The sequence below is a fragment of the Acidobacteriota bacterium genome (assembly GCA_026707545.1).
Taxonomy (GTDB): domain Bacteria; phylum Acidobacteriota; class Thermoanaerobaculia; order Multivoradales; family Multivoraceae; genus Multivorans.
In genome coordinates, this window is the sequence record JAPOWR010000001.1 from 1,556,034 (window position 1) to 1,671,376 (window position 115,343).

A 115,343-nucleotide genomic window follows, 5' to 3' on the forward strand; every position below is an offset into this window, starting at 1 on the left:
TCGCCCGCGGGAACGCGGAGTTCGCCGCCTGCCAGCACGCGATCGAGGCCCGCACCGAGGACGCCGTGCGCTCGAACGAGCGCCAGGCGAAGCTGCTCGCGACGATCGAGGGACGTCAGGCACAGATCAACGGCGCGCACAGCACTCTCGCTGAAATCGCCGAACGACTCGAGTCCGGCACCGAAAACGCCGAGCGGCGACGACGCGACCGCTCGGCGGCCGAAGAACGCCTGGCCGCTCTGCTCGGGAGGCGGCGACAGCTCCAGTCGAAGCGCGAGCAGGCCCTTGCCGCCGTCCAGGAGGATCGGCGGCGGATCGGTACGGCCGACGCCACGATCGCGGACGCCCGCAAGCGGCAGGGCCTGCTCCTGGACGAACTCTCGGCGTGCCGCGCGCACCAGCGCGAACTGCGCAGCCGCCTAGTGGCCGAACGCATCGGCAGCGAGAAGGCGGTCGATCGCCGCGAACGCGCGGATGAGGTCCTCCTTCGAAGCCGGGACGCGCTCAAGGCGATCGACGTGGAGCTCGGAGCCGTCCGCACCAAGATCGAGTCCCTGGAGGTGGCGCTGGACACGGAAACCGAGACCGCCCGGCGCGTGGCGGCCGCGCTCGAAGAGGACCGGAACCGCCGAAGGCAAGCACAGGTCGAACTCGAAGCCTGCCGCGAGGAACTGATCGAGGCGCAGAAGAGGGCTGCCGTGCTCGACGAACTGGGTCAGCGCGACGCCGAGCGGCGAAGCGAGATTCGCCGGGCCCTGCTCGAGTTGGGTCTCCCGGAACCCCGTTTCCTGGGAGACGAGGTGACCGTGCCCGAGGGCTGGGAGCACAGCCTCGACCTGTTTCTCGGTCCACTGCAGAGTGCCGTCATGACGCCCGGCGACGAAGACGCCCTGGCCATCGCCCGGGCGATCGGCGGCTCCGACTTCCAGGCAACCCTGCTGCGCGCCGGCAACGGCGCGAAGCGCCTCCCGCCGGTCGAGGATCCGGCGATCCTCGGCGACCTGTCCACCGCTCTCGGGCTCACCGAGGACGTTCGCGGCGCCCTTCCCCCCGCCTACCTCGTCGAGAGTCCGGAGGATGCCGACCGTCTGGCGCCGGACCATCCAGGCGTGGCTTTCCTGTGCCGGGACCGTCTCTGGATCGAGGCCGGCCAGATCACGGTGCGCGGCGAGCAGGCGGCGCTGGGCGCGCTCGGACGTCAGCGGGAGATGGAGGACCTGGAACGCTCGATCGACGAACTCGAAGAGCAACGTTCCACCCTTGGCCGAGAGATCGAGGCAGCTCGCGAGCGCATTCGCCGGGCCGCCGCGGAGGGCCAGCGCCTGGAGCGGGCGGCGGCGGAACTTCGCGAGCAACTGGCCGTGGCGAAGGCGCGTCTCGAGGACATCGGCGAACGGCGCGCCGCCCTCCGTGCCGAGCACCGGACGGCGCGGGCCGAACACGACGCACTGGAAACCGAGATCGAAGCGAGAGGGGCAAGGCGGTCCAGGGTCGAGAAGGAGATAGAGGACGCGGAGACCCGGCTCGCCGACCTGGAGCAGGCGACCGACGAAGCGAGCGCCGCCGTCGAACGTGCCCGTAGCGAGCGCGAAGAGCGCCTCACCGCCGGAGCCGGCCGGCAGGGTCAACTCGACCTGATCGAAGAGCGCGCCACATCGGAGCGAACCGAGCGGGAGCGCGTCGAGGGCCAGATCGCATCGCTCGATGAGGCCGACGCAGCGTGGGCCACCGAGACGGAGCGGCTACGCCGGCGAGTCGGCGAGCACGAAGCCGCCGCGGTCGCAGCGCGCCGGGAGCTGGAAGAGGCTCTCGCCGAGCGCACGAATGCACAGGATGAAGCCGTCGGCGCACAGCGAGCCCTCGACGACGAACGGGAGCGTGGCCGGAAGCTTGAGGCACAACTCCGGGAACAGGGCGCGCGCCGCGACGAGCTGCGCGGACGGATCGAGGAACTGCGGGTCCGGCAGGCCGGCCTGCAGCAGGACTCCGAGCACCTGGGCCGGGAGTACCACCAGGAGTTCGGGCGCAACCTGGACGACCTGGAACTTCGCGCGGTCGGCACCGACCAGGCGCCGGACCTGGACGCGATGACCGAGGAACTGGGACGGCGCCGAGCCCTGCTGGAGCGGATGGGGCCCGTCAACGTCCTCGCCGCCGACGAGTACGACGAGCACCAGGAGCGGCACGAGTTCCTGACCGGGCAACGGAACGACGTCGTGGAGTCGATCGAGAGCCTGAAGCGGACGATCCGCGACATCGACAGGACCTCGTCCGAGCGTTTTGTCGCCGCCTTCCGCGAAGTGAACGAGAACTTCGGGCGCACCTTCACCGAACTCTTCCGCGGCGGCGAAGCCGAGATGCGCCTGATGGACGAGGACGACCCGCTGGACTGCGGTATCGAGATCACTGCCCGGCCGCCGGGCAAGCGGGCGCAGAACATCATGCTGCTGTCGGGCGGCGAGAAGGCGCTGGCAGCGATTGCCCTGCTGTTCGCGCTGTTCCAGACGAAGCCCTCGCCCTTCTGCATCCTCGACGAGGTGGACGCGCCCCTCGACGACGCGAACATCCTGCGCTTCGTCGACATGCTGAAGCGGATGTCGGCCGACACCCAGTTCCTCGTCATCACCCACAACAAGTTGACAATGCAGGCGGCGAGCACGCTGTACGGCGTGACGATGGAGGAACACGGCGTATCGAAGATCGTCGGCGTCGATGTCGACGAGATGCACCCCGAGCAGCAGTTAGCGACCGCCTGAACCGGCCCACTGAGTGCGCCGCCCTGGGTGCGCCGGCCTTCTGGCCGGCATCCGGCCCGCCGCGAAGCAGCCGCGCTGGTACGCTGACGCCATGAACCGCGCAGCCCTCTCTACCCTCGTCCTCGCCCTGGCCACCGGATCCGCGGCCGCGGCCGACCGCGACGCGCCCACCTTCTACGCCGACGTGCTTCCGGTGCTCCAGATGCACTGCCAGGACTGCCACCGCCCCGCGGGAGCCAACTACGGCGGCATGAGGGCGCCGATGGCCTTGACCACGTACGGTGAAGTCCGACCCTGGGCCCGCTCGATCGCACGCACGGTCGCCGCCCGCGAGATGCCGCCGTGGGACGCGCACCCGCAACATGACGGGACGTTCGCCAACGAACGCGTGCTGGGACCAAACGAGATCGAGATCCTGGTGAACTGGTCCACGTCCGGCGCCGCCGCCGGCGACGCGGCGGACGCCCCACCGCCGCGCGAGTTCCCGAGCACGGGCGGCTGGGTGGTCGGCGAGCCCGATCTGGTCGTGACGATGCCGGAGCCCTACTTCGTCGAGGACGACGTCGACGACCTCTACGCCGCATTCTCCTACGTCCTCACCGAAGAGGATCTGCCCGAGGACCGCTGGGTGGTCGCCTTTCAGTGCAAGCCGGACAGCGACGTCATCCACCACTTCAACCTGCACCTGCTGCCGCCCGACGAGAACGGCGATCTGCCACCGCCACCCGAGTTCCCCAACCAGGATCAGATCGCGCCCTCGCCCGAGAACGCCGGCAGCTACATGGGCGGCGTCTCGTCCGGCAGCGACGCGAACCGCTACCCGGAAGGGTACGGCTTCCTGCTCAGGAAGGGCTCGCGGGTGACCTTCGACATCCACTACCACAAGGAGGCGGGAGCGGGCACCGGCGTGTGGGATCAGTCGTCGATCGGTTTCGTCTTCGCCGACGAACCCGTGACTCGCTCACTGGGCTCGGGCCTCCGGCCGATCATGAACTTCACCTTCGCGATCCCGCCGAACGACGGCAACCACCAGGTAGGCCCCTACTCCACGGTCGCCCGTCACGACACGGACATCATCGCCCTCATGCCGCACATGCACATGCGCGGCAAGGCGGCGCGCTTCGAGGCCTTCTACCCCGACGGCACCACGGAGGTGCTGCTCGACGTGCCTCGCTTCGATTTCTCCTGGCAGACGGTCTACTACTACGACGAGTTGAAGCGCATTCCCAAGGGCACCCGGATCGAGTACACCGCCTGGTACGACAACTCCGCCGCCAAGGCGGCGCAGTACGGCTTCGACTCGAGCCGCACGGTGCGCTTCGGTCAGCCGTCGACCGACGAGATGATGATGGGCTTCATGATGAGTGCGGCGGCTCCGGAGGGCGAACCGTAGAGTTCTCATCCCGCGTCCGCGACAGCCGGTCCGCCGTCACGAGAAAGGCGCCGGCGATCACCAGCCCCAACAGCTCCCGGCTGTGCTCGATGTACATCCTGTCGGCCGACATCGGCGCCCAGAGGTCGCTGGTCGGACGGTGGAAGACCCAGTCGACGAAGCCGGGAAAGGTCAGCGCGACGCCCGCCAGGGTCACCGCCGCCAGTACAAGGAACGCGACCCTGGACAGCCTCCCAAACGCGGCAACCATGCAGGCGAAAGCGATCGCCGCGTAATAGGTCACCCAGATCAGCGGATCCGGGTCGTTGACCTGCAGCAGCGCGAAGACCAGCATGGCGAGGCCCAGCACGAGGGGCACAGGGAGTGGGCGTCGCCTGCCGCGTGACTTCGGCACCGCTCGAAACTAGGGCCTAGCCCCACGGAACGCAACCGAGCCGGAGCCGGGCGCAAGGACCTGGCCGTTCATCTTGTTCAGTCTTGACAAAACAAACCGGATGTTCCAACATCTCTGACTCATGACCGTCTCCGAGCCGATTCCCGCTTCCGACCAGTCCGCAGAAACCGCCACGCCCTCCGAGATGAGCCTCCGCGCCGCCGAGGAGCGCTTCATCGAGGGCATGGGGCTGGCACTCGAAGAAGACCGCCTGCCCCGGATCGCGGGCCGCCTCGTCGGGCTGCTCCTCCTGTCGCCGCGACCCGTCCGCTTCGACCTCCTCGCCGAGCGCCTGCGCGTCAGCCGCGGCAGCATCAGTACGAACACCCGGTTGCTCGAGAACATGGGCGTGATCGAACGCGTCACCCGCCCGGGCGACCGCCGCGACTACTTCCAGATCAACGAACAGCCCGGTCTGCTGCAACGCGTCATCGACCGCTTCCGCGCCCGGCAGGCAATGGCAGCGGAGATGAAGCAGGCCCTCGGACCGGAGCCGGGCGACGCCGCGGTCGTCCAGGCGCGCCTCGATGGGCTCATCCGTTTCTACGCCATCCTGGCCGACAGCTTCGATTCGGCGCTCGCCGCCTTTGGGCAGGGGCCGGACCGGGTCGCTTCCTGACCGCAAGCAGGATCACACCGAGAGAGAACGAACCCATGGCCATCATCCGACCCGGAACAACCCGCTCCGGCCCCGCTCCCCGCCGCCGCCGGCTGAAAGGCCCGTGGATCGCGGTCGCCGTGGCCGGAACGCTCGTCCTGGCCGCAGCGGCCGTCATTGCCCTGACACGCGGCCCACAGTCGGGACCGGTACCCGGTGCCGACGCGACCCTGGCTCAGGCGGTTCCCGTGCGGGCGGAAGCCGCCCGACGCGGGCACCTCTCCGTGCGCACCGCCTACTCGGGCGAACTCGTGGGTGAAGTCTCCGATATCTCGCCCCAGGTTTCGGGGCTTTTGGTCGACGTGCCGGCACGAATCGGCCAGCGAGTCGCTGGCGGCACGGTGCTTGCCGTGATCGCGGACGTCGAAGTGAGGAACCAGCTCCAGGAGGCACGCGGCCAGCTCGGTGTCGCCGAAGCGAACCGCGATCGCGCCGCCGCCGAACTCGTCGGCGTCGAAGCCGACTACCAGCGGGCGATGGAGCTCTACGACCAGGGTCTACTCTCCGAGCAGGAACAGCAGCAGGTCACTTCCCAGTACGCGACGACCAAGGCGAACCTGGCCGCCGGCGAAGCCCAGGTCCAGCAGTCGGCCGCTCGCGAGGCGCTGCTTGCCGAGCAGTTCGCGAACACACGCGTGCGAGCCCCCTTCGATGCCGTCGTCTCGGACCGCTACCTGGACCGCGGCGCCCTGGTCCAGCCGGGCACGCCGATTCTGCGCCTTGTCGAGGAGGCGCCGCTCCTGGTCCAGTTCCGAGTGCCGGAACGGGATCTCTCCGCGGTGCAGACCGGCGCCGCCTTCGACGTGGCCACCGAGGCGACGGGCGAACGAACCTTCTCCGGCATCGTGCGCCGGGTAGCCGGCGAGGTACGCCGCAACGACCGCACCGTCCTCGTCGAGGGCGAGCTGGCCGAGACGGACGAACTGCTGCTGCCGGGCATGTACGCCGATGTCTCCGTCAGCCTGCGTGACCTCGACAACGCCCTGATCGTGCCCGGTACCGCCCTGCTGGAACGCGTGGCGATGGACGGCGCCCGCTCGGTCGGTGTCCTGGTGCCGGTCGACGGTCTGGCCGAGTGGCGGAGGGTGACCGTCGCCGGGCGTTCCGGCGAGTTCAGCGCCGTTGAGGGCCTGCTCGAAGTCGGCGACCTGGTGCTGACCCTGGGGCACGACCAGCTCGGCAACGGCGCGCCGGTGCGGGTGGTCCGCAATGAGCCCGAGCCCTCCCCCACCGGTGCCGCCGGATTCTGAGGCCGACGATGAACCTTCCCCGTCTCTCCGCCAACCGCCCGGTGGGCGTGACCATGCTCTACGTCTGCGTCGTCGTGGTCGGTCTGGTCGCGGTACGCCAGCTCGCCGTCGACCTGATGCCGGAAGTCGACATGCCCCGCATCTCCATCACGACGACCTACGAGGGAGTGGCGCCGGAGGAAATGGAGAGCCTGATCACCCGGCCGGTCGAGCAGGCACTGTCCACCGTCACCGGCCTCGACCAGTTGAACTCCATGTCCGCGGAGGGCATGAGCAGCATCCAGGCCCAGTTCGACTGGGGCGTCGACCTGAACGAAGTCGTGAACGACATCCGCGAGCAGCTCGACTTCGTGCGGGGCATGCTGCCGGAGGACGCCTCCGAACCGACCCTGTTCAAGTTCAACCTGTCCGACATGCCGGTCGTCTTCCTGGGCCTGTCGGGCACGGGCGACGCGCGCCAGGTCCGCCACATGGCCGAACAGACGATCAGCCGGCGGCTGGAACGCCTGCCCGGCGTCGCCTCGGCGGAAATCCAGGGCGGCCGCGTGCGGGAGATCCAGGTCCAGCTCGCCGCCGACCGGATGGCGGCGCTCGGGATCACGCCCAGCGAGGTCACGATGGCCCTGTCCCGGGAGAACCGCAACGTCTCCGCCGGCGACATGCTGGAGACCGGGCGAGAGGTCCTGATCCGCGCGATCGGCGAGTTCGAACGCAAGGTCGACGTAGAGAACACGATCGTGGCCATCCGCGACGGCCGGCCGATCCTGGTGCGGGACGTCGGACGGGTCGACGACGGCATCCGCGAGTTGACCAACGAGCTGTGGATCAACGGCGATCCGGGCATGCGGATGTACGTGATGAAGCAGTCCGGCGCGAACACGGTCGAGGTCGTGGACCGCTTGAAGCGCGAGATCGACGCGATCAACCGCGACTACGCCGGCCGCGCCGAGATCACGATCCTCATGGACGGCGCCGAGTTCATCCGCCAGGCCGTGAACAACGTCCAGTTGGGGGCCCTGTTCGGCGCCGCGCTGGCCGTGCTCGTGCTGATGTTCTTCCTCCGCGACATGCGGGCGACCCTGATCGTCGGCGCGGCCATCCCGATCTCGGTGCTGGCGACGATCTCCCTGATGTACTTCAACGGCTTCACCCTGAACGTGATCTCCCTGGCCGGCATCGCGCTCGGCGTCGGCATGCTGGTCGACGGCTCCATCGTGGTGCTCGAGAGCATCTACCGCCGGCTCCACGAGGGCGAACGTCCTACCGCCGCGGCGATCGCCGGCAGCAACGAAGTGGCGATGGCGATCGCGGCCGGCACACTGACCACCGTGGCCGTCTTCCTGCCGGTGGTCTTCATCTCCGGATTCGCCGGGATCTTCTTCAACCAGTTGGCGATCACCGTCAGCTTCGCCCTGCTCTGCGCGCTATTCGTCGCCCTGACACTGATTCCGGCCGCCGCCGCCCGCTGGCTGCGGGAGGTCCCGAAGAGCCGCCAGGTGACGGACGAGTGCGTCGCCGCCCTCGGGCCGGTCGACATGGCCTATGGCCGGATGATCGAGTGGGCCCTCGGCAGGCCCGGCCTGGTGATGGCCACGGCCGTCGTGCTCCTGCTCGGATCCCTCGCCCTGGTTCCGGTGATCGGGCTCGAGCTGATGCCCGAAAGCGACGAGGGCCAGCTCAACATGCGGGTCGAGATGCCCGTTGGCGCTCCGCTCGACGCGACCACCGGCACGATGAAGGAGATCGAGAGTCGCGTCCGTGGCGCGCTGAGACCCGACGAACTCGACAGCCTGATCACGACCGCCGGTCCCGAGAGCTGGTGGCGGCCCGCCCAGTCCAACCAGGGCACGATGGAGGTCATGCTCACCCCGCTGACCGATCGAAGTCGCGGGCAGGAGGAGATCCTCGCGTCGATCCGCCATGCCATCGCCGACGTGCCGGCGGCCCAGATCCAGCTCTACGCCTCGTCCAACAACATGATGATGCGGATGATGCGCGGCGGCCAGGACGCCCGTCTCGTCGTCGAGATCCGCGGCCACGACCTGGACCAGGGCAATGACCTCGCCCAGCGCGTGATCGATGCGATGGCCGCGGTCCCCGGGGTCGTTCACCCGCGGCTCGACCGCGAGTCCGGCCAGCTCGAGCGAACCCTCCGGGTCGATCGCGCCCGCCTCGCCGAACTCGGTCTCAACGGCAGCCAGGTCGCCGACGCGGTCGAGCACTACGTCCTCGGACGGGTGGCGACCAAGTTCCGCGACCAGGGCGACGAGTTCGACATCCGGGTCCAGCTCCAGCCCGAGGACCGGCTGCGCATCGAGCAGTTGCCGCAGCTCCCCATCGTGACTCCGCGCGGCGACATCGTGCCCCTGGGTTCGGTCGCCAGCATCAATCCGGGCGAGGGGCCCCTGTCCATCAACCGCGAGAACCAGGAGCGCTACATGCAGGTCCTCGCCGGCATCGACGGGCGGAGGTTCAGCGATGTGGCGAGCGACGTCGAGGCCGCTCTGGCCCGGGTCGAGACGCCCTACGGCTTCACCGTCGAGATGGGCGGTGAGCTGGAAGAGCAGCGCCAGGTCTTCGTGGAGTTGCTCATCGGCGTACTGCTGGCCGTCTTCCTCGTCTACACCGTGATGGCGGTCCAGTTCGAGTCTCTGGTCCAGCCCCTGGTCATCATGACCGCGGTGCCCTTCTCGCTGCTCGGCGTGCTCCTGACCCTGGCGGTCACGGGCACGACCCTGAACATGAACTCCTTCCTCGGCCTCGTCGTCCTGGTCGGCATCGTGGTCAACAACGCGATCGTGCTGGTCGACAACGTGAACCGCATGCGCCGGGATGTCGGCTGCACGCTCCGCGAGGCCCTGATCCGTGGATCGCGCCGCCGCCTGCGGCCCATCCTGATGACGACGCTGACCACCGCACTCGGCCTGCTGCCGCTGACCCTCGGACTCGGCGAGGGCTCCGAACTCCAGGCGCCCCTGGCGCGGGTCGTCGTCGGCGGTCTGCTCGCCTCGACCCTGATCACGCTGATCTTCGTGCCCTCGCTCTATCTGCTGGTCGAGCGCGGTCGGGAACGGCGACGCGCCATACGCGGCCGGCGGAAGGCGGCACGGAAGGCCGGCGTGCACCTGCCGCAAGCCGCGCCGGCGCTGCAGCGCTCCCGGGTTCAGGCCTGAACGCGCCGGACGCTCACTTCGCGCTGCCCCACCGGTACTGCAGCCGGGAGTAGTAGTACGCGCCGCTGACGTCGAAGGGCGAGCGGGTGCTGTACAGGTTGCCGAGCCGCATCGGCGTCGGATTGCCGTCGCCGGTCTCGCCTAGTGCGTTGCGAGCGCCGATCGCCAGCCGGGCTCCGGCCGGCAACGGGATGCCGACTTCGACGTCCAGCAGGTACACGCCGCCGAAGTCCACGGGGATGAACGGGTCGTACCAGCTGTCGTAGTAGCCGAGCCGCGCAAGCAGTTCGACCGGCCGCCGGGTCGAGGTGTGACGGCCCAGTTCGTGGTGCAGCGTCGCGTTCCAGCGCACTCCCGGCAGGGCCTCCTCCAGCTCCCGGATGCGCTGCTGGTCCAGGGTCAGCGGGTTGAAGTCCACCACTTCGGTCGAGGTCACGTTGAGCGCAAGGTCGAGCGTCGTGTGCCCGCCGGCCTGCGGCGGCCGCCAGGTGACGACCAGGTCCACGCCCTCCGTGCGGGTCTCGAAGTCGTTGGCGAAGAAGCGGAAGTTCGTGATGTTGCCGGCGCTCGTGATGCCTTCCGCGAGCAGTTGCTCCACCTCGAAGGGCTGGAGCTCGAACAGCCCGGTCACTCCCAGTCGATCGCTCACCTCGACGCGGAACACGTCCGCCGTGAACGTCAACGGGCCGCGCTCGAAGATCGCACCGGCGGCCAGGTTGACCGACTTCTCCGCGTCGAGGGCCTTGCCCCCGCGTAGCTCCGCGACCCTGGAGGCCGGCGGGATCGTGCCGTTGTTCACGAGTTCGAACCGCTCCGCGTCCCACTGCGTCGAGACGTTGAACGCGTTCTGCTGGCCGGGCGTCGGCGCCCGGAAGCCGGTGGACGCGCTCGCGCGGAGAGCGAGGGCCCCGGAGACCTGACGGCGGCCCGCGATCTTGCCGTTGAGCGTCGAACCGAAGTCCTCGTAGTCCTCCAAACGGACTGCCAGGCCCAGGTTCCACGACTCGTCGGGCGGACCGTACTCCAGGTCGCCGAACACCGCCGCGTTGGCACGGGTCCAGTCTCCCGCCGCGACCGGGCTGAACCCGGGGAAGCCGTTCGAGCCGGAACTGAATCCCTGCTGGGCATAGGGGCCGATCTGCCAGGAGGCGGGGTCGCCGAGACCGATCTCGAACCGCTCCTCGCGCCACTCCAGCCCGCCGGCCAGATGGAGTCGCTCGCCGAACTGACGCAACAGATCGAGATTCGCGCTCACGTCGCTCTGGCCGTAGAGGCCGGGCTCGAAGGATGTCGGGCTGAGCGGCCCGAGCGACGCGTTCACGCTGTCGAACAGCAGGAAGTCGATCTCGTTCCGGCCGCCGCTGACACTCACGTCCCAGATGGTGCCGGACGCGGTGAACCCGCGAACGCCGAGAACGAGCGAAGAGTCCACGCGGTCGCCTCCGAACACCGGCTGGAAGCCGCCCGGATAGAGCTCCTGGAAGCTGAAGCAGTTCGGATCGTTGAACACCCGGGCGAGCGCGTTCTGCTCCGGAAGCGCGTCCGTCACCCTGACGACCGGGCATCCCGCCGAACCGTTGGGCGTCCCGTCGGCCGCGTCCAGGACGTCGCCGATCAGCAGCGACGCGCCGCCGTCGCCGCTGTAGACCGCGTCCCGAGTGTTCGGGTTGCGGAAGAAGAAGTTCCTCGCCGTCACGTGACGGTCCGCATGGTTCGCCCAGCCGTAGAACCGTACCGTCCCGCTGCTGCCCAGCGGCCGGCCGAAGTTGATCCAGAACTTCACGTCGTCGTCGACCTCGGCCTTGCCCCACCTCTGCGCGGGATCGGCCACATGGGTGTTCCCCGCGGCGACCAGAGCCGCCGCATCCGCGCGCTGGATCGCGCGATTCGTCGGGTTGGCGCCGCCGACCTCGACGCTCAGATTGGCGAAACCGGTCTCGCCCCAGGGAAGACCGACGTTGCCGGCCACGGTGACGGACTCGCCGTCGCCCGCGTCGTACAGGCCGGTCAGCACCTCGAGCGAACCGCCAGAACGCGCGTCCTTCAGCAGGAAGTTCATGATCCCGGCGATCGCGTCCGAGCCGTACTGCGCCGAGGCGCCGTCCCTCAGGACCTCGACCTGACGAAGCGCGATGGCCGGAATCGCGGACAGGTCCGGTCCCTGGGCGCCGTGGGAGACACCGATTCGCGACCACAGGATCACGGCCCCGCGGTGCCGCCGCTTGCCGTTCACCAGCACCAGCGTGTGGTCGGGCGCCAGGCCGCGCAGGTTCGTGGGCCGCACGATGGTCGCCGCATCCCCGCTGATCGAACTGATGTTCAGCGACGGCACCACGGTGCGCAGAAGGTTGTCGAGGTTCGTCTCCCCCTGATGCGCCACGTGCTCCGCGGAGATCACGTCGATGGGCACCATCGATTTCGTCACCGAACGCTCCCGCGCCCGGCTGCCGGTGACGACGATCTCCTCGTGGACGTGTGCGGCCGGATCGTCGGACCCGGCTTCATCGTACCCGTCGTGCTCGTCGTCGCCGCCCTCTGCCGCGGCCTCCCGCTCGTCGGCATGCGAAGCCGCGTGGTCCTCCACTTGCTGGGTCCACAGCGAACGGGGCTGTGCGAAGCCGACGAGGAGCAGCGCAACCGCAGCGAGCCAAACGCTGCGGCTCAAAGAAGCACTGTCACCGCTCATTCGGCTCGGAATCGTCCCAGTTGCGGTCATGGAACCGCAACAAATCCGCACCGTGGGTCTCGTAGAACCACACCGGGTTGTGATCCACACCTGGTGCGATCAGGCGTTCTGCGGGAACGCCCAATCCGTACAGGTAGCCCAGGTACTCCAGGCTGGCCTCGTAGTTGAATCCCCTGCTGCCTGCCCAGATCAAGATGTTGAGTTGCGGCTGCATTCCACCTTGCGCGTAGGACCGGGCAAGGCTGTACGCGTCGTTACCTTTTCCGAAGTCAAAGGACCTGGCATTGGCACCCGCCACCCTTGGATCCCGTTCAACGCCGTCGTTCTCGAAGACCAGTCTTTCCACCGCATAGCCGGGGCCACCAGGTGCGGCTGAGATGAACAGGTGGGGATACCTGAACATGATCCGCGTAGTCCGTCGTCCCCCCTGGGAGAACCCCTGCAGGGCTCGCCCACCGCGGTGAGCCAGAGTGCGGTAGGTGTGGTCGATGTGTGGAATCAACTCCCGGACGAAGACATGTTCCCCGTTGGAATCCTCGTAGTCGTACCAGCTCACCTTGCCACCGTTCCCCCAGACGAAGATCACCGGGCGCACGGCACCCGAAGCAACGGCGGCATGCACGTGCTCGGCGATGCCGATGCCCGCCGATTCGCTGCCCGGTCGGCCGCCGTGCAGGTAGTAGATGACCGGATAGCGGGTCTGACGATTGGCAGCGTCGTCGTACCCTGGCGGAAGGTAGATGTAGTAGCCCACCGGAACACCCATGGACGAGCTTGTGAACGTCGCGTGAGTCACGCCCGGAACCCTGCGGTCCTCCGCGGGCGGGTTGACCCAGTTGAAGGGTCCGCGCCCGCGCCCGAGGAACGCCCGAATCTCGCCGGGATCCGCTCGGCCGTCTCTGTTGGCATCGAGCAGCGAGAACGCGCCCGGCATCACTTCGTCTTCGGTCAGCACCCCATCGCCGTTGCGATCGGCCATGAAGGCGTTTCCCGCCTGGCCATCCGCCTCGTTGGCCGGCTCCTGAGTTTCCGCCTGGGGACTGCCGGTTTGTCCAGCTGACGCCGCCGGCAACGGCTGCGTAGTCGCCAGCACCAGGAGCGCACTGGCGAGGTTGCGACTGACTCCCAACTTCTAAACCTCCGTCCGCCGTTTCGGTTCGACCTTGGCCACGGTGATCAGGGACTCCACGCAGTCGCGGAGGGACTCGTCGAAGGGGCGGAACGTGATGCCCGTCGCTGCCCGCATCCGGTCGTTGCGCAGCTCGACACCCGCCCAGATGCCTCGCAGTTCCTCCTCGCGCTTCTGTATGTGGTCGGGGTGGATCTCGGTGACCGCGGGCGTGTCATGACGGAGTTCCGGCAGTAGCCGGTCGATCCCGGCGTTGATCTCCTCTACCGCCACCGCATCGGCCGACCAGGCGATGAAGCGCTCGCCGTTCTTCACGCTGATGCTCTCGAGCAGGCGGATGTGGCACTCGGCATCGTCGCGCACATCGACCGTCATCCAGGGCCGGTAGGCCTGGTTCTGCTTGCACTCGCCCAGCAGCATCAGTTCGATGTTGTGCTGCCAGGGCCCCTTCTCCTTCTGATGCGCCGACAGGATCGGGCCGACGTTGTCGCCCGGGCAGCAGGTGATCGCGTCCCAGTGGCCGCTCTGCTCCGCCGCCTTGGTGAACGCCTGCTGAGCGTAGATCTTGCTCATCGAATAGCCGTGGCCGCGCTCCGGCGTCCGCTTCGGGTTCGACTCGTCCGGATACCGATCCTCGTAAAGTACCGGCCGGCGCACGAACTCGTAGATGTCGGCCTCCATGATGACGGCGGCGATGCTCGAAGTGACGACGATGCGCGTCACCGAACCCGACTTCTCGATGCTCGCGACGATGTGGTCGCAGACGTTCTTCACGTAGTCGAAGTCGTTGTAGTCGCTGACGTGGGCAATGTGCGCGACGCCGTGGCAGCCGGCGAAGATGTCGTCGAAGCAACCCGCCTCGTCCAGGTTCGCGGAGTGGATCGTCAGCCGACCGGAGGAGTAGCCAGGCATCTCCCGCAGAAAGGTCGTCTTCTCCGGATCGTCCGCGTCGCGCACGCAGGCGCGCACCCGGTAGCCCTTGTCGAGCAAGAGGCGGACCGTCCAGCCGCCGACGAAGCCCGCGCTGCCCGTGACCGCGACCGTGCCGCCCTTTGGGATCGGAGCCATATCGCTTTACCCTCCGTGGATTGGTTCGCGCGCGACGATAACCGACGGCGAACCTGCTAGCTTTACACCGCTTGACCGAGCGGCCCGTGAACACCGAATCCGTCGACAAGGTCCAGTGCGGCGACCGTACATACGACCTGCGCCGCCTGCGGTCGGACGACCGCGACGACGTCGTTACGCTCGCGCGTGCGCTACCCGAGATCGACCTGCAATTCCTGCGCTCCGATCTGACCGATCCGGTGATCGTCGAAGGCTGGATCCGTGACGCCAGTTCGGGCAGCAGGTTCACCACGCTCGCCCACCACGACGACGAACTGGTCGGCTACGGCAGCCTGAACCTCCGCGGCACCCAGTGGATGAGCCACCTGGGCGAGATCCGGGTGCTCGTCGCGGAGAATCATCGCCGCTCCGGCCTCGGCCGCGTACTGACCCGGCGCGTGTTCGACCTCGCGCACGACCTCGGTCTGCTCAAGCTGGTGGCGCAGATGACGCGCGAACAGATGGGCGCCCGCCGGCTCTTCGAACGGCTCGGATTCTCGCCCGAGGCCCTCCTCACCGACTGGGTGATCGACCGCTCCGGGCGTACTCGCGACATGATGATCATGTCGTACGACGTCGGTTCGGCGAAGCGGAGCCGCACCTGAGTCCCCGCCGGCGGCGCCTCCGCGTCGTCTCCTGGAACGTCAACGGCCTGCGCGCCTGCGCACGCAAGGGCTTTCTCGACTGGCTGGGAAGCAGCCGGGCGCAGATCGTCGGGCTCCAGGAGACCAAGGCCCGCGCGGAACAACTGGTCCCCGAGCTGCGCCGGCCGAGTCGCTGGCACACGGCGTTCTCGAGCGCCGAGCGGCCCGGCTACTCCGGTGTCGGCCTCTACTCGCGCCTCGAGCCGGCCTGGGTCCGGACCTCGCTCGGCGAACACCGCTTCGACGCCGAGGGACGCCTGCAACTGGCCCTGTTCGGCCAGCTGCTGGTGGCCAACGTCTACTTCCCCAAAGGCAGCGGCAGCAAGCGCGACAACAGCCGCGTCCCCTACAAGCTGGACTTCTACCGCGCGCTGTTCGATCAGCTCGACCAGGCCCGCGAGGCCGGCTACCGCGTCCTCGTCATGGGCGACTTCAACACCGCACCCGAACCGATCGACCTGGCGCGGCCGAAGCAGAACCGCAGGAACTCCGGGTTCCTGCCCGAAGAGTGCGAGGAGCTTCAGCGGTGGCTCGACGCCGGCTGGATCGACACGTTCCGCCACCTCCATCCGGACACGGTGCGCTATAGCTGGTGGCGTCAGGCGTATGGCGCCCGCGAGCGGAACGTCGGCTGGCGGATCGACCTCGTGCTCGCCTCGGAGGCCGCGATGCGCTTCGTCGACCGAGCCTTCATCCTCACCGGCGTGACCGGCTCCGACCACTGCCCGGTCGGCGTCGACCTCTCGGCCGAGGTGCTGTCGTGAGCCCGAGCGGCACCACCCCGAGCAGAGCGACCACCGTCGAGGGTATTCGCTGGCGCATGGCCGGCTTTTCCACCCCGGAGGGCCTAGCCAGGGGACGGAACTTCAAGCTGCGGCCGACCGACGTTCTCATCGCCACCTACCCCAAGGCGGGCACGACCCTGATGCAGCAGATCGTCCACGGCCTACGCACCGGCGGCGACATGGACTTCGATGAGATCACGGAGGCCGTGCCATGGCTCGAGCTGGCTCACGACCTCGGCCTCGACCTGGAGGCGCCGCAACGGGCCGAGCCCAGAGCGTTCAAGACCCACCTGAGCCGGGACCTGGCCCCGAAGGGTGGTCGCAACATCTTCGTCGTCCGCGACCCGGTCGATTCGCTCGTCTCCTTCTTCCACTTCTTCAGCGGCTGGGTCTTCGAGACCGGAACCGTCTCGCTCCGCGACTTTGCCCTCGACTTCGTCTTCCGCGGCACCCGGAGTGGCCGCTACTGGGAACATCTCTTGTCCTGGTGGCCGGAGCGCCTCGACCCGGACACCCTCTGGCTCTGCTTCGAGGACATCGTCGCGGACCTCCCCGCCGCGGTTGCCCGCGTCGCCGCCTTCCTCGGCCTCGACCCACAGCACCCGAACATCGAGATCGCGACCCGCCAGGCGTCGATCGACTTCATGCGCGAACACGGCTCGAAGTTCGACGACCACCTCGTCCGCCACGCCCGCAACGCCGCCTGCGGCCTGCCCGCCTCCGGCACCACCTCGAAGGTCCGCAAGGGCAAGTCGGGAGAAGGCTCCCGTGAAGCGCCGGAGGAGGTCCTGCAAAAGTGGGACCGAGAATGGAGACGCATCGTGGAGCCGGCCACGGGCCACGGCTCGTACGCCCGCCTGCGCGCCGCAGCCGGCTAACTACAGCAGGCCGCCCTCGGGCGCGGGCCGGGCGCGCTGGTTGTAGAGCAGCTTCTTCAGGCGTTCGCGTTCTTCGTCGGAGAGGTTCGCGTAGTCGATCGCTTCGCCGCTCGAGACGTCCATGCCGCGCTGAACCGCCGGACGAGCGCCGATTTCCTCGAACCAGCGCTTGAAGTACGGGAACTCCTCGATGTCCTGCTGCTGGTCCTGCCAGCGGACCGTCCACGGGTAGCAGATCATGTCGGCGATCGTGTACTCGTCGCCAATCAGGTAGCGCCGGTCGTAGAGGCGGTTGTTCATCACGCCGTAGAGGCGGTTCACCTCGTCGGTGAAGCGGCGCACGGCGTAGCTCTGGTCACCCTCCGTGTCGCGCAGGCGACGGAAGTGACCGCACTCGCCGGACTTCGGACCCTGGTTCGCCATCTGCCAGATGAGCCACTGGTTCACCTCGTGGCGGGCACGGAGATCCTGAGGGTAGAACTGCCCGGCCTTCTCGGCGATGTACATCATGATCGCGCCGGACTCGAACAGTGCGATCGGTTCACGGCCGTCGGCCGGCTCGTGGTCGACCATTGCCGGCATCCGGTTGTTCGGCGAGATCGCGAGGAACTCCTCCTTGAACTGATCGCCGAAGCCGATCCGGCAGGGCACGATGCGATAGGGCAACCCGCACTCTTCGAGCAGGATCGTGACCTTCTTGCCGTTCGGCGTCGGCCAGTAGTGCAGATCGATCATCGCGATGCTCCCCTGGAAGTGAAAGGCCCGGAGGTTAGCGGACCCGCCGACCCGCCCGCGATACGCTCTCCCAGCCCGCGCATGGATAGCGGGCCGGACAGGAGGAACAGAGTGCACGTCAGGACGAGGACATCGAAAGCAACGATCGCGCTGCTCGCGCTCGGTTGTCTGGCCACCGCCTCATCGGCGTCGGAACCAGGTGATGCCGAAGCTCAGCTTGCCGCCGCAATCCAGGCGGCGCCGGAAGACCGCCGGGACGGCGCGCGGGTGCTCGGCTGGACGGCCGATGGCAAGGTGGTGGAACTCCGCCCCGGCAGCAACGACCTCGTTTGCCTGGCCGCCCGCCCGGGCGACGCGCAGTGGAGCGTCGCCTGCTACCACGAGTCGCTCGAGCCGTTCATGGCCCGCGGCCGCGAGTTGGTCGCCCAGGGCATCGAAGGCCAGGAACGAATCGACATTCGCGAACGGGAGATCGCCGAGGGCAAGCTGGCCATGCCCCGCGAGCCGCGCACGCTCTACGTGCTCCACGGCAGCGGCTTCGATGCCGCGACCGGCGAGGTGAACGACGCCTACCTGCGCTGGGTGATCTACACACCGTACGCGACGCCGGAATCCACCGGTCTGACGACCCGCCCGGTTCCCGGCGCGCCCTGGCTGATGTTCCCCGGCACCGCGGGAGCGCACGTCATGATCAATCCTCCGCGCCCAGACGCCGATCAGTGAGCACCGCCTTCAGCGACAGTCCCTTCCGGGACATCGTCGGCCCGTCCTCCCAGTTCTACATCTCCCAACGACTCAGGCTCCACTACCTGAACTGGGGCAACGAGGACAAGCCGCCCCTGGTGCTGATCCACGGCGGCCGCGACCACGCCCACAACTGGGACTGGGTGGCAAACGCACTGCGCGGCGACTACCACATCGTCGCGCCTGACCTGCGCGGCCACGGCGACAGCGAATGGGCGATCGGCGGCATGTACGCGATCACCGACTTCGTCCTCGACATCGCACAACTGCTGGAAGCACTGGACCGTTTCCCGGTACGGATCGTTGCCCACTCCCTGGGCGCGAACATCGCGCTCCACTACACCGGCTTCTACCCGGGGAACGTCCACAAGCTGGTGGCGATCGAGGGCATGGGGCCGCCCCCGCGAATTCTCGCCGACCGGGTCAACGCGGCGGTGGACGAGCGGATGCGGGGCTGGGTCGGCAGCATGCAGAAGCTCGCGGGACGCCAACCGCGGCGCTACCCGTCGCTCGACGCCGCGGCCGAGCGGATGCAGGAGGTGAACAGCTTCCTGAGCCCCGAGCAGGCACGGCACCTCACCGTGAACGGCATGGCGCGCAACGAGGACGGCACATTCACCTGGAAGTTCGACAACTACGTCCGCTCATTCCCGCCCTACCGCTACGACGAGGAGGAACTGCGCAGCATCTGGGGCCGGATCACCTGCCCTACCCTTCTAGTACGCGGTACCGAGAGCTGGGCCAGCGACCCGATCGAGGACGGCCGCATCGAGGCGTTCCAGAACGCGGAGTTGCGCAACTTCGAAGGCGCCGGCCACTGGGTCCACCACGACCAGCTCGACGAGTTCGTCGCCGTGGCGCGGGCCTTTCTCACCGACTGACGCAGCAGCGAGCCCGTGACGACCACCGACTCCCTCACGGTAACCGCCGACCCGCCCAAACCGGCGCCCGTCCGCGCCGGCGAGCGCATCGCGGCGCTCGACGTTCTGCGGGGCTTTGCCGTGCTCGGCATCCTCGTGATGAACGTGCAGAGCTACTCGATGATCACGGCGGCGTACTTCAATCCCACGGCGAACGACAAGGGCGTAGGAATCGACTTCGCCGTGTGGCTGGCGTCCCACGTGTTCTTCGACACGAAGTTCATGTCGATCTTCTCGATGTTGTTCGGCGCCGGCATGGCTCTGATGGCCGAACGGGCCGCCGCCCGCAACGCGTCGGCTACCGGCGTCCACTACCGGCGGCAGTTCTGGCTGCTGGTCCTCGGTCTCGCCCACGCCCACCTCATCTGGTACGGCGACATCCTGGTGCCGTACGCGCTGTGCGGCTTCATCCTGTACAGCCTTCGCAACCTGAAGCCGAAGAGGCTCCTGATCGCTGGCTTCGCCATGACCGCCGTCACGCCGCTCATCTTCCTGTTTACCGCGTGGTCGATGCAGTACTGGCCTCCCGAGGTACTTGACGCAATGAAGCCGGGCTGGGCGCCAACGGCGGCTGCAGCGGAGGCCGAGATCGCGACCTACCGATCCGGCTGGCTCACCCAAATGCCTTTGCGCATCGGCGCTGCCCTGAGCCTGGAGACGTTCGTCTTTCTCATCGTGTTCCTCTGGCGCAGCGGCGGGTTGATGCTGGTCGGCATGGGCCTCTACAAGCTCGGCGTGCTGTCCGCGAAGCGGTCTTCCGAGTTCTACCGGCGCATGGCGCTCGCAGGATTCGGACTCGGGATGCCGATCGTCATCGCCGGCGTCGTCTACAACACGCACCACGACTTCGCCTTCGAGCACTCCCAGTTCCAGGGGCAGACGTTCAACTACGTCGGCTCGCTCGGCGTCTTCCTCGGCTACGTCGCTCTGGTCATGCTGGCGGTTCAGCTGGGCTGGCTGCCAGGCCTCCAGCGGCGCCTGACGGCGGCGGGCCGGATGGCCTTCACCAACTACATCAGCCAGAGCGTGATCTGCACCCTGATCTTCTACGGCCACGGCCTCGGCCTGTACGAGCGCGTCGACCGCCTCGGCCAGCTCGGCATCGTGGTCGGAATCTGGATTCTGCAACTCATCTGGTCGCCGTGGTGGCTGGCCCGCTTCCGCTTCGGTCCACTGGAGTGGCTGTGGCGATCTCTCACCTACATGAAGTTCCAATCCATGGCGGCGCGCTCGCCCGCCTGATTCCCACCAAGGAGGAGCCTGTCATCATGCGACACCTTTCCACCGCTACGTTCACCTTCTTCACTGTGGCCCTGCTGGCCACAGGAGGCGCCATGGCCCAAATCGCACCGGAACCCGAACAGATCCAGGAACTCCTCGAGGGACCGGCCGAGGGGCCGGTCGTCATGGTCAACCTGCTGCGGTTCAAGAAGGAGGCCGACGCCCCCGACGAGGGCCTCACGGGCGAACAGGCCTACGGCAGATACGGCGCCCAGATGGTCCAGTGGGTCACCTCCCAGGGCGCCCGTCTGATCTGGTCCGGCCAGGTCGATTCGATGGTGATCGGCGACACGGACGAGTACTTCCACGCGATCGCCCTGATGGAGTACCCCTCGCGGGCCGAGTTCCTCCGCATCATCGGCGACCCGCGCGTCGCCGAGTACTCGGTCCACCGCACCGCGGGGCTCGATATGCAGTGGCTGATCGCGACGACGACGACGTTCGAACTCGGCCAGGCCACAGCGAACGAGGACTCGGACGACTGAGCTACACTCGCGCGGCTCAAACCACCGCAGCTACCACCACCGATTCCCCTGAGGTGAAGGAGATCCCGGATATGCGTTCGAAGAACCTGGCGGCGACGCTGACGGCCGCCGTTGTCCTCGCGGCCTTCACAGCGATCGCCGTATCGCCCGCTGCCGCCTCCGAGCACGAAGAGCCTGTCGGCAACCTGGCCGAACTGATGCGCGCCATCCTGTTCCCGAACTCCAACTTCCTGTTCGACGTCCAGACGACGGATCCCGGTACCCCGCCCGAGCCGGGCAGCGAGGACGACCGCTCAGCGTCGGCCCTCTTCTCCGGCATCTACACCGGCTGGCAGGTGCCGCAGCAGGCGGCACTGGCGCTGGCCGAGGTCGAGCCGCTGATCATGAACGCCGACCGCAAGTGCGAGAACGGCAGGGACGCTCCGGTCGCCAACGAGGACTACCAGAAGTGGGCCAGGCAGTTGACCGAGGTTGCCAAGCAGATCTACGCCGCGGCGCACGAGGAGGATCGGGAGAGAGTCAGCGATCTGACGAACAACCTCGCTGGCGCCTGCGAGGACTGTCACGCGGTCTACCGCAAGTACCAGGACCGCTGCCGCAGGTAGCGCTGACGCGGCGCCGGAGAGCCTCTATCCCGCCGGCAGCCGGACAGGCATTCGAATCTCATGCGTAGCGCCTTCGAGTGGGTCGACGCGCTTCCCAGCAGCATCGCGCTGCGGGAGTCCCTGAACGCGTACCCGACCATGCTGACGATCCACGTCGTCAGCATGTGCCTGTTTGCCGGGTTGATCGCGTACTGGGACATGCGCCTGATCGGGTTCACGCTCAAGAAGGTGCCGGTATCGAACATCCCGACCCGCCTCTTCCCGTGGGCGCTGACCGGTTACGGCATCAATCTGATCACCGGGGCATTGCTGCTCTACAGCCAGCCGATGCGCTACTACGGCAACTTCTACTTCTGGGCCAAGATGGTGCTGATGCTGATCGCCGGCATCAACATGTTCTGGTTCCACTACGCGACCTACAAGTCGGTCCAGGCGTGGGACCAAGGCCGGGAGATCCCGCTGAACGCCCGGCTGGCCGGCGTCGTGTCCCTGGTGTTGTGGGCGGCGGTGGTCGTCACGGGGCGAATGATGGCCTACAGCGGGTTGATGCCCCAGTGGTGGAACAACCTGAACATCGGCGCCTGACGAGGTAGCGGGGACCTTTTCCATGATGCAGTCCTTCTTCGAGTGGATGCAGGGCCTGCCCTTCAGCGCCTGGATGCTGGAGGAGACCTGGGCGTCGCCGATCATCCAGTGCGCTCACCTGGTCGCGCTGGTCGGCTTCGCCGGCGCCGTCCTGGTCGTCGACATGCGCCTCCTCGGCCGCGGGCTGATCAAGACGCCTCTCAACCAGCTCGCCCGCGAGCTGGACCGGTGGATGATCTGGAGTTTCGTCGCCCTGTTCGTGACCGGCGCGCCCCAGGTCCTCTCCACGGCGCTCAAGCAGTACTACAGCCCCTTCTTCTGGTGGAAGATGCAGATCATCGTCATCGGGCTGCTCTTCAACTTCACGATCCGCCGCCGGGTCGCCCTCGCCGAAGAAGGAACGCTCGGACACTGGCCAAAGGTGGTCGGCTTCCTCTCGATCGGCATCTGGACCAGCGTGTCGGTCTACGCCCGCCTGATCGGGCTGCTGTCCTGAGCACCCTTTCCAGGCTTGCTGTGGCCGTTGCGGCGCTTGCTGCACCACTCGCGAGCCCGCCCCTCCCCGGGCAGACCGGAGCCTCCGGCGACTGGCCCGCATTCGGCGGCGATCCCGGCAACACCAAGTACTCCACGCTGGACCAGATCGACCGCGACAACTTCCAGGACGTGGAGATCGCCTGGCGCTGGCGCTTGATCGCCGCGGACACGAAGGTCCCGAGCAGCGTGCGGCGCGGTCAGTTCAAGACGATCCCGATCGAGGTCGGAGGTCGCGTCTTCGTCGCCACGTCGCTCAGCCAGGTCGCTGCGATCGACGCCGGGACGGGCGACACGCTCTGGACCTACGACCCGGAGAGCTGGCGCGCCGGCCGCCCGGCGAACGAAGGCTTCCAGCACCGGGGAGTCGCCTACTGGACGGACGGAGAGCGGGAGCGGGTACTCCTTCCAACCCACCACCGCCGGTTGGTCTCGCTCGACGCCGCAACCGGAAAGCCCGATCCCGACTACGGCGGCGGCGGCACGCCGCCGGTGCTCGTCGCCCTGGCGCTGCCCCGAGAGGAATCCGGATCATGAAGTTCGTCGCCCTGGTGGCTTCTGCCTGCGCGCTCGCCAGCCCGCCCGTCACAGCCCAGGCGGGCGCCACCGGCGACTGGCCGGCTTTCGGCGGGGATCCCGGCAACAGCAAGTACTCGACGCTCGACGAGATCGACCGCTCCAACTTCCAGGATGTCGAGGTCGTCTGGCGCTGGCGCTCGATCGCCGCGGACACTGAAGTCCCGCGCAGCGTCCGACGCGGCCAGTTCAAGGCGATTCCACTCGAGGTCGGCGGCCGGATCTTCGTCTCGACCTCGCTCAGCCAGGTGGCCGCGATCGACGCCGACAGCGGCGAGACGCTCTGGGCCTACGACCCGGAAAGCTGGCGCGCCGGCCGGCCGGCGAACCTCGGCTTCCACCACCGCGGAGTCGCCTGGTGGACAGACGGCGAACGCGAGCGGATCCTGATTCCGACGCACGACCGTCGGCTGGTCTCACTCGATGCCGCAACCGGAGAACCCGATCCCGACTTCGGCGACGGCGGCGCGGTCGAGATGACGCCTCATCTGGGCCGCGAGGTGATGGAGCGCCTGACGACGCACAGTTCGCCGCCGGCAGTCTGCGGCGACACGGTGATCGTCGGCTCGATCGTGGCGGACTTCGCCACTCACAGGGAAGCGCCGCCCGGCTTCGTCCGCGCCTATGACATCCCGACCGGCGACCTCGCCTGGGTCTTCCACACCATCCCGCAGAACGACGAACTCGGTGTCGAGACCTGGGAGGACGAGTCGTGGCGCTACAGCGGCAACACGAACGTCTGGTCCATGATCACGGTCGACGAGGAGGCGGGAACCGCCTACCTGCCGGTCGGCACGCCGACAAACGACCTCTACGGCGGCCACCGACTCGGCGACAATCTCTACGCCGAGAGCATCGTCGCGGTCGACTGCGAAACGGGCGAGCGCCGCTGGCACTACCAGTTCGTTCACCACGGCCTCTGGGACTACGACCCCCCGACCGCACCCAATCTGTTCGAGGCGACGGTGGAGGGCGAGCGGGTACGAGGCGTGGTCCAGGTCACGAAGCAGGCCTTCGCCTTCGTCTTCGACCGGGTGACCGGCAAGCCGGTGTGGGAGATCGAGGAGCGCGAGGTGCCGCCAAGCGACGTGCCGGGCGAGCGTGCCGCGCCAACCCAGCCCTTCCCGACCCGGCCGGCGCCCTTCGACCGCCAGGGCATCACCGAGGACGACCTGATCGACTGGACGCCCGAACTCCGCGCCGAGGCGATCGAGATCGCGGCCGACTACGACCTGGTGCCGCTCTACACGCCGCCGCGCTTCGAGGAGGCGGGCAAGCCGACGATCCAGTTGCCGGCCGACGGCGGCGGTGCGAACTGGACTGGCGCCGCGGTCGATCCCGAAACCGGGATCCTCTACGTCGTCTCGCATACCCGTGCGGCCAGCGTCTCCCTGACCAGGCCTGATCCGAACCGCTCCGACCTGAACTTCGTGCCGGATCGTTGGTACCGGACCGTCGAGGGGCCGCGTGGGCTGCCCCTGGTCAAGCCGCCGTACGGGCGGATCACGGCGATCGATCTGAACACCGGCGAACACCTCTGGATGGTCCCGCACGGCGTCGGTCCGGTGAACCATCCAGCCATCGCCGACCTCGAACTCGGCCGGCTCGGGGTCGCCACTCACACCGCGGCGCCCCTGCTTACTCCCACGCTGCTCTTCGTCACCGCGGCGGGAGAACACTCCGGCGATCCGGAAGCGAATGAACCCGACGTACCGCCCGAGATCAGCGTCTACGACAAGGCGACGGGCGAATACCTGGGCGGCATCGAGCTGCCCGGCACTCCCAACTCGAACGTGATCAGCTACGAACACGGCGGCCGGCAGTACCTCGCCGTCGCCACCGGCGGTGGCCGGTTTGGAATAGGCGGCGGCGGAACGACTCCCGAGCTCGTCGTGCTGGCGCTGCCCCGAGAGGAACCCTAGTCATGAAGCTGAAGCGCACCGTCCTTCTTGCCGTTGGAACGGCCTTGTTTCTGGCCGCCGCGACGGTCTCCCAGCCGCCGCCCCGCCGGGCCGAAGCCGCCTACGCGGTCGACGACGCCGCGCTGGTCGCGGCCGCGGGCCGCACCGGCGACTGGCTGACCTACGGCGGCACCTACAAGGAGCAGCGCTACAGCGTCCTCGACCAGATCAACGACGGCAACGTGGACCAACTCGGCATCGCCTGGGTCCAGGAGACGAACACGAAGCGGGGCCTCGAGGCCACGCCGCTGATCGTCGACGGCGTGATGTACGCGACCGGCGCCTGGAACGTGATCTACGCCCTCGACGCGGTGACCGGCGAACCGCTGTGGACCTACGACCCGGAGGTGCCGCGCTCTATTGCGATGAAGACCTGCTGCGACGCCGTGAACCGCGGCGCCGCGCTCTACCGGGGCAAGGTGATTTCCGCCACGCTCGACGGCCGTCTGATCGCCATCGACGCCGAGACCGGAGAACTCGCCTGGTCGACGATGACCGTGCCCGAGGACTCGATGTACACGATCACCGGCGCGCCGAGAATCGCCAAGGGCAAGGTGATCATCGGCAACAGCGGCGCCGAGTACGGCGTGCGCGGCTACGTCGACGCCTACGACGCCGAGACGGGCGAGCGCGCCTGGCGCTTCTACACCGTGCCCGGCAACCCGGCCGACGGCTTCGAGAACGAGGCGATGCGGATGGCCGCCGAAACCTGGACCGGCGAATGGTGGACCGGAGGCGGCGGCGGCACGGTGTGGGACTCGATCGTCTACGACCCGGAACTCGACCTGCTCTACATCGGCGTCGGCAACGGCGCGCCGTGGGACCGCAACCTGAGGAGCCCCGGCGGCGGCGACAACCTGTTCCTGTCGTCCATCGTCGCGCTCAGGCCCGACACCGGCGAGTACGTCTGGCACTACCAGACCACGCCGGGCGACACGTGGGACTACACGGCGACCCAGCCGATCATGCTCGCCGAGCTGCCGATCGGCGGCCGGGTCCGACAGGTCCTGATGCAGGCGCCGAAGAACGGCTTCTTCTACGTCCTCGATCGCCGCACCGGCGAACTGATCTCGGCCGAGGAGTTCGTCACCGTCACCTGGGCCAGCCACGTCGACCTGGCCAGCGGCCGGCCGGTCGAGCTCGCCGGCGCCCGCTACACCGACCAGACCGTCAACGTATCGCCGGGGCCCCTCGGCGGCCACAACTGGCATCCGATGGCGTTCAGCCCGAAGACCGGCCTCGTCTACATCCCGGCGATGGAGATGGGGAACTTCTACGTTCCGGACCCGAACTACCAGTACACCCCCGGACAGTGGAACCTGGGTGTCCGGGCGGCGGCCCCCGAGGACATCCCGCAGGCAATCGTCGACGCCACCGGCCTTTCGGGCCAGATGCTGGCCGAAGACGCGCCGCCGGCCCTGCTCTCGGGCCACCTGCTAGCCTGGGATCCGGTCGCCCAGCGGGAGGTCTGGCGGGCGCAGTACACGATGCCCTGGTCGGGCGGCGTGCTTGCCACGGCCGGTAACCTCGTCTTTCAGGGCACGCCTTTCGGCCAGCTGACCGCGTATCGAGCCGATGACGGCGAGAAGCTCTGGGAGAGCTACACCGGCAGCGGCGTCATCGCGCCGCCGATCACCTTCGAGTCCGGCGGCACCCAGCACATCGCCGTCATGTCCGGCTGGGGCGGCGCCTTCGGCATCGTCGGCAGCCGCTCCGCCCGGCAGGCGGTCGAGTCCGAAGGCCGGATCGTCGTCTATGCCCTCGGCGCCACCGGCCGGCCGATCGAGCGACAGGAGCGGCGCGAGATCCGGGTCACTCGCGTCGACCACGGTGCCTCGACCGAAGACATCGATGCCGGGCGCCGCCTGTTCAACCAGTACTGCCTCGTCTGCCACGGCTACGGCGCCGTCTCCGGCGGCGTCACCCCGGACCTGCGACAGTCGTCACAGCGGGTCTTCGACTCCTACGAGGCCGCCCTGCTCGAGGGGGCCCTGGTCGACCTCGGCATGCCCAGCTTCGCACCGGTCCTCGACCACGACGACGTCGCCCTGATCAAGGCCTACGTCCTCCACCGTCGCAACATGCTCGCCGACGAGCAGGCCGCGGTGGCCCCCTGACTACGACGTCACGCCGAAGACCGGCAGCGCCGGGAACTCGCCCTTGAGGACGGCGGAGGCATCGTCCATCCCCATCCAGCCCTCGATCATCGACGCGTAGACCCGCCGGAAGTCGGTCGTCATCTTCAGGTTGCCGTCGTCGAGGTCGGTGAGGCTCGGGGTATCGCCGTAGAAGCCGCCGGCGACGCCCTTGCCGGCGATGAACATCGGGCCGGCGGTGCCGTGGTCGGTGCCGAGGCTCGCGTTCTCCTCCACCCGCCGGCCGAACTCGGTGAACATGAGAACCGCCACGTCGTCGGCGCGGCCAATCCGGTCGACGTCGCGCAGGAAGCCCGCGACCGCGTCGGACATGTACGTCAGCAGGCGGGCGTGGGTGTCGGCCTGGTGGACGTGGGTGTCGAACGAGTTGCCGCGGAAGCTCACGTAGTAGATGCGGGTGGGCAGCTCGGCCTCGATCAGGGCCGCGACCTTGCGCAGGTCGGCGCCGAGGCCACCGATGCCGTAGTCGACCGGCGTGCGGTAGCCGGACCAGGCGTCGCGCACGAGCGCCGCGCTGGAAGCGGCGTTGGCCGCCGTACCGCGCAGAAAGTCGAGGGCGTCGTTGCCGCTCGCCTCGTCCGTGCCGAACTGGCCGAGCGCCTGTTTCTCGCCCGGCGTGCCCTGGCGCCGGAGGCGGCCCGGGTCGTCGAACACCAGCGGCGAGTGCCGGGCCGCGCGCACCGCCAGGGACTGCGAGCTGGCCACGTTGACAATGTAGTTGGGCGTGCCGTCCGGGCCGTGATCGTCGGCGAGACGGCCGAGCCAGCCGAGCGCCTCGCCGCCGTTCGGCACGCCCGTGTGCCAGAAACCCATCGACGAGAAGTGGGACAGGCTCGGGTTCGGATAGCCGCAGCCCTCGACGACCGCCAGGTTCCCGTCCTTGTACAGGCCCTCCATGCCGACGAGCGACGGGTGAAACCCCGCCTCCCCGGTGAGCGCGATCGCCCGTTTCCGGCGGATGCCCAGGTTCGGGCGTACCCGGTAGTACTCGTCGTTCCGGAACGGGATGACCGTGTTCAGCCCGTCGTTGCCGCCGGAGAGTTCCACCACGACCAGGATGCGTCCCGACGCGTCGGAGATCCCGGACCGCAGTTCCTCGAGCGCGAGCGCGGCGGACGTGCGGCCGAGAACCGCCGGAAGACCGGCGGCGACGCCGAGTCCAAGAAGGCCGCGGTGCAGGAAGTCGCGCCTCGAACAGCCGCAGGGAAGTCGTTCAGCCATAGGAAACTCCTCTATCCCAACTGATACTCGGGCGAACTGAAGACGAGGTAGAGCGTCGAGCGTAGCGCTTGCTCGACTTTCTCCGACGCGCCCGGGTCTTGCGCCTCCAGGCCCGTCGACTCCAGCTCGCGCTCGAGGTGCCGAACCAGGGTCGCGCGCCCTCGGCCCGTCAGCGGAACGCGCAGGAACCGGTGCAGAAGGTGGTCGACCGCTCCCTCGGCGTCGGTGGCGCCGGCCGCCAGCACCATGGCCCGCAGGTCGACGTCGAGGACATGACGCGGCACGAGTTTGACCCGCTCGTAGGCCACCACGTAGCCGCGATAGCCGCCGTAGCGGGTGTTGTACTCCTCATCCGCGTCGGCCAGCGTGTTCGACGCGGCGTCGCCCTGCTTCGTCGCCGCCGTGATCGTCATCCCCCGCGCCAGCCGCTCGCCGACCTGGCGGTAGATCCCGGGCATCCGCCGGTCCGGATGACCGAACTCCTCGAGCGCGGACGGAAAGAGGACCGAGCGCATCGCGTTGCCGCGCTCGAGCAACGTCGCCGGCGTGATCCAGGTGCGTCCGCCCGCCCAACCGGCGACGTTCGGCGGATACAGCAGTTGCTGGCCCAGACGGCCCGCGAGGCTGTTCATGTCGGGCACAGTGGGCGCCCTCGGCACGCCGAGCTTGCGGTAGGTCGAGACGAACAGCGCGACCGGACTCTTGATCTGTGTGGCGACCGACGGCGGACTGTAGAAGTCCCGCGACGACAGGAGCGTCCGCAGCAGCGCCTTCAGTTCGTATCCGGACTCGCGCAGCCGGCGGCCCAGTTCGACCTGGAGCACAGGGTCGAGCTCCTCCCGCACCAGGTAGCGGTAGACCTTGCCGGCGATGAACTCGCCGGTCGCCGGCTGCTCGAGGATGATGTCGAGCACCTCCTCGCCGCCCAGGTTCCCCTCGCGCCCCAGGAAGGTCTTCGGGCCGTCGTCGTGGAGTTCGGCGTCGAACCGGTAGTCGAGGACGTCATTCGTCCAGCCGGTGAAAGCCCGCGACGCCTCCCGGATGTCCTGCTCGGTGTAGTTGCCGACCCCCATCGTGAACAGCTCGAGCAGCTCGCGGCCGAAGTTCTCGTTCGGGTGGTCCTTCACGTTCTCCCGGTTGTCGAGGTAGACCAGCATCGCCGGATCGCGCATCACCGCGAGCACCAGACTCTTGAAGTCCGCCGTGGCATGACGGCGGAGCGTCCGGTTCTGCAGGTGCATCTTCCGCGCGTCGCGGACCTTGACTTCCGAGGTCGCGAAGTGGTCGTGCCAGAAGAGGGTCATCTTCTCTTCGAGCGGCCTCGGGGTCACCACCATCCGGTCGGCCCACCACAGCGCCAGCCGCCGCGTCTCCAGCACGTTGCTGCGAAGCCCGTAGAAGAACTTGTCGACGACCGGCTGGATCGGCCGCGACGAATCCTCCGGAAGGACGTCGACACCGAGGGAACGTCCGTGGCGCCGCGCCCGCCGCACCGCCGCCGCCCGGCTGGGCGGGAACGGGTCCATGCCCGGATCCCAGATCCCGGACTCGTCGAACGGCGCAAGCGCCGAGTCGTCGATCGCCTCGTAGTCCACGAGCCGGGCGACCGCGCCCTCCAGTCCGAGCGCGACGAGTTCGTCGATCTCCGCCGGCGTGCCGCCGAAACCCGCCCGTTCCAGCAGGTGCGCCGCCTGCTCGTAGCCGAAGTCCGATTCGGCCAGCGGCGCCAGATCTCCGACCCAGGCGTGGCCGGTCGAATCGACCGGCGCCGTGATGGCGGCTACAGGCAGGACGATGCAGCAGGCGATCGCCGCCGCCGCGCATCTTCCCGGATGAACGCGATGCTTCAAGGTCGCCGCCGATGATAGCGCCTGGGCGCCCGGCAGCAGGCCGGAAATCTCAGGAATGGCCGCGCGACAGCAGGTTCTCCACCGGCTGGTACAGCTCCTCCAGGTAGGCGACGTCCTCCGCGTCGAGTTCGATCGTCGTCGCCTCGACGAGCTGCTCGATCTGGGAGATCTTCGACACCCCGACGACGGGCGACGTGACCTCCGGCTTGTTCACCAGCCAGGCCAGCGAGATCTGCGCCGGCGTGCGGCCGTACTTCCCGGCCACTTCGACCACCCGGTCGGCGATGTCGAAGGTGGCGGCGCCACCGTAGAGCATCTCGGTGCGCACCCTGTCGCCGCCCTTCGAGCGGTCCGTGCCGCCCTCGTCGAAGCTGCCCCGGTAGGAGCCCGTCAGGATCCCGCGCGCCAGCGGCGACCAGGGCGTCAGCGCCACGCCGGTCCGGGCGCAGTACGGGTTCATCTCCCGCTCTTCCTCGCGGTACACGAGGTTGTAGTGGTTCTGCATCGACACGAACTCGGTCCAGCCGTTCCGCTGCGCCGTCATCTGGAGCTCCGTGAACTGCCACGCGAACATGGACGAAGCGCCCAGGTAGAGCGCCTTGCCCGCCTTGACCACGTCGTGCAGCGCCTCCAGCGTCTCCTCGATCGGCGCCTGGACCTGGCCGGGAATGCCGTGCGGGTGCCGATGGATGATCAACTGATCGATGTAGTCGAGGCCCAGCCGCTGCAGGCAGCCGTCGACCCCCTCCATGATGTGCTTCCGGGACAGCCCGCCCTGGTTCGGCGATCGGCCCATCGGCATGGACACCTTGGTCGCGATCACGTACTCGTCGCGCGGCAGCAGTTCGCGCAACAGAGCGCCGACCACCCGCTCGCAGGCGCCGATGCCGTAGATGTCCGCGCAGTCGAAGTAGAACAGGCCGCGCTCGATGGCGGCCTGGAAGATCGGCCGCGAGGTGTCGATGTCGAGCGTCCAGTCGCCCTGGTGACCCCTGCCCGGCTCGCCGAAGTTCATCGTTCCCAGGCACAACTCGGACACCCGGAGTCCGCACTTCTCGCCCAACTGGACCACCTTCAACACGTTGCCGCCTCCTTCCGTTCGAGCGGGCGATGATAGCGACCGGCGGCTATGCTGCCGGCCCTACTCCACAAGGGAAGCCAAGAGATGAAGCCGAACACCGCGTTGCTCGGCGCGCTGGCAGCCGTGCCGCTGACCGCGGCACTCGCCGCCCAGAACGCCGACACCTACTCGCCCGCGGCCGCCGTGGACCACCCCACCCAGGTGTTCTGGGGCGATACCCACGTCCACACCAGCTTCTCCTCGGGCGACGCGAACATGGTCGGGACGAACGACGCGGACCCGAGCATCGCCTACCGGTTCGCGCGCGGCGAGGTGGTCGAAGGGCGAAACGGCATGCCGGTCCGCCTACGCCGTCCTCTCGACTTCCTGGTCATCGCCGACCACGCCGAGAACCTGGGCGTCAGCTTCAGCGTCCAGTCCGGGGACCCGGCCCTGCTGGCCGAGGAGATCGGCCGGCAGCTTCGCGAAGCCTGGCTCGAGGTGCGCGAGCACCTGGGCACCGACGCCGAGCGGCGGGCATTCAACAGCCAGGTCAGCGCCACCGGCCGCGCCCTCGGAGCGCCCTACCGGCAAACGGTCTGGCAGCGCGTCGCCGCCCTCGCCGACCAGTACAACGAGCCCGGCCGCTTCACCGCCTTCGCCGGCTACGAGTGGACCTCGATCGGCTCCTACCGGCAGACCTTCGGCAACCTCCACCGGGTCGTCGTCTTCCGCGACGACTACTCGAAGACCGGCACGATCGTCCCCTTCAGCGCATTCGACAGCCGGAACCCGGAGGACCTGTGGCGCTTCCTGGACCGCTACGAACAGACGACCGGCGGCCAGGTGCTGGCGATCCCCCACAACGGCAACATGAGCAACGGCGAGATGTTCGGCTTGGAGAACTTCGGTGGCGAAGCCCTGACCGCGGCATACGCCCGCACCCGGCAACGCTGGGAGCCCCTCTACGAGGTAACCCAGATCAAGGGCGACAGCGAGACCCACCCCGTGCTCTCCCCCACCGACGAGTTCGCGGACTTCGAGACCTGGAGCAGTTGGGCCGGTCAAACCACCGACCCGGGCGACCATCCCTGCTGCCGGCAGACGTGGAGCCCCGAGAGCATGGGCGCGCTCAAGGAGGGCGAGTACGCGCGGTCCGGCCTGAAGCGCGGGCTCAAGCTCTGGGCGGACCTGGGCGTCAACCCGTTCAAGTTCGGGCTGATCGGCAGCACCGACGCCCATACTTCGCTCGCAACCGCCGACAGCGACGACTTCTGGGGCAAGTACTCGTCGACCTTCCCCTCGCCGACCCGCATGCTCGAGCCCATGGTCGGCGCCTGGCCGTCGCCGCTCAACTGGGAGACGTCGGCTTCCGGCTACGCCGCGGTGTGGGCCGAGCGGAACACGCGCGAGGCGATCTTCGCCGCGATGAAGCGGCGCGAGGTCTACGCCAGCACGGGGCCGCGGATCGTCGTCCGTTTCTTCGGCGGCTGGGAGTTCGAGGACGGCGACGCCGACCGCTCAGACGCCGCCTCGATCGGCTACTCGCGCGGCGTGCCGATGGGCGGCGATCTTCCGCCGCGGCCAGCCGCCGATCGGAGTCCCGTCTTCCTGGTCGGCGCCCTCAGAGACCCGGACGGCGCCAACCTCGACCGGATCCAGATCGTCAAGGGCTGGATGGACAGAGACGGCGCGCTCCACGAGCAGGTCCACGAGGTCGCCCTCTCCGACGGCCGCGAGGTCGGTCCGGACGGCAAGGCGCCGGCCGTCGGCTCCACCGTCGACGTCGAGAACGCGTCCTGGGAGAACACGATCGGCGCCGTGGAACTGACCGCCATCTGGCGCGACCCGGACTTCGACTCCACCGAGGCGGCCTTCTACTACGCACGCGTGATCGAGATCCCGACACCCCGCTGGACCGCCTACGACGCGAAGTACTTCGAAGTCGAGGATCTACCGGAGGAGATCCCCATGGTCACCCAGCAGCGCGCCTATACGTCGCCGATCTGGTACACGCCGGAGTAGGAAGCCGCGTCGCACGGGAAGGCCTTGAGATCGAACTGCGTCTCGAAGGGTGAGCCCTCCAGGTTCCGGTACGTTCTCGCGACGCCGGACTCGCTGTCCGTGACCGTGATCCCGACGCCGACATCGGTCAGACCGCCCATCAGCACCCATCGATGCTGATTGATGCCGCAACCGTCGAGGACCTTGACCACGAGCTCGATGTTGTCCGGGCTGAAGAACCAGAACATGCCCGTGTCGGGCGTGCGGGGAATCGCCGTGCCGACACCTTTCTTTTCGCCGGCCTGCCAGTTCGCGCGGACTTCGAATCGTGCGTCCTGGAGACAGAGCGACGTCTCGCCGGCGGCACAGGTCGTGCTTGCCTGAAACTGGCCGCCGACCGGGCGCGCCGGTCGCCAGGGCGGCACGGCCTGGGCGACCGGTTCCCAGTCCCGGGGCGCCGGCCGGGCCTGGCTCGCCGTACCGGATTCAGAATCGCAGGTGTCGAACGCCTCGGTGTCCCCTATCGGCTCGAAGAGCGTCCCTAGAGGGTTCGTCCACGTCTTCCGCGTCCCGTTCCTCCGGTCGCGAACCGTCGTCGTCACGTCGACATCCGTCAAGCCGGCCGCGAAGACCCAGTAACGGCCGTTGATCGCACAGCCGTCCAGCACCTTGACGACCATCTCGATGTTCGCGGGTTCGAAGAACCAGAAGTCACCGCTCTCGGCGGTCAGCTCGTAGGCAATGCCGCGGCCGGTCCTGCCGTCGGACGTGCGCCAGTCGACCTGGACGTCGAAGTGCCCAACACATAGGACATCGTCGTCGCTGCACTCGGCAACGTCCGGCGGCTCGGGGTCAGGCTCGGGGTCAGGGTCGGGGTCGGGATCAGGGTCGGGGTCGGGATCAGGGTCGGGGTCAGGGTCCGGCTCGGGCGCCCCGGCCTCGCACGGCGACGGGTTCGCCGGCGGTTTGGCGTTCGGCGTCAGGTACACGACCAGGCCGTCGTGGTCCGAGGCGAAGAGCACGTTCGTCGCATCGTTCTCATCGTTCTCCGCGGCGTCCGCGTTGCCGCGCGCGAACTGCACGTCTACGACGTGCCGTTCCAGCGACTGGTTCACGAGCGCGTGGTCCAGGACCTGGGCGTTGCCGTCAAAGACGAACGAGTACTTCTCGGCGGCCAGCACACGGTCGATCAGGTTGCACAGGTCCCTGGTGACGAGGTCCGGGCCCGAAGTCAGGTTCTCGTCCGGCGTGATCCGACCCCTGATCTGTCCCACGACATCGACGTAGCCGTCGGCGAACTGGAACGCGTTGAAGTCGCCCACGACGATCGCGTTCGCGTCCTGAAGCGACTCGACAAGGCGAGCCACGGACTGCGCCTGCTCGAGGCGCTTGGTGCGGACCCATTCCCCACGGGCAGCGTCGTCGACGTCGATCAGCGAGCGGTTGTGGATCGCCACCACCGAGAATTCCAGGCCGCCCGCCGTCGCCTCGAGCACGAGGGGCGGCCGATCGTGAAGCCTGTCGGCGCTCCCGTCCCGGGGATCGATGAACGTCTCGCTCCGGCCGTACTCGGTCACCCGGCCGACCGTCACTCCGGAGCGCACCAGGAAACCCACGGACTGGGAGCTCCCCGACGCCTCGACATGGGCCGTGTAGCGCACGTTCGAGTCATCGCTGCGGATGCGGTCGGCGAGGTTCTGGAGCGCGGTCCGGCCGTGCGCCTCCTGCACGGCGACGATGTCGGGCGAACGGAGCACCTCGCGCAAGAGGCGCGACAACTTCGCCAGCTTGGTCGCGCCCGCGCCCGCGCGCAGATTCAGGAGATTCTGCGAGGCCACCGTGATCTCGCCAGGTGACTTGGCGCGCACCGCGCGCGGTAGTGGCGTGGCCGCGGACCGGATCGTCAGTTCGGTCGGCCAGATCTCGTAGCCGCGGAACTCGTAGCCGAGCACGCCGGTGGCCGCGAATGTGGTTCCTGGAACCCAGGAGACGTTCGGCAAACCGAGCTTGTCGGGATCCAGTTCGAACACCTCGGGATTCCCGTCCCAGACCGGCAGACCCGGCCGGCCCGGATACTCGATACCGGGCTCCCGGAAGCCGCGCGACGTCGGCGTGATGTACATCTCGGCGACCGGGTCGGAGTTGAAGTGCTGGCTGCCGCTGGACACCGTCCCGTTAGCGATGCGGATACGCATGCCCTCATAGCACTCGTACTCCACCGCGCAGCTCGGGCGTGCGGGGTCCGGGGACGGTCGAGAGCCGTTGAACTCCACCGGCGCCGGCAACGGCTGGTTGCTGCCGTCGACCGTCACGGAACCTCCGGTCACCGTGGCGTCAATCAATGTGAGGCCGTAGGCCGGCGCATCACTCCCGTCCCGGACCACCCCCGTCACGTCGACCTGGTCACCTACGTTGACGGCCGGCGATCCGCTGCCCAGAACGAAGATTCCGTCCGACGTGTCGGGATCGTTGTCGCTACGGGTGGACGGAGTCTGGATGAAGAAGCCCTCGTCCCCGACCGCGGTAACGACGTTGTCGTTCGTCGTCACCGTAGCGTCCACCCGGGGGCTGGACGGCCCGCGGCCCTGGATCTCAAAAATCTCGTACACCACCCCCTGCGCGAGGCTCGCCCCCGGGAAAGCCGCCACGACCGCGAAGCCGACCGTCAGGCAAGGCGCTAGGTGTCCGAAGCTGGCAAACCTCTCCTTCCAGCCGTTCTTCGGCGTGCAGACGGGCCCAGGCCTCGCGTGCTTCCCCGGCACCAGGGAATGCTAGCCGGGGGGCGCCTGGTCTCCGCTCAGGCTGTTGAGAATCTCACGCGCCCGGGGGTGATCCGGGTCGATTTCGAGCGCCTTTTCCAACTGCCGCAGACCCTCTTCGGCGCGCCCCGTCTTGATGTAGGCGATGGTGAGCAGGGCGTATGCGTCCGCGCGGTTCGGGTCGATCTCGACTGCCCGCTCCAGCGCCTCGGCGGCCTCGCGGTTGCGATCGGCGAGACCGTAGAGCACGCCGAGGTTGAGGTGGGCGTCGTAGGAGTCGGGGTCGAGCCGTAGCACTTCAAGGTAGATGCGCTCCGCGGCCCGATGGTCGCCGTCAGCCAAGCGTTGGTTCGCGGTTCGGATCATCGACTGCGTATCTCGCACCAGAGCCAGGATCGCCTGCATCATCGGATCCGGGAGACTGGACACCTCCGCCTCGGTCAGACCGTCCAGCAACTCGTTGGCGCGTGCGTCGTTGCCGAGCTGGCGCTCAGTCATCGCCAGCAGATAGCGAGTTTCGCGATGTTGCGGATCCACCGTTAGGGACAGGCGAAGGTGTTCGGCGGCGGCCTCCGGGCGGCCTCGGCGCCGCGCCGTCTTGCCAAGCCCGAGTTCGCCCCAGGGAGCGTCCGGCGCCGCCGACCGCGCGGCCCGGAACGCCCACTCAGCACCGTCCAAGTCGCCGGCCGCCAGCAGCGCGTTGCCGAGCCGTACCCGCGCCGCCCAGTAAGAGGGGCGCAGCTCCAGGACGCGCTCGAAGTACCGCGCCGCCTCCTCCTGGGCGCCACCGCCGGCAGCGAGAAAGCCGAGGTAGTACGGCCATTCCGCCGTCTCCGGATCGAGTTCCGCCGCCTGCTCGTAGCAACGACGGGCCTGGTCGAGATAGCGGTGCGCCTGGTAGAGGCGACCCAGCGCTCCGACTGCGGCCCCGCTCAACGGGTCGCGTTCCACGGCAGCCAGCGCGTCGCGGACCGCGGTGGCGAAGCCGGTGTCGAGTTCGTGCAGGTTGGGAATGCGGGGGATCGGATCCTGAGCGACCGATGCCCGTGGCGGCGGTTCAGCGCACCCAGTCGCGAACGCGGCCAGCATGACCACCAGGGAAGAGACAAACCAGCGCCGCCAAGGATCACCGAGCGTCACGGCAAACTCCCTCCGCCGGTGCGGTGCCGCCAGGCGCGAGCAACCGCAGGACGCTGTTCACCGGCACGCCCGACCGTTCGGTGACTCCGCCGTGCGACCAGTCCACCCTGATGTGATCGACGCCCTGAATGTCGCCGAACGCGAAGTGAACTCGGGGATCGTTGGCAGCGGCGAAGCTCTGCGCCGGCCGCACGTCCCGGGTCCAGCTTCTGCCTCCCCCCCGGACGGTGACGCGCGAACCGATGGCGGAACGGTCGAGGATGCCGCCGCCGCAGAGGTCGACGATCAGCCAGGGCGCGGCGTTCCCCACTTCGTTGCGAAGCTGCCGTGCCGGCCCCTCGTTGTTCACCACGACGATGTCGACATCGCCGTCGTTGTCGAGATCGCCGAACGCCGCGCCACGGCTCACCTCAAGCGGCTCCAGGGCCGCACCGGCCCGGCCCGAAACGTCCTCGTAACGCCCGGAGGGCGTGCCGCGCAACAACTGGTTCGGCTCGCGGTAATCGAAGGCGGCGGTATCTCCCGGCGTCACCTTGCCGTTGGCGATGAACAGGTCGAGGATGCCATCGCCGTCGTAGTCGAACCAGGAAGTGCCGAAGCCCGTGTACGGCTGGCTTACGCCGCCGAGACGCAGTTCGTCCGTTTCGTCGAGGAAGAACCCGCCGCCGTCGTTGCGGTAGAAGGTGTTCGTCTCCCCGCTCAGGTGGGTTAGGAACAGGTCGAGGTCGCCGTCGCCATCCGGGTCGGCGACGGCGATGCCCATGCCCGCTTCGGGCTGGCCGAGCTCGTTGAGCGCCGCCCCGCGTGACAGGGCGTCCTCCCCGAACGTACCGTCGCCCCGGTTCAGCCACAGGTGGTTCTCCGCCTGGTCGTTCGCCACGTAGAGATCGACGAGGTCGTCGCCGTCGAAGTCCGCCGCGACGACCCCCAAGCCCGGCCCGACAACCGAGCGGATACCGGCAACCTCACTCACGTCGGTGAACCGGCCGCCGCCGTCGTTGCGGTACAGGGTGTCCGGGGCCGGCGGGTACTCCGCCGGATTGCAGTAGTTGCGGAGGCCGTTGGGCCCCAGGCAGGGGCGCTCCCGGCCGGCGCTCCAGACGACGTAGTTTGCGACGAAGAGGTCCAGGTCCAGGTCGCCGTCGTAGTCGAAGAACACGCTGCTGGAAGACCAGGCCGGGTCGCCGACGCCGGCGCGCTCGGTCACGTCCTCGAATGCACCGTCGCCCAGGTTGCGGTAGAGCCTGTTCGGGCCGACGTTCGTCACGTAGAGATCGACCAGGCCGTCCCGGTCGTAGTCGCCCGCGGTCGCGCCGGCACCGTAGCCCGTGTCGCCGACGCCAGCGACGTCCGTCACGTCCTCGAACGTGCCGTCGCCCAGGTTGCGATAGAGGCGGTTGCCGGGCCGGTCCGCGGCCGGGCTCATGCTCCCGGCCGACCCGGGAACCGGACCGCTCTGGACCAGGTAGACGTCGAGCAGTCCGTCGTCGTCGATGTCGAGCAGTGCTACACCTCCCACCAGGAGTTCCGGGTAGTTGTACTCGCCGGTCGCACCGCTCTGATGGATGAAGTCCAGGCCCGCTTCGGTCGCGCGCTCGACGAAGATCGGCGGCGGCGGCCGAGCCACCGTCGACACCTCCGCGCCGCCGTCCGCTTCGGCGCACGCCAGGAAGGCCACGGCCGAGCTGACCGAGAAGAAGACGAAGCAACCTCGCATGTCCGAAACAGACACTATCCGCGCCCGCAAGATGACTGAATAGACTCGCCCGAGGAGGACTCGCCTCATGTCTACGCCACAGCACCGCGATCGTCGCGCCCGATTCGCTCGCGCCACAACCCTCGCCGCCTTCATCATCGGTGCCGCACTGGCCGCGATTCCGGCTACCGCCGCCGAAGAGGACCCGGTCTTCACCACCCGCGGCAACCTGGCCATCCGCGGCTACGACCCGGTCGCCTACTTCACGGAAGGGAAGGCAGTCAAAGGCGACAGGGACTTCACGCTTGGCTGGCAGGGCGCCGACTGGCGTTTCGCCAGCGCCGGGAACCGGGACCTCTTCTCCGAGGATCCGGAGAAGTACGCGCCCCAGTACGGCGGCTACTGCGCCTGGGCGGTGAGCCGCAACTACACGGCCCCTACCGACCCGGATGCGTTCACGCTCGTGGACGGCAAGCTCTACCTGAACTACAACAAGAGGGTCATGAATCAGTGGCTCGAGGACCGCGACCGGAACATCGAGCAGGCCGACGAGAACTGGCCCGCCGTTCTCGAGGAGTGACCCGCACCGCGGACGCCGGCACCGTCCCGCCTGGAATGCCCGGAGCGTGAAGCTCCTCGCCTTCAGCGACGTTCACCTGGACTCGAAGTTCGGCTGGGCGAGCCGCGAAGTCGCCCGCCGGCAGCGACAGCGGCTCCGCGAAGGCGTGACCTGGGCATTCGATCAGGCCCGGCACGAGGGTGCTGCCGCGGTGCTGATCGGCGGCGACCTGTTCGAGCATGAGCTCGTGTCGCCGGACACGGTCGAGTTCCTGCGCCGAACCTTCGAACGATCAGGCCTCCAGGTCTTCGCCGCTCCCGGCAACCACGACTACGCGGACACGGAAAGCCCGTACCGGCGGGTCGACTGGCCGGACAATGTCCACATCTTCAGCGAGACGCGCTTCACGTCGAAAGTGCTCGCCGACGGGTTGACGGTCTGGGGCGCCGCACACCGCAAGCCCGCGGACACGCCCGGCTTCTTCGACGACGGATTCCGCGTAGGGGGCTCCGGCACTCATATCGGCGTGTTTCACGGCGAGGAGCGAAGCGCCGCGTTCCAGGGCCAGTATCGGCATGCTCCGTTCGAAAGCGACCAGATCGCCGCTGCCGGCTTCGACCACGCCGTCGTCGGCCACTCCCACAGACCCGCCGACCGTTCGGCCTGGACGCGGCTCGGCTCCCTGGAACGACTCAAGTTCAACGAGGCCTACGGCACCGCGGTGATCCTCGAGATCGCGGGCGGCCGCGTCACTCCTCGCCGGCTCGAGCCGCGGCCTCCAACCCTTCACACCTTGAGCGTCGACCTGACCGAGGTTGAGAACGCGAGCCAGGCCCGGGACCGGGTCCGCGACGCGCTCTCCAGTCTGGCGGGTGCCGCTCGGATCCGACTCACCGGCGAACCGGACGACCTTCACCTGCACGAGGACGACTTCACCACCGGCTCGTTCGAACTGCCCGACGGAGTCGAGCAGGTTCTGGTCGACATCTCCGGTCTGACGCCGCCCTACGACCTGGAGCAGATCGAGCAGGAGCCCACTGTTCGCGGCATGTTCGTGCAGCGGGTTCGCGAAGACGACCTGGATCCGGAAACCGAGCGGCTCGTACTACTCGCCGGCCTCCGCGCGCTCGACGGGCGCGATGACCTGGCCGTGATCGACGAACTGAGGATGGGGGCGTCCCAGGACGATCAGCCGGACGGTGGAGAGGCCTCGTGAAGATCCACCGTGTCCGCGCGCACGAGTTCGGGAAACTCAACGGCGAACTCGACCTGGCGCCCGGCATGACCGTCATCCACGGCGACAACGAGGCCGGCAAGTCGACCTGGCTGCAGGCGATCTTCGCCGGTCTCTGCGGGCGGCGCCGCGGCCGCGGCGCCAACACGCTGGAAGAGCGTGAGTTCGAGCGCCAGTACAAGCCCTGGAGCGGCGGCCACTGGCGCGCCACCGTGAAGTTCCAGCTCGACAACGGGCGCCGCATCGAGATCCAGCAGCGCGACCTCGACACGAAGGAGAGCGTTGCCCACGATGCCGACACGGGACGGCGGATCGGCGACGAGATCATCTACAGCGGCAGCATCGACGGCTCACGCTTCCTCGGTCTGAACCGCCAGGTCATGCCGTCGACCCTGGTCATCGGCCAGGGCGACATCCAGAGGCTGCGTCAGAAGAGCGAGAAGAAGGGCGACGAGGCTTCGGCGCTCAAGGAAGAACTCCAACGGGCGGCAGCCTCGGCTGGTGGCGCCGCCACCGCCGTCGAGGCGCTCCGTACGTTGAGCGAGTACGCCAGCGAAGAGATCGGCCTGGAGCGCCGCAACTCCACCAAGCCGCTCCAGCGGTCGATCAACCGCGCCGCCGAAGCTCGGGAGGCCCTCGAGCAGGGCAGAAGCCGCCACAAGCTGCGTACAAGCCTGGAAAACGAGCTGATCGCGGCCCGCGATTGGGCCCAGGCCGCCAACGCTCTCGTCCAGGCATGGGAGAGGGTTCACGCCGAAGGGGAACTGAAGCGCCTGGAGGCGCGCCTGACCGAGATCGACCGGCTGGCGCCGAAGTTCCCGAGCGGCACCCCACCGGCGCCTGGCGAAGAGACCGAAGCGCCGGACGGTGACCATGAAATGGCCCCGAAGGTCGCTGAAGCGGCAAGGACGTGGCGCGCTGCCACCGAAGCGCGCACGCTGCGGGAACAACTGGGACCCGGCGAGCCTCCGGCAACGGTCCTCTCGAAGGCCGACGAGCCGACCGTAAGGCGCGCGTTGGAAGCCCTGGAGCTACCGCCTCCGGAGTCCCTGGAGAAGGCTGAACGGCGCGTCCAGGCGTTCCGCGACGAACAGGCGGAACTCAGGCGCCAACTCGAAGCCAGTTCCGGCTTTGGCCGCTGGCCCTGGATCGGGGCAACCGCCGGCAGCCTGGTCGTCGCGTTGGGGTTCTTCGACTTCCTGCCGCGACCGATCGGTATCGCGGGCGCCCTTCTCGCCTTCGTCTGCTCCCTCCTCATCTACCGCGCGCAGAAACGGCTGTCGCCCCAACCCGGGCACCATGAACAGGCGCAACGGGGTATGGACAGAGCCGATGCCGAGGCGGACCTGCGGGACCTGAAGCGGAAGAACAAGCGCAGGGAGCGCCAGTTCGAGGCGGCCCGCAACGAACTCGCGGAGTTTGGCCTCGAAGCCGACCCGAATGCCGTGCAGGCCGCCCTCGCAGCCCTCAGGGAGCGGAAAGTCTGGGACCGCGAACAGGCGTTCTGGCAGAGCCGGGTAGAAGCGGCGCGTGAAGCGGAGACGAAGGCCGAAACCGCCCTCCGCATCGCGCTCAGCAGCCGCGGCGTGGAGGATCCGGACTTGGCGGTCGCCGGCCTGCTCGACCGGTACGAGCAGCGGTGCCGCAGTAATGCCAGGGCGGCCGCGGGATGGAAGCGCCGGCTCCAGGAACAGCGACACGACTGGGACCACCTCCAGCGCCTCCTCGACGGCAGCGACCGCCAGAGTCTCGTGGCCCGGCGCGACGCGGCCGCGGAGCAGATCAGCCAGGCCGCGGGCTCATTGCCGGAGACAGACGACGTCCAGGGGCTCGACGATGATGCACTGGAACGGAAGCTGGCCACAGCCCGCGCCGACGCCGTCGACGCGCGCATCGAGGTCAACCGGAAGCAGGTCCAGCTCGCAGCCGACGCGGACCTCCCCTCGCTCGCCGAGCTCGAAGAGGAGCAGGCCGCCGCGGAGCGCGAAGTCCAGCTCCTGCGGCGGGCAGCCAACGTCCTCGACATGACCAGGGAACACCTGGAAGCAGCCCAGGACGAAGTCCATCGCATGCTCGCGCCGGACCTGCGAGAAGCGCTGGAGAAGCGGCTGAACCTCGTCACCGACGGCCGCTACTCGGCGGTCCGCATCGACCCGGAAGAGGGCATGGAGGTGCAACTCGAGGTCGAAGACGGCGTGTACCGCTCGGCTACCGAGCTGTCGCACGGCACGGTCGACCAGACTTACCTGCTGCTCCGCATCGGCCTCGCCGAAGCGCTTGGCGACAAGAAGGAGTCAGCGCCCCTGTTCCTCGACGACGCGACGGTGCACTCGGACACGGATCGCACGATCCGCTTCCTCGACCTGCTGCTCGCTCTCAGCGACGAGCGGCAGATCGTCGTGTTCAGCCAGGAGCAGGAGGTCAGGGAGTGGGCCGCACGGCGCCTCGTGGCGGATCCACGCCATCGTCTGATCGAACTCGGACCGAACGGTCTTCCGCTGCGGGCGGGAGCCGACAGCGAACCGGTGGCCGCCGACGTCGACGAGCCCGCGCCCGACCCGACGCGCCAGCACTCCCTTCTATAATCGCCGCCCCATGCGCCGGCTCATGATCGCCAACCGCGGCGAGATCGCGGTACGGATCGCCCGCGCCGCGATGGACCTCGGAGTCCACACGGTCGCCATCTACTCCGAGGACGACGCGAACGGGCTGCACCTGCGGATCGCCGACGAAGCGGTCCGCCTGCGCGGCCGCGGCGTACCGGCGTATCTCCACATCGAAGATGTCGTGGCCCGGGCAGTGGAAGCGAACTGCGACGCGCTCCATCCGGGATACGGCTTCCTGGCGGAGAACGCCGGTCTGGCCGACGCCTGCGCCGAAGCCGGCGTCAACTTCGTTGGGCCACGGCCGGCCGTCCTGGAACTGTTCGGGGACAAAGGCCGCGCCCGGGCCGCCGCCAACACCGCCGACGTCCCCGTCCTGCGCGGCACCGACCAGGCGACCGACCTGGATGAGGCGCGGGACTTCTTCGCCGGCCTCGGTGAGGGCGGCGCCATGATCATCAAGGCGATCGCCGGCGGCGGCGGCCGCGGCGCCCGGATCGTCACCGCGGCCGATGACATCGAACAGGCCTACGAACGCTGCCGGTCCGAGGCCGAGCGCGCCTTCGGCAACGGCGGTCTCTACGTCGAGGAGCTGATTCCGCGAGCCCGCCATATCGAGGTGCAACTCCTCGGCGACGAGACCGGTGGCCTGATCGACTTCGGCGAACGGGAGTGCAGTGCGCAGCGCCGTCACCAGAAGGTCGTCGAGACGGCGCCGGCGCCGAACCTCCCCACCGGACTACGGGCCGCGATCATCGACGCGGCACTGCGTCTCGGAAGTGCTGCCAGCTACAACAGCCTCGGGACGTTCGAGTTCCTGGTCGACGCGGACCATCTCGGCGACGGCGCCGCAGGCAACGGCGGCGCCCCAGGAACCGACGGCGGCGGCCGCTTCGCCTTCATCGAAGCGAACGCCCGCCTGCAGGTCGAGCACACCGTCACCGAGGCAGTCACCGGAGTCGACCTGGTGCAGTCCCAGCTTCGAGTCGCCGCCGGCGAGTCGATCGCCGACCTGGGCCTCGACGCACCGGCAGCCCGCCAGGCGCGCGGCTTTGCAATCCAGGCGAGGGTCAACCTCGAGACGCTTGACGCCGACGGCAATGTGCGGCCCTCGTCCGGCGTCCTCGCCGCCTACGAACCGCCCAGCGGTCCGGGAGTGCGGATCGACGGCTGCGGTTACGCCGGCTACGAGGCGAACCCCGCCTTCGACTCCCTGCTCGCCAAGGTGATCGCTCACTCTCCGTCGGACGATTTCGGCCACGCGGTGAAGCGGACATCCCGAGCGCTCGACGAGTTCCGGATCGGCGGCGCGGCCACGAACATCCCGTGGCTGCAGAGCGTGTTGAACCACCCCGACTTCGAGGCCGGCCGTCTCTACACGCGGTGGCTCGACGACCACGCCGGCGAACTTGCATCGGCAGCCGGCAACGGCAGGAGGCAGCGCTTCGTCCCGGCAGCGCCCGACGCCGCCAGTGCCCCGCCCGGCGGGCAGGACGCGCGCGACAGCGGCTTCGCCGGCGCCCGGGTCGACAGCGCCGATCCGCTCGCCCTGTTCACCTACGACCAGGAGACGAAGGCCGCCCAGGCCGGGCACGAGACGCAGGCGGACGCGGCCGGGGCAGCCGTCGCCGAGGGCGCCATCGGCATCGCCGCGCCGATCCAGGGCACGATCGTCAGCATCGACGTGGCCGAAGGCGACGAAGTCCTGCGCGGCCAGCAGGTCGCGGTGATCGAGGCGATGAAGATGGAACACGTGCTCCGCTCGGACTGCAGCGGCACGGTCAGCCGGGTGACGATGGCGGCGGGCGACACGATCCGGGAGGGCTATCCGCTGGTCCTGGTCGAGGAGGCCGACGGCGGCGAGGCGGCCGACGCCGCCATCGAGATCGATCCGGACTACATCCGGCCGGATCTCGAGGAGAACATCCAGCGCCATGCCTACACCCTGGACGAGAACCGACCGGAGGCCGTCGCCCGGCGCCGCCGCTTCGGTTTCCGGACGCCACGGGAGAACATCGAGCAGCTCGTCGACGCGGGCTCGTTCAAGGAGTACTGGCCGCTCCTCGTCGCCCGCCAGCATCAGAAGTACGACGACGAAACGCTCCGCCAGTACACGCCCGCCGACGGCGTGGTTGCCGGCACCGCGTCGATCAACGGCGACCTGTTCGACGACGAAGACTCCCGGGCGATCGTCCTCTCCTACGACTACACCGTGCTCGCCGGCACCCAGGGCGGTCGCAACCACTACAAGCAGGACCGCCTGTTCGAACTCGCCAATCGCTACATGCTGCCGCTCGTCTTCTTTACCGAAGGCGGCGGCGGCCGGCCGGGCGATGACTACACGGGGCCCCGGGTCGCGTTCGACACCTACACGTTCACGCAGTTCTCCAAGCTCTCCGGCCTCATTCCGCTCGTCGGCGTGAACAACGGCCGCTGCTTCGCCGGCAACACGGCCCTGCTCGCCTGCTGCGACGTGATCATCGCCACGAAGGCGTCGACGATCGCCATGGGCGGGCCCGCCATGATCGAAGGCGGCGGCCTGGGGATCTACACCCCGGAAGAGGTCGGCCCGATGTCATTCCAGGTGCCGAACGGCGTCGTCGACATCCTGGTCGAGGACGAGGAGGAGGCCGTCGACATCGCCAGGAAGTACCTCTCCTACTTCCAGGGGCCGACCTCCGACTGGGAGGCCCACGACCAGCGGCCGCTCCGCCACGTGGTACCGGAGAACCGGCTCCGCCTCTACGACATGCAGGAGATCGTCCACACGATCGCCGATGTCGACTCGGTACTCGAGATCCGCCCGAAGTTCGGGATCGGGGTGATCACCGCCCTGATCCGGGTCGAGGGCAGGCCGATGGGAGTGATCGCGAACAACCCGCACCACCTGGCCGGGGCGATCGACTCGGACGGGTCCGACAAGGGCGCCCGCTTCCTTCAGCTCTGCGACGCCTTCGACATCCCGGTGCTGAGCCTGATGGACTGCCCGGGGATCATGGTCGGCCCCGACCACGAGAAGACCGCTCTGGTCCGCCACTGCGCGCGCATGTTCAACACCGGCGCCAACCTGTCCGTTCCCATGTTCGGCGTCGTCGTCCGCAAGGCCTACGGCCTCGGCGTGCAGGCGATGTGCGGCGCCAGCGCGCTGGTCGGCTTCTTCACTGTCGGCTGGCCGACAGCCGAGTTCGCCGGCATGAACATCGAGGGCGCGGTCAAGCTCGGCTACCGCAAGGAGCTGGCCGCGATCGAGGATCCCGAGGAACGCCGCCTCGAGTTCGAGCGCCGGGTCGAAGCCTCGTACGAACGCGCGAAGGCCGTCAACGCCGCCGCCGGAGGGGGCCTGGACGACGTGATCGATCCCGCGGACACCCGCTCCTGGATCACGGAGAGCATGAAGCGGCTGCCCAAGCCGCCGCCCCGTACCGGCAAGAAGCGGCCCTACATCGATACCTGGTAGCCGTCAGCGAACCGGCTACCGGCCCCGACCCACACACTCACTCCTTTCGAACGAAGCGAGGGCTCACTGCATGTCGTACGAACCGCCCAAGGTCTGGAAGTGGGACGCCGAAAGCGGCGGACGCTTCGCCAAGATCAACCGCCCGATCGCGGGTCCAACCCACGAGAAGGAGTTGCCGGTCGGCGACAACCCGCTCCAGCTCTACTCGCTGGCGACACCGAACGGAGTCAAGGTCACGGTGATGCTCGAGGAGCTGCTGGCCCTCGGGCACACGGGCGCGGAGTACGACGCCTATCTGATCAACATCGGCGAGGGTAACCAGTTCTCGAGCGGCTTCGTCGCGGTCAACCCGAACTCCAAGATCCCGGCGCTGCTGGACCGGAGCACGGAGCCGCCGACACGGGTGTTCGAGTCGGGCTCCATCCTCCTCTATCTGGCCGAGAAGTTCGGCGAGTTCCTTCCAGAGGAGCACGCCGCCCGCACGGAGTGCATGTCCTGGCTGTTCTGGCAGATGGGCAGCGCACCCTACCTCGGCGGCGGCTTCGGCCACTTCTACGCCTACGCGCCCGAGAAGTTCGAGTACGCGATCAACCGCTTCACCATGGAGGTCAAGCGCCAACTCGACGTGCTGGACCGGCACCTCGCCGAATCGCAGTACATGGCGGGCGACGAGTACACGATCGCCGACATGGCGATCTGGCCGTGGTACGGGGCGCTAGCCGCCGGCAAGCTCTACGGCGCCGGGGAGTTCATCGAGGCCCACACCTACGAGCACGTGAACCGGTGGTCGCGAAAGATCGCCGGGCGCCCCGCGGTCAAGCGCGGGCAGATGGTGAACCGGGCCTTCGGCCCGCCCGAGAAGCAACTCCGCGAGCGCCACGCCGCCAGCGACTTCGAGACCAGGACCCAGGACAAGCTGGAGCCCGCCGAGGCCGACGACTAGCGCCCCGAAACCCCTCGCAGGCTCGGTGTTTCGGCCCAGCCCGTCCTTGCCCAGGAGCTTCCGCCGCAGCCTTGCTGCGCTGCGTTCTGCGGCGCAAGCTCCTAGTCTGCCGTCCCCTCCAGCACCATGTACATCCGCTGAACTCCGCGGAGGTCGACGCGGACGCGGGCGGGCGGCAGGTTCTCGGCGTGGTGGGAGAGGTCGATCCGCTCCACCGCGTCCTCCGCGGAGACGCCCTCGGCGTGGAGCGTCGAGACGAGCTCCCACAGCTCCCTGTGGAAGGCCTGGACCTGGTCGATCAGTTCCAGGTCGCGGAAGTACGGGCCGTGACCCGGCAGGATGAGGTCGAAATCGAGGTGCTTCAACCGCTCCAGAGTGGCCGGCCACTCGTTGACCCAGCCGTCGCCCGGCCAGGGCGGCCCGCCCAGCATCATGTCGCCGGTGAACACCAGCCGTTCCGCCGGCAGGAAGGCGACGACGTCGCCGCCGGTGTGGGCGCGGCCCAGGAAGTGAAGCTGAATCTCCCGGCCACCGCTGAAGAAGGTCATCTTCTCCGCGAGCGTCGTATCCGGCGGCACCGGATTAATCTCGGCCGTCGACTCGACGTGGGCGGCCTGGATGCTGATCTGGGTCTCCAGGGCCTCGCGTTCCTCATCGGATGCCGTCTCCAGGGCCGCGCGCAACTCCTCGAGCGCCTGCCTGTCCCGCTCTGAAGAGCCCTTGAACGTGTGCTCCTCGAGCGGCGCCGTCGCCATCTTCTGGCGCGTGTACTCATGTCCGACGACCCGCACTTCCGGCCCGAACGCCTGGTTGCCGTGGGAGTGGTCGTAGTGGAAGTGGGTATTGACCAGAGTCCGGATCGGCTTGTCCGTGATCTGTTCGATGCCGGCGATCAGAGCCCGGGCGGCCGCCGGCGTGATGTGGGAGTCGACGACCAGCACGTCCTCCTCCGTGACCACGACCATCGCGTTGCTCCGGGTGACCATGGCCCCTGTCCCGCTTACGAAGTAGACCCCGTCGGCCACCTCCTCGAACCGGTGGGTTTCCGTCTCGACGATGTGCTCCTCGGCGGCCAGACTCCCGGCCAGCAGAACGCCGACGAGCAGGCTGAGAACACGCTTCATGGATCCGCTCCTTTCCACTCCCCATCTGAGCGTTTCGGGTTCGCCGCGGGAGAGTACCTTGCGACAGGTCTGGCGGCTCTAGTCGGCCCAACGCAGCGCCCGGGCCCGGTGAACGATCTGGTCCGCGGCGCCCGGGAAGCCGAGACGCTCCGTGTTCAGGACGAGATCGTAGTGGCGGGGATCGTCGCAGTCCCGGGCGTAGTACTCGCGGTGATAGCGGATGCGGTTCGCGTCGCGACGCTCGACCACGGCGCCGGCTTCCGCCGCGTCGACGCCCATCACCTCGACCGCGACACGGCGCCGGAACTCCGGCCCCGCCACGAGCCGCACATGTAGAGCGTCCTCCCGCCATGCCAGCACGGCCGCCGATGCCCGTCCAACGAACACGCAGGGGCCCTCGCCGGCCATCTCGCAGACGACGCTCCGGGTCACGCGGACCAGGTTGCCCTCGCCGATCGGCTGGCCAAGCGGCGGCGCGGGCAGGAAGAGGTCGGGAAGCTGGGCGCTGGCGACGCGGGCAAGACGCTCGACGAAACTCGGAGGACGGTCCTCACGCGCCTGGACCTCTTCCGGCGGGATGCCGGCACGGCGCGCGACTTCATCGATCAGCGCGTTGCCGACCAGCCGCCATCCGAGCCGCTCCGCCACCAGCGTCGCCACCTGCGTGCCGCCGGACGCGTACTGCCTCGAGATCGTGATCAGCATCCGAGCCTCCCCTACTCTCCTCCCGCGGTCCGCCTGGCGGCGGGAGACGCCGGCCGCGCGCCGCTCGGGCGGTCCGAATCGAGCACGATCGCCTCGCGGAACGCCTTCAGGATCGACAGGTCCATCCGTCGCAGATCCGGACTCGCCAGATAGAACACGACCGCCACCACGACCGCCAGCAGTGAGGCCAGTCCCACCGAGAGAGCCGCACCCCACACCTCGGCGAGCGCACTGATCGGCACGGCGCCCAGCATTGGCAACGAGAACGACATCGTCAGAAAGCCGGAAACCCGGCCGCGCACCGAGTCCGGGATCAGCACATGGATCGCGGTGTTGTTCAGGGTGGTGTAGATCGCCTGGAAGGCGCTGCCGGCGAGCAGCAGTGGCAGCGCGAGCCAGAACCAGGGGCTGAGTGCGAACCCCATCATCAGCAGACCGAACGCGAAGACGCTGGTCATCATCAGCCGCAGGCGCCGGCTCGCGTTGCCGCGCCAGGCGACGAAGGCCGCTCCCACTACCCCGCCAATACCGGCCGCTCCGCTCAGCATGCCGAAGCCCCGAGGCCCGACTTCCCAGATCTCCTCGGCGAACACCACCAGGAGCGTCTGGAACGGCATGACCAGGAACATCGGCACCAGACCGAAGAACAGGAGCACCAGGACCAGACGGTGTTCGCGCACGTAGCGGAAACCCTCGGCCATGTTCTGCAGGAGGGAGGTCTCTGTGCGATCCGCCGCCGGCGCCCGTCCCACGGCCATCATCCCGGCCAGGGCCAGGGCGTAGAGAGCAACGTTCGTGGAGTAGGCCACCGTCACGCCGGCGGCCCCGATCAAGGCCCCGGCCACCGCAGGTCCCACGACGCGCGTGACGTTCATCGCGGTCATCGTGAGCGCCATCGCGCCGGTCAGGCGGCGACGGCCGACCACGTTCGCGATGATCGCGTTACGAGCCGGCATCACGAACGGGAAGACGGCGCCGACGAACGCGACCTGAACCAGGATGTGCCAGAACTCCAGCCGGCCGCCCAAGAGAAGCGACAGAACAACGATCTCGGCGACGACTACGGTGGTCTGACCGGCCACGACCAGTGACCGCCGCTCGAACCGGTCCGCGACCACGCCTCCCACCGGCCCCAGGCTGAGCATGGCCAGCGCGACCATCAGGGTCACCAACCCGAGCGCCAGCTCACGGCCGGTGATCGAGAACACCAACCACGCGCGCACGACCAACTGGCCCTGCATGGCCAGGAAGAACGTCGTGTTCGAGATGTAGAGCCAGCGGAACTGCCGCTCGCTGAAGAGGCCCGCCAGGCCGCCACGGCCAGGCGGCGGCCCGTGCACGCGGGGGAACTGCTTGACGGTCATCAGAAGCCCATCGGGCCGCCCCTGAGGTTCTGAAACAACCCCACTATCCCGATGAACAGCACGATCAAGACCACGTACGCCAGACCCGCCAACACCACCACCTTGACCCAGAAGAGGAGTTTTTCCATGGCTTCGGCGATTCGCTCCAGCGCTGCACCCAAACGGTCAAGGTCATCCATCCGCGGCCTCCGGTTCGGTCTTCGTCAAGCAGAGCCGACACAGTACCAACGGCTGAAGTTCGGCTGCTGGGACCGCGGGCAGCGGGCCACAACGTCGACAGCCGGTCCGTGACCGCGCGCTGCTACACTCCGGCGTCCTTCGCGCTGAGACCGGCCGTCTCGCCCGGTGATGCCGACGTAGCTCAGTGGCAGAGCAGCTGATTCGTAATCAGCAGGTCAGCGGTTCAAATCCGCTCGTCGGCTCCACTACGACTCGCCCGGCCCCGTGGTAGCTTCTCGGCAGCTCTCCCCCAGAATCGAGGAGGTGGTCCCCATGAGGCTGCACCGGTTTCTCGCTCTCTCCGCCGTGGCCATTCTGGCGCTCGCGTTCGTTGCCTGCTCGCCGCAGGCCGAAGCGACGGACGCCCACGTCGTTGCCGAAGCGCCGTCAGAGAGTGCCAGCTTTCCACTGAGCGCGAAGGGAGCGTGGACCATGGAACGGCTGCTGGCGCTCGATCACGAGAGCACGGTCGCCCTGTGGAAGACGCTCCCCGCCGCCGGCATGGCGGAGCTTGACGGCCACTACCAGGGCGTCATCCCGAACGCCGGCGACCACGAGCGTCAGGCGCGCACCTCCGGCTTCATGTACGACGAGGACTCGCCGCGCGGCTACTGGCTCGGCAAGGCCTACCGGCCGCTGACCGAGACCGAGGGCGAGGGCTACAACCGCTGGCGGTTCTCTGGAAGCAAGATCGTCCGGAACGGACGCTTCGCGACCCGCATGGGTCCGTCGCTCATCGACGGCAACCCCTCGTACATCATGGACTACAGCGCGTTCAACGACACGACCCTGGTCGACGAGATCCGCAAGCTGGACGAGGGGGTCTACCTCGGCGTCGGCACGACGGCGACCGAGGATGGCAACCGTAGCGCGCCCGGCCACTTCGCCCTGGTCGGCCCGACCGACGCATGGGTTGGCGCCGAGGAGTGACGCGGCGCCTCGCAGCCTGCCTCACGGCCGTCGCCGCACTGGCGTGCGGCGACGAGGTCGACTACGCGACCGGTGACCAGGTACCCCCGACCGGAATCCCGCCCTACGTCACCCAGGAGTGGAGTCCTCCCAGCGCGCCGGCTGAGCCGACCGAACTGACTCCCCAGGAGCCCTGCGCGGATCGGGACCCGCTGCGCCAGGCGTTCTTCGGCGACCTCCACACGCACACCGCCTTCTCACTGGATGCCCTCGGACGCGGCGGCTTCCAGACCCCCGACGACGCCTACCGCTTCGCCCGCGGCGAGGCGCTCGGACTCGGTCCACTCGACGACGCGGGACAACCGACCCGCGTCGCCCAACTCGTTCGGCCCCTCGACTTCGCGGCCGTCACCGACCACTCCGAGTGGTTGGGCGAAGTCTCTGTCTGTACCGACCCCTCCTCGCCCCTCTACGACGAGCCGGCGTGCCGCGGCATGCGGCCGGGAAGCACGGCCGAAGAGCGCGCGGCCTGGCTGGACCACCGAATCACCGGTCGGGTGCCGGGACTCTGCGGCGAGGACACAAGCGTCTGCCGTCAGGGCCTGCTCACCGCCTGGGGCGCGACCCAGGCGGCCGCGGAACAGCACTACGACCGGTCGAGCGACTGCTCCTTCACGACGTTCCACGGCTGGGAGTACACGCGCATGCCGGGCCTGTCCAAGGTGCATCGCAACGTCATCCTGCGCAACGAGATCGCGCCGGAGCTGCCGATCTCCTGGATCGACGCCGACCAGCCGCTCGACCTCTGGACCCGGCTGAAGAGCCGGTGCAACGACACCGGCACAGGCTGCCAGGCGCTCACCATCCCCCACAATCCGAACATCTCGAACGGCCAGATGTTCACCCTCGACTGGGGTGGCACTCCGATCGACGAACAGCGGGCGCAGGCGAGCCTTCAGGCCGAGATGGACGCCCTGGTCGAGATCATGCAGGCGAAGGGCGACTCGGAGTGCCGTCGCGGCATGTGGGGCGTCGCCGGCGGCGAGGACGAGTTCTGCGACTTCGAAAAGGTCCGCTACATCGACGGGGAGCGTCCTCCCGACTGCGAGGACGGCACGGGCGTCGGCGGACTGCGCGGCCAGGGCTGTCAGTCACGGCTCGACTTCGTCCGCTACGCCCTGATCGAGGGAATGGCGCAGGAGGAGCGCCTGGGCGTCAACCCGATGCAGTTCGGGATCACCGCCTCGACCGACGGCCACAACGGTCTCCCGGGCGACACGGACGAGTACGACTACCAGGGCCAGAACGCCAACGTCGACTCGGACCTCGAGAAGCGGCTCACGACGCCCGCCTACGCACCCCACCGGCTCCGGAACCCCGGCGGCCTGATCGGCGTCTGGGCCGAGGAGAACTCCAGGGACTCCCTGTTCGACGCGATGCTGCGCAAGGAGACCTTCGGCACCAGCGGCGTGCGGATCAAGGCGCGCCTGTTCGGCGGCTGGGACCTCCCCGACCTCTGCTCCAGCGGCGACATGATCGCCGACGCCTACGAAACGGCGGTGCCGATGGGCAACGTGCTGCCGGATGGCGAGGAATCCGGCGCGCCGACGCTGTTCGTATCGGCCCTCGCCGACTTGGGCACGACCGAACATCCGGGCACGCCCCTGCAGCGGATCCAGATCATCAAGGGCTGGATCGGCGACGACGGCCTGTTTCACGAGCGCGTCTTCGACGTCGCCGGCGACCCGGACAACGGAGCGGACGTGTCGCGAGACACCTGCGAGCGGAGCGGCGACGGCGCCGCCTCTCTTTGCGCCACGTGGACCGATCCCGAGTTCGACCCTTCCCGGTCGGCGGTCTACTACGCAAGAGTCCTCGAGAACCCGAGCTGCCGCTGGAACGCGCTGCAGTGCGCTGCGCTACCGCAAAGCGAGCGGCCGGCCGCATGCGCCGATCCCGACCAGCCCTGGCGAATCCAGGAGCGGGCCTGGACGTCGCCGATCTGGTATCGGGCCGCCGCCGAGTAGCGGCAGCCGTCGCTCCCACCGCTACCCCGGGCGCGCCATCGTTGACACACCGACCTCGGACGCTTAGGTTGCCCGCCAACCTCTGAGGAACTTCAAGATGAGCGAAGCGACCGCAACGTCACGGTGGACCGTGTGCCCCCTCCTTCTCCTTGTCCTGCTGGCGGCCGCCTGCGGCGGGGACGCGGACGTGGCGCCGACGGCCGGCAACGTCGATGACGAGCGGATCATGCGCGCGGCCGAAGACGAGCCCGGGAGCTGGCTGACCTACGGCCAGACCTACAAGGAGCAGCGCTTCTCCACCCTCGACCAGATCACCCGCGAGAACGTCGGGAATCTGAAGCTCGCCTGGTCCAAGCCGATCGGCGGCCGCTCCGAGCGGATGCAGGGCACGCCGCTCGTCGTCGACGGGGTCATGTACGCGACGAACGGCTGGGGCGTGATCTATGCGCTGGACCCGGCCACGGGCGAGGAGATCTGGACGCACGACCCGCAGACGGACCGCACCTACGTCAAGTACTCCTGCTGCGGCGGCGTCGCGAACCGCGGCGTCGCGGTCTACAGGGGCAAGGTCTACGTCGCCCTGTTCGACGGCCGGCTGGTCGCGGTCGACGCGGCGACCGGCGAGGAGGTCTGGGACGTCGACACCTGGCATCCCTCGGCGCTCGGTCGCTTCAACATCACCGGCGCCCCGCGCGCCGCGGCGGGAAAGGTGTTCATCGGCCAGGGCAGCTCGGAGAGCGGCAAACGGCGAGGCTACGTCTCCGCCTACGACGCCGAGACCGGCGAACTGGCTTGGCGCTTCTACCTGGTGCCGGGCGACCCGTCCAAGCCGTTCGAACACCCCGAGATGGAGATGGCGGCGAAGACCTGGGGAGGCGAGTGGTGGAAGATGGGCGGCGGCGGCACCGCCTGGAACTCCCTGGTCTACGACGAGGAGCTGAACCTGCTCTACATCGGCGTCGGCAACGGCGCACCCTGGTCGCGCCAGGTCCGCTCACCCGGAGGCGGCGACGACCTGTTCCTGACCGCGATCGTCGCGGTCGACGCCGACACCGCCGAGATGAAGTGGTACTACCAGACGGTTCCCGGCGACAACTGGGACTACAGCTCGGCGATGGACATCGCGCTCGGCGAACTGACCGTCGACGGCGTGGACCGAAAGGTCCTGCTCCAGGCGCCCAAGAACGGCTTCTTCTACGTGATCGACCGCGAGACGGGTGAACTGCTACGAGCCCACCCCTACACCGACCGGATCGACTGGGCGACCCACGTCGACATGGAGACCGGGCGGCCGATCGAGAACCCGGACGTCGTGTTCGAGGAGAAGCCGCAGTGGATCACGCCCGCGAACGCCGGCGCCCACAACTGGGAGCCCATGTCCTGGGACGCGGAGCGGGGCGTCATGTACTTCTACTACCACGACTACGCGAACTTCTACGCCCTGCCCGAGGAGTTCGTCGAGACGGGCACGTACACGATCCGGCCGTGGGGGCTGAGCCTCGGCGTCGCCAGCGGCGCTTACCGCAGCAAACTGGAGCAGGAGGCCGAGCCGCAACCCGAGAACAGGGGCTTCCTGGTCGCCTTCGACCCCCTGTCGGGAGAAAAAGTGTGGGAAAACCGTTTGCCCTCAATCTTCAACGGCGGCGTTCTCGCCACGACCACCGGCGTGCTGTTCCACGGCGGCGGCGGCGGCGACTTCAACGCCTACGACAAGGACACTGGCGAAGAGCTGTGGGAGTTCGACGCCTACGGGTCGTTCACCTCGTCGATCATCACCTACATGGAGAGCGGCACGCAGTACGTCGCCACGATGGTTAGCGGCAGCACCCGGTACGACCGGCCAGGCGAGTTGCTCATCTTCTCGCTGGACGGCGAGGCGACCCTGGCCGAACCGCCGGAGCGCGACTACTCCATCCCCGAGCTGCCGCCGCTCACAGCCTCCGCCGAGACGATCGAACGCGGCAACACGCTCTACCACGAGCACTGCGCGCTCTGCCACCGCGGACTCGGCCAGACCTCGATCGTCGCCGCCGCCTCCCCCGAGCTGCGCCGGATGTCACCGGAGGTCCACGCGGACTTCATGGCGATCGTCCAGGACGGCCTGCTGCCGCTCGGCATGCCCGGCTACGCCGAACTCTTCGACGAGGACGCGACGATTGCGATCCACCAATTCGTCATCTCGAAGGCGATGGAGCTGCGGGACGCACAGTAGCTCAAGCCGGCCACTCGGTGCGCCGGCGTCCTCGCCGGCATCCGGGCGAGCCGCCAAGCGGCAAGCCATACGCTCAGGTCCGATGAACCTAGTCCTCGACTGCGATCCCGGACTCGACGACGCGGTCGCGATCCTGGTCGCGGCGCGCTACGCCGACTTGATCGGGATCACGACCGTCGCCGGCAACGTCGGGATCAACCGAACCACCCGGAACGCGCTCGTCGTCGCGCAACTCGCCGGTCTGGACGTGCCGGTCCACCGTGGCGCCGGGAAATCGCTCGCCGGGGAGCCCGTCGACGGCAGCCGGATTCACGGCGAGACCGGTCTGGGCAACGCGGTTCTACCCGACCTGGACCGATCCGAGGCTTCGGCCGACGCGGTCGCCTACCTCTGCGACACCGCCCGCTCCGTCGACGACCTGCATCTCCTGGCCATCGGCCCGCTGACGAACGTCGCGCTGGCGCTGCAGTGCGATCCCGATCTCCGCCGCCATCTCGCCGGCCTGACCATCATGGGCGGCAGCGCGAGCGCCGGCAACATCACGTCCGTCGCCGAGTTCAACATCTGGGCCGACCCGGAAGCCGCGGCCATCGTCTTCGAGAAGGCTGCCCCGGTCACGATGGTCGGTCTCGACGTGACGAACAAGGTCGTCTTCGGCGCTGAAGAGACCGCGCGGATGCGCGCCGCTGGAAGGCCGGCCGCCGACCTCGCCGCCGATGTCACCGACTTTCTGCGCGACCGCTTCCGGCAGTACGTCGGACGGTCCGTCGTTCCCCTGCACGACGCGACCGCCGTCATCGCGGCAACGCATCCCCATCTGTTCGAGCGTTCGCGTCATCCAGTCACGGTCGAGGTGGACGGCGAGATCACCCGCGGCATGACCGTGGCCGATCTTCGGCCGCCAGCCCTGATCGAGGCGATCGGCCCGGCACAGGTCGCCGCGAGCGACATCGTCTGGGACACCGACGTCGACGCGGTCAGGGAGTTGATCGTAGAGGCGGTGCTGGCGTTCTAGCCGTCGGTCAGCCGGTCCGCCCGCTGATCCATGTCGTTCTGGTGCAGCACCAGATGATCGACGGTACCGTCGTCGCTTCGTCCGAACGTGATCTGCGCGTCGACGACGCGGTAGAAGTACTTCGTCTCGGATTCAGGGAACACCTCGAAGCTGGGCTGCCCCGTGAGTTGGACGAACAGCCGATCGCCCTGCCGGGTCACCGTGAACACCATGTTTTCGGCGAGCTGATAGCGGCCGGCGTAGTCGTCGAAGAGCGCCGGATCGACCTCGACGACCGTCCGGAACGCCGGAGGCACGACGAGCCGGTAGCCCTGCTCCAGCAGGTGGAATCCCAGGTCGTCGACACTGTCGCCGGAGTTCGACAGCACGACGACGCCGGTCCGCGATTCGAGGTCCAAGCCGAGAAACGAGCGATAGCCGCCGGTGCCGCCGTTGTGCCAGTGGAGGTCACGCCCGTGGCCGCCGCGGATGACCCAGCCGAGGCCGATGCGCATGCCGGGCGCCGGAAAGTCGCGGCGCGACCGATGGGTCTCCGTCATCTCTTCCTGCAACGGCGACTCGCCCAGACCGAGATTCGCCTCGACGAAGGTCAACATGTCGTTCACCGTCGAGCGCAGCGCGCCGGCGCCCGCGAGGGTTGGAAGATCCCAATTCGCGACGGGCCGGAGTTGCACGCTGTGGCCAATGGCCAGGCGTTCCCGCTGGGACGGCGACAGCGTGATCGACGTGTCCGACATCCCGAGTGGTTCGAGAAGCCGTTCAGACACCAGGCTCTCGTAGTCCGTCTCCTGGCTCAGAGCGAGGGCGTGTCCCAGGAGACCGGTACCGAGATTCGAGTACTCGACCGCCTCGCCGATGTCTCGCTCCAGGTCGTGGGACGACAAGAACTCGTAGAGCTGGGCGACCGTGTAGTCCGCGTACGGGTTCCCCGCATCGGCTGGCCGGAAGTTGTTCGGCATCCGCGGCAGTCCCGAGCTGTGCGTCGTCAGGTGCAGCAACGTGATCTCCGCGCCATTCCGCGTCGGCACGGTGACGTCCGGCCCGAGCAGCCGCTGCACCGGCGTCTCGAGCTCCAGTGCGCCCTCCCCCGCCAGGTCCGCCAGGAGGATCGCGGTGAAGACCTTGGTGATCGAGCCGATCTCGAACACGGTGTTGCCATCTACGTCGGCCGGGTTGTCGGTCGCAAGCTGACCGTGAGCGACCACGCGCCGGCCGCCCGGTTCGACAACACCGACCACGATGCCGACGCTCCGCTTCTGCTCGTCGATCCGGTTCACCAGGATCTGGCGAATCTCGTCATCGCCGGGGATCGAGGGAACGTCCTGAACCGCGAAGCAGACCGCGGACACCAGCAGGAGTCCGAAGAAGAAAGCGTTGGTGCGTCTGGTCATGAGGGAATCTCCGCGTCTGGTGTCGTGGGCCTGTACTCGCCGGCTCGGCCAACCTGCTATACGCACCCTACAGAGCTTTGATCCGTATCATCTGATCCCATGTGCGGCCGCTACACGCTCCGCTCGAAGGCAAGGACGGTAGCCGATCACTTCGAACTGGACGAACTGCCCGATCTGGAACCCCGCTACAACATCGCGCCGACCCAGGACGTTCCCGTGGTCGCACTGAACCGCGAAGGTCGACGCGCCCTGGGCACGATGCGCTGGGGCTTCCCACGAAAGCGCGGCGGTCCCCAGATCAACCTCCGAGACGACACCGCGGTGGAGGCGCCCAGGTTCCGCAACCTGCTGAGCCGCCGCCGTTGCCTCGTCGTCGCCGACGGCTGGTACGAGTGGCAGGTGCAACCGGAAGGCTCCCGGCTACCTCACTACTTCCGGCTGCCGGGCGGCGGTCCCTTCGGCTTCGCCGGCGTCTGGAACCGCACTCCCGACGGTCTGGCCTGCACGATCATGACCTGCCCCGCCAGCGAGCCGATCGCCCCGATCCACGACCGGATGCCTGTCATCGCCCAACCGCCATACGACCAGTGGCTGGACGGCCCGCTGCAGGATCCCGACACCGTGGGAGACCAGCTCGAGACCTACACCGGCGAACTCGAGTTCTTTCCCGTCTCGACGCGAGTCGGCAGCTACAAGAACGACTACGCGTCGTTGATCGAGCCGATCTGACCAGCGAGAACGCCCGCGCCCAAGACCCTCAACCGGCTGCGTTCCCGCCCGCTCTTTGCAGTCCAAACGACCTCCACACGAAGTACATCGCCGGGAAGACGAACGTCACCCCAAGGAACACCGTCACCAGTCCGCCGACCATCGGAGCCGCGATCCGCTTCATCACGTCGGCGCCGGTACCCGTCGCCCACAGGATGGGCACGAGGGCGACGAACGTGGTCAGCACGGTCATCGTGATCGGACGCACCCGTCGAACGGCGGCCTCGGTCACGGCTTCGCGAAGGTCGCGCAGGGTGTCCATCGTCCCCCGGCGCTTCCGCTCGTTGTAGACCAGATCGAGGTAGAGCAGCATCACGGACCCGGTCTCGGCAGCGAGACCCGCCAGGGCGATCATCCCGACCCACACGGCGACCGACCAGTTGTAGTCGAGCTGGTCGAGCAGCCACACCGAGCCGACGAGCGAGAACGGCACCGCCGAGACGATGAACGCCGTCTTGATCACGGAGCGCGTGCTCAGGTACAGGAGCGCAAAGGTCAGAACGAGGGTGAGCGGCACGATGAGCAGGAACCGGTCGCGAGCCCGCTCCATGTACTCGTACTGCCCCGACCAGAGGAGCGTGTAGCCCGGAGGCAGCGCCACCTTGTCGGCGACCTCCTCGCGGGCCCGGCGGATCCAGCCGCCGATGTCGCTGCTCTCCAGGTCGACGTAGACCCAGGCGTTCGGCCTGGCTCCCTCCGACTTGATACCCGGCGGTCCGTCCCGGAACTCGATCGCCGCCACCTGGCCGAGCGGCACCTGGGCGCCGCCCGGCGCGGTCACGAGGATCTGCTCCAGGGCCTCGGGATCGTCCCGCAGTTCCCGCGGATAGCGCAGGTTGATCGGGTAGCGCTCGAGCCCCTCGACGGTCCAGGAGACGTTCATGCCGCCGACCGCCGACTGGATCGTGTCCTGGATGTCGGCGATCCGCAGGCCGAACCGCGCGGCCGCCTCCCGGTCGATGTCGAAGTCGAGGTAGGCGCCGCCCATCACCCGTTCGGCGTAGGCCGTGAGCGTGCCCGGAAGCGGCTTCACCACCGCCTCGACCTGCTCCGCCAGCCTTTCCAGCGTCGCCAGATCGGGGCCGCCCAGCTTGATCCCCACGGGCGTCTTGATCCCGGTGGACAGCATGTCGATCCGGGTCTTGATCGGCATCGTCCAGGAGTTCGTCACGCCGGGGAACTGGAGCGCCCGGTCGAGCTCGGCGATCAGGTCGTCGGGAGTCAGGCCGGGACGCCACTCGTCCTGGTCCTTCAGCACGATCGTCGTCTCCAGCATCGACAGCGGCGCCGGGTCGGTCGCCGTCTCCGCCCGGCCCACCTTGCCGAACACGGTCTCCACCTCCGGGAAGCTGCGGATGATCCGGTCCGTCTGCTGAACGATCTCCCTGGCCTTCGTGATCGACACGCCGGGCAGGGTCGTCGGCATGTAGAGCAGGTCGCCCTCCCACAGCGGCGGCATGAACTCGGAGCCGATCCGCTTGAGCGGCACGAGGCTCGAACCCAGCACCGCGAGCATGAGGACGATGACGAGCCAGCGCAGACGCACGGCACCCGCGACCAGCGGCCGGTAGACGCAGCGCAGGAGCCGGGGCAACGGATTGCGATGCTCGTGGACGATCCGGCCGCGGACGAGCCAGAACATGAGCACCGGCACCACGGTCACCGCAACCACCGAGGCCATCGCCATCGAGTACGTCTTGGTCAGGGCGAGCGGTTTGAACAGCCGGCCTTCCTGAGCCTCGAGCGTGAAGACGGGCAGGAACGAGACCGTGATGACCAGCAGCGAGAAGAACAGGGTCGGCCCGACCTCCTGAGCCGCGCGCAGAACGAGGTCGAAGCGGGACTGCTTGCCGCCCGCCTCGGCGTCCTCCTCGACGTGGCGGTGCACGTTCTCGACCATGACGATCGCCGCATCGACCAGCACGCCGATCGAGATCGCGATGCCGCCCAGCGACATGATGTTCGACCCCAGTCCCTGGACTCGCATGACGACGAAGGCGAGCAGCACCGAAACGGGAATCGCCAGGATCGCCACGAGCGCCGAGCGGAAGTGGAACAGGAAGACCAGGCAGATGACAGCCACGACGATCGACTCCACGATCAGCGTGTCCGTCAGTGTCGCGATCGACCGCTCGATCAGGCCGCTGCGGTCGTAGGCAACGGAGATCTCCACGTCGTCCGGCATTCCGGCGCCGAGTTCGTCCAGGCGTTCCTTCACCCGCTCGATCGTCGCCCGGGTGTCGGCGCCGGAGCGGACGACGACGATGCCGCCGACCGTCTCGCCCTCGCCGTTCCAGTCGGCCAGGCCCCGGCGAATCTCCGGTCCGATCGTCACGTTCGCGACGTCCCGGAGCAGGACCGGCACCCCGCCCGGACCGGAGGCGAGAACGATCGTCTCCAGGTCCCGCAGCTCCTGGACGTAGCCTCGCCCGCGGACCATGTACTCCCGCTCGGCCATCTCGATCAGCCGGCCGCCCACGTCGGCGTTCGACTCCTCGATCGCCTGCCGGACGACGGGCAGCGAAAGGCCGTAGGCACGCAGACGGACCGGGTCCACCTCGACCTGGTACTGGCGCACGAAGCCGCCGATCGAGGCGACCTCCGACACCCCCTCGACGGTCAGCAGGCCATACTTCAGGTACCAGTCCTGGAGCGAGCGAAGCTCCGCCAGAGACCGGGAATCCGAGTTCAGCACGTACATGAACGCCCAGCCGACGCCGGTGGCGTCCGGGCCGAGCTGCGGTGATGTGCCCGGCGGCAGCCTGCCCTCGAGCCCCGCCACGGATTCGAGCACTCTTGACCGTGCCCAGTAGAGATCCGTGCCGTCCTCGAAGATGACGTAGACGAAGGAGAAGCCGAAGAAGGAGTAGCCTCGGACCACCTTGGCGTAGGGCACCGAGAGCATGGTCGAGGTGATCGGGTAGGTCACCTGGTCCTCGACCACCTGCGGCGCCTGCCCGGAGAACTCGGTGAACAGGATGACCTGCACGTCCGAGAGGTCCGGTATCGCGTCGATGCGGGTCGTCCGCACCGACCAGACCCCGGCCGCCACCGCCACCACCAGTCCCCCGGCAACCAGCAACTGGTTGCGAAGCGACCATTCGATGATCCGGTTCAGCATCGGATCAGCGCCCGTGGTTGCCGTGGGCTTCGTGCGGGTCCACGGTTTCCTCAGCCTCGGCCGCCGCTTGACCCTCGTGGTCCATGTCGTGCTCCATCCCCTCCATGTCGTGGCCCTCGTGGCTCATGTCGTGGCCTTCGTGCCCCTGGGCCGCGCCCTCCGGCGCCGAGGCCGCGTCCAGCATCTGCTGGACCGCCGCCCGCAGCCTGGACTCCGAGTCGAGCAGGAACTGGGACGACGTGACGACGTCCTCGCCCGCCGCGACGCCCGAGCGGACCTCGGCCAGACCGCCGGCGGTCTGGCCCAGCTCCACCTCGCGCGGCTCGAAACGGCCGCCGCCCAGAGCCACGATGACCACGCTCCTCCGCCCCGTCCGCAGGACGGACTCGGTCGGAATGGTCAGGGCCCCCGGCACCAGCACCGGATCGAAGACGACAGTTGCGAACATCCCCTTGCGCAGCCGGCCGTCCGGATTCGGCACCGCGATCTTCACGGTCAGCGTGCGGGTGCGCTCCGACAGCTCCGGCTCGATGAACTCGACCGTGCCCCGGATCGTCTCGCCCGGGAAGTAGGTGAACGTCACCTCCGCCTCGGCGCCCGGGCGGATCCAGACCACCTGATCCTCGAACACCTCGACTGAAAGCCACAGCGAGGTGATGTCGGCGATGTGGTACGCCTCCATTCCGGGCGTCACCGCCATGCCCTCGAGGCCCGGCATCCGCTTCATGACCAGGCCGCCGGCCGGTGCGGTAACCGTCAGGGTGCGAAAGATCTCCCCCGTCTCCTCGAGCCGCGCGATCTGCTCGGGAGAAATGTCCCAGAACGCGAGCCGGGCCCGCGCCGCGTCGACCAGGGCTTCGGCCCGCAGCCGGGCGTCGTCCGGCGCGTCCTCGAATCGGGCCGCGTAGCGGATCGCCGAGAGGAGTTCCTGCTCCGTCTGGACGAGTTCGGGGGAGTAGACCTCGAACAGACCCGCGCCCTCGGCCACCGGTTCGCCCACGTAGTTGACATGGACCTTCTCCACCCAGCCGTCGTACTTCGTCGTCACGGTGACCATCCGTTCCTGGTCGTACTCCAGGTAGCCGACCGTGCGGATCTCGTGGCGCAGGTCGCGCCGGATGGCCGTTTCGGTCCGGACGTTCATGTTCTGGACCACGGCGGGGTCGATCGCCACCGTCGTGCCGGCGCCAAGGGCCCGCTCCGCCTCGTCGGCGTAGACCGGCACGTAGTCCATCCCCATCTCGTCCTTCGCCGGCACGGGCGACGTGATCGTCGGGTCCATCGGATTCCGGTAGAAGAGGACCTCTCGTTCGCCGGCGGCGGGCGCGTCCTCCCCACCTGGAATGGCAACGGCCATCGGCCCCGCGTGGTAGCCGACGGTGCGCTGCAACCAGGAGTCCGCCGGATGGAGGTCCAGGGGATCGAAGAACAGGAGGAAGAAGGCGGCGAAGCTCCCGACGACCCAGGCCACGCCACGCAGCCAGGCCCCAAGCGGTCCGCCGAATCCGTTTGCATCGTTCGTCATCTCTCCAAACCTCCTCCCTCCTCCAGGCCGCCGACTGGGTGCGCCGGCCGCAAGGCCGGCTCCTCTCCAAGGGCCGACAGCGGTCTGCCAACCGCCCCTTCCAGCTCCGCGAGACCGATCAGGTAGTCCGCCCTTGCCCGGTCCGTCGCCGTCTGCGCCTCGAACAGGACGTGCTCGGCGTCGAACAGGTCGAGCGTGTTGAGCGAGCCGGCGATGTACCCCGCCTCGGCCGACTCCAGCGCCTCCTCCGCCTGCACGACCAGCAGGTCCTCCAGCAACCGCAGCCGCCTCCAGGCCAGCGGCAGCCGCTGGGTCAGATCGCCCACCTCCGACTCGACGGTGAGTTCCGCGGACCGCCGCTCATCGACCGCGTGGGAGCGCAGGTCGAGCGCCTGCTGTACCGCCGCCGCCCGGCTGCGCCGGCGCAGCGGCAGCGTGATGCCGCCGCGCACGCCGAACACGTCGTTCCCGTTGCCGGCCGGGGCCAGCAGGCGGGCGGCCTCGTCGTCCCGCGGGGTCACCAGCGTGTACGTCACGCCGACGCTGAAGTCGGGCTTGTCGGCCATCCGGGCCAGGTCCTCCATGGCTTCGGCCCGGGCGAGTCCGGCCTCCGCCGCGCGCAGCTCCGGCCGCGACGATCGCGCCAGAGCCGCGAGGTTCCCGCTCTCGAGCGCCGCTTCCTCGATTGCTACCAGTAGGGAACCTCTCGCGACCGGCGTAGCGGCAGGCCGGTCCCGCAGTGAGTTGAGCCGCGCGCGCAGGGCAGCTTCGGCGAGGTCCAGGTCGACGAGCGCCCGCTCGGCGCGCGTGATCTCGGCTTGCAGCTTGAGCACGGCCTGCGTCGATCCCACGCCGGTCGCGTACCGGGCCTGAGCGACCTCCTCGTGCTGGACGAGGTGCTCCAGGAAGGTCTCGGCCGTCTCCCTCGAACGGTCGAGAAACGCCAGCTCGTGGTAGAGCCGCCTGACCTCCGTGACCAGGCGTAGCCGCTCTGCCTGCACGCCGTGCTCCAGCGCGACCGCTCCGTGAACCGCCGCTTCCTCCCGCAGATCCAGCTTGGCCAGCCACGGCAGGGGCTGGCTGTACCCGAGCATGAGCCGCTGCGCTCCGACCCGTGTTTCCGGCGGAGCGAGAAAAGCCGTGGCTTCCGCCGTCGGATCGGGCAGGGAGGCGACCTGGGGCGCTTCTTGCGCCGCCGCCCGCGCCTTGGCGAAACCGGCTCTGAGGCCCGGATTCCGCTCCAGTGCCTCTTCGACGAGAGCGCGCAGCGCTTCGTCAGCGATTCCCTGGGCGACCCGATCCGCCGGCGCCCGATCCGAGGCTGCTTGGCCGGTCCCGGCCATCGATGTTCCTGCCCAGGCGACCGTCAGCAGGACGGCGGCGAGCAGGCAAGGCGTATGTCGAACCATCTGACTCCTCCGCGGAAACGTGTTCTCCGCGGCCGCCCGGTTTCGCGGGCGACCGCTCCGACTCGCTTCAGCGGAGGATCAGAGCAACAGGGCCGAGTACAGCCTGTAGCGCGGGACAGCGGGCGGCGGGTCTCCGTCGCAGGCGAACACCGCGGCTTCGAGGCCACAGGTTTCGGGCACCGCGAACAGGCTCCCGGCGAGAGCGGGCGGGTCGATGTCGCCGGCGGAGCCGGGAAGGATCCCTTCGGCCGGAGGATCGACGGACTCGGCGCTGCAACAGCCCGTCATCACCATCTCGGCGTGTCCGCAGGATGCCGCTTCGTGGGACTCCTGCATGGTGCAGGGGTCCTCGACACCGGCGAGCGCGGCGCACACGCCCGCTACCGGCGCTGCCAGAACGGCAAGCGCCAGGAACGAGCCCGTCAACCTGAACGCAGTGCGCATCGCCACTATTGTACGCCTTTCTCTCGGCTCGGCCTGAAATACTCCGGCCACTCCACAAAACGCACGCAACCTCGTCCTGATTCCGGAGGTCTCGATGATCCCCTCTGACGCCCTGATCCGCTCCGCCCTGACGCGCCGCAGCTTTCTGCAGACGACCGGCGCCCTGGCCGGCGCGCTGGCGCTTCCCGGCCTGGCACGCGGCGCCGAGGTGCGGCCGGCCCCCGGCATGCCGGCGCCGCGGTTCGTCGAGACGAACGGCATCCGCATGGCTGTCTACGAACAGGGCTCGGGGGTACCTGTCGTCCTCTGCCACGGCTTCCCCGAACTCGCCTTCTCCTGGCGGTTCCAGTTCCCCGCCCTCGCCGAGGCTGGTTTCCGCGCCATCGCCCCAGATCAACGCGGATACGGCCTGACCGATCGACCGGAGGACGTAGCGACGTACAGCCTGAGGCATCTCTGCGACGACATGGCCGGGATGCTCGACGGGCTCGAGATCGACAGGGCCGTCTTCGTCGGCCACGACTGGGGCGGCGGCGTGGTGTGGATGATGGCGCGGCTCCATCCGGACCGCTGTCTCGGCATCGTCGGCGTGAACACGCCGGGCGGGCGCCCTCCCGGCATGCCGCGCCGGCAGCCGACCGAGGAGCCGCTGATCGTCCGGTCCGAGAACTACTACACGGTCCAGTTCCAGGAGCCCGGCCGGGCCGAGAAGGCACTTTCCGCCGACGTGCGCAAGTCCTTCGAGATGCTCCTGCGGCGCGGCTACATCTGGGACGTCGAGGCGTTCAAGGCGATGCCGGCGGACTCACCGGAACGGCAGATGGACCTGCTCCGGATGCTGGACCGCGAGGACTACCCCGGCGAAGTGTTCCTGTCCGAGGAGGCCCTCGATTACTTCACGGAGACGTTCGAGATCACCGGCTTCACCGGCGGGCTCAACTGGTACCGCATGGCGGGCCGCCCGTTCCCGGGAATCGAGAACGCGAAGTGGGAGATCGAGGTGCCCTGCCTCTACATCGGCGCCGAGAACGACGTCATCCTGCGGCCGTCCTCGGCCGACGGCATGGAGGACTTCATCGACGACTTCGAGAAGTACACCGTCGCCGACTGCGGCCACTGGACGCAGCAGGAGAAGCCGGAGGAGACGAACCGGGTCCTCATCGACTGGCTGCGCCGGAAGATCGCGAAGTCCGCGTAGGACTTGCCCAGCACATCGGCTGGGGCGGCTACTCGCTGAGCCGCTCCCAGACCAGCGAGTCCTGGACCATGCTTCCGTCGACCGCTCTGGCGGGCGGCATGAGGGTCAGCGTTCGATCGCCGAACTCGTAGAAACGCTGTGCGTCCGTGTCCATGCAGCTCGGATACCAGCAGCCCGAGCGGTGGTGGACGAGGAAGCCGTCGTCCCTGTGGATCGTGTACGGGCCGAAGTAGCTGATGTAACTGCGGATCGCACCTGCGGCCTCTTCGGGCGTGGGCCGGCCGGCGGCGAAGGGCTGGCGATCCGGTCGCACCAGGTGGACGGCCATGTGCCCGGAGCCGGTGTAGATGATGAAGCCGTCGACCCAGGTCCGCTCCACGGGGAGCTCCTCTCCGGCATCGTCGCGCCGTTCCAGCCGGCCGAAGTGCCAGAAGCCCACGAAACGCCCGTGTTCCGCGGTGAACTCGGAGAGTTCCGGGAGCTTCCGCCAGGTCAGGCGGACGGTGCCGCCATCGGCACCGGCGGGCGGTTGAAGCGTCAGCGTGTCATCCGAGAACTCGTACTTCCGCACGTAGTCCGCGCCCGCGGCGTTCGGGTTCATGCTCGCCCGCAGGTGGTGCGTGACGGCACCTGCGTCGTCGTCCACCGAGAAGGTCCCGAAGTAGGCCGTGTACGAGCTGTAGGCCGCGAGACCGTCCTCCGGCGTGGCCGGACGTCCGGTGGCCGGCTGACGGTCCGCTCCCTGGATGACGACCCCCATGTAGCCGGCCGGGTCGTACATGATGAAGCCGGTCGATTCCTCGTTCCGCGACAGCTCCTCGCCTTCGCCCGAGTAGCGGACGATCGAGGCGAGCTCCCAGGCGCCGTGGAACCGGGCGTCCGGATCGCCGGCCGCCAGCGCGGCCGCCGCCGGAACCTCGTCGGCCGCCTGACCCGCGCAGCCACCGAGCAACAGGGCGATGCTGACGAGGGCACAGTGACACGAACGCATGGTCACGATCCTACAGACTCGGTGTCCAGACCCGCACGGAGCCGTCGGGAAGCCCGTCGTCGCCGGCTGCGGCTAACCGCCAAGGCCCTCCGCCATCGCGGCGCGCAGTCTGGCCATGGCCGTGGCTTCCTCTTCCGTCAGGTCGTCGGGGTCCAGGGGACTCTGTTCCCGCACATCGTTCTCGAAGTCGAAGAAGCGGCCGTCGTCGTACAGCTTGTAGCGGCGGTCGTGGACGAAGGTCACTTCCGGAATGTTCAGAAAGCGCGGCCGGAAGTCGGTGAAGACCCAGTCGCGCGCGGAGTCCGTTTCGCCCCTCAGCACAGGCAGGAAACTCCTGCCGTCGATCACGCGGTCGTCCGGCAGCGACCCGCCGGCCGCCTCGACCATGGACGGCAGGAAGTCGCTGAGGTCGACCAGGGCGTCCGAGGTTCGGCCTCCGTCGATACCGGCCGGCCAGGTGGCGATGAACGGAACGTGGCTGCCGTAGTCGGTCGTCCTGGCCTTGCCGCCGGGGATCATTGTGCCGTCTACCAGCGTGCTGGTGATCTGCCTGGGGGTACCGTTGTCGGCGGTCAGCAGGATCAGCGTATCGTCCAGAACGCGCAGTTCCTCCAGACCGGCGAGCATGCGGCCGACCAGCTTGTCCGTGTAGGCCACCATGTCGGCGAAATAGGCGGGGTCCTCCGCCTTGCGATCGGCGTTCCAGTCCGCACTGTCAGGCGTCGGCACGAAGGGATCGTGGACCAGCGCCATCGAGTGATAGGCAGCGAACGGGCGATCGGGGTGCTCGCGAACCTGCGCTCCGACTCTCTCGAGCAGGAAGTCCGCGAACAGGTCCGGACCGTACTCGCCCTCGAAGACGCCGCCTTCGTTGCCCGGTCCCCAGAGCAGTGGATCCGCGTAGCGCTCCCCCTTCTGGTGGTAGTGCCAGACCAGGTAGTCGTCGAAGCCGGCCTCCTCCGGCGTCTTCCCTTGGCCCTCGCAGCAGTCCTCCTTCCAGGCCAGTTGGAACCCGGAAAGCTGCCACTTCCCGGCCAGGAAGGTGGCGTAGCCGGCGTCCCGCAGCAGGTTCGCGAACGTGAGCTCGTCCCGAGGCAGTACGCCCCACTCCGTGTAGTTCCGGCTGTTGTAGCGCCCCGTCATCAGCTTGAGCCGCGACGGGGAGCAGAGCGGCGTCGAGTAGGCGTGGGTGAAACGGACTCCTTCCGCCGCCAGGCGATCGATGTTCGGCGTCTCGTAGGACGCGCCGCCGTAGGCGCCGATCGCCTCGAAGCCGAGGTCGTCGATCAGGATGAGAAGGATGTTCGGCCGCTCCTCCGGAAACTGCCAGTTCGGCGGCGGCTGGAAGCCCTCGCGGCCGGCGAAGAATGGCGCAACCGGATTCGGCGGCTGCAGCGCCCGGAACGCCGTGGCCTTCTCAAGTAGGTGCACCACCAGATCGGGATGGTCCGCCGCAAGATCCTGCTCCTCCAGTGGATCTTCGTCGAGCTGGAACAGGAGCGTTCGCGACGCCTCCGTCGAACCCTGGCGCGTCAGCGGCGGCCCGACGACGACCAGCTTCCACTCGCCCTCCGTCACGGAGACCTGCTCCCGCTCGGGGTCTAGCTGGGCGATGAACGAGTAGAGATCACGCTCGGGGCCGGTATCGGCCTCACCGGTCAGCACCTCACCGACATCGACGCCGTCCAGCGTCTTTCCGCCGTGATCCTCGATGCCGGTGAATCCCATCAGCGTCGGCAGGACGTCGACGTAGGACACCGGCGCCTCGATCCGGCCGCCGCCCTCGACGTTCCCCGCCGGCCAGCGCGCCGCCGCGGCCACCCGGGTGCCGCCCTCGAACACGCTGCCCTTGGCGCCACGGTAGGGGCCGTTGTCGCCGATCCCCACGGAGCCGCCGTTGTCGCTGAAGAACAGGACGAGCGTGTTGTCGGCGATTCCGTGGCCGTCGATCGTGTCGAGGATGCGGCCGACGCCTTCGTCGAGGGAATGGACCATCGCCGCATGAATCCGGCGCCCGTTGCGCCGCCGCTCGTCAGCGGCCAGCGGCCGGCCGGCGGTCGACTCCTCCCAGCCGCGCGGAGGTTCGAGCGGATCCAGATCTGCGTAACGCGGCAGGTCTTCCGCCTTCGCCTGCAGCGGCGAGTGCGGCGCGCTGAACGGAACGTAGAGGAAGAACGGCGCATCACCGCCGGCGTGGCGATCGATGAACCGAACCGCGTGGTCCGCGAGGAGGTCCGTCACGTACCCCTCCTCCTCGACCGATTCGTAGTCGTGACTCCAGTCGCGCTCGCCGACGCGCTCCTTCGTGAAGTAGTCGACCGCCGTGTTGTGGCCCACGAACTCGGTGAAGCCGCGGCGCAGCGGATGGTACTTGCGGTCGAAGTGGCCGAGGTGCCACTTGCCGAAGATGCCACGGTGCTCGTAGCCGGCCCGGGCCAGAACCTCCGGCAGGGTGACCTCCGAGGTGTCCATCCCGTAGTCGCGCCACGGCGCGATGACCGCCCGCATCAGGCCGAAGCGGATCGGATAGCGGCCCGTCATCAGACCGGCCCGGGTCGGCGAGCAGACGGGCGCGCTGTAGAACCGCTCCAACCGCACGCCCTCGGCGGCGATCCGGTCGATGTTCGGCGTGGCGATCTCGCCGCCGTGGAAGCTGACGTCGTGTCGGCCGAGGTCGTCCGGGACGATCAGGACGATATTGGGAAGGGGGCCTGGGTCAACCGGCGTCGGTGAGCCGCCGCAGCCGGCGACAAGGAGCGCCGCGGCGACCAACAGCGACGCCTGGGAGAGACGGACCGGATGGCTGGACACCGTCCTTCTAGGCTACACGGCCACTTAGGCTCGCGCGCCCAGTGGGGACTACGCTTCGCGGAGGAGATCGGTGATCTTCTGTCGCGAGGCGCCAAAGGCGGGAAGCAGGCCGCCGAGGACGCCAGTCACCGTGGCCAGGAAAACGCCCGAGAAGAGGGCAAACGGCGTCGTTCGCAACTGGAACGTGATCTCGCTGAAGGTCACCTGGTTCATCGTGCCGGTCTGGATCGCGTTGAGCGGCAGGGACAGCAGGGCGCCGAAGCCGCCCGCGACCACACCGAGCAGCACCGCTTCCAGGAAGAAGCTGCCCATGATCGAGCGGCGCTTGAAGCCGAGGGCGCGCAGAGTGCCGATCTCGCGGGCACGGGCCGCGACCTGCGCGTACATCGTGTTCGCGGCGGCGAAGCAGGCACCGATCGCCATCAGCACGGCCAGCACGTTGCCGAGGATGATGAACTGGCCCGATGACGTCTCCGACTGGAGTTCGTAGTACTCGGGTTCCGTGAGCGCCTGCACCTGCAGGCGCTGGTCCGCCTTGACCGTCTCGATCAGGTCGCGGGCCGCGGCCGGCGACGCGGCCTGAAGCCGGGTCGACGAGTAGTAGCCGCTGCGCCGGAACGAGTCGCCCAGGTCACGGTAGTCACCCCAGATCTCGGAGCCGTGGGCGCCTACGCCGGCAAACGTGCCGACGACGCGGAACGTGTTCCGGCCCATCTTGCGCTCGTCGCCGACCCGCAGGCCGAGCCGCCCGGCCAGACTGCGGCCGACGATGATCTCGCCACGGCCCGGCTCGAAGACCCGGCCCTCGGTGATCTCGAAGCCCGGCCGGATGGCGAACGCTCCGGGCTCGACGCCGCGAACCATCACGTTCGTCTCCGTGCCGTCGACCCGCTTGAAGATCTGGATCGTGACCGTTTCGCCGGAAGCCATCACCGCACCTTCGGCCGTTCGCTCGACGCCCGGCATGGCGGTCAGCAGGCGGTGGCTCTCCTGCGCGTAGGAACTCTCCATCTCGGCGCGGGTGCCGTCCCGCATCACGATGACGACCGAGGCGTCTCCGGTGTCCGCGAACGCGGCCCGCAGGCCGCCGGCGAGGGCAAGCACGCCGATGTAGACCAGGACGACGAAGCCGATCGAGGCCAGCGTCATGAACGCCACGCCCCGGCGCTCGAACAGGTTGCGGTACGTGTACTTGATCGGGATCATGCCGCCTCCTCGCGCATGCCGGCCACTGTTAGAGCCGCCTCAGTCCGTCGACGATCTTGAGCCGGGCGGCGGCGACCGCCGGGAAGACGCCACTGAGGAGGCCGATCGCGAGGCCGATTGCAACTGCGGTCCCCAGGACCTGGCCGTCAAGCTCGAAACCGCCGAACCCGAAGCCCATCTGGTCCAGGAACGGCGTGGCGAGTTGAATGAGGGCCGCGGTCAAACCGAGGCCGAGCGCGGAACCGAGCACACCGACCGCCAGAGATTCGCCGAGCACCATGCCGATCACCTGGTTGCGCCGAAAGCCCAGGGTGCGCAGAACGGAAACTTCCGTGGTGCGCTCGCGCGCCGCCATCGCCATCGTGACCGCGGTAATCGAGAAGATCGAGAAGACGATCCCCAGCCCGATGACCGCGAAGAAGAGTTGGACGTTGCCCAGCATCTCCGTGAAGGAGGCCGCGAAGGCCTCCGCGGTCTCGGCCCGCACCTGGTTGTCCGAGTTCTCGAACATCGCCTCGGCGGCCGCGATCACTGCCGGCGCCGCTTCCGGGTCATCGAGAAGCAGCCAGTAGGTGCCATTCTGGCCGGGGTTGCCCATCGCCTCCTCGACGTAGCGCCGGTGGAAGAAGATCTGCCGCTCCTGGCCCGCTTCGTCGATGTCGAAGATCGCGCGCAACTGGAGCTCCACGTCGATCGGGTAGATGTCGCCCTTGATCGTGATCATGTCGCCGATCGCCCACCCCTGGATCTCGGTCAGCTCGCGCCCGGCGGCGAAGGCGGTGCGTTGCTCAGCGAATGCCTCCCACTCCGCCTCGTTCCAGCTGTAGTCGTAGAAGACGCTACGGAACGTCTCCGGATCGACGGTGAAGCGGGGAAAGAAGTTCTCGGGCCGCTGATCCTTGTAGACGCCCTGGAACCAGTTCTGGGGCGTCACCGCGACCACGTTGTCAATCGTCCGAAGCCGCTGCTCGTAGGCCTCGGGCAACGGGAACGTCAGCGAGATCGCGTTGCGCACGACCAGCCGGTCCGGGATCGCCGAGTCGTCGGCGAAGCTCATCGCGTCGTTCACGACGCCCAGCAGCGAGAGGATGAACAGAGCCATCGCCAGGCTGGCCATCGTCAGGAAGGTGCGGCGCTTGTTGCGCAGCAGGTTGCGTCGAATCAGCTTGATCATGCTCCTCCTCCCGCCTCCGACGAAACCAGCAGGCCCTTGTCCAGCCGCAACAGGCGCTTGGCGCGCGCGGCCGCGTTCGGGTCGTGGGTGACCATCAGGATCGTCTTGTTGAACTGCTCGTTCAACTGACCGAGCAGATCGAGCACTTCGCGGCCGGAATCCGCATCGAGATCGCCAGTCGGCTCATCGGCGAGTAGCAGAGTCGGATCAGTAACGATCGCGCGAGCGATCGCCACCCGCTGTTCCTGGCCTCCCGAGAGCTGCCGGGGATAGTGCTTCATCCGGTTCTGCAGGCCGACCACGGAGAGCGCGGTCTCGACCCGCCGCTTGCGCGCCGCCCGCGACCCGCGCCGGAGCGTCAGCGGCAACTCCACATTCTCGTAGGCAGTGAGGACCGGGATCAGGTTGTAGAACTGGAAGATGAAGCCGATGTGGCGCTGACGCCACTTGGCAAGTCGGCTCTCGTTCATCCGGCTCACTTGTTCGCCGGCGACGACAAGGTCACCGCTGGTCGGCTGGTCGATGCCGGCGAGCAGGTTGAGCAAGGTGCTCTTGCGGGAACCGGACGGCCCCATCAGGGCAACGAAGTCGCCTGCCTCGACGTTCAGGGTGATGCCCTGGAGCACCTTCAGCTCGAAGGCGTCGCGCCGGTAGTTCTTCGTCACGTCGCGCATCTGGACGACGGTTTCAGCCATCTATCAGCTCCCTCGTTGGACTCTGTCTAGGAGGCCTCGCGTACCCGCAGGCCCGGTGTGAGCTCCGGCGTCGGACTTCGCACCACGACCTCGCCGCCGCGAAGCCCCGACAACACCTCGAACTGGTTGCCGTCCTGCTCCAGGCCGAGTTCGATCGGCGCCCGCTCCAGCTGGCCGTCGCGCAGGAGCAGGACGTAGTCGCCGCCGCCGTCGTTCACGACCGCCTCCGCCGCGACCAGGATCTTCGGTTCCGCCTGGAGCACGGTCTCGTCCACACCCTCCTGCAGGAACGTGACGCTGCAGCTCATGTCCGGCACCAGGCGCTCGTCGCGGTCGTCGATCGTGACCTTGACCTGGACCACGGCGCGCTGCCGGTCGGCGGTCGGCACGATCTGCCGCAGCGTGCCGTGGTACTCGTGGTCCGGCACGGCGTCGACCTTGATCGTCGCCGGCTGACCGAGCTGGATCCGCGCGATGAAACTCTCGTTGATGTCGGCCTCGACCTCGAGCGAGGTGGGATCGGCGATCCGCACCAGCGCGCCGGTGGCCTGCTGGCTGGTGAATCCTCCCGGCGCGACCATCTCCCCCACTTCGACCGTCCGCTCGATGACCACCCCGTCAACCGGAGCGCTGATCACCGTGTAGGCGAGCTGCGCTTCGATCGACTCCAGGTTCGCCCGCGCCGTGCCCACCTGGGCTCGCGTCACCTGAAGCTGGGTGACCGCCGCGTCCAGGTCGGCGGAGGGCGCGACGCCCGCCTCGACGATCCGCCGCTGGCGGGCCTCTTCCCGTATCGCATCGGCGAGCCGCGCGGCCGCCTCGATCAGCGACGCCTGAGCGCGGCGCACCGCCGCCTCGAGGTCATCGCTGTCGAGTACCGCGATCACGTCCCCGGCCGCCACCGCGTCGCCCTCGTCGACGTGAAGCTCCGTGATCCGGCCGATGATCTTCGCCCCCACCGCCGCCCGCACCCGCGCGTAGGTGTAGCCGGTCGCGGTCAGCACCGTGGACGCCTGCTCCGGCGTCAACCGCTGGACCGTCGTCGTCTCGACCTCGGGCATGAGGAAGGGAACGTACTGGTCGGGGGGCACGCGGTAGACGGCGAAGACTGCGACCGCGCCGAGGAGCAGCAGGATCCCCCACTTGATGAAGCGTCCGCGCCGGGGACGGTACTCGTACTCGTCGTCGTCGTCGCGGAGGATGGACAGATCGGGCCGCGGCGGCGGACTGTCGGAACCCTCGCCCTGAGGCGCCGGGGCGTTCACTGGCGCACCGCTCGCTTCGGCGGACTGGCGCCGCCGGCCGATCGTTCCATGCCGCGCATTCTATGGTTCTGGTTTACGCGGGGTGGAACCGATGGTTTCGGGTCTGACCGCGACCGCGAGAATCGACCGTGGCCTTCAGGGATCCTCTCGCTACTCCCGCTCCAGCATCGATCCACCCGTCAGAAACTGGTACTCCGTCACCTGCCGGTAGGTGTGGCCCGGCCGCAACACCGTGCTGGGAAACCCCGGCTGGTTCGGAGAGTCGGGAAAGTGCTGGGTCTCAAGGCACAGGCCGCCTCGGTGAACATATGGGCGACCGCTCTTTCCGACCAGCGTGCCGTCGAGGAAGTTACCGGTGTAGACCTGCAGCCCCGGGGCCGTCGTCTTCACGATCAGCTTCCGGCCACTCGCCGGTTCCACGACCATGGCCGCCAGACGCATTTCGCTGTCGTCCTCCGCCGGTCGCAGCACCCAGTTGTGGTCGTAGCCGCCGCCGAAGCGAAGTTGATCGAAGTCGTCGTCGATCCGGTCACCGATCGCCGCCGCGGTCCGGAAGTCCATCGGCGTGCCTTCGCTGGACGCGATCTCGCCAGTCGGAATCAACGTGGCGTCAACGGGCGTGTACTGCTCGCTGTTGAGCAGGAGTTCGTGGTCCAGGATGTCGCCCTCGCCCTCCCCCTTCAGGTTGAAGTAGGAGTGGAAGGACAGGTTGACGACGGTGGGCTCGTCGGTCACCGCCTCCGCTTCGATCCGAAGGTCGCCGACCGACGTCAACAGATAGCGCACCCGAAAGTCCACGTTGCCCGGGTAGCCTTCCTCGCCATCGGGACTTCGGTACCGGAGCACGACGCCCGCCCCGTCGCTGTTCTCGAACGGTTCGCCCTCCCAGACCACACGGCTGAGCCCTCGGACACCGCCGTGGAGGCTGTTCTCCCCGTCGTTTTGCGGCAACGCGTAGGTCTCGCCGTCGAGAGTGAAGCGGCCCCCGGCGATGCGATTCGCGTAGCGCCCGACGACAACGCCGAAGTAGGGGTTCGTGTCGGCGAGATACGAAGCGAGGTCGTCGAAGCCGAGCACGACGTCGGCGAACTCTCCGTCGCGGCCCTGGGCCGTCAGGGACACGATCGCGCCGCCGAGTTCGGCGATCTCGGCCTGAAGCCCCGTCCCCGATGCGAGACGGAAGATCTCGACCTCCCTCCCATCGACTTCGCCCCACGGGCGCCGGGTCACCTGCACGATCTCAAGCAGAGCGGCCATCTCTTCGGGTATCTCAGGCGGAGGATACGTGTACCCACACGCCCCCGCGCCGACGCCGGCCAGGAGAAGGAAGGGTACGGGGAACCGCACGGTCAAGCGGGCAGACTAGCAGCGGGTCGCCTGCCCAACTTGCTTCCCGGTCGTCCGTCGCGCAGACTCAAGGGCAGCCATGCCTGACTTTCACCACCAGCACACGTTCGAACACGGCGGCGACGAGCCGGAGTACCGGCTGCTGACCTCGGACCACGTCCGCGTCGAGTCCGCCGGCGGCCGCGAGACCCTCCGCATCGATCCCGAGGCGCTGCGGCTGATCGCACGCGACGCGATGGACGACATCGCCCACCTGCTACGGGCCAGCCACCTGGAGCAGTTGCGTCGCGTGATGGACGACCCGGAGTCGTCCTCGAACGACCGCTTCGTGGCGATGGAGCTGCTCAAGAACGCGAACATCGCCGCCGGCCGGGTGCTCCCCGGCTGCCAGGACACCGGCACCGCGATCGTTCTCGGCTACAAGGGCCAGGACGTCTACACGGACTTCGACGACGAGGAGGAACTCTGCCGGGGCATCTTCGACGCCTACCAGGAGCGCAACCTGCGCTACTCCCAGATGGCGCCGCTGTCGATGTTCGAAGAGAAGAACACCGGCACGAACCTCCCCGCCCAGGTCGACCTCTACGCGGCGCGCGGCGACGAGTATCGCTTCCTGTTCATCGCCAAGGGCGGCGGCTCGGCGAACAAGTGCTTCCTGTACCAGGAGACGAAGGCGATCCTGAACCCGATCTCGCTGATGAACTTCGTCGACGAGAAGCTCCGCACTCTCGGCACGTCGGCTTGCCCGCCCTACCACATCGCCCTGGTCGTCGGCGGCACCTCGGCCGAGGCAACGATGAAGACACTGAAGCTCGCGACCTGCCACGCGCTGGACGACCTGCCGACGAGCGGCAACGAGCGCGGCCGCGCCTTCCGCGACCTGGAGATGGAGGAGCGGATCTTCGACCTCTGCACCCGGATCGGGATCGGCGCCCAGTTCGGCGGCAAGTACTTCGCCCACGACGTGCGGGTCATCCGCCTGCCGCGCCACGGCGCTTCGCTCCCCGTCGGCCTCGGTGTGTCCTGCTCGGCCGACCGCCAGATCCTGGGCCGGATCAACCGCGACGGTGTCTTCCTGGAGCAGCTCGAGGAGAACCCGGCCAGGTACCTGCCCGACATCGACGAGGACGAACTCAGCGGCCAGGTCGTCGCAATCGACCTGAACCGGCCGATGGACGAGATCCGGGCCGAGCTGTCGAAGTACCCGGTCGCCACGCGGCTGGTCCTCACCGGCCCCATGGTCGTCGCCCGCGACATCGCCCACGCCCGACTCAAGGAACTCCTCGACCGTGGCGAGGACTTGCCTCAGTACTTCAAGGATCAGCCGGTCTACTACGCCGGTCCCGCGAAGAAACCCAAAGGCAAGGCGTCCGGCTCCTTCGGTCCGACGACCGCGGGGCGGATGGACCCCTACGTCGACCTGTTCCAGAGCCATGGCGGCAGCATGGTCATGCTGGCCAAGGGCAACCGCTCGCCCGAAGTCCGCCGCGCCTGCGAGAAGCACGGCGGCTTCTATCTCGGCTCGATCGGCGGTCCGGCGGCCGCCCTCGCCGAACAGAGCATTCGCAGGGTCGAGTTGCGGGAGTTCGAGGATCTCGGCATGGAGGCCATCTGGCAGATCGAGGTCGAGAACTTCCCCGCTTTCATCGTGATCGACGACAAGGGGAACGACTTCTTCGCTCCGTTCGCCAAAACACGAGCTGTCGCGATCGGAGGCGGAAGAAAAAACTAGAAGATACGCTGTTTCTCCCCGAGAAATGACTCACACAGCAGAAATCGCCAAAAAATTCGCTTCTGCGGTCCTGCTTCTCGCGGTTTTCTTGGTCGCCAGTGTGGCAGCGGCCCAGCGCGCCACCTACCCGTCTGAAGAGTTCGCCGAACGGCGAGCGCGCCTCTGCGAGCGTCTCGACGGCGGCGCGGTGCTCCTGTTCGCGGAGACGATGCCCCGCTACGGCGCCCGCTTCCGGCAGGACCACGACTTCTTCTACCTGACCGGATACGAGGGCCGAAACGCCGTCCTGTTGCTTGAGGTCGACGGCTGCGAGGCCCGGCTCTACCTGCCCCACCAGGGCGACCGGGAGAAGTTCATCGACGGCCCGAACTGGCTCTATGCCCCCGAGAAGGCCAAGGGCAGCGGCTTCGATGTCGACCACCTCGCCTACCTGCCCGAGCACCTGGCCCGACGCCGTGGACGGATGCCGGGAAAGGCCGGGAAGCTCCTCTGGATGCGTCTGGGCGAGCGCGACGAACTCGACCTCGCCCGCAGCGAGAAGGGCCTCTACCTCGGGCGTCGCGAGCAGAACCCCTGGGGAGGCCAACCGACCGAGCAGGCCCACCAGATCGCGACGATCCGCAGCCGCTACCCCTACGCGGAACTGCGCGACCTGACGCCGCACCTCGACCGCCTGCGGATGATCAAGACGCCGCGCGAGATCGAGGTCCTGCGCCGCGCCGGGAGGGTGAGCGCCGACGGCATCGCGGCGGCCATCCGGGCCACCCGCGTCGGCGGCTGGGAGTACGAACTGGAGGCCGCCGCCAAGCATGTGTTCCTGAAGCACGGCGCCGAGATGGAGGCCTACCCCGCGATCGTCGGTTCAGGTCCCAACGGCTTGATCTGGCACTGGGTGAAGAACGACCGGCAACTACAGGACGGCGACCTGGTCGTCATGGACTACGGCGCCTCCTTCGCCTACATGACGATGGACATCACCCGCACCTGGCCGGTCACGGGCAAGTTCGACGAGGTCCAGGAGCGCGCCTACCGCGCTGTGCTGGAAGCCCAGAAGGCGATCATCGCCGCCATGCGCCCCGGCGTGACGCGCCGGGAAACCACCGCGATCTGCCGAGAGATCTACGACCGCTGGGGCTTCGAGGACAAGCCCGCCCACGGCGCCGGCCATTTCGTCGGCCTCTCGGTCCACGACGTCGGCGACAGCTCCCTGCCCTTCGAGCCGGGCATGGTGATCGCCGTCGAGCCGATCCTCGAGATCCCCGAGCGCAACATCCACATCCGTATCGAGGACACGGTGCTGATCACCGAAGGCGAACCGGAGATTCTGAGTGCTGCCGTGCCGAAGGAAGTCGACGAGTTGCTCGCCCTGGTCGGGACCGCTCGCTAACCGCTACTTCGTCACTCAGAGCGACGAGCTTCCGGCAGTCGCACCGTCACGTCGTCGTTCTCCGCGGCCAGTCCCGTGGCGAGATAGTCGACCGCCTCCTTGCGCTCGGCGGCCTCCTCGGCAAAACGGCTCTCGAAGAACGAGAAGGCGGCGAGAATCGTCAGCATCTGCTGGCGCGCGGGACGCATTGATCGCACACTCGGGAGGGGATCGCACGGCCTGCCGCCCTGACCTTGGGCCACGCCCTGCTCCAGGCCTCCGAGCCCGGGCACATCGCCCAGGTCGGCGTCTTCCGCCACCGCGCCCATCAGGGCGCCGCACGGCAGGGTGTCACCGTGCCTGGACCAACGTGACATATAGCGGGCGATGTCGGCGAAACCCACGTGTGAACCACTCTTGAGCGTGACCAGCCCGCTGCGCGGCGCTCGCTCCGGCAGCGAGGCCGCGTTCTCCAAGTACGGCACGATGGCGTCGGCGTCACCGGCGATCATCAGGAACGGCACCTCGGCCGTCTCGAAGAAATCGGGCGTGAACATGGCGCTGGGTCCCGCGATCGAGACGGCGGCCGCGATCCGATCGTCCCGGAGCTCCGGATGGAAGGCGGCGAGCGTGCTGGTCATGCCGCCGAGAGACAGGCCCATCACGCCGATGCGTTCCGGGTCGATGGTCCCGAAGAACTCGTGGGCCGGATCGACGTTCCAGCGCAGCAACCTGTCGATCAGGAACCCAACGTCGCCGGGCTGGTGAGCCACATCGTCGAAACGAGGACCGCCCGGACTCGCGAAGTTGGTCAGCGGATAGTCGGCGGCGACGAAGAAGTAGCCATGCCGGGCGAAGTGCCGTGCCAGGTAGTCGCCTTCCGACCGCCTGGACATGAAGCCGTGGCTGTAGACGATCAACGGAAAGCCGTTGGCCGGTCGGCCCTCCCGCGCCACCCCCCGTGCGTTCGGATTCGTCGGATACTTGATCGAGGTCACGAGCCGCCGCTCGTCCGAGCCGGCGAAGTCGTTGTTCGCCTGCGTCGGGCGGCTCCGGTCCACGAACGTGGTGTCCAGCCTTTTGACCTGGTAGGGCCCCCGCGCGAGCACCTCCCGGCTCGCCGGACCTTCCGGCGTGTCGACGCCGGCAGTGGCGAAGAAAAGGCCGACCGCACAGGCCAGCATCAGAATCAGCCCGAGCGCACCGATTGCGACGATCTTCAGGACTCTCATTGCTGCACCTCGACTCCGGACGCTAGCAGTCAGCGTTGAGCGTGCTCAGCGCTGGAGAACCCCCTCCCTGACGAGTCGCGCCACCAGGGTCAGCTTTCCCTCGGCATCCAGGCAGTCGGGCAGGTCTTCGATGGCGAACTCGTCAGTCGTCGTCGCGAACTGAAGCGCCGGCCACACGCCGGCCGGCAACCTGAGTTCCCGGCCACCGAACCGGAGGAGGCACGACTCCCTGTCCGTCACGGCTTCGGTGAGCAACCCGGTTCGGCGCCTTACCCGCGAGCGGAGCGTCAGCCTGTCTCCGTGGAGCCGCTGGCTGAGCAGGTCGGTGAACAGGGGGACGTCGGCGGCCAGAACCTCGTCCGCGAAGCGGCGCCACACGACCTCGGCATCGAATCGCGACTGCACGAACGCCAGCTTCTCGCCGAACAGGCGCTCTCGCTCGGCCAGGGGGAATTCCTCGCGAGCGAAGTCGCGAGGGAGATTCCGGCGCAGCGATTCTTCCTCGAGCGCCGCCGCGGTGACGCTTTCGACGAGGAACTCGGCCCATGTGAACGCCGTGAGCCCGAGCGTGATGTGCAACGACGTCTGCCCTGTCGAACGGGCCGAGTGCATCAGACCTCGTGGAAGGTACAGGGCGCTGCCCGGGCCGAGCTCGAACTCGTCGCTGACGTCGCCGGGAGGCGTACCGCGTTCGAAGCCCTGGCCCCGGAGTGGCAGTCTCACCTTGGTGTCGTAGATCGACCAGCGCTTGGTGCCGCTGATCTGCAACACGAAGACGTCGTGGGTGTCCCAATGCGCGGCGAACCCCTGCGCCTCGGGCGGCGTGAGATACACGTTGGCCTGGGCCCGCGACGAGAAGCGCCGTCCGAGCGCGACGCACAGCCGGGCCAGCGTCGGTACGCGCGTCTGAAGCTGGTTGAAGATGATCGTCGCGCCGTCGTCGAAGTGCCGGGCGACCTCAAGCGGCTGGACCCTGCCGGCGTCGTTCGCGTACTCACGGGAAGCAACGTCGCCGTCGGCGCGAACCAGCTTGATGTCGCGATGACCGGCCGAGTGAGTGCCGAGCACGATGTCGAGGTCGCTCACCGAGAGGAGCCCGGCGTAGTACGCCGGCGCGTCGCGCCGGATGTGAAGAAACCGCTGCTCGTAGTAGTCGTTCTCGAACTCCGCCGGCGGCAGCGGATCGAGGAGCCAGGCGTACCAGTCGCGGTCGTGACGTCCGACCGCCCGCGGACGGGCGCTCGGACCGTGACGCTGGTGACGCGCGGACGCGCCGCCAGGGTTCGCCGATCCCGGCCCGGTGTGGTCCGTCGTCATCTGTGCGCTCCGTGCGTCGTGGCCCATCGTGATTCGTTCTCGCCCATTTGCTCCGGCAATCGGGTCGCGGCTTGACTCCCAAGGACCGCGTCTCTACCATACTGGACTCAGTCGGTCCCAGTTTCCAAACGCAGGAGCAATGTCATGGGTAGATCGGAGAACAGCGAGCCTGGAGCCAATCGTCCCGGCACGCCGATATCGCTGACGGACGAAGACATCACCACTGTCCGGGTCGATCGCCGCTCGTTCCTTTCTCGCGCCGTCGCGGTCGGATCGCTCGCGGCGGCCGCCGTCGTGACGACGGCCTGCCCTGGCGGGACCGACTCCGACGGCGAGGGCGACGCCGCTGCCCAGGCCGAATCCGAGCAGGCGACGGACTCCGATCAGCAGTAGAAGCGCTGTCCCTGCGCAGGGCGATCTTCTGGATCCATCTGGCGGTCGGCGTCACCGCCGCCGTCGTTGTCCTCATGCTGGCGGTGACCGGCGTGATCCTCACCTACGAGGTGCAGCTCAACGAGTGGGCGCTGCGCGACTATCGCGCCGACCCGCCCTCCCCGGGCGTGGCGCCGCTCGGGCTCGACGACTTGATCGCGCGCGTCTCCGGTGGGACGTCCGCCGCTCTCGTCACTTCCGCTGCGTTGCACAGGGATCCGCGAGAGCCAGCGGTCGTCGGGCTCGACGATGGAACCACCGTTTATGTCGACCGCTTCACCGGCGAACGGCTGGGCAACGGCGACACGCGGACGCGACGCTTCCTCCGCAGCGTCATGTACTGGCACCGGTGGTTCGCCCTCGACGGGGAGTACCGCATCATCGGTCGGACGGTGGTGGCAGTCGCGAACCTCGGGTTCCTGTTCATGCTCGTCAGCGGGATCTACCTCTGGTGGCCGTCGACCCGCAGCCGCGCCGCCTGGAAACACGGCCTGTGGTTTCGCCCCCGCCTCAGGGGACGGGCGCGCGATTTCAACTGGCACAAGGTGATCGGCTTCTGGTCGGCCGTTCCACTCGTCATCATCGTCTTCAGCGGGGCCACCATCTCGTATCAATGGGCCGCCGACCTCGTCCATCGGCTGGCGGGCGACACGCCACCGTTCCAGCAGTCGCCGCGGCCGCCGCAGCCGGACACGTGGGAGACCCCATCCGCCGCGCCGGACCCGGCCACGCCGCTTGTCGAGCTGCAGGCACTGGCGGCGAAGGCCGGCGCCGGGACGCCCGGATGGCGGACGCTCACGATCGACCTTCCCGAGTCGATTCACGATCCCGTCGTGGTCACCGTCGACCACGGGACGGGCCGCCAGCCGTCGAAGCGCGAGGACCTGCTGTTCGACCGCGCGACCGGCGAGCTGGTCGGGCGCGCCGGCTATCCAACCTTCACGCGCGGCTTCAAGATTCGCCGCTGGTTGCGGTTTGCCCACACCGGAGAGGTGTACGGCGTGGTCGGGCAGACGATCGCCGGCGTCGTGTCCCTGGGCGTCGCCGTCCTGGTCTGGACCGGTCTCGCGATGAGCTGGCGCCGTTTCTTCGGCCCCGCCGGCTCAGGCACGCGGAGGCGGACTTAAGGCCTACTCGGCGCCGGTGCTCGCTCCGCTCAGCACGTCCGCCTCGAGGACCCTGGCTCCGCGAAGTGTGCCGCCCATGGAGTAGTTGCCTTCGTGGCAGGCGTACTCATACACGTTGCCTTCGTCGGCCTTCCACAGGTACTCGCCGGTCCAGGGAGCGGTCCACGTCGCGTGGTCCTCGACCGTGAAGTTGTAGAGCACGTCGCCCCCGACCTGCACCGTGAAGCGCTCGGTGACGCGCGCGTTCTCCGACCCACCGCGGAATCCCCGTCCGTTGGGATGGAAGTTCGTTGTCTCCACGACGAGTGTGTCGCCTTCCCACCACCCGATCGAGTCGCCCAGCCACTTCGTGACCTCGGGACCCGGATGCTCCGAGTTGAGCCGCACGATGCGTGCGTCATGGATCATCTCGAGCAGGATGACGACGTGGGTCTCGGTCTGCACGATGCGCTTGAAGTTGTTGTACAGACTCGGCAAGGTCGGCGCCGCGCCGGTGAATCCGACGAGGCACCGCTCGCTCGTGGGGAGCGACTCCGGACCGTCGTAGGGGCCGGGCCCGTCGTGCTCGACCCACCACGCGGTGCCGTCGTTCGGCCGCAGGAAGTGGGCGAAGGTGGCCCTCATCCTCTCCTGGGCCGCCTCGGTCATCGGCGGCATCCGGCCGTTCGGAGGATCGATGATGATCGAGGTCGGGATTTGGCCGTCTACCCGGTAGGTGTCGGAACCACGATCAATCCAGAACAGGTTGTAGCCGCCGACGTTGCCGGCGCCGAACTCGTTGCCGCCGCCCGCAGTGTGCTCCAGGCCGACGACCTTGGCGCCACCTTCGGGCGGCGCCTCCCGGTTCGCGTCTGACTTCGCCACACCGCCCTCCTGGATCAGCCGCTCCTCTTCGGCGATCTCCGCTGCCTCTTCGGGGGTCAGGTAGGCCCGCTCGCCGAGGCGCACCGGCCGCTCGAGCGGAGTCAGGGTCGCCGCGTCGTAGGTTCCGTTCAGGTCCGGCCGCCCGCTGGCGGTCCGGGGAATCCCGTCGTCCTGGGCAGCCAGGGCCGGGACAAACAGGAGCACGAGGATGGCCACCAACGGCAAGCTTACAGGACGCTTCATGATGCAGGACCTCCAATTCGGAACGTCGATGCCCCTAGTCTAACCCCTCGCCGCGTTGGCGAGCCGGCTACTCGGCCGACGCTCTCGCGGCCTCCGCCGCGCGCATCACCCGCAGGAAGTTGCCGCCCCAGATCTTCCCGATGTCTTCCTCGCTGTAGCCACGCTCGAGCAGGCCGAAGGTCACGCCCAGAGCTTCGCTGGCGTCGGCGAAACCCTCGACGCCGCCGCCGTGGTTGAAGTCGGACCCGATGCCGACGTGGTCCACGCCGATCCGGTCGACGATGTAGTCGAGATGGTCGAGCATCGAGTCGACGCTGCCGGGCCCGAGGAGGTCGCTGATCGACTGCGTGAAGACCGAGCGGGCTGCCGGGTCGTCGATCTCCCAGTAAAGCTCGAAGGGATACAGGTAGTCCTCGAGCACTCCCGCCTCGCGCCGGGCCTCCCGGATCGCCTCGTCCAGCGCGGCATCGCTCGAGTCGTAGAGATAGCCCCGGAACGGGCAGACGTGGATGACGCCGCCGATCGCGCCGATGCCGTCGATCTCCTCGTCGCTCAGGTTGCGGCTGACGTCGGTGAGCTGCCTGGCGTTCGAGTGACTCGCGATGACCGGCGCCGTCGAGACCTGCAGCACCTGCAGCACCGCGTCCCGCGACAACTGGGACACGTCGACGACTCCGCCCAGAGCATTGATCCGCTCGATGGCCGCGACCCCAAGGGCGGACAGCCCGCCGTGCTCGGCCCCTTCGTGCGTCCCCGTCGCCGCGTCGAAGACCGGCCGCGACGAGTCGGCGAAGTCGTTGTTGCCCAGGTGCGTAAGCGCAAACACGCGCGCGCCTTCACCGTAGAAGTCGTCCAGCGCCGCGACATCGGTGCCCAGGATCATGGCGTTCTGGAAGCCGAGGATGAGCGCCGCCTTGCCTTGCTCATGGGCAGCGACGATCTCATCGACTGACCGGGCGACGACCGCGTTGTTCGCCGGGTCCGCCGCCAACTCGAGCACCGCCGCGACCTCCTCGTCGGCTCTTGACCGGGCGGCGGCGTAGCCCTCCGCCGTGCGCGGTCCCGAACCGACCGCGACGGACATGACGACCGCATCGACGCCGCCCGCGTGGAGCTTGGCCGGATCGACCTGGGATAGCCCATCGTCCCCGACGTAGGGGGACGGCGCGTCCGGAAGCTCTGTGTCCGCGTGGGCATCGAGGACCAGTACGCGCTCATGAATGGCGCGAGCCTGTTCGAGAAGCGCCTCGGACGATGGGTCGGCGTCCACACCGTTCTCACCTGGAGGACCGGCGGCGCACCCGAGCGCCAGAGCACCGACGAGTGCGACAGTCAGGAATGCTCTTCGATCCATGGTTCTCCTTCCTCCCATCACGACGCGACGCGCACGATCCGCGTTCCCACGTTGCCGCCCGCCAGCAGGTCGACGAACGCCTCCGGCGCCTTCTCCAGGCCTTCGAAGACATCCTGCTTCGGCACCAGTCTGCCGGCCTCGACCCATTCGCGCATCCGGGTCCAGGCCTCCGGATAGCGCTTCGCGTAGTCGAAGACGAGGAAGCCCTCCATGCGAACCCGGAAGTTGATCAGCAGGCCCGGGACGCCAAACGGCCCCGGCGCCGGCTTGGACGTGTCGTACTGGGAGACGACGCCGCAGCAGACGATGCGGCCGCCGACCTTCATCCGCCGCAGCGCGCTGCCAAGGACCTCGCCGCCGGTGTTGTCGAAGTAGATGTCGATGCGATCGGGCGTCGCCTCCTTGAAGTCGCCCCGGAAGTCCGGACTCTTGTAGTCGACGGCGGCGTCGAAGCCGAGTTCCTCCGTGAGCAGGCGGCACTTCGCCTCGCCGCCGGCGACGCCGACGACGCTGCAACCGACGATCTTCGCCATCTGGCCGACCAGGTGCCCGACCGACCCGGCGGCCGCCGAGACGAGGACGGTCTGGCCTTCCTTCGGCCCGCCGACGTCGAAAAGCCCGAAGTAGGCCGTCAACCCGTTCGTCCCGTAAACGCCGAGATGGTGGGCCGGATCGCCGCCGCCATCGCTCTCGTCGACGACGCGCACTTTCGCCGCCGCGTGGACCGAGTAGTCCTGCCAGCCGGCCGGGCAGACGACAAGCGAACCGACCGGAATCGCGTCGTCGTTCGACGCCTCGACACGGGCTACCGCCGTGCCGCTCATCACGATGCCGGCACGCGGCGCCCCGGCGTAACTCGCACTGCCCTGGAGACCCGCCCGCTGGCCTGCTCCGATCGTGATCGCGAGCGTGCGGCACAGCACCTCTCCGTCGCCCGGCGCCGGCGCCTCGGCGGTCCGGAGTGCGTAGTTGCCGGGCTCGAGCCGGTCCGTCGGCAGCGAGTCGATGATGATCTGGCGGTTCTCGGTCATGGCTGGCTCCGGGGGATCGTGGGTTTCACCGGCCTCCCGCCGGTCGCGGCACCCTATCCTCCGCCGCCGTCGCCCAACCGCTTCTCGATCCGCAGTAGCGAGTCCCTGATCTCGCTCAGCAGCTTCGCCGATTCCACGCTCGCCTCACCCTCGGCGGCCGTGGCTGCCGACGCAGCGGACAACCCGCCTCCCGGTCCTCCGACCCGCTCGCGCTGCGCCAATACGGCCGCCCTGAACTCCTCCGTGCCCTCGATGCCGACCAGCTTGACGAAGCTGCCCTGACCGGATTGGCCGGCCGTCTCCACCGACAGGCCGCGCAGGCCGAGAGACCTCATGATCGGCCCGTGTGACATCGCCAGGTCCGTGATCTTGTCCAGCGGAACCGTCTTCTCCTGCCGCACCAGCACGCCCCTCGCGACGTGGAGGTTCTTCTCGGTCAGCACGCAGCGAACACGCTCCAGGTAGCGGCCCGTCAGGGCATAGCCGATGGGAAACCAGAAGATGAGAAGGGGAATCCCGACGATGCTGACGGTCAACACGAGCGCACCCGTCAGCAACCAGTAGGTGCGCACCTTCGGGTTGAAGGTCGCCTCACGGAGGATCGGCTCTTCACCCGTGTGCAGCTCCGGATCGGCTATGGCGACGTCGGTCATACGCGGCTCCCCATCGTCGGGACGGTTCGTAGAATCGGGACGAAACCGACCCGGAGAATGTAGCTGATGAAGAGCCCGACACGGCTTGCGCTCACGAGCGTCGCGCTAGTAGCAGGTATGGCGACCTGGAGCTGCGAAGACGAGCCCGCTCCCTGCGGCGAACTCTCCGGTACGGGTGCGGAGGAGTGGAACCCGAGGCTCCGTGGAGATGTCGAAGCGGCCCTCGGGCCACGCCGGCAGGGCTTCCAGGCAGACCCCAATAACGACGAGGCCCGCCGCGGCTATGCCGAGGTCCTGTTCAAGCTGGGCGACATCTGGGAGGCCGACGAGATCATCGCACCCCTGGGCACGACGACCACGTGCCACGCGGGCGATCTTCGGCTCGCGGCCAGAACGGCATACCTGCTGGGCGACTACGAACGGGCCGCGACCCTGAACGACCGGCTTCTCGAACTCGCCGACGAGGGCTCGGACATCCATGCCCAGGCTCTCCGCGGGCTGACGCTGGCCCACTACCAGACCAACGACTTCGCGAGGGCCCGGGAGCTTCCCGCGCCGGACACGGCGGAAGGTTCGGCCAGCCTGCTCACCTTCATGCAGGCCTTCGACGGCGAGCCCTACGGCATCGAATGGACCGGCGACGAGAGAGTCGCCCACCTGCCGATGACGAACGACATCACGCAACCCGGCGCCCTGCCCCATGTAACCCTCGAGATCAACGGCGAAGCGGTCGACCTGATCCTCGACACCGGCGGCGACCGGCTCTACCTCGACAAGGGCATCTACGAGCGCCTCGGCCCGCCGACCCTCGCCAACCGCGAAGCCCGCTACGCCTACACAGGGGGCGAGACGGTCGAGGAACCGCTAGGGGTCGCGGCAACCGTCACGTTGGGCGACGTGACGCTCTTGAACGTGCCGGTCATCGGCGCGACCTGGAAGGCCCTCGGCCAGACCTCCGACGGCGTGCTGACCACGCAGATCCTCAGGCAGTTCCTGACGACGGTCGACTACGACAACCGGCGCATCACCTTCCGCGAGCGAAGCGAAGAAGCTCTTGCCGAAGTGATGGAGACCTTCGGCGACACACCGCCCGTCGAAGTGCCCTTCTACATGACCAGCACCCACTTGATGTTCGCCAAGGGCAGCCTGAACGGCCACCCTGGAATGAACTACTTCCTGGATTCCGGCCTGGCCGCGAGCATGCCCCTCGTCATCGTCGAGGAGACCGTCGAGTTCCTCGAGCTGGAGAAGACCGAGATCGAGGGCACGCCCTACTACTGGTCGCCGATCGAGTCCCATGGCCTGGACGGTCTGCCCAGCGGTCCGGCGCAAGCGCTCGGCAACGTCTTCGTCGAAAGTGACTTCTTCTGGCGATTCGGCTTCATGGCGGACGTCCTGATCTCGCACCAGTACCTATGGCCCAAGGGGTCGTGGACGATGGACTTCGACGAGATGAAGTACTACTTCCCCGGTGAGGGCTCGTAGAACCCCCAAGTTGCGAACAACGCCTACCGGGTCACGGCAACGTAGAGCGACGCCTCCGACCAGTCTCCCGCGCGGTTGAACTCGACGATCATCGGTCGGGTATCCGGCTTCCAGCCGTGCCGGGGAAACCAGTCGCGAAACCAGGTCTCGTAGGTCTCACGCACCGAGGCCGGACCGCGGTGGTGCACCACGGCGTAGGCGCCGCCGGGAAGGTGGCGCTCCTGGATGCCCGGGCCGACCACACGCCCCAGTTCGTCAGGCACTTCGATCGCCGCGTCCCACCGCGTGTTCTCAGGATCGGTGATCGTCTGATCGTCCCAGTAGATGCCCAGGAATTCCCCGCGCTCGAGAAGGCCAAGCGGCTCAGCCCAGTGCCGGAGATGGTCGTAGGCGTCGTCCGCTTCGTCGTAGTGCCCCACGACGCGCACGCAGGCAACCCGGGAGGGTGGCCGTCGCACGACCTCGAAGGCCTCGGTGCTCTCGCGTACCCGCGCCCTCAAGCCCTGGCGGTACTCGCTGGGTGAGACTCGGAACCGTGCGCGGAAGGCACGAGTAAACGCTTCCGGCGCTTCGTAACCCGTTTCGAGCGCTACCTCCGTGACGGTCGCTCCCGGTCGGCGCAACAGCCATGCGGCCCGCTCGAGCCGCAGGCGCCGCGCGTAACGGGCCGGCGACTCCCCCACCTGCGCAACGAAGAGTCGCTGCAGATACGCCGGGGACAGCCCGATGTGGCGGGCCAGGTCCTCTAGCCGCACCGCCTCGGCGAGATGATCCGCGATGTAGTCGATCGCCGCCTGGACGAAGAGACGGTGTCGGCTGTCCGTCGAGGCTCTCATCTTGAGTCACTCGAAGATACCGGGTACCGGACGCAACACGATCTCCTGGCCGACGTCCGGCGGCACCCAGTCCTCGTAGCGGCTTCCGTTCCAGGCCATCCACAGGTAGCGCTCGGCCTCCAGAGGCTCGGCGAAGTCGTAGCGAATTGACGTCGGTCCTCCGCCTCCCGGATCCACTTCGAGGACTTCGACCCGGAGATCGCTCAGTTCCGTCACATCTCCCGCCAGGAAAGGCCTCTCGCTCGACCGGTGATAGCGGCTGAAGGGGTCGGGAAACAGACCCGCTGCGGGTTCGACGAGAAGCTCCGTCTCCCCAACCCGCACGACCCGCACATCGGTCAAACCGTTCGACAGCACCCGTACTCGCCGTGGCGCCGCGCGTCCATCGGCCCAACGCATCGTGACGACCGAGGTCGTGAGGTACACGGAGTCCGTCGGATTGACCAGGATCAGGTCGCGGCGCTCCAGTCCGGCATCGTCCGGCACGCTCTCCGACGCGGTCTCCATTCGCCTTGCCGCCCGATTCTGGACGTCCAGGAACACGTAGGCGGCCACCGGCGCCACCAGAAGATGGAACACTAGGAACCCGCCGAACGCCAGCCGCCGCGACGCGTCGAGAGGACCAGCGGCAACGCAAGCAAGAAGCCCCATCGAGCAGAAGCCGACGAAGAACAGCAGCCGGTTCTGCGGGCCGACCGCGCTGATCGGGACCAGCGAGAGGACGGCCCCGAGCAGGAAGAAGCGAGCAAGGGGGCTCCGGCGCAGGACCTTGAAGAAGAGCCAGCCGAGGCCGACGACCAGGGTCAGCGCCGCGAACCGGAGGCCCCACGCCGCACTCGTCCCGGAGTCCATGACAAACGCCCAATCCGCGGGGAAGGGAGTCCACTGCCCCAGGATCAGCGCCGAGGTCCGATCGGCGAGAAGGGAAACAAAACCCGCCGGATCGCCGAGGGGATCGACGTAGACACCAGACCCCTGCGCGCCGAAGCCACCGATTCGATAGGCAAGGAACCAGGCGAGCGCCACGCCGGCGTGCGGCAACACGGACAGGAGCCGGCGCCGCCACGAGCCGCGGTCGAGGACCAGCACCCACGCCCCTAGAAGCGCCACCGTCGAGACACCGAGCTCAGCGGACAGCAGCGAGAGGGCGAGACAGGACGGCGCCAGCACGCCACCGACCCGCCACCCGTCGTCCCGCCACCTTGCGTGGCACTCCAGGCACAGGAGACCGAAGAACGTAGCCAGCAGGGCGTTCCGGTTGGCGATGTACGCCGCCGGCAGGGAGTGGGCGTCATCCACCGCGTAGAGAAGGGCGGCCAGGCCCGCCGCCCACGGCGCTCCACGGCCCTCGCGCCCGAACAGGCGGCGGTACAGCGCCGCCGCGACTCCCACGCAGAGCCCCAGCCACACCAGGCTGTGCAGGTGCATGAGCGCCGGCAAGTCCGGCCACAGCAGGTAGTCGAGCTGCATTGAAAGCACACTCAAGTAGCGAAAGTTGGCGTGCCGCAGGTCCGGGCTAGCCCACCACGGCAGCGTGCCCTCCTCGATCTGGGCGCGATTCCTGAGGGGGTCGCCGTCGTAGAAGACGAAGAGCTGGATCGAAGGGTCGCCGAGCCCCAGGAGGCGGAAACGCTGGAGGTGGTCGTCGAGCTGGAAGCCGCCCCAGAGCGCGGGCAGCAACAGCAGAGCGGCCAGCACTCCTACCGCGACCGGCAACCGCCGGCGCTGCAATAGCCGGATGACCGGCCCGGCCCGGTCAAGTGTCGTGCCCACCCCCGAAGTCTGAGGGCGAGGGAGCGTCCGCGCCTGACTGAAGCTGCGGCCGCACCTAACCGATCTTGCGAATCAGCCCCACAGCGGCCACGCCGCGCCACCTCCTGGCGGGACGATAGGATGCGCCCTTGTCTCCAAGACAGGTCTCAGGGATCGAGGGAGGAAGGCGGATGAGAGTTCCGGCTGCGCCGGTAGTGGTACCGATCGTTCTACTGGCCCTGGCGGCGCTCGTCGCCGGCTGCACGCAGAACACGGGCGCCGAAGGAGCGGAGGCTCAGGAGACCGCGAGTTCTGTTCTGCTACGAGCCGTCCAGGACGAGGAAACCGGCTCGATCTCGATCTACCGGGAGGGCGAAGAGGAACCGATCGTCACCCAGAACGCCAGCGCGGAGCACCGGCCCTTCCTGCACCCGATCGTCGCCCCGGACGGCAAGGGTCTGGCGACGCAGTACAGCCCGGGCCACCACCCGCACCAGACCGGGCTCTACTGGGGCTTCACCCGCGTCAACGGCGAGCCGATGGACGCGGACACGCTCCGGCAGTGGTTCTACCGCCGCGACAAGCCGGAGGAGATCGCCAAGGCCATCGGCCGGGACTACTTCCACAACCCCGGCGGGGACTACTGGCGGCGCGAATCGGCTTCCGTGGTAACCCAGGCCGGGACCGAGGTGCAGTGGCAGACGGTCTACGGCATGCTGGACGCCGAAGGCAACGCCTTCATGACCGAGACCCAGAACTGGTCCATGCGGGCTGAGGAAGACCGCTTCATCCTCGACCTCGAGTGGGCCGGTGAGGCGCACACCGAGGTCTCGATCAACGAGATGTCCTACGGCGGCATGTTCCTGCGCATGCCCTGGCATAAGGACATCGCCGGCGAGGCCGTCAACGCGGCACGGCAGCGCAACCGCCAGGCGGAGGGCCAGCGCGCGATGTGGGTCGACGTCGGCATGCAGGTCGAAGGCCGCGACGACTTCCTGCACGTCGCGATCTTCGACCACCCGATGAACGCCGGCTACCCCCAGACCTGGCGTGTCGACGGCCAGCTCGGTGTCGGACCCACCCGCGCCCGGATGGGCGACTGGCACATCCCCGAGGGCGCGACCGAGGTCATCCGCCATCGCCTGATCGTCTACACCGGCGAGCTGAACGACCTCGAACTGACCGAGGACTGGGAGGAGTACACCGGGGCCGCCGAGGGCTCCTACTCGACGTCATCGCTATGGGGCATCGCCCAGCGGGAAGCGAAGCAGGAGAAGTTCCTGACCCCGGAAGAGGCGGTCGATGCGATGACCGTGCGCGACGGGTTCAAGGTCAACGCCTGGGCCTCGGAGCCCATGATCACCCAGCCCATGGCCTTCGCCTGGGACGACCGCGGCCGCATGTGGATCGCCGAGAACCGCGACTACGAGACCCGCGGCCGCGGTTTCTCCGGTTCGGGCGACAGCCGCATCCTGATTCTCGAGGACACGGACCGTGACGGCGCCGCCGACAGCAAGAAGGTCTTCGCGGAGGGCATCCCGTTCCCGGCGGCGCTTGCGGTCGGCTTCGACGGCGTCTTCGTCGGCGCGCCGCCCCACCTGCTGTTTCTCCCCGACCGCGACGGCGACGACGTCGCCGACATGGACGACGCCGAGATCCTGCTGACCGGCTGGGGCATCCGCGACCGTCACGAGACGATCAACAGCTTCCACTGGGGGCCCGACGGCTGGCTTTACGGCCTGGAAGGCTTCGCGACGCCCTCCAGGATCCGCAAGCCGGGACCCGACGAGACGATCTACGGCCACAACGACCCCTTCCCCGATGACCTCTTCGAGTACGACGGAGTCGACATCAACGGCGGCGTCTGGCGCTACCACCCGACGAAGGACCGCTTCGAGGTCGTGGCCCACGGCTTCAGCAACCCCTGGGGCATCGACTACGACGCGAAGGGCCAAATCTTCATCACCGCCTGCGTGATTCCCCACCTGTTCCACGTGGTCCCCGGCGGCATCTACCACCGCCAGGGCGGCTCGCACTTCAATCCGTACGTCTACGGCGACATCCGCACGATCGTCAACCACCGGCACCGCTCCGCGCACGGGGGCGCGCGCGTCTACCTGTCGGACGCCTTCCCCGAGGAGCACTACGGCCGGCTCTTCATGGCAAACATCCACGAGCACGCGGTGCTCTCCGACGAGCTCGAGGCGAAGGGCTCCGGCTTCGTCGCGCACCACGGCGAGGACTTCCTGCTCGCCAACAACAAGCAGTGGGTCGGCTTCAGCATGGAGATCGGGCCGGGCGGCGACGTCTACGTCCTCGACTGGCACGACGCGGACATCTGCGGCAACGACGTCCAGCACAAGGAGACGGGACGGATCTTCCGGATCACGCCCGAGCAGTCGCTGGCGGAGGACTGGGAGGGCCGCTACGACGACGTCAAGGCGATGTCGAACGAGCAACTCGTGGAGCTGCAGCTCTCAAAGAGCGCCTGGCACGCGCGGCGAGCACGAGTCGTCCTGCAGGGCCGGGCGGCCAGGGACGAAGTCGACGCCACGGTCCACGACGCGCTGCGCCACGTGTTCGCGTCGAACCCGGACGGCGACCTGCGCCTGCGGGCGATGTGGGCGCTCCACGTCACCGGCGGCTTCACGCCCAACGAGCTGATGACCGCTCTGGACGACGAGGATCAGCACGTTCGCGCCTGGGCGATTCAGCTCCTGACCGAGGACCACGACGCGCCGGCCGCCGCAACGGAGAGGTTCATCGAGCTGGCGGACCGGGACACCTCGCCGGTCGTCCGCCTGTACCTCGCGGCGGCTCTCCAGCGCGTCGAGCACGACGTGCGCTGGCCGATCGCCGAGCACCTGGTCATGAAGGGCGACGACGCCGACGACCACAACATCCCGAAGATGATCTGGTTCGGCATCGAGCCCCTGGTTCCGGAGGACCCGAAGCGCGCGCTCCGGCTCGCCAGGACCTCCCAGATCCCGATGCTCACGGAGAACATCGCCCGCCGCGCGGTCGACGCGGACGAGCTCGGGTTCCTCGTTACCTCGCTCGACGACCGGTCCGAGGCCCGGCCGGCCCTGCTCCGGGGCATGCTGGCCGGACTCGAAGGCCAGGTCTACGCCGAACCCCCGGACAACTGGGAACGGGTCTACGGGCGCCTGAAGCGCGACCGCAACGTCGCCGACCTCGCCCTCGAGGTCGAACAGCAGTTCGGCGGCGTCGAGGTCGCGCGCCAGTTCCTCGCGACCCTCGACGACGAAAGCGCGCCGGCCGAGGATCGACGGCGGGCCATCCGCGGCCTCGCCGACCAGCAGCACCAGGCCCTCTTCGAGCGGCTCCCGGCTCTGCTGGACGAACCCGAGGTGCGGATCGCCGCGCTTCGCGCCTACGCCGCGTTCGACGGCCGCTGGCAAACGGGGTTCCTGCTGCTCGGGCGCTACGACTCCTTCAACGCGGATGAGAAGCTCGCCGCCGTCCAGACGCTCGCCTCCCGCCCCATCTACGGACGCGTGTTGATGGGCGCGATCAAGGAGGGAAGCGTCCCGCGGCGCGACGTGCCGGCCTACGTCGCCCGCCAGCTCCACCGCGTCGTCGGCAGCGGCTTTCTCGAGGTCTGGGGACCGATCACGCGGGTCTCCAGCGAAAAGGCCGCGGCCATCGCGAAGTACACGACGATCCTGAGCGACGAGGCGGTCGCGGCGGCCGACACCGCGCACGGCGAGCAGATGTTCACCGAGCTTTGCGCCGTGTGCCACCAGATGTTCGGCGAAGGCGGTCTGATCGGTCCGGACCTCACGGGTTCCAACCGCACGGAGCTCGATTACCTGCTGACGAACATCCTCGACCCGAGCGGCGACATCCAGGACGTCTACCAGACCCTGATGGTGACCACCCGGGACGGCCGGACCTACTCCGGCACCGTCGCCACGAAGAGCCCCCGCTCCCTGACCCTGCGCGTCGTCGGCCAGGACGAAGTCGTCATCGCGCAGTCGGATATCCAGTCGTTCGACTACTTCCCGCTCTCGATGATGCCGGAGGGACTGCTCGATCCCTACACCGACGACGAGGTGACGAACCTCGTCGCGTACCTGATGACCGCGCAGGAAGAAACGAGCCCTCAGGGCCCCTGAGGCCTTCGAGGGACGCGGACATGACGAACGTCGCCATGATCGGCCTCGGCTTCGGCGCCGAGTTCATCCCCATCTATCAGGCCTACCCCGGCGCCAACGTCCACGCGATCTGCCGCCGGGACGAAGCGGAACTCAACAAGGTGGGCGACCAGTTCGGGATCGAGCGGCGCTACACGGACTACGACGACGTGCTCGCCGATCCGGACGTCGACTACGTCCACATCAACACGCCGATCCCGGACCACGCCTGGATGTCGCTCGCCGCGCTCGACGCCGGCAAGCACGTGATGTGCACCGTGCCGATGGCGACGACCGTCGACGACTGCCGCAAGATCGTCGAGAAGGTCGCGGAGACGGGCCTCAGGTACATGATGGCCGAGACCGTCGTCTATAGCCGCGAGTTCCTGTTCATCAAGGAGCTGTACGAGAGGGGCGAACTCGGCGACATCCAGCACCTGGCGGCCTCGCACCCGCAGGACATGGACGGCTGGCCGTCCTACTGGGAGCGCATGATCCCGATGCACTACGCGACCCACGTCGTCAGTCCGTGCCTGGGCCTGGTCAACGGCCTGGCCGAGTACGTGAGCTGCTTCGGCTCGGGCGCGGTGCGCGACGACATCGCCGAGAAGTCCGGCAACCGCTTCGCCGTCGAGACCTGCCACATCAAGGTCAAGGACAGCGACCTGGTCGCCCACATCTGGCGCTTCCTCTACGACGTCGCCAGGCAGTACCGCGAGAGCTTCGATGTCTACGGCACGAAGAAGAGCTTCGAGTGGACGCTGATCGAAGACGAGCCCCACGTCCTGCACACCGCGAAGAAGCCCGAGCACGAGATCCCGGAGAAGATCGAGGTGCCCGACTACGCGCACCTTCTGCCGGAGCAGATCCGCCACTTCACCCTGCCGCAGGAGATCCACGACGCCGAGCACCTCTCCTTCATCCAGGGCGGCGGCCACGGCGGCTCCCACCCCCACCTCGTCCACGAGTTCCTGAGCGCGCTCAACGACGACCGCGATCCCTGGCCGAACGCGGTCACCAGCGCCAACTGGACCTGCGTCGGCATCTGCGCCCACGAGTCGGCGCTCCAGGGCGGCGAGATCATCCGGCTACCGAGCTTCACGCTCGGACCATAGGACCCCAACCAACGGACCGGCTTCAGGAGGGCCAATGAACAAGACGAAACTACTGATCGCGAGCTTCCTCACCATCCTGGTTGCCGGAGTCGGAACCGCCGTTCGCGGCGGGCTCCTCCTGGAATGGGGCACGGCATTCGGCTTCACGCAGACGGAACTCGGACAGATCACCGGCGGCGGCTTCGTCGGCTTCGGACTCGTAATCCTCGTGGCCAGCGCCTTCCTCGACCGCTACGGCTACAAACCGTTCCTGCTGGGGGCGGGCGTCCTGCATGTGCTGTCGGTCGTCGTGGCCGTTGCGGCGACTTTCATCTACAACGGATCGATCGAAACGAACCCGGACTTCGCCCGCGCCGGGGCCTACTTCTGCCTGTTCTGGGGCGTCTTCATCTTCGCCGTCGCGAACGGCATCTGCGAAGCGGTCATCAACCCGCTGGTCGCGACGCTCTACCACAAGGAGAAGACCCACTACCTGAACATCTTGCACGCCGGCTGGCCCGCCGGCCTGATCTGCGGCTCTCTCCTGGGCATCGGGCTGATCGGCCGCGTCCGCTGGGAGATCGTCCTCGCGCTCTACCTCGTTCCGACCCTCATCTACGTCCTGATGATGGTCAAGGAGAAGTTCCCCACGTCCGAGGCGGCCGCTGCCGGCGTCAAGTTCCTCGACATGGTCAAGGAGTTCGCGGCGCCCATGTTGCTCTTCCTGCTGGTGCTCCACGTCTGCATCGGCTACGTCGAACTCGGAACCGACAGTTGGATCGTCAACATCATGGACACCGTGCTGGGCGGCAAGGGGCTGTTCATCCTGCTCTACACATCCATCCTGATGTTCGTGCTGCGCTTCTTCGCCGGTCCGATCGTTCATCGGATCAATCCGCTCGGGCTACTGTTCGTGAGCGCCGTCGTCGCCGCCATCGGCCTCTACTCGCTCGGTTCGCTGGCCGGCGCCGTCACCGTCATGGTCGCAGCCACGATCTACGGCGCCGGCAAGGCCTTCTTCTGGCCGACCATGCTGGCCGTCGTCTCGGAGCGCTTCCCCCGCGGCGGCGCTCTCACGCTGGGGGCCGTCGGCGGCGTCGGCATGCTCTCGGCCGGATTGCTGGGCGGCCCCGGCATCGGCTACCTCCAGGACCGCCACGCCTCGCAGGACCTGCAGGCGAAGGCGCCCGCAGTGTACGAGGAGTACAAGGCCCAGGGCACGAACAGCTTCCTGTTCTTCGCCCCGGTCCAGGGCCTCGACGGCACGAAGGCCGGCCCGGTCATGGAGAAGGCCAAGGACTTCAGCATCACCCTGCCGCCGGACGAGCAGGCGGTGCGCGACGCCTCCTTCCACGGCGGCCAGACCGCTCTGCGAATCACGGCGGCGATACCCGTTTTCATGGCGCTCGGCTTCCTCTACCTGATCCTCCACTTCCGGCGGGCAGGCGGCTACAAGCAGATCGAACTGACGTCGCAGCAGGAGACCTGAAGCGAGAGCGCATCAGGGGGTTGACACGGGTCATGTTCCAAACGGTGTTTGACCGGAGGCGGCAGGTCCATTAGCCTCAAAGGCAGACCCACTGCCATCCAACCCGCAGGAGGCTGCTGATGTCGAACTCGTCTTCGCGACGCCTGGCGGCCGGAGTCGTGCTGGTCCTGCTGCTGCCTGGCCTTGCTGCGGCCCAGAGACGCGCTCGCGGGCCCGTGGAGGTGCCTGAGACGCCAGCGGGCTGGACCGTTCCCCGCACCGTGGACGGCCACCCCGATCTGCGTGGCGTGTGGGTGGAGATCGGCGGAACACGCGGCGGCGCCAGACTGTCGGACCTGGTCATCGACCCGCCGGAAGGCGGGATTCCGGCTCTGACCGAGCAGGCGCAGAAGGACTGGGACGAACTCCAGCAGTACCTCGAGGAGCATCCGGCCGACTCCTGGAAGGACCGCTCCCTGGGCGAACGCTGCGTGACCCTGGGGGTGCCCGTGCGCGCGAACTTCAACCAGTACTACAAGTTCGTCCAGAACAGGGACCACATGGTCATCGTCATGGAGTGGTACCACGAGGCGCGGGTCATTCCCCTCGACGGTTCGGCCCACCCCGATCGCCGGATCGGGCTATGGCTCGGCGACTCCCGAGGCCACTGGGAAGGCGATTCGCTGGTCGTCGAGACGGCGAACTACCTGCCCAAGGGGTACGCCGGCACCCACCAGCGAGGGACCCCGCAGACCTGGTTCCACTCCCTAAACTCGGAAGAGCTCGTGGTGACCGAGCGCTTCACCCGGGTCGGACCCGAGGTGATGCTGTACGAAGTGACGATCGACGATCCGCCGATCTGGGTCAGGCCATGGACGGTGAGGATGCCGATGGGCAAGCGGAACGAGCCGCTCTTCGAGTTCGCCTGCCACGAGGGCAACTACAACATGGCGAACATCCTGCGCGGCGCTCGGGTCAGCGAGCAGGAGGCCGCCGCGGCAGCCGCGGCGGACCCCGAATGAGAGGCGGGAAGGTGCGAAACCGAATGCGGATCGCAGGGGTTTCCGCCATCGTCGCTGCAGTCGTTGCAGCGACGGCGGCGGCGCCGGTCCAGGCGCAGGACTACCTAGCCCCGCGCACCAGTGACGGCGAGCCGGATCTGAACGGCATCTGGCAGGCCCTGACGTCGGCGCACTGGGACATCGAGGCCCACGCCGCCCGCAGCGGCCCGATCGTCGAACTGGGTGCGCTCGGCGCCGTGCCGGGGGGCCTGGGCATCGTCGAAGGCGGCGAGATCCCCTACACCCCCGCGGCGAGGGCGAAGCAGCAGGAGAACCTCGCGCGGTGGTGGGAGCTGGACCCGGCAATCAAGTGCTTCATGCCCGGCATCCCCCGCGCCAACTACATGCCCTTCCCGTTCCAGATCATCCAGACCCCCGAGAACGTCATCTTCGCCTACGAGTTCGCCAGCGCCAGCCGGATCGTCTACATGAACCGGCCCGACTTCGAGAGTCCCGGCGACAACTGGATGGGGCACTCCCGTGGGCACTGGGAGGGAGAGACCCTCGTGATCGACGTCTCCGCTCAGGTTCCCGACACCTGGCTCGACAGTTCCGGCAATCACCACAGCGGGGAGATCCACGTCCTCGAGCGCTACACGGCGACCGGGCCGGACCATCTCCACTACGAGGCGACGATCACCGACCCGAAGACCTACACGCGCCCGTGGAAGGTGAGCTTTCCGCTCTATCGACGGATCGAGGAGAACATGCAGCTACTCGACTTCAAGTGCGTCGTGTTCGCGGAAGAGCTGATGTATCACCACCTGAGCAAGGGCGTCTGGAAGGCCGGAGATCCCGAATGACCCGGAAGGAGGTCAACGCCATGCCCACCAAGGTCCTCATGGCCGCAACCGCTCTCACTCTCGCCGTGGGCGCCGCGCCGGCGATGGCGCACCATGCCTTCGCGGCCGAGTTCGATGCCGACCGCCCGGTCAAGCTCACCGGCAAGGTGACCCGGATGGAGTGGATCAATCCCCACGCGTGGATCCACATGGAGGTCGTGAAGGAAGACGGTTCGACCGAGATCTGGATGGTCGAGAGCGGCAGTCCCCCAAGCCTGTTCCGCCGGGGCTTCACCAAGAACTCGCTGCTGCCGGGAACCGAGATCGTGGTCGACGGCTTCCAGGCCAAGGACCGCTCGAACAAGTGCGCCGGACGTACCGTGACCTACACCAACGGGGAGAGGCTGTTCCTGGGATCTTCCGGCACCGGCGCGCCGAGAGATTCGGCCGACCCGTCGGAGCCATCGAACCCATGAGCGCTGTCTCGTGACGAACCGCCCAACCGCCATGCTGGCGGCACTGGCGGCCGCGCTGGTGACGTCCGGCGCCTTCGCCGACTCCGGCGCTCCCGACGTCGAGTGGCAGCATCACGGCCGCGACCACGCCTTCAGCCGCTACTCGCCGCTAGCGGACATCGACGGCGAGAACTTCTCCCGGCTCGAGGTCGCCTGGCGCTGGAAGTCCGCCGACCACCGCGTGAGGGAGGTACCCGGCGCCTTCGCCGGCTCCGCGCTCATGGTCGGCGGCCGGGTCTACATGATGACCACGCTGTGGCAGCTCGCGGCGCTCGATGCGGCCACCGGCGAAGAGCGCTGGGTGTTCGACTCCGAAGCGTACAAGGCGCCGAGGGCCGCGTACTCGGGTCCCCGGGGAATCGAGTACTGGACCGACGGCGAGGAGGAGCGCATCCTGTTCGCCACCTCCGGAAAGCTGCTGATCTCGATCGACCTTGCGACCGGGCAACCCGATCCCGACTTCGGCGAGGAGGGCTTCGTCCACATGGCGCTCGACGACCTCGGCCGCCCCGGGATCCGGCTGCGCGACATCAGCGCCGGCTCGCCCGGGATCGTCGTCGGCGACACGTACATCGTCGGCTCGCGGATCTTCGACGTGCCGTCGAAGAAGACGGGCATCCCGCCGGGCCACGTACGCGCGTACGACGTGCGCACCGGCGAGCAGAAGTGGCGCTTCCACACGATCCCGCAGGAAGGCGACGACTTCACTGAGACCTGGGAGAACGACTCCTGGAAGTGGATGGGCAACACGAACGTTTGGGCGCCGCTCGCCGCCGACGAGGAGCTCGGCTACGTCTACTTCGCCACGTCGACACCGTCGAGCGACTACTACGGCGGCGACCGCCACGGCGACAACGTGTACGGCGAGAGTCTGGTATGCGCCGACGCGGAGACCGGCGAGCGCGTCTGGCACTTCCAGACCGTGCATCACGGCATCTGGGACTACGACAACGCCTCGGCCCCGAACCTGGTCGACGTGGTCGTCGAAGGCCGGCTGCGCAAGGCCGTTGCCATGGCGTCGAAGACCGCCTTCCTCTACGTCTTCGATCGGGTCACCGGCGAGCCTCTGTGGCCGATCGAGGAGCGGCCGGTTCCCCCGTCCACGGTGCCCGGCGAGATGCTCTCGCCGACCCAACCGTTTCCGACCAAACCGCCGGCGTTCGATCTCCAGGGCCTGACCGTCGACGATCTGGTCGACTTCACGCCGGAGCTGCGTCAGGAGGCGCTCGAGGTCCTCGAGTCGTTCGTCACCGGGCCGATCTTCACACCCTCCATCGTCGCCGGCGAGGGAGGCAAGCTCGGCACGATCGTCTCGCCCGGCCCAGGCGGCGGGGCCAATCATCCTGGCGCCTCGTTCGATCCTCTGACCGGGATCGTCTACGTCCAGTCGACGACCCAGCTCGGCGCCTGGGGCTTGGCGAAGCCGGACCCCGCCCGCAGCGAGTTCCGCTACGTGAAGCAATCGACGGGAGGAGCGGGAGGACTCAAGATCCCCCAGGGGCTGCCCCTGACGAAACCGCCCTACCGGCGCATCACGGCAATCGATCTGAAGACCGGCGAGCACGCCTGGCAGGTGCCGCTGGGAGAAGGCCCGACGGATCACCCCGCGATCCGCCATCTCGACCTCGGCCCCCTGGGCAGCCGCCCTTCGAGCGGCACCCGCGAAGGCGGGCTGCTCGTCACCAGGACGCTCCTCATTACCCACTCGCCCAAGCGGGAGAGCTGGGACGCCCCGACGGCGACCGCCAGTTACCTCACCGCCTACGACAAGGCCACCGGCAAGGTGCTGGCGCAGGTCGAGACCGACACGGCGCTGCACGGCGTGCCGATCACCTACCGGCACGAGGGCCGCCAGTACATCGTGGTGCCGGCAGGCGGCAGGCCGGGCGGCAGGGCCGTGGGCCGTAACGCGAACGTCCAGGCGGCGACGGCGGAGCTGGTGGCCTTCGCCCTGCCGCGGGAGGACTGACAACCGCATCAGCGGGATAAGGAGGTCCACGAGATGATCAGGAACGTCGCACGCTCCTTCTCCCACCGGCCGGGCGCGCTCGTCCTCGGCCTCGCAGCCTGCGGTTGCGCCGCTCCCTCGGGCGAGGAGGCAGGACCGGCGCCGACTCCGCCGCGGCCGAACATCATTCTCATGATGAGCGACGACCAGGGCTGGGGCGACGTCGAGTACTCCCAGCAGCTCGCCCCCGGCGACGTCTTTCCGGGCCACAGCGAGGTCAAGACGCCCGAGCTGCGCGCGATGGCGGCGGCCGGCCTCCAGTTTCACCGCATGTACTCGCACGGTTCGAACTGCAGTCCGACCCGGTCGTCCTTCGTCACCGGCCGCTCGCCGCGGCGCAACCACGTCGACATGGCCTACAACGACGGTCTCCGCAACCTGGAACTGACGATCGCCGAACTGGCCCAGACCCAGGGCTACATGACCGGACACTTCGGCAAGTGGCACATCGGCAACCTGAACCGGACGCCGGAACCCGACGCAGACGACCTCGCGCGATGCGGCGGCAGATGCTTCGGCCGGTCCGGCGGCGACTTCTATTCCGCGCCGTGGCACCACGGCTACGAGCGCACCTGGGCGTCTCCGCAGGCGCTGCCGACCTTCGAGCCGATGCGCATCGACCCCGCGGGTCCGCTCCCGAGCGAAGGCAACCACATCGGGGCGCACTACTGGACGGGCCACGAGCAGCACATCGACATCGACTCCCCCACGCTGGCCGGCGACGCCTCCGCGATCCTGGTCCGGGAAACGATGCGGTTCATCGACGATGCCGTTGCCGCCGAGCGCCCCTTCTTCGCCGTCGTCTGGTTCCATCCGCCGCACAGCCCCCATCGCCTCGACCAGGCGACTCTCGACGAGTTCTACTCGTCCGAAGAGCAGGCGGAGATGAACGACTACGAGAAGGCCTACTACTCCGGCATCACGGCGATGGACAGGGAGATCGGCCGTCTGCGCGCCCACTTGCGAACGCTCGGCATCGAAGACGACACGCTGGTGGCCTTCACCTCCGACAACGGGCTTTCGGGGTCCGTGAGACTCGACGACCGGGACGAAGCGAAGGCCGGCCTGCGAGGATTCAAGGGCTCCATCTGGGAGGGCGGGGTCCGCGTACCGGGCATCGTCGAGTGGCCGGGACGGATCGCTCCCGGGGAGACCTCCACCCCGATGATCACGAGCGACTACCTGCCGACGCTCCTGGACATCTGGGAAGTCGACCTGCCCGACGCACGGCCGCTCGACGGCGAGTCGATGTCCGAAGTCCTCTTCGGCGATCGCTCGGCGCCGCGCCTGGGCCGCCTCCGGTTCGACGACTGCGACGACCCCGTTCCTGAACGCGCCGCCGGCGAGCCCGAGGACTGCGACAGCGCCGGCCGGGGCCGCGGTGGCCGGGGCCTGATGAGGCTGGGCGGCGGGCGCTCCATCCTCGACGACCGCTACAAGCTGATCTCGGTGACCAGCGGCCGGGAATGGGAGCTCTTCGACCTGCTCGAAGACCCACGCGAACAGACCCCGGTCGCCACCAGCGCCGACGTCGACTCGAAGCCGCCGGAGATCCAGGCCATCTTCACCTCGCTTCTCGACGAGATCACGACCTGGTACGAGGTGGACACGGCGGCCAGCCGCGAGGGCGCCGACTACGACACCCGCATCGCAGCGGCCGACGGCGTCGACCTTCTCGGCGACGTCGGCGACGAGACCGTTCCCGGCGACCTCTCGGCCGCTCGTCGGACCTCAGCAGATCGTCCCGAACTGGTCGTCGAGCGCCAGTTCGCCACCCTCGGCGAGGACCTGGCGGTCGAGAGCGGCGGGGCCCCCGCCGCCTACGACGGCGGCAACCCGCCGCCCGGCGCGACCGTACCCGCGGGCACCGTCGTCCACAGCTACCTGCTTCACTTCGCCCCCACCGCGACCACCGAACTGAATGGCGTCGAGATCGCGTTCGACGATCCCATCCTGGGGGTCGCCGCAAGCTCGGCGAGCCTCGCGGCCAGCGACTACCTCGCCTTCGCCAACCCCGAGTTCAGCGCCTCGGCCGAGCGCGGTGCCCTAGTCGGCGAGACGGACGTCGACGGCTGGGAGATCCTCGCCGGCGGAACGACGATCCGCATCGACCTGGCCGCGGGCGCCAGCGGCGTCGACCAGTTGCGAATCCTCACCGAAGCGGCCTTGCAGCGAGCGCAGTGAACAGGAACGTCCGCCGGCGCCGCACGATCTGGCGGCCTTGCCTTGCGCTGGCGCTGCTGGCAGCCGCGTCGATGGCAACCGGCGCCCTCGCCGAGTCCGGCGAGGAGAACGCCGAGTGGCGGCACCATGGCCGCGACCACGCCTTCACCCGCTACTCGCCACTCGACCAGATCGATGCCGCGAACTTCGAGCAACTCGAGGTCGCGTGGCGCTGGAAGTCGGCCGATCACGACCTGCGGGAGGAGCCGGGGACCTTCCGGGGCTCGGCGCTGATGGTCGACGGCCGGGTCTACATGGCGACCAGCCTCTGGCAGATCGTCGCCCTCGACGCCGCGACCGGTGAGGAACTCTGGCTCTACGACCCGAAGAGCTACGAGTTCCCGCAAGCCTACGGCGCCACTCCCCGAGGCCTCGAGTACTGGACCGACGGCGAGGCCGAGCGCATCATCTTCATCACCAGCGGCAAGCAACTGATCTCGCTGGACCTCGCGACGGGACGCCCCGACCCCGCCTTCGGAGAAGACGGCATCGTCGATCTGTCGGATGACCGACTGGGCCGCGAGGAGGTCTTCCAGCGCGACATCAGCGCCGGCTCGCCCGGGATCGTGATTCGCGACACGTTCGTGGTGGGCTCGCGAATCGCCGACGCGCCCGCGACGAAGCAGGGTCTCCCGCCGGGCCACGTGCGTGCCTACGACGTCCGTACCGGTGAGCCGAAGTGGCGGTTTCACACGATTCCCCGGGAGGGCGAGGAGTTCACCGAGACGTGGCACAACGACTCCTGGAAGTGGGTCGGCGGCGCCAACGTCTGGGGAGCGATGGCCGGCGACGAGGAGCTCGGCTACGTCTACATCCCCACCACGACGCCGACCGGCAATCTCTGGGGCGGCCACCGGCCCGGCGCGAACGTCTACGCCGAGAGCCTGCTCTGCCTCGACGCCGAAACCGGCGAGCGCGTCTGGCACTTCCAGGCCGTTCATCACGGCATCTGGGACTGGGACATCGCCTCCGCCCCCGTTCTCGCCGACGTCGTGATCGACGGCCGCTTGCGGAAGATCGTCGCCCAGGTGTCCAAGACGGCGTTTACCTACGTCTTCGACCGGGTCACGGGCGAGCCGATCTGGCCGATCGAGGAGCGCCCGGTGCCGCAAACCACGGTGCCCGGGGAGTGGACGGCACCGACCCAGCCCTTTCCGACCAGGCCGGCGGCCTTCGATCTCCAGGGCGTGACGATCGACGATCTGATCGACTTCACGCCGGAACTGCGGGAGGAGGCGCTCGAGATCGCCGACGAGTTCCTCCTGGGACCGATGTTCACGCCCCCGATCGTCGCGGGCGAGGGAGGCAAGACGGCGACGCTCGCGGTGCCAGGGATGGCGGGCGGAGCGAACCATCCCGGCGCCTCGCTCGATCCCTTGACCGGCGTCCTCTACGTTCAGTCGCGAACGCAGCCGACCGGGGTGGCGGTCGCGCCACCGGACCCCGCGCGCAGCGAGTGGAGGTGGGTCAGCCGTGGCGGTCGCGTCGGAAGCCCGCAGGGACTGCCGCTCCTCAAGCCTCCGTACCAGCGGATCACGGCCATCGACCTGAACACCGGCGAGCACGCCTGGATGGTGCCGTTCGGCGAGGGACCGACCGACCACCCCGCGATCAGCCATCTCGATCTCGGCCCTCTCGGCAGCCGCCCATCGAGCGGCAACCGCGAGGGCGGGCTCCTCATCACCAGGACCCTGCTGATCACCTACGTGCCGAACTGGCCGAGCTGGGACGCTCGCGCCGCCAGGGGCAGCTTCCTCCAGGCCTACGACAAGGCAACCGGCGAGCTCCTCGCGGAGGTGGAGACCGAGGCCACCCTGCACGGAGTGCCGATGACCTACCTGCACCAGGGCCGCCAGTACATCGTCGTGCCCGCCGGCGGCAAGGTGACTTCGAGAACCGCGCGCAGCGGCCCGGAAACGGCTCAGCTCGTTGCCTTCGCCCTGCCGACCGCGCAGGCCGCGGAGAACGACATTCCGCGGATGCCGGGCGGCGAGCCCGATCTCTCAGGCACCTACACCGTCAACACGCTGACGCCCTTCGAGCGCCATCCGAGATACGGCGACGACCCCTACATGAGCGCCGATGACGCCAAGAGGATCGAGGAGTCCGCAGCCGCGAGGGCCGCCCAGCAAGGCCTCCCAAGTGACCCCGATCGTCCTCCGCCGCCGGATGGCGGCTACGCCGGCGGCCGGGTCACCGGCGCCAACGCCCTCTCACTTCTCGACATGGGCACGATCGTCTTCACGGTCGACGGCAGGCACCGGAACTCCGTCCTCACCGACCCACCGAACGGCCGCATGCCGGCCGTGACCGAGGCGGGAAGGAAGCGGCGGCCGGCATTCACAATCGCCGATCGCATGGGACCCCCGAATCCCGACGGCGCCTGGTGGCTGCGGGCGGACGAAGTCACCGGCATACGAGGCCGCGTCATCCCGGCGACGAACGGGGAACACCGGATCTTCGACGATCCGGAGCTGATCGGCCTCTGGGAGCGCTGCATCTACTCCGATCGGGCGACGATCCCGACCCTGCGAAGGGGCTACGGCGCCTACTACCGCATCACCCAGACCGCAACCCACGTCGTGATCCTGGCGGAACTGATGCACGAGGCACGCATCGTCCGCCTCGGCTCGGAGCACCCGCCGAAAGACGTGCTCTCCTACGCCGGCGAATCGATCGGCCGGTGGGAGGGCGACACCCTGGTCGTCGACACGATGAACTTCCGCCGGCGAGGCGTGGCAAGGGGCGCGAACGAGCGACGCCAGAACGCCCGAAGTCCCGTCGGCGTGGCGCACGAGGGGCTGCGCATCGTCGAGCGCCTCACGCCGCAGGAGGACGGCAGCCTGTTCTACGAGTTCAGCGTCGACGATCCCGACTACGAGGCGACCTGGAGCGGTTCGTTCCCGTGGCTGCGCACCGACGAGCGCATCTACGAGTACGCCTGCCACGAAGGCAACTACTCGATGGGGATGACGATGCGCGGGGCGCGGCAGTTGGAGAAGGAGTGGGCGGAAAGGCGGTAGAAGCCATGGAACTGGCCGCCGAAACGGAGCCGGCCTAACGGCCGGCGCCCCTACCAGCTCAAGGAACCCGTACTCTGGCCGAACGACGCGGCCTCCAGCTCCATGTGCTGCAGCATCGTGACGTAGAGATTGGACAGCGGCGCATTGTCGTCCTTGTCATAGGCGACGTAGCGACCGTGGTCGAAGTCCCCGCCAGCGAGGAAGATCGGCAGGTTCCGGGTGTCGTGGGAGTTCCCGTTGCCCAGGTTGCTGCCGAAGAGGACCGCGGTCTGATCGAGCAGCGTCCCGTCTCCTTCGCCGCATCCCTTGAGCTGCTCGAGCAGGCTGCCGAAGCACTTCACGATCTCCGTCTCGACCTTCCTCAGTTGCACGATCTTGTCCGGGTCCTGGCCGTGGTGCGAGAGGTTGTGGTGCGTGCCCGAAACCCCCGGGATCTTCGGCACTTCCCGGAGCTCCTGGATCATCACGGCGACGACGCGGGTCGAGTCGGTCTGCAGGATCAGCGGGATGAGATCCACCAGCAACTGGACGCGGCCAATGAGGTCGCGGCGTTCCCGGACGTCGACGGGGGGCTCGCGGTCCACCCGCGGCTTGGGCCGGTCGAGCCAGGCCCGGGCCTCGGTGATGCCCTTCTCGGCCGCGCGCACGGCCTCGAAGTACGAGTCCAGACGACCCCGGTCGACCTCGCTGGCGCGCCGGTCGAGCATCTTTCTCTGCGAGTTCAGGCCGTCGAGGATGCTGCGTCCGTCGCCGAGATCCCGCTTCTGCCGCTCGACTTCGTCGGTATCCCCCGCCAGGAACATCCGGGCGAAGAGATTGGCGGGACTCGTCTCTGAAGGCACCATGACGCCCCGTCTCGTGAACGACTGGCTCTGGGTCCCCTTGGCGCTCCTCTGCACCGTGGTGTCGGTGCCCAGCACGAGTGAGGGAAAGCGGGTCGTGTAGCCCAACTCCCCGGCCGCATACTGATCGACGGAAATCGTGTTGCGGAAGCCGGCGAGCTCCGGGTGGCGGGCGGCCGTCAGCCAGGAGACCTCGCTGCTATGGGCCTGGCGGCCGTTCTGGTCGTGGTGCGAGAGTCCCGAGAACAGGGTGTAGTCGCGCCGGTGGTCCCGGAGCAGCTCCAGGTACTCGGTCGTTTCGTACTCCCGGCCCGGAGTGGCGGGAAAGAGCGACGGCGGGTGCAGGCCGAGTGCGTTGCAGACGGTCACCATCCGCCGGGGCAGAGGCTTCGCCGCCCGGGCCAGTGCCGGGCTCATCGCTTCGAGGAGGGGCAGCGCCAGGGCGACCCCGGATGTCCTGAGGAACGTGCGTCGGTCGAGGGGTTGGTTCATCGTTGCCGCTCCCTGAAGAGTGGGCTCTGGGTGACATTGTGGATGATCGAGCGCACGCCGTAGCCGCCCTCGCGGCTCTGCGCGACGAGCCGCGATAGCTCGTCGCGGTCGGCGAAGCCGATCTCGGCGCCGGTTGCATAGACGACGAGCTGCGAGATGAAGTGGCGCGCCACCTGGTCCTCCTCCTCCGCGAGCAGGAGTCGCTTGTACTCGGCGATGCCCGAGAACGACCTGCCCTCCGGAGTGACGCCGGCCGCATCCACGGGCGGCCCCTCCTTGTACTCGAGGATGGGGCGACCGTAGAGGGTCCCCGTGGGCGTGTCGCCCTCGCCGCTGGAGCGGTAGCGCGTCCGGAAGCCGCCGGTCGGGTCGAAGGCCTCCAGAGCGAACCCCGGCGGGTCGATGGCGCGGTGACAGACATTGCACGTCGGATCCCGGCGATGCTTGGCGAGGATCTCGCGGATCGTCGTGGCGCCCCGGATGTCGGGCTCGACCGAGCCCGCGTTCGCCGGTGGCGGGTTCGGCGGCCGGCCGAGCAGGTTCGAGAGGACGAAGCTGCCGCGAAAGACCGGCGAGGTCGTCGTGCCGTTGGCGGTGACCTTGAGCACGCTGGCCTGCGTCAGGACGCCGCCGCGCACGCTGTCGTCGGGTAGCGACACCTTGCGCATGTGTTGCCCCTCCACCCCGGGGATGCCGTAGTGCTCCGCCAGGCGGCGGTTGAGGAAGGTGAAGTCGGAGTCGATCAGGTTCCGGACTCCGAGGTCGCTCTTCACGAGCTCGGTGAAGAACAGCCTGGTTTCCTCCTGGAGCGCGTGATGCAGCAGGTCGTCGTACTCGGGATAGAGCCTCTCGTCGGGACTCGTGAGCTCGATCTCATAGAGCCGCAGCCACTGGCCGACGAAGTCCCCAATGAAGCGCTTCGCCTTCTCGTCGTCGAGCATCCTCTCGACGTGCCGGGCCATCACCTCCGGCTCCGACAACGCGCCTTCCCGTGCCGCCGCGAAGAGCTCCTCGTCCGGCAGGCTCTTCCACAGGAAGTACGAGAGTCGGGTCGCCAGCGCGAAGTCGTCCAGCTCGCCGGGCCGGTCGTCGTGGTAGAGAAACTGCGGCGCGCTCAACATGGCGCGCAGCGGAACGCGGACGGCGTCGACGAACTCCCGTCCGGCGGCGATCGCGGGCTTCGCCAGGCTCGCGAACGCCTCCGCCTCACCCGCTTCGGCCGGCCGTCGAAACGCCAGTGGCAGGAGGTGCGAGACGACGTCCACGACGTGCTCGTACGGATCCTTCGTGAGCTTCAGATCGCCGGCAGCGTCGAACTCGATGCCGTCGAAGAGCCGGCGCGTCGACGGCGGCGGCCACCCATCGAGAAGCGGTCCTTCGATGGCCAGCGACCTGACCGCCACGCCCTCGCCCTTGTAGGTGGCGGCCCCATCCACGAGGATCTCGGTGGGGTGGTAGAAGATCGGGTGATAGACCCGGTTGTTGAGCAGCCGCCGGCCCAGGCCCTTCCCCGCAGCCACGACCTGGGCCTCTGCCGACCAGTCTTCGATGGGGGCGTAGAAGCCTTCGACGTCCGTGTGCCAGTCGAGGTCGGCCACCTCGGGAAAGACGTAGTCGGTCGGGTGGAGGAAGGTCGTGGCTTCGAACGCGCCCGACTCCCCGTTCAGTAAGTCGAAGGCACCGAGCAACGTCCTGTCGCCGTTCGGGTTGGCGCGGACGAGAAGGAGCGTCACCGGTGTCCACGCCTGGTAGGGATAGGCGTCGACGGTGACCCTGTACAGGCCCGAATGCGCGACTTGGAAGCCGTGGCTGTCGCTCCTGAGGTTGCTGGCCGAGAAGGACCCGCTGGTGTTGTGGTGGGCTTCATCGACGAACATCGCGACGGCGTCGTCGAGCTTCTTGCTGACGCTCTGGCGGACCATGTGGTACGAGGCTGGATTGCTCGGGTAGTCGATCAGGTGTGCCGCGCTCGCCGGACGCCCGCCAAGCCGGATCGCCGCGTCGAGCGCACGATCGGCCGCTTCCAGGTAGCTGCGCAGGTGAAGCGGCGAGATCCCCTGTTCGGCCGCCAGCGTGTCGAACCCGGCGGACGCGCTCTCGGCCGGCAGCAGGCGCGCCAGGTCCTCCTCGATCAGGAGCAGGTCCTCGAGGGTGTACTCGTACTCGCGCCCCGTCAAACGGCGCGGCGGCGTCTGTCCGGCGGCTCGAGCCGCCAGGTCCGCCGTCTCCAGATCTCGCGCCAGCGCATCGAGCGCCGCGTCGACGACCCGCCTCGGGGGGCGCCGCGTCCCGGCAGGAGGCATCTCGCCCGCCTCTAGACGCTCGAAGACCCGCACCCACTTGCGGAAGATCCCCCGATCGTCGAGGTCGTAGCCCAGGTTCTCCAGATCGAGCGGCGTCTCGGTCCCGACGTCGTGGCAGCGAAGACAAGAGACCTCCAGGAGACGCGCGACGTCGGCCTCGAGCGAACGGCCGCCGGCCGCACCGGGAAGAACGAAGAGCCCCGCGAGGAGCGCGGAGACGGCCGCAGTCGTTCCTCGGCGGCGTGGACGAACGCCGCGGCCTCGACAAACGCTGCGTGAGGTCCGCGTCACATCATCGACTCTCCGCAGGCAGCCGGTAGGCGACCAGTTCCGGCACCCTGCCGCTGACCGTGAGCGCGACGTACTGGTGACCGTCGAGTTCGTACGTCATCGGCGAGCCGAGCCCGCGGCCGGGCAGATCGACCCCGGCCAGCGGCTCGCCGGTGGCCTTGTCGTAGGCCACGAGCTGTGGCCCATCGTCGGTCCCACCGCTGTTCAGCGCGTGGATCAGCAGCGTCCTGGTCAGCAGCGAACCGGCGCGGCTGTGATCGCCCCCGAGCGGCGGCAGATCGAGATCGCGCAGCAAAGGGTGGTCCTGATAGCGGGCGCCCCGGCCCAGCGGCGTCGTCCACAGGTGCTCGCCCCGAGTCATGTCGATGGCGACCATCGCGGAGTAGGGCGGTTTCCACAGCGGCAGCCCCCGCGGCATCGTGGGCTGCCGGGTCGGGTTGCCTCCGTCGAGAAACGCGACACCTCGAGCCACAGGCTCGAACTGCCCCCAGGACGTCGTGCGGCCGCGCATGATCCCACCGACCGGATCGGTGCGATCGGCGATGTAGCGGAGGTCGGTCGAGGCTCGTCCGTCGCGGAAGCGGAGCACCGAGTGGCCGTTCGTCGTGGGGACGTACAGCACGCCGGTTTCGGGATCGACGGCGGCGCCCGACCAGTTGGCGCCGCCGCCCGCCGCCGGCCGGAAGATCGTGCCGCGTAGCGACAGCGGCGTGTAGAGCGGCCCGAGCCTGAACCCTCCGACGGCTTCGAGCGCCATCTGGCGGATCTCGGGAGTGAAGTCCACCAGATCCTCGATCCGGGCGCCCTGCACCGCAAACGGCGGCGGCCTGGTCGGGAACGGCTGGGTGGGAGACATGACCTCCCCTTCCAGGTCGGTGTCGGTCGGCACGGGGCGGTCTTCGATCGGCCAGACCGGCTCGCCGGTCACCCGATCGAAGGTGTAGACGAAGCCCTGCTTCGTGACCTGGGCGACCGCCTTGATCCGGCGTCCATCGACGGTGATGTCGAGCAGGTTCGGCGCCGTCGGAATGTCGTAGTCCCAGACCTCGTGACGGATGAGCTGGTAGTGCCATACCCGCTCGCCGGTCTCGACATCGAGACAGACGATGCTGTTGGAGAACAGGTTGTCGCCCAGGCGATGGCCGCCGTAGTGGTCCGGAGACACGGCGGAGGTCGGCACGTAGACGTAGCCGAGCTCCGGGTCGGCGCTCAGATTGGCCCACGCGTTGCCGTTGCCGGTTCTGCGCCAGGATTCGTCTTCCCAGGTGTCGGCGCCGAACTCGTCGGCGCTCTGGGGCACGATGTGGAACTCCCACACCCGCTCGCCGGTCCGCACGTCGTGGGCGAAGATGAAGCCGGGCACCGCCTCCCTGGACATGATGAAGTCGGTGTGGTTGGTTCCCAGGACGATCGTGTCGCCGACGATGAGCGGCGCCGCCGACCGCGAGCCGACCGGCAACTGGAAGGGCTGGCCGCGGGGCGAGCGCGGTAGATCGGCGACGAAATCGACCCGCCCGTTGTCTCCGAAGTCCGCGGCCGGCACCCCGGTCCTGGCGTCAACGGCGATCAGGTAGCCGGCGCCGGTTCCCCAGACGATGCGGGCTTCACCGTCTCCTTCCCAGTAGGCCGCCCCCCGATGGCCTCTGCTGGTCGGAAGCGCGGAGCTCTCGTAGGTGCGCGGGTCGTGAACCCAGATCGTCTCTCCGGTGCGCCCGTCGATCGCCGCCGCCTGCTCGACGCTCGTGATCAGGTACAGCACACCGTCGACCGCGAGCGCCGTCGAGGTCATCGCGCCGAACCCCGGACGCCGCAGCCACAGGTCGGGCTGCTCCTCCGCCACGCGGTCGAACACCACCCCCGACGGCACCAGCGACGCGCCGCTGTCGTCCGCCAGGACGAGATGGGTGTCCGCCGTCTTCCAACGCCAGGCGATCTCCAGGTCGCCGAAGTTACCGGCGTCGATCTGATCCAGGGGCGAGTACTTGCTGACCCAGGTGTCGCCGGCGTGGGTGCGCCAGTCTCCGTCGGTCGCACCCGGCTGCGCCGCGCCGGAGTCGGACGCCAACCCACAGACGAAGACCAGGCGCAGCGTAAGGCGAATGGAAGCCTGCATCGTGGGAACCACCATCTTGCCCGCCCTACGATGGGGGTGTCAAGAATGGCAGTAGACGCGACACGGCTCTTCCGCTACAGTCGGAAGAACATTCCAACCACGTTGGAGCCGCCCCGAGGAGTGACGGCCGGTTGCCCAACGAGCATCATCGCGCAAGGTGATGTCGAAGACGAGGGCAGAGCCGGCCGTTGAAGAGGGCCAGGCCCCTTGCCATCTCCGGGTCGGACACTCAAGGAGGTGGAGCTATGAAGATCGCCGCCCTCAAGCGCAGCATCTGGATGCTCTGCGTCGTCGCCTGCGCGGCCCTGCCGCTATGGGCCGACGGCCCGGGCACGGGAATCATTGAAGGCCGTGTGCTCGACGCCCAGGGAGATCCGCTCCCGGGCGCCAGCGTGACGCTCGCCGGACAGCAGAACACCAGGGACGCGATCAGCGACGCGGCCGGGGAGTTCCGCTTCAGTCTGCTGCTCGACGGCGCCTTCACCCTCAGCGCCGAGCTGGAAGGACTTGGTTCGAGCGACGAAGTCGCGGTCACTCTCGATCCCGGTGCGCGCCGCGCCGTCGACCTCACCCTGCGGGGCGGCGAAGCCGAGGAGATCCAGGTCGTCGCCGAAGCGCCCATGATCA

The 115,343-nt window shown here is 68.2% G+C and carries 83 protein-coding genes and 1 tRNA gene (2 of these 84 cut by a window edge); 46 read left to right on the forward strand and 38 right to left on the reverse strand.

Going from position 1 to position 115,343, the window contains the following annotated elements; translation table 11 throughout:
• Together smc and OXG83_06225 are read left to right on the forward strand one after the other, a co-directional pair.
• Positions 1-2,756: the 3' portion of a chromosome segregation protein SMC gene (gene smc / locus OXG83_06220; GenBank protein MCY3964611.1), read on the forward strand. 787 nt of this gene lie to the left of the window's left edge; the window shows 2,756 of its 3,543 coding nt (coding positions 788-3,543); its start codon lies off the left edge, out of view; its stop codon occupies positions 2,754-2,756.
• 91 nt (positions 2,757-2,847) lie between these two features.
• Positions 2,848-4,149 carry a hypothetical protein gene (locus tag OXG83_06225; protein ID MCY3964612.1) on the forward strand — a complete coding sequence of 434 codons (1,302 nt, stop codon included), beginning with the start codon at positions 2,848-2,850 and terminating at the stop codon, positions 4,147-4,149.
• On the opposite strand, the gene OXG83_06230 is transcribed toward OXG83_06225, so the two are convergent.
• Entirely contained in the window at positions 4,112-4,507 is a 396-nt protein-coding gene (locus OXG83_06230) for a hypothetical protein (protein ID MCY3964613.1), read from the reverse strand. The genes OXG83_06225 and OXG83_06230 overlap by 38 nt on opposite strands.
• A 157-nt stretch (positions 4,508-4,664) precedes the next feature.
• On the opposite strand from OXG83_06230, the gene OXG83_06235 reads away from it, so the two are divergent.
• From OXG83_06235 to OXG83_06245, 3 genes are read left to right on the forward strand one after another with little or no spacing between them, the layout of a single operon-like run.
• Complete coding sequence (locus OXG83_06235) at positions 4,665-5,201, forward strand: MarR family transcriptional regulator (GenBank protein MCY3964614.1); 537 nt, start codon at positions 4,665-4,667, stop codon at positions 5,199-5,201.
• 35 nt (positions 5,202-5,236) lie between these two features.
• Positions 5,237-6,490, forward strand: coding sequence for an efflux RND transporter periplasmic adaptor subunit (locus OXG83_06240; GenBank protein MCY3964615.1), 1,254 nt, complete (start codon positions 5,237-5,239; stop codon positions 6,488-6,490).
• Positions 6,491-6,498: 8 nt separating this feature from the next.
• A complete protein-coding gene (locus OXG83_06245) occupies positions 6,499-9,663 on the forward strand; it encodes an efflux RND transporter permease subunit (GenBank protein ID MCY3964616.1) in 3,165 nt (1,054 codons plus the stop codon).
• A 13-nt stretch (positions 9,664-9,676) separates the two neighbouring features.
• Here OXG83_06245 and OXG83_06250 read toward each other — a convergent pair whose 3' ends face one another.
• Genes OXG83_06250 through OXG83_06260 form a run of 3 tightly spaced genes read right to left on the reverse strand, consistent with a single transcriptional unit; the run spans position 9,677 to position 14,546 of the window.
• Positions 9,677-12,349, reverse strand: coding sequence for a TonB-dependent receptor (locus tag OXG83_06250; GenBank protein ID MCY3964617.1), 2,673 nt, complete (start codon positions 12,347-12,349; stop codon positions 9,677-9,679).
• Entirely contained in the window at positions 12,339-13,478 is a 1,140-nt protein-coding gene (locus OXG83_06255; protein MCY3964618.1) for an alpha/beta hydrolase-fold protein, read from the reverse strand. The genes OXG83_06250 and OXG83_06255 overlap by 11 nt, the downstream gene beginning before the upstream one ends.
• 3 nt (positions 13,479-13,481) lie before the next feature.
• Positions 13,482-14,546 carry an NAD-dependent epimerase/dehydratase family protein gene (locus OXG83_06260; protein ID MCY3964619.1) on the reverse strand — a complete coding sequence of 355 codons (1,065 nt, stop codon included), beginning with the start codon at positions 14,544-14,546 and terminating at the stop codon, positions 13,482-13,484.
• An 86-nt stretch (positions 14,547-14,632) separates the two neighbouring features.
• Between OXG83_06260 and OXG83_06265 the strand changes: the two genes are divergently transcribed.
• From OXG83_06265 to OXG83_06275, 3 genes are read left to right on the forward strand one after another with little or no spacing between them, the layout of a single operon-like run.
• Entirely contained in the window at positions 14,633-15,190 is a 558-nt protein-coding gene (locus OXG83_06265; protein ID MCY3964620.1) for a GNAT family N-acetyltransferase, read from the forward strand.
• A complete protein-coding gene (locus tag OXG83_06270) occupies positions 15,187-15,993 on the forward strand; it encodes an exodeoxyribonuclease III (GenBank protein MCY3964621.1) in 807 nt (268 codons plus the stop codon). The genes OXG83_06265 and OXG83_06270 overlap by 4 nt, the downstream gene beginning before the upstream one ends.
• Before the next feature lie 56 nt (positions 15,994-16,049).
• Entirely contained in the window at positions 16,050-16,892 is an 843-nt protein-coding gene (locus OXG83_06275; protein ID MCY3964622.1) for a sulfotransferase domain-containing protein, read from the forward strand.
• Here OXG83_06275 and OXG83_06280 read toward each other — a convergent pair whose 3' ends face one another.
• Positions 16,893-17,627 carry a glutathione S-transferase N-terminal domain-containing protein gene (locus tag OXG83_06280; protein ID MCY3964623.1) on the reverse strand — a complete coding sequence of 245 codons (735 nt, stop codon included), beginning with the start codon at positions 17,625-17,627 and terminating at the stop codon, positions 16,893-16,895.
• 111 nt (positions 17,628-17,738) lie between these two features.
• Between OXG83_06280 and OXG83_06285 the strand changes: the two genes are divergently transcribed.
• The 10 genes from OXG83_06285 to OXG83_06330 all read left to right on the forward strand — a co-directional run bounded on the left by OXG83_06285 (position 17,739) and on the right by OXG83_06330 (position 27,435).
• On the forward strand, positions 17,739-18,350 hold the full coding sequence (locus OXG83_06285; GenBank protein ID MCY3964624.1) for a hypothetical protein: 612 nt from the start codon (positions 17,739-17,741) through the stop codon (positions 18,348-18,350).
• Positions 18,347-19,252, forward strand: coding sequence for an alpha/beta hydrolase (locus tag OXG83_06290; protein ID MCY3964625.1), 906 nt, complete (start codon positions 18,347-18,349; stop codon positions 19,250-19,252). Before OXG83_06285 ends, OXG83_06290 begins: the two co-directional genes overlap by 4 nt.
• Positions 19,253-19,267: 15 nt before the next feature.
• Positions 19,268-20,533, forward strand: a complete 1,266-nt coding sequence (locus tag OXG83_06295) for a DUF418 domain-containing protein (GenBank protein MCY3964626.1) — start codon at positions 19,268-19,270, stop codon at positions 20,531-20,533.
• Between the two features lie 26 nt (positions 20,534-20,559).
• Positions 20,560-21,057, forward strand: a complete 498-nt coding sequence (locus OXG83_06300) for a DUF1330 domain-containing protein (GenBank protein ID MCY3964627.1) — start codon at positions 20,560-20,562, stop codon at positions 21,055-21,057.
• A 71-nt stretch (positions 21,058-21,128) separates the two neighbouring features.
• Positions 21,129-21,662, forward strand: coding sequence for a cytochrome c (locus tag OXG83_06305; protein ID MCY3964628.1), 534 nt, complete (start codon positions 21,129-21,131; stop codon positions 21,660-21,662).
• 60 nt (positions 21,663-21,722) lie between these two features.
• On the forward strand, positions 21,723-22,247 hold the full coding sequence (locus OXG83_06310; GenBank protein ID MCY3964629.1) for a hypothetical protein: 525 nt from the start codon (positions 21,723-21,725) through the stop codon (positions 22,245-22,247).
• Between the two features lie 22 nt (positions 22,248-22,269).
• The gene (locus OXG83_06315) at positions 22,270-22,743 is read left to right on the forward strand and encodes a hypothetical protein (protein MCY3964630.1); all 474 of its coding nucleotides are present in this window, start codon (positions 22,270-22,272) and stop codon (positions 22,741-22,743) included.
• Between the two features lie 20 nt (positions 22,744-22,763).
• A complete protein-coding gene (locus OXG83_06320; protein ID MCY3964631.1) occupies positions 22,764-23,318 on the forward strand; it encodes a PQQ-binding-like beta-propeller repeat protein in 555 nt (184 codons plus the stop codon).
• Positions 23,315-25,279, forward strand: a complete 1,965-nt coding sequence (locus tag OXG83_06325; GenBank protein MCY3964632.1) for a PQQ-binding-like beta-propeller repeat protein — start codon at positions 23,315-23,317, stop codon at positions 25,277-25,279. Before OXG83_06320 ends, OXG83_06325 begins: the two co-directional genes overlap by 4 nt.
• A gap of 2 nt (positions 25,280-25,281) precedes the next feature.
• Positions 25,282-27,435, forward strand: coding sequence for a PQQ-dependent dehydrogenase, methanol/ethanol family (locus tag OXG83_06330; GenBank protein ID MCY3964633.1), 2,154 nt, complete (start codon positions 25,282-25,284; stop codon positions 27,433-27,435).
• Here OXG83_06330 and OXG83_06335 read toward each other — a convergent pair whose 3' ends face one another.
• From OXG83_06335 to OXG83_06345, 3 genes are read right to left on the reverse strand one after another with little or no spacing between them, the layout of a single operon-like run.
• Positions 27,436-28,695: a DUF1501 domain-containing protein gene (locus tag OXG83_06335; protein ID MCY3964634.1), complete on the reverse strand. Its 1,260-nt coding sequence runs from the start codon at positions 28,693-28,695 to the stop codon at positions 27,436-27,438.
• An 11-nt stretch (positions 28,696-28,706) separates the two neighbouring features.
• Positions 28,707-30,545 (reverse strand): DUF1800 domain-containing protein, encoded by a 1,839-nt coding sequence (locus tag OXG83_06340; protein ID MCY3964635.1) that lies wholly within the window; start codon positions 30,543-30,545, stop codon positions 28,707-28,709.
• Positions 30,546-30,594: 49 nt separating this feature from the next.
• Positions 30,595-31,623 carry an aldo/keto reductase gene (locus OXG83_06345; protein MCY3964636.1) on the reverse strand — a complete coding sequence of 343 codons (1,029 nt, stop codon included), beginning with the start codon at positions 31,621-31,623 and terminating at the stop codon, positions 30,595-30,597.
• An 87-nt stretch (positions 31,624-31,710) separates the two neighbouring features.
• On the opposite strand from OXG83_06345, the gene OXG83_06350 reads away from it, so the two are divergent.
• Complete coding sequence (locus OXG83_06350) at positions 31,711-33,630, forward strand: DUF3604 domain-containing protein (protein ID MCY3964637.1); 1,920 nt, start codon at positions 31,711-31,713, stop codon at positions 33,628-33,630.
• On the opposite strand, the gene OXG83_06355 is transcribed toward OXG83_06350, so the two are convergent.
• The 3 genes from OXG83_06355 to OXG83_06365 form a co-directional block, all read right to left on the reverse strand.
• Positions 33,597-36,158 carry an endonuclease/exonuclease/phosphatase family protein gene (locus OXG83_06355; GenBank protein ID MCY3964638.1) on the reverse strand — a complete coding sequence of 854 codons (2,562 nt, stop codon included), beginning with the start codon at positions 36,156-36,158 and terminating at the stop codon, positions 33,597-33,599. The two genes, OXG83_06350 and OXG83_06355, sit on opposite strands and share 34 nt — an antisense overlap.
• Positions 36,159-36,380: 222 nt before the next feature.
• Positions 36,381-37,508, reverse strand: a complete 1,128-nt coding sequence (locus tag OXG83_06360; GenBank protein MCY3964639.1) for a tetratricopeptide repeat protein — start codon at positions 37,506-37,508, stop codon at positions 36,381-36,383.
• The gene (locus tag OXG83_06365; protein ID MCY3964640.1) at positions 37,495-39,225 is read right to left on the reverse strand and encodes a CRTAC1 family protein; all 1,731 of its coding nucleotides are present in this window, start codon (positions 39,223-39,225) and stop codon (positions 37,495-37,497) included. Before OXG83_06365 ends, OXG83_06360 begins: the two co-directional genes overlap by 14 nt.
• A 67-nt stretch (positions 39,226-39,292) precedes the next feature.
• Between OXG83_06365 and OXG83_06370 the strand changes: the two genes are divergently transcribed.
• From OXG83_06370 to yghU, 5 genes are all read left to right on the forward strand, one after another.
• Positions 39,293-39,784, forward strand: coding sequence for a YHS domain-containing protein (locus tag OXG83_06370; protein MCY3964641.1), 492 nt, complete (start codon positions 39,293-39,295; stop codon positions 39,782-39,784).
• Positions 39,785-39,830: 46 nt separating this feature from the next.
• A complete protein-coding gene (locus OXG83_06375; GenBank protein ID MCY3964642.1) occupies positions 39,831-40,979 on the forward strand; it encodes a metallophosphoesterase in 1,149 nt (382 codons plus the stop codon).
• Entirely contained in the window at positions 40,976-43,582 is a 2,607-nt protein-coding gene (locus OXG83_06380; protein ID MCY3964643.1) for an AAA family ATPase, read from the forward strand. Before OXG83_06375 ends, OXG83_06380 begins: the two co-directional genes overlap by 4 nt.
• Before the next feature lie 10 nt (positions 43,583-43,592).
• Positions 43,593-47,057 carry a carbamoyl-phosphate synthase large subunit gene (locus tag OXG83_06385; GenBank protein MCY3964644.1) on the forward strand — a complete coding sequence of 1,155 codons (3,465 nt, stop codon included), beginning with the start codon at positions 43,593-43,595 and terminating at the stop codon, positions 47,055-47,057.
• Positions 47,058-47,127: 70 nt separating this feature from the next.
• Complete coding sequence (gene yghU, locus OXG83_06390; GenBank protein MCY3964645.1) at positions 47,128-48,000, forward strand: glutathione-dependent disulfide-bond oxidoreductase; 873 nt, start codon at positions 47,128-47,130, stop codon at positions 47,998-48,000.
• A 101-nt stretch (positions 48,001-48,101) separates the two neighbouring features.
• On the opposite strand, the gene OXG83_06395 is transcribed toward yghU, so the two are convergent.
• The 4 genes from OXG83_06395 to OXG83_06410 all read right to left on the reverse strand — a co-directional run bounded on the left by OXG83_06395 (position 48,102) and on the right by OXG83_06410 (position 51,372).
• Positions 48,102-49,124: an MBL fold metallo-hydrolase gene (locus OXG83_06395; GenBank protein MCY3964646.1), complete on the reverse strand. Its 1,023-nt coding sequence runs from the start codon at positions 49,122-49,124 to the stop codon at positions 48,102-48,104.
• A gap of 78 nt (positions 49,125-49,202) precedes the next feature.
• Positions 49,203-49,829, reverse strand: a complete 627-nt coding sequence (locus OXG83_06400; protein MCY3964647.1) for a cytidylate kinase-like family protein — start codon at positions 49,827-49,829, stop codon at positions 49,203-49,205.
• A gap of 11 nt (positions 49,830-49,840) precedes the next feature.
• Positions 49,841-51,193 (reverse strand): MFS transporter, encoded by a 1,353-nt coding sequence (locus tag OXG83_06405; protein MCY3964648.1) that lies wholly within the window; start codon positions 51,191-51,193, stop codon positions 49,841-49,843.
• A complete protein-coding gene (locus OXG83_06410) occupies positions 51,193-51,372 on the reverse strand; it encodes a hypothetical protein (GenBank protein MCY3964649.1) in 180 nt (59 codons plus the stop codon). Before OXG83_06410 ends, OXG83_06405 begins: the two co-directional genes overlap by 1 nt.
• A gap of 171 nt (positions 51,373-51,543) precedes the next feature.
• Here OXG83_06410 and OXG83_06415 point away from each other — a divergent pair.
• The 5 genes from OXG83_06415 (at position 51,544) to OXG83_06435 (ending at position 57,575) form a co-directional block, all read left to right on the forward strand.
• Positions 51,544-51,618: transfer RNA gene (locus tag OXG83_06415), tRNA-Thr, on the forward strand.
• A 67-nt stretch (positions 51,619-51,685) separates the two neighbouring features.
• Positions 51,686-52,342: a hypothetical protein gene (locus OXG83_06420; protein MCY3964650.1), complete on the forward strand. Its 657-nt coding sequence runs from the start codon at positions 51,686-51,688 to the stop codon at positions 52,340-52,342.
• Complete coding sequence (locus OXG83_06425) at positions 52,339-54,348, forward strand: DUF3604 domain-containing protein (protein MCY3964651.1); 2,010 nt, start codon at positions 52,339-52,341, stop codon at positions 54,346-54,348. Before OXG83_06420 ends, OXG83_06425 begins: the two co-directional genes overlap by 4 nt.
• 97 nt (positions 54,349-54,445) lie before the next feature.
• Positions 54,446-56,560, forward strand: a complete 2,115-nt coding sequence (locus OXG83_06430) for a PQQ-dependent dehydrogenase, methanol/ethanol family (GenBank protein MCY3964652.1) — start codon at positions 54,446-54,448, stop codon at positions 56,558-56,560.
• An 82-nt stretch (positions 56,561-56,642) separates the two neighbouring features.
• Positions 56,643-57,575 carry a nucleoside hydrolase gene (locus OXG83_06435; protein ID MCY3964653.1) on the forward strand — a complete coding sequence of 311 codons (933 nt, stop codon included), beginning with the start codon at positions 56,643-56,645 and terminating at the stop codon, positions 57,573-57,575.
• Here the strand turns inward: OXG83_06435 and OXG83_06440 are convergent.
• Positions 57,572-58,966 carry a serine hydrolase gene (locus OXG83_06440; GenBank protein MCY3964654.1) on the reverse strand — a complete coding sequence of 465 codons (1,395 nt, stop codon included), beginning with the start codon at positions 58,964-58,966 and terminating at the stop codon, positions 57,572-57,574. The genes OXG83_06435 and OXG83_06440 overlap by 4 nt on opposite strands.
• 99 nt (positions 58,967-59,065) lie before the next feature.
• Here OXG83_06440 and OXG83_06445 point away from each other — a divergent pair, with 99 nt between their 5' ends.
• Positions 59,066-59,695 carry an SOS response-associated peptidase gene (locus tag OXG83_06445; GenBank protein MCY3964655.1) on the forward strand — a complete coding sequence of 210 codons (630 nt, stop codon included), beginning with the start codon at positions 59,066-59,068 and terminating at the stop codon, positions 59,693-59,695.
• Positions 59,696-59,723: 28 nt separating this feature from the next.
• On the opposite strand, the gene OXG83_06450 is transcribed toward OXG83_06445, so the two are convergent.
• The 4 genes from OXG83_06450 to OXG83_06465 all read right to left on the reverse strand — a co-directional run bounded on the left by OXG83_06450 (position 59,724) and on the right by OXG83_06465 (position 66,233).
• Entirely contained in the window at positions 59,724-62,855 is a 3,132-nt protein-coding gene (locus OXG83_06450; GenBank protein ID MCY3964656.1) for a CusA/CzcA family heavy metal efflux RND transporter, read from the reverse strand.
• 4 nt (positions 62,856-62,859) lie between these two features.
• Positions 62,860-64,380, reverse strand: coding sequence for an efflux RND transporter periplasmic adaptor subunit (locus OXG83_06455; GenBank protein MCY3964657.1), 1,521 nt, complete (start codon positions 64,378-64,380; stop codon positions 62,860-62,862).
• Positions 64,377-65,789 (reverse strand): TolC family protein, encoded by a 1,413-nt coding sequence (locus tag OXG83_06460; GenBank protein ID MCY3964658.1) that lies wholly within the window; start codon positions 65,787-65,789, stop codon positions 64,377-64,379. Before OXG83_06460 ends, OXG83_06455 begins: the two co-directional genes overlap by 4 nt.
• A gap of 78 nt (positions 65,790-65,867) precedes the next feature.
• On the reverse strand, positions 65,868-66,233 hold the full coding sequence (locus OXG83_06465; protein MCY3964659.1) for a hypothetical protein: 366 nt from the start codon (positions 66,231-66,233) through the stop codon (positions 65,868-65,870).
• 94 nt (positions 66,234-66,327) lie between these two features.
• Between OXG83_06465 and OXG83_06470 the strand changes: the two genes are divergently transcribed.
• On the forward strand, positions 66,328-67,431 hold the full coding sequence (locus tag OXG83_06470; protein ID MCY3964660.1) for an alpha/beta fold hydrolase: 1,104 nt from the start codon (positions 66,328-66,330) through the stop codon (positions 67,429-67,431).
• A 28-nt stretch (positions 67,432-67,459) separates the two neighbouring features.
• Here the strand turns inward: OXG83_06470 and OXG83_06475 are convergent, their stop codons facing one another.
• From OXG83_06475 to OXG83_06505, 7 genes are all read right to left on the reverse strand, one after another.
• Complete coding sequence (locus tag OXG83_06475) at positions 67,460-68,422, reverse strand: lipocalin-like domain-containing protein (GenBank protein MCY3964661.1); 963 nt, start codon at positions 68,420-68,422, stop codon at positions 67,460-67,462.
• A 72-nt stretch (positions 68,423-68,494) separates the two neighbouring features.
• A complete protein-coding gene (locus OXG83_06480) occupies positions 68,495-71,233 on the reverse strand; it encodes a sulfatase-like hydrolase/transferase (protein MCY3964662.1) in 2,739 nt (912 codons plus the stop codon).
• Between the two features lie 48 nt (positions 71,234-71,281).
• Entirely contained in the window at positions 71,282-72,439 is a 1,158-nt protein-coding gene (locus OXG83_06485; protein MCY3964663.1) for an ABC transporter permease, read from the reverse strand.
• A gap of 28 nt (positions 72,440-72,467) precedes the next feature.
• A complete protein-coding gene (locus tag OXG83_06490) occupies positions 72,468-73,613 on the reverse strand; it encodes an ABC transporter permease (protein ID MCY3964664.1) in 1,146 nt (381 codons plus the stop codon).
• Complete coding sequence (locus OXG83_06495; protein MCY3964665.1) at positions 73,610-74,308, reverse strand: ABC transporter ATP-binding protein; 699 nt, start codon at positions 74,306-74,308, stop codon at positions 73,610-73,612. The genes OXG83_06490 and OXG83_06495 overlap by 4 nt, the downstream gene beginning before the upstream one ends.
• Positions 74,309-74,334: 26 nt before the next feature.
• Positions 74,335-75,573 carry an efflux RND transporter periplasmic adaptor subunit gene (locus OXG83_06500; protein ID MCY3964666.1) on the reverse strand — a complete coding sequence of 413 codons (1,239 nt, stop codon included), beginning with the start codon at positions 75,571-75,573 and terminating at the stop codon, positions 74,335-74,337.
• Positions 75,574-75,723: 150 nt separating this feature from the next.
• Positions 75,724-76,830, reverse strand: a complete 1,107-nt coding sequence (locus OXG83_06505) for a galactose mutarotase (GenBank protein ID MCY3964667.1) — start codon at positions 76,828-76,830, stop codon at positions 75,724-75,726.
• 169 nt (positions 76,831-76,999) lie between these two features.
• Here OXG83_06505 and OXG83_06510 point away from each other — a divergent pair, with 169 nt between their 5' ends.
• Together OXG83_06510 and OXG83_06515 are read left to right on the forward strand one after the other, a co-directional pair.
• Positions 77,000-78,652: a fumarate hydratase gene (locus tag OXG83_06510; GenBank protein ID MCY3964668.1), complete on the forward strand. Its 1,653-nt coding sequence runs from the start codon at positions 77,000-77,002 to the stop codon at positions 78,650-78,652.
• 100 nt (positions 78,653-78,752) lie between these two features.
• Positions 78,753-80,039, forward strand: coding sequence for a Xaa-Pro peptidase family protein (locus OXG83_06515; GenBank protein ID MCY3964669.1), 1,287 nt, complete (start codon positions 78,753-78,755; stop codon positions 80,037-80,039).
• Positions 80,040-80,050: 11 nt separating this feature from the next.
• Here OXG83_06515 and OXG83_06520 read toward each other — a convergent pair whose 3' ends face one another.
• Both OXG83_06520 and OXG83_06525 read right to left on the reverse strand, forming a co-directional pair.
• Entirely contained in the window at positions 80,051-81,250 is a 1,200-nt protein-coding gene (locus OXG83_06520; protein ID MCY3964670.1) for a hypothetical protein, read from the reverse strand.
• Between the two features lie 45 nt (positions 81,251-81,295).
• Positions 81,296-82,567: a hypothetical protein gene (locus OXG83_06525; protein ID MCY3964671.1), complete on the reverse strand. Its 1,272-nt coding sequence runs from the start codon at positions 82,565-82,567 to the stop codon at positions 81,296-81,298.
• 144 nt (positions 82,568-82,711) lie between these two features.
• On the opposite strand from OXG83_06525, the gene OXG83_06530 reads away from it, so the two are divergent.
• Positions 82,712-82,960 (forward strand): hypothetical protein, encoded by a 249-nt coding sequence (locus OXG83_06530; protein ID MCY3964672.1) that lies wholly within the window; start codon positions 82,712-82,714, stop codon positions 82,958-82,960.
• 38 nt (positions 82,961-82,998) lie between these two features.
• Positions 82,999-84,126 (forward strand): PepSY-associated TM helix domain-containing protein, encoded by a 1,128-nt coding sequence (locus OXG83_06535; protein MCY3964673.1) that lies wholly within the window; start codon positions 82,999-83,001, stop codon positions 84,124-84,126.
• 3 nt (positions 84,127-84,129) lie between these two features.
• Here the strand turns inward: OXG83_06535 and OXG83_06540 are convergent, their stop codons facing one another.
• The 4 genes from OXG83_06540 to OXG83_06555 all read right to left on the reverse strand — a co-directional run bounded on the left by OXG83_06540 (position 84,130) and on the right by OXG83_06555 (position 88,271).
• Positions 84,130-85,233 carry a hypothetical protein gene (locus OXG83_06540; GenBank protein ID MCY3964674.1) on the reverse strand — a complete coding sequence of 368 codons (1,104 nt, stop codon included), beginning with the start codon at positions 85,231-85,233 and terminating at the stop codon, positions 84,130-84,132.
• A gap of 67 nt (positions 85,234-85,300) precedes the next feature.
• Complete coding sequence (locus tag OXG83_06545) at positions 85,301-86,587, reverse strand: membrane dipeptidase (GenBank protein ID MCY3964675.1); 1,287 nt, start codon at positions 86,585-86,587, stop codon at positions 85,301-85,303.
• 17 nt (positions 86,588-86,604) lie between these two features.
• Positions 86,605-87,618 carry an NADP-dependent oxidoreductase gene (locus tag OXG83_06550; protein MCY3964676.1) on the reverse strand — a complete coding sequence of 338 codons (1,014 nt, stop codon included), beginning with the start codon at positions 87,616-87,618 and terminating at the stop codon, positions 86,605-86,607.
• 53 nt (positions 87,619-87,671) lie between these two features.
• On the reverse strand, positions 87,672-88,271 hold the full coding sequence (locus tag OXG83_06555; GenBank protein ID MCY3964677.1) for a PH domain-containing protein: 600 nt from the start codon (positions 88,269-88,271) through the stop codon (positions 87,672-87,674).
• 66 nt (positions 88,272-88,337) lie between these two features.
• Here OXG83_06555 and OXG83_06560 point away from each other — a divergent pair, with 66 nt between their 5' ends.
• Positions 88,338-89,756 (forward strand): aspartyl protease family protein, encoded by a 1,419-nt coding sequence (locus OXG83_06560; protein MCY3964678.1) that lies wholly within the window; start codon positions 88,338-88,340, stop codon positions 89,754-89,756.
• A 23-nt stretch (positions 89,757-89,779) separates the two neighbouring features.
• On the opposite strand, the gene OXG83_06565 is transcribed toward OXG83_06560, so the two are convergent.
• Entirely contained in the window at positions 89,780-90,592 is an 813-nt protein-coding gene (locus tag OXG83_06565; GenBank protein ID MCY3964679.1) for a helix-turn-helix domain-containing protein, read from the reverse strand.
• 6 nt (positions 90,593-90,598) lie between these two features.
• Entirely contained in the window at positions 90,599-92,365 is a 1,767-nt protein-coding gene (locus OXG83_06570; GenBank protein ID MCY3964680.1) for a hypothetical protein, read from the reverse strand.
• Positions 92,366-92,535: 170 nt separating this feature from the next.
• On the opposite strand from OXG83_06570, the gene OXG83_06575 reads away from it, so the two are divergent.
• The 9 genes from OXG83_06575 (at position 92,536) to OXG83_06615 (ending at position 108,675) form a co-directional block, all read left to right on the forward strand.
• A complete protein-coding gene (locus OXG83_06575) occupies positions 92,536-96,483 on the forward strand; it encodes a PmoA family protein (GenBank protein MCY3964681.1) in 3,948 nt (1,315 codons plus the stop codon).
• A gap of 20 nt (positions 96,484-96,503) precedes the next feature.
• Complete coding sequence (locus OXG83_06580; protein ID MCY3964682.1) at positions 96,504-97,616, forward strand: Gfo/Idh/MocA family oxidoreductase; 1,113 nt, start codon at positions 96,504-96,506, stop codon at positions 97,614-97,616.
• A gap of 34 nt (positions 97,617-97,650) precedes the next feature.
• On the forward strand, positions 97,651-99,084 hold the full coding sequence (locus tag OXG83_06585; GenBank protein MCY3964683.1) for an MFS transporter: 1,434 nt from the start codon (positions 97,651-97,653) through the stop codon (positions 99,082-99,084).
• A 119-nt stretch (positions 99,085-99,203) separates the two neighbouring features.
• The gene (locus OXG83_06590) at positions 99,204-100,085 is read left to right on the forward strand and encodes a hypothetical protein (GenBank protein MCY3964684.1); all 882 of its coding nucleotides are present in this window, start codon (positions 99,204-99,206) and stop codon (positions 100,083-100,085) included.
• Positions 100,086-100,096: 11 nt separating this feature from the next.
• Positions 100,097-100,927 (forward strand): hypothetical protein, encoded by an 831-nt coding sequence (locus OXG83_06595; protein MCY3964685.1) that lies wholly within the window; start codon positions 100,097-100,099, stop codon positions 100,925-100,927.
• Complete coding sequence (locus tag OXG83_06600) at positions 100,924-101,382, forward strand: DUF6152 family protein (protein ID MCY3964686.1); 459 nt, start codon at positions 100,924-100,926, stop codon at positions 101,380-101,382. Before OXG83_06595 ends, OXG83_06600 begins: the two co-directional genes overlap by 4 nt.
• Positions 101,383-101,392: 10 nt before the next feature.
• Complete coding sequence (locus OXG83_06605) at positions 101,393-103,390, forward strand: PQQ-binding-like beta-propeller repeat protein (GenBank protein MCY3964687.1); 1,998 nt, start codon at positions 101,393-101,395, stop codon at positions 103,388-103,390.
• Between the two features lie 33 nt (positions 103,391-103,423).
• Positions 103,424-105,613, forward strand: coding sequence for a sulfatase-like hydrolase/transferase (locus OXG83_06610; protein MCY3964688.1), 2,190 nt, complete (start codon positions 103,424-103,426; stop codon positions 105,611-105,613).
• On the forward strand, positions 105,610-108,675 hold the full coding sequence (locus tag OXG83_06615) for a PQQ-binding-like beta-propeller repeat protein (GenBank protein ID MCY3964689.1): 3,066 nt from the start codon (positions 105,610-105,612) through the stop codon (positions 108,673-108,675). Before OXG83_06610 ends, OXG83_06615 begins: the two co-directional genes overlap by 4 nt.
• Positions 108,676-108,725: 50 nt before the next feature.
• Here OXG83_06615 and OXG83_06620 read toward each other — a convergent pair whose 3' ends face one another.
• The 3 genes from OXG83_06620 to OXG83_06630 are packed head-to-tail and all read right to left on the reverse strand — an operon-like array spanning position 108,726 to position 114,716.
• Entirely contained in the window at positions 108,726-110,009 is a 1,284-nt protein-coding gene (locus OXG83_06620) for a DUF1552 domain-containing protein (GenBank protein ID MCY3964690.1), read from the reverse strand.
• On the reverse strand, positions 110,006-112,603 hold the full coding sequence (locus tag OXG83_06625; protein ID MCY3964691.1) for a DUF1592 domain-containing protein: 2,598 nt from the start codon (positions 112,601-112,603) through the stop codon (positions 110,006-110,008). Before OXG83_06625 ends, OXG83_06620 begins: the two co-directional genes overlap by 4 nt.
• A 1-nt stretch (position 112,604) precedes the next feature.
• Positions 112,605-114,716: a PQQ-binding-like beta-propeller repeat protein gene (locus tag OXG83_06630; GenBank protein ID MCY3964692.1), complete on the reverse strand. Its 2,112-nt coding sequence runs from the start codon at positions 114,714-114,716 to the stop codon at positions 112,605-112,607.
• A gap of 245 nt (positions 114,717-114,961) precedes the next feature.
• Between OXG83_06630 and OXG83_06635 the strand changes: the two genes are divergently transcribed.
• A protein-coding gene (locus tag OXG83_06635) for a TonB-dependent receptor (GenBank protein MCY3964693.1) crosses the window boundary here: on the forward strand, positions 114,962-115,343 show its 5' portion. The gene runs 2,408 nt beyond the window's last position; only the first 382 of its 2,790 coding nucleotides appear in the window; the start codon lies at positions 114,962-114,964; the stop codon falls past the right edge of the window.

What these genes read in the sequence shown, in the direction of transcription:
- OXG83_06225 (MCY3964612.1), top strand. Translation starts at nt 2,848, where the DNA reads ATGAACCGCGCAGCCCTCTCTACCCTCGTCCTCGCCCTGGCCACCGGA.
- OXG83_06235 (MCY3964614.1), top strand. Translation starts at nt 4,665, where the DNA reads ATGACCGTCTCCGAGCCGATTCCCGCTTCCGACCAGTCCGCAGAAACC.
- OXG83_06240 (MCY3964615.1), top strand. Translation starts at nt 5,237, where the DNA reads ATGGCCATCATCCGACCCGGAACAACCCGCTCCGGCCCCGCTCCCCGC.
- OXG83_06245 (MCY3964616.1), top strand. Translation starts at nt 6,499, where the DNA reads ATGAACCTTCCCCGTCTCTCCGCCAACCGCCCGGTGGGCGTGACCATG.
- OXG83_06250 (MCY3964617.1), bottom strand. Translation starts at nt 12,349, where the DNA reads ATGAGCGGTGACAGTGCTTCTTTGAGCCGCAGCGTTTGGCTCGCTGCG.
- OXG83_06260 (MCY3964619.1), bottom strand. Translation starts at nt 14,546, where the DNA reads ATGGCTCCGATCCCAAAGGGCGGCACGGTCGCGGTCACGGGCAGCGCG.
- OXG83_06275 (MCY3964622.1), top strand. Translation starts at nt 16,050, where the DNA reads ATGGCCGGCTTTTCCACCCCGGAGGGCCTAGCCAGGGGACGGAACTTC.
- OXG83_06280 (MCY3964623.1), bottom strand. Translation starts at nt 17,627, where the DNA reads ATGATCGATCTGCACTACTGGCCGACGCCGAACGGCAAGAAGGTCACG.
- OXG83_06300 (MCY3964627.1), top strand. Translation starts at nt 20,560, where the DNA reads ATGCGACACCTTTCCACCGCTACGTTCACCTTCTTCACTGTGGCCCTG.
- OXG83_06305 (MCY3964628.1), top strand. Translation starts at nt 21,129, where the DNA reads ATGCGTTCGAAGAACCTGGCGGCGACGCTGACGGCCGCCGTTGTCCTC.
- OXG83_06310 (MCY3964629.1), top strand. Translation starts at nt 21,723, where the DNA reads ATGCGTAGCGCCTTCGAGTGGGTCGACGCGCTTCCCAGCAGCATCGCG.
- OXG83_06315 (MCY3964630.1), top strand. Translation starts at nt 22,270, where the DNA reads ATGATGCAGTCCTTCTTCGAGTGGATGCAGGGCCTGCCCTTCAGCGCC.
- OXG83_06325 (MCY3964632.1), top strand. Translation starts at nt 23,315, where the DNA reads ATGAAGTTCGTCGCCCTGGTGGCTTCTGCCTGCGCGCTCGCCAGCCCG.
- OXG83_06330 (MCY3964633.1), top strand. Translation starts at nt 25,282, where the DNA reads ATGAAGCTGAAGCGCACCGTCCTTCTTGCCGTTGGAACGGCCTTGTTT.
- OXG83_06335 (MCY3964634.1), bottom strand. Translation starts at nt 28,695, where the DNA reads ATGGCTGAACGACTTCCCTGCGGCTGTTCGAGGCGCGACTTCCTGCAC.
- OXG83_06350 (MCY3964637.1), top strand. Translation starts at nt 31,711, where the DNA reads ATGAAGCCGAACACCGCGTTGCTCGGCGCGCTGGCAGCCGTGCCGCTG.
- OXG83_06365 (MCY3964640.1), bottom strand. Translation starts at nt 39,225, where the DNA reads ATGCGAGGTTGCTTCGTCTTCTTCTCGGTCAGCTCGGCCGTGGCCTTC.
- OXG83_06370 (MCY3964641.1), top strand. Translation starts at nt 39,293, where the DNA reads ATGTCTACGCCACAGCACCGCGATCGTCGCGCCCGATTCGCTCGCGCC.
- OXG83_06385 (MCY3964644.1), top strand. Translation starts at nt 43,593, where the DNA reads ATGCGCCGGCTCATGATCGCCAACCGCGGCGAGATCGCGGTACGGATC.
- yghU (MCY3964645.1), top strand. Translation starts at nt 47,128, where the DNA reads ATGTCGTACGAACCGCCCAAGGTCTGGAAGTGGGACGCCGAAAGCGGC.
- OXG83_06395 (MCY3964646.1), bottom strand. Translation starts at nt 49,124, where the DNA reads ATGAAGCGTGTTCTCAGCCTGCTCGTCGGCGTTCTGCTGGCCGGGAGT.
- OXG83_06400 (MCY3964647.1), bottom strand. Translation starts at nt 49,829, where the DNA reads ATGCTGATCACGATCTCGAGGCAGTACGCGTCCGGCGGCACGCAGGTG.
- OXG83_06405 (MCY3964648.1), bottom strand. Translation starts at nt 51,193, where the DNA reads ATGACCGTCAAGCAGTTCCCCCGCGTGCACGGGCCGCCGCCTGGCCGT.
- OXG83_06410 (MCY3964649.1), bottom strand. Translation starts at nt 51,372, where the DNA reads ATGGATGACCTTGACCGTTTGGGTGCAGCGCTGGAGCGAATCGCCGAA.
- OXG83_06420 (MCY3964650.1), top strand. Translation starts at nt 51,686, where the DNA reads ATGAGGCTGCACCGGTTTCTCGCTCTCTCCGCCGTGGCCATTCTGGCG.
- OXG83_06430 (MCY3964652.1), top strand. Translation starts at nt 54,446, where the DNA reads ATGAGCGAAGCGACCGCAACGTCACGGTGGACCGTGTGCCCCCTCCTT.
- OXG83_06435 (MCY3964653.1), top strand. Translation starts at nt 56,643, where the DNA reads ATGAACCTAGTCCTCGACTGCGATCCCGGACTCGACGACGCGGTCGCG.
- OXG83_06440 (MCY3964654.1), bottom strand. Translation starts at nt 58,966, where the DNA reads ATGACCAGACGCACCAACGCTTTCTTCTTCGGACTCCTGCTGGTGTCC.
- OXG83_06445 (MCY3964655.1), top strand. Translation starts at nt 59,066, where the DNA reads ATGTGCGGCCGCTACACGCTCCGCTCGAAGGCAAGGACGGTAGCCGAT.
- OXG83_06450 (MCY3964656.1), bottom strand. Translation starts at nt 62,855, where the DNA reads ATGCTGAACCGGATCATCGAATGGTCGCTTCGCAACCAGTTGCTGGTT.
- OXG83_06455 (MCY3964657.1), bottom strand. Translation starts at nt 64,380, where the DNA reads ATGACGAACGATGCAAACGGATTCGGCGGACCGCTTGGGGCCTGGCTG.
- OXG83_06460 (MCY3964658.1), bottom strand. Translation starts at nt 65,789, where the DNA reads ATGGTTCGACATACGCCTTGCCTGCTCGCCGCCGTCCTGCTGACGGTC.
- OXG83_06465 (MCY3964659.1), bottom strand. Translation starts at nt 66,233, where the DNA reads ATGCGCACTGCGTTCAGGTTGACGGGCTCGTTCCTGGCGCTTGCCGTT.
- OXG83_06470 (MCY3964660.1), top strand. Translation starts at nt 66,328, where the DNA reads ATGATCCCCTCTGACGCCCTGATCCGCTCCGCCCTGACGCGCCGCAGC.
- OXG83_06475 (MCY3964661.1), bottom strand. Translation starts at nt 68,422, where the DNA reads ATGCGTTCGTGTCACTGTGCCCTCGTCAGCATCGCCCTGTTGCTCGGT.
- OXG83_06485 (MCY3964663.1), bottom strand. Translation starts at nt 72,439, where the DNA reads ATGATCCCGATCAAGTACACGTACCGCAACCTGTTCGAGCGCCGGGGC.
- OXG83_06490 (MCY3964664.1), bottom strand. Translation starts at nt 73,613, where the DNA reads ATGATCAAGCTGATTCGACGCAACCTGCTGCGCAACAAGCGCCGCACC.
- OXG83_06495 (MCY3964665.1), bottom strand. Translation starts at nt 74,308, where the DNA reads ATGGCTGAAACCGTCGTCCAGATGCGCGACGTGACGAAGAACTACCGG.
- OXG83_06505 (MCY3964667.1), bottom strand. Translation starts at nt 76,830, where the DNA reads ATGGCCGCTCTGCTTGAGATCGTGCAGGTGACCCGGCGCCCGTGGGGC.
- OXG83_06510 (MCY3964668.1), top strand. Translation starts at nt 77,000, where the DNA reads ATGCCTGACTTTCACCACCAGCACACGTTCGAACACGGCGGCGACGAG.
- OXG83_06520 (MCY3964670.1), bottom strand. Translation starts at nt 81,250, where the DNA reads ATGAGAGTCCTGAAGATCGTCGCAATCGGTGCGCTCGGGCTGATTCTG.
- OXG83_06525 (MCY3964671.1), bottom strand. Translation starts at nt 82,567, where the DNA reads ATGACGACGGACCACACCGGGCCGGGATCGGCGAACCCTGGCGGCGCG.
- OXG83_06530 (MCY3964672.1), top strand. Translation starts at nt 82,712, where the DNA reads ATGGGTAGATCGGAGAACAGCGAGCCTGGAGCCAATCGTCCCGGCACG.
- OXG83_06540 (MCY3964674.1), bottom strand. Translation starts at nt 85,233, where the DNA reads ATGAAGCGTCCTGTAAGCTTGCCGTTGGTGGCCATCCTCGTGCTCCTG.
- OXG83_06545 (MCY3964675.1), bottom strand. Translation starts at nt 86,587, where the DNA reads ATGGATCGAAGAGCATTCCTGACTGTCGCACTCGTCGGTGCTCTGGCG.
- OXG83_06550 (MCY3964676.1), bottom strand. Translation starts at nt 87,618, where the DNA reads ATGACCGAGAACCGCCAGATCATCATCGACTCGCTGCCGACGGACCGG.
- OXG83_06555 (MCY3964677.1), bottom strand. Translation starts at nt 88,271, where the DNA reads ATGACCGACGTCGCCATAGCCGATCCGGAGCTGCACACGGGTGAAGAG.
- OXG83_06560 (MCY3964678.1), top strand. Translation starts at nt 88,338, where the DNA reads ATGAAGAGCCCGACACGGCTTGCGCTCACGAGCGTCGCGCTAGTAGCA.
- OXG83_06565 (MCY3964679.1), bottom strand. Translation starts at nt 90,592, where the DNA reads ATGAGAGCCTCGACGGACAGCCGACACCGTCTCTTCGTCCAGGCGGCG.
- OXG83_06575 (MCY3964681.1), top strand. Translation starts at nt 92,536, where the DNA reads ATGAGAGTTCCGGCTGCGCCGGTAGTGGTACCGATCGTTCTACTGGCC.
- OXG83_06580 (MCY3964682.1), top strand. Translation starts at nt 96,504, where the DNA reads ATGACGAACGTCGCCATGATCGGCCTCGGCTTCGGCGCCGAGTTCATC.
- OXG83_06585 (MCY3964683.1), top strand. Translation starts at nt 97,651, where the DNA reads ATGAACAAGACGAAACTACTGATCGCGAGCTTCCTCACCATCCTGGTT.
- OXG83_06590 (MCY3964684.1), top strand. Translation starts at nt 99,204, where the DNA reads ATGTCGAACTCGTCTTCGCGACGCCTGGCGGCCGGAGTCGTGCTGGTC.
- OXG83_06600 (MCY3964686.1), top strand. Translation starts at nt 100,924, where the DNA reads ATGACCCGGAAGGAGGTCAACGCCATGCCCACCAAGGTCCTCATGGCC.
- OXG83_06610 (MCY3964688.1), top strand. Translation starts at nt 103,424, where the DNA reads ATGATCAGGAACGTCGCACGCTCCTTCTCCCACCGGCCGGGCGCGCTC.
- OXG83_06620 (MCY3964690.1), bottom strand. Translation starts at nt 110,009, where the DNA reads ATGAACCAACCCCTCGACCGACGCACGTTCCTCAGGACATCCGGGGTC.
- OXG83_06630 (MCY3964692.1), bottom strand. Translation starts at nt 114,716, where the DNA reads ATGCAGGCTTCCATTCGCCTTACGCTGCGCCTGGTCTTCGTCTGTGGG.